This is a genomic window from Sphaerisporangium sp. NPDC051011 (assembly GCF_040653595.1).
Taxonomy (GTDB): domain Bacteria; phylum Actinomycetota; class Actinomycetes; order Streptosporangiales; family Streptosporangiaceae; genus Sphaerisporangium.
In genome coordinates, this window is record NZ_JBFAGG010000008.1 from 254,892 (window position 1) to 362,088 (window position 107,197).

A 107,197-nucleotide genomic window follows, 5' to 3' on the forward strand; every position below is an offset into this window, starting at 1 on the left:
GGCGTTGAGGATGGACGGCGCATCCGAGGTGCCGCTCTGGCGGCCGTCACCGAGCGTGGGCAACGTGGTGACGCCCCGCCGGAGCAGCGCGGCGGGGACCTCCATGTTCACGACCTCGGCCGATCCCGGATAGCCGATCGGCCCGGTGTAGCGGATGACGAGGATGCAGTCCTCGTCCAGGCCCAGTTCGGGATCTTCGATGCGGGCGTGGTAGTCCTCGGGCCCGTCGAAGACGATGGCGCGATAGTCGGACACCGCGCGGAGGTCGTCGGTGAGGACCGAGGTCTTCATGACCGCGGAGTCGAACAAGTTGCCCGTCATGATGAGAAGTCCGCCGCGCGTGGCGAGAGGCTCGTCGAAGGGACGGATGACCGTCGGGTCGGCGGGCGGGGTATCGGCCAGGTTCTCGGCCACGGTACGGCCGGAGACGGTCACGGCGTCGCCGTGCAGGCGCCCTGCCGTCAGCAACGACCGCATGATGGCGGGGACACCGCCGGCGCGGTAGAAATCCTCGCCGAGGAACTCACCGGCGGGGGCGACGTTCGCCAGCACCGGGATGTCGGCGCCGACTCGTTGCCAGTCCTGGATCGACAGCGGCACCCCGACGTGTCGCGCGATGGCGTTGATGTGGATGGGCACGTTGGTGGAGGCGGCGATGGCCGAGGCGACCACGATCGCGTTCTCGAAGGCCTGCCAGGTCATGATCTTGCGCGGGGTGAGGTCCTCGCGCACGAGGTCCACCGCTCGGCGGCCTGTGTCGTAGGCCATCTGCGCTCGCCGGCGATAGGGGGCCGGGATCGCCGCGCAGCCTGGTAGGGACATCCCCAGGGCCTCGGCCAGACTGTTCATCGACAGCGCGGTGCCCATCGTGTTGCAGTGACCGATGCTGGGCGCGGAAGCGGCCACGCGCGCCATGAATTCGTCGTAGTCGATCTGCCCGGTGGCCAGCAACCGCTTCGACTGCCAGATCACCAGCCCTGAGCCCGATGAGGCCATCCGCTCGCCCTGGTGATAGCCGTTGAGCATCGGCCCTCCGGACAGGACGATGGCCGGGATGTTCACCGTCGCCGCCGCAGCCAGGCACGCGGGCGTGGTCTTGTCACAGCCTGTCGTCAGAACGACTCCGTCGAGCGGATATCCGTACAGCACCTCGACCAGCCCGAGGTAGGCGAGGTTGCGATCCAGCGCGGCAGTCGGGCGTTTACCGGTCTCCTGCAGCGGATGGACGGGGAACTCGAGCGGGATGCCACCGCTGTCGCGGACCCCGTCCTTGATCCGGTCGGCGAGGGCGAGGTGGTGGCGGTTGCAGGGAACGAGGTCGCTACCCGTCTGGGCGATGCCGATGATCGGCCGGCCGGACTGGAGTTCGGCCGGGGTCAGCCCGAAGTTGAGAAAGCGTTCGAGATACAGAGCCGTCATCTCCGGGTTGCCCGCGTTGTCCCACCAGGCCTGGCTGCGCAGGCCGCCTGTGGCGTGCTCCGTCGACGGCATCAGCTGCCCCTCACTGCAGCAGGCCCGTCCGATCCGGCCGGGTATTCAACAAGCGGCACCAGGTCCCTGGACCAGGCCGACATGACCGGTGCGAGGACCCGCCAGGCCTCTTCGGCCTCGTCGCCGCGGATGGACAGGGCCGCGTTCCCGTGCAGCACGTCCAGCAGCAGCCGGCCGTAGGCAGGCAGGTCGGGGGGCGCCATGTGCGCGGTGAGGGTGAGCGGGGCGAGGGCGTGGGCGCCGGTGCCGATGCCGGTCAGCGCCAGGGCCATGCTCTCCGGCTCCAGCCCGAAGCGCAGCACGTTGGGCGCGGCTTCCTCGTTGAGGCCGAGGGGCAGGTGCGGTACGGGCCGGAAGCGTACTGCGACTTCTTTGCGGTCATGGCCGAGCGCCTTGCCGGTACGGAGCCGGAAGGTCGTGCCGGACCAGCGCCAGCTTTCGAGTTTCAGCTCTACCTCGGCGAAGGTCTCGGTACGGCGCCGCGGGTCCACGCCCTCCTCCTCGGCGTAGGCGGGAACGTCGCGATCTCCGATTCGACCGGCCAGATATCGGGCACGGCGGGTGCGGCGTACGACATCGTCGTCCGTCAGACGGCGTACCGAGCGCAGCACGTCGATCTTCCGATCGCGCAGGTCACGCTCGCCGAGGCTGAGCGGTGGTTCCATGGCCACCAGGCACAGCACCTGGAGCAGATGGTTCTGCACCATGTCCTTGAGCGCCCCGGCGCCGTCGTAGTAGCCCGCCCTGCCTTCCAGCGCGAGGGACTCGTCCCAGACGATCTCCACCTCGGCGATGTGCGCGCTGTTCCAGATGGACTCCAGCACGCGGTTGGCCAGGCGGCTGCCGAGCACGTTCTGGACGGTCGTCATGGCCAGAAAGTGGTCGACACGGAACACCGCCTGCTCCGGCACGACCTCCGACAGCAGCCGATTCAGCGCCACAGCGCTGTCCAGATCTTCACCGAACGGCTTTTCCAGCACGATCCGGCTGCCCGGTACCAGGCCTGCACCGCGGAGGGCGGCCACCGTGGCGGGGAAGATCGCTGGAGGGAGGGCGAGGTAGACGGCGACGGGACCGTCGCCGGTGATGGCCGGCGCGACGTCGGTGGCGTCGGTGGCGTTCGCCTGCCTGTAACGTGCGGAGTCGGCGATCGCCTTCCTGACGTCGGCGGGCGAGGAGGGGCAATGCCGGTCGAGCTGCTCGGCCGCCCAGCGACGGAACCCCTCGTCGGTCCAGTCTGCCCGGTCGACGCAGGTCAGCTGGAAGCGGTTGTCGAGATGTCCGGCCGTCCACAGCGCGGCCAGTGCCGGCAGCAGGTAGCGCGCGTTGAGGTCGCCGGTGGCGCCGAAGATGACGAGCCGGTTGATCATGCTGTCACGCCTGCTTTCGCTCGTGCGAGACTGACGCCGGCGGCGATGATTCCGATGTGGCTGAAGGCCTGGGGAAAGTTGCCCATGAACGTGCCCGTCGACGGGTCGATCTGCTCCGGCAGCAGCCCGAGCGGGCTGGCCCGGGCGCACAGTGAGGCGTACAGTTCCTCGGCCTGTTCGATGCGGCCTTGCAGGGCAAGGTTCTCGACCAGCCAGAAGCTGCACAACATAAAGGCGCCCTCGTCGCCGGGCAGGCCGTCGGGTGAGTGATCGTGCAGGTAGCGGTAGAGCAGTCCGTCGCCGGCGGACAGGCGTTCGGCGATGGCCGCGGTGGTGGCCGCCATCCGCGGGTGGTCGGCCGGGATGACGTTACGCAGCGGGAGCGCGAGCAGGCTCGCGTCGAGCCCGCCGCTGCCGTCGAGGTGTTCGCTCAGGGACTGCGCGTCCTCGTTCCAGGACTGGTCCACGATGAGCTGACGCAGCTTGTCGGCAGTGGCGCGCCACGTCGTGACCTGTCCGGGCAGGCCGAGCCGCTCGCCGATCGCCGCGGCCCGGTCCAGGGCCACCTGGCACATTCCGGCCGAGTAGGTGAAGACGCGGCCCGTGCTGCGTACCTCCCAGATGCCCTGGTCCGGCTGCCGCCACGCGCTCGCGGCGGCATCGGCCAGCTTCGCCAGGCCGGACCACAGCGCGGGCTGGATCTCACCCCCGGAGCGTAGCCACTGGTCGGCGCAGTCCAGCACCTCACCGTAAACGTCGTGCTGACGCTGGTCGGCCGCGCCGTTACCCCATCGCACCGGAGCGGAACGCCGGTAGCCTTCCAGGTCGGCGTCATGGATCTCCTCAGGTACGGGGTCGCCGCGGAGGCTGTACATGATCCGCGGCCGGCCGCTCTGTTCGAAGGAGTCGAGGACCCAGCCGAGGAAGGCGTCAGCCTCGCCGTCGAATCCGATGCGGCGCAATGCGAACACGGCGAAGGCGGCATCCCGGATCCAGGTGTAGCGGTAGTCCCAGTTGCGTACGCCGCCGATCGGCGCGGGCAATGAGGACGTGGGGGCGGCGACCAGCGAGCCGTTGACCCAGTCGTCGCACAGCTTCAGCGTGATCGCGGCGCGGCGGACCAGCGGTTCTTCGGGGCCGCTGTAGCGGCAGCTCCTCATCCAGCGGCGCCACGCTTCGACGGTCTCGCGCAGCATGGCCTCAGGGTCGAACCGGTGGTGGCGGTGAATACGGCCCCAGGACAGCACGAGATCGAGGCGATCGCCCTGTTCCAGGTCGTGGATGGTGTGCAGGCCGGTCAAGGGTCGGTTGGAGCGTAGATGCAGGCGCAGGTCCGGCCGCCGGGACGCCTGCACCTCCAGGCCGCTGCCCAGGAGCCGGGTTTGTCCGCCACCGCGGGGTCGCAGCTCCGCCCGCATGCGGACGCTCCCGTCCAGGACCTGGGCGGAACGGACGAGCTCGGCCCGGCTCGCGCCCGCGTCATCGCTGAGATCCGCGCCGGCGCGCACGGCCAGCGCATCGGTGATCCTGACCAGGCCTGTCGGGCTGCGCAACTCGGTTACCAGCACCGCGGTGTCGGGCTCGTAGCGCTGCCGGGCCTCCTGCAGATCCTCCACCGTCAGCGTGAAGTGCCCGCCTCGTGCGTGATCCAGCAGGCCGCACAGCAATGGTTCGCTGTCGAAGCGGGGCAAGCACAGCCACGGGATCGAGCCGTCCAGGGCGACCAGTGCCGCTGTCGTGCCGTCCCCGATGAGGCCGAGATCCTCCAGCGGCAGGTAGCCCTCCCGCCGGCGGACCCGGTGGAATGACGAATCTGGATCGAGCATGCGGATTTCCTTCTTTGTCGTACGGCGCACCGCCGGAGGGCACCACTCCTTACGGCGATGAGTACGCCTCCGAAGACCGCCGACGTCGCCGAAACAGGCAGCGCTGCGCCGCGCTGACGGAACCCAACCCCGCTGAGCAGCTACGTTGCATCGGTCATGGGCGCGCCCTGACGGCCGATGACTGGCCTACCCTCGCGGCCTCACCACGTAAACGCCGCCCTCCACCCAGCCACACCGTGCGGCCATTTCCTCGATGGCGGTCGCCGCGGCGACGATCAGGTGCCCGGTGGTTTACGCCTTCACCCGCGCCGACCTCGCTGCGGGCCTTCCGCGCCAGTGAACTGATCCCCGGCCGGGGCGTTCGGCGTCACCTTCGAGCTCGGCGAGGACTTCTTCGATTCCCTCGCCGAGTTCTGCAAGGACAACGACGTCCGGCAGGGCTACATCCCCATGTTCATCGGCGCGATCTCCGAAGCCGAGATCGTCGGCACCTGCGACGGCCTGACCCACCCCGAACAACCACTCTGGGACCGCACCCGCGTTGAGTTCGTCGAGGCCCTCGGCGGAGGCACCCTCGCCCGCGACCCGGCCACCGGCCTGGTCCTCCCGCACATCCATCTCGCCGCCAGCCTCAAGGGCGACAACTCCGACGGCACAAGCCACCTGCTCAGCGCCCGCGTGCAGTTCCTCAGTGAACTCCTGATCGTGGAGGTCACCGAGCCCGCCATGACCAGGCCGCGCGACCCCCAGCTATACGACGTGCCGCTCCTTACTTTCGGTCCTACGCCTTGAGCCTGTCCAACCAGGCGTGGCCGGGCAGTACCAGCCCCAGGGCACTGGCGAGCCAAGCTCGCTGGCCGACATCAAGGAGGGGAACCACCCGCTCGAAGTCGATCTCGTCCTTCGCACGCACGTTCTCCGCCTTGTAGAAGAGCTGCACCTCGGGACTCAGGTACGGAATGCCGGTCGAGGTCACCCGGCCGAGCTGTGCGAGGCGGCGCCGGACACGGGCGTCCCGACGCGAGACCCACTCGTCAGTGTCGGCCTCGTCCAGCATGAGCTGGACCGACCACGGCTCGTCCGGTGCGCGGCAGCACCACACGTCGTGCACCTGGCCCGGAAGATCCTCGCCCTCCGGCCAGGCACGCAGCGTCCCGGCCCCGGGCGGATCGGCCAGGAAGAGATCCCACCTGTCGAAGTGACGGCGAATCCGGGCCTGGTCGCGGCGAAGGACCAGCACGTCGAGATCGCTGTGCTCGCGGTACGTCTCACCAACCGCCAGCTCGATCGCGTAGCCGCCCGCGATCCACCAAGGAAAGTCCGCCCCGGCCAGCAGCTCGGCGGCCTCCTGCGGCGAGAGCGGAGCCCATGGCCCCCGCGCGAGAACAGTCGCGTTCGTGTTGATCACAGCCCCCATCCTGGCACCCCCTGCGGGCAGCCGAGCGACCTGGCGACGCATGAACACGCGTGGGGGATTCCGGCATGCGCTGCGATGTCAGCACGACTGACGCTACCGAAGCCTGCGGAACCTCTCGCGGAGGAGGAAGCAAGTGCAGGTGCCCACATCGATCCCCAGATTCAGCGCTGGGCCCCCACCGGCCGGGCAGCGGTCAAGGCGCTGGCCGCCGCGATCAGGACGCTCGGCCCGGTGGATCTCGTCCTCGCCGGCCGCAGTTCGGTGGACGGCGGTGCCAGCGCGGTCTGCGTCATGGTCGCGGCCCTGCTGGGCCTGCCGTTGGCCAGGCTCCTATAAGGTCACACCGCTCCAGTGAGTGCACACGAGCACCTCCCGACAAGGCCGACAGATCCCGTCAAAGACCCGAAGTCAGTCAGAGGTTGGGGCAGACCGGCCGGGAGGTGCTCATCTACATCATCTCTGTCAGGTGTCGTAGTGCCAGGGCGTGCAGAAGCTGCTCCCGTTGAAGCGGACGCATGCCCGCATCCAGTTGTGGTAATTATTCAGATCGTTTGAGAACTTGGAATTGAAGGGACCGCACTGCGACCAGGTCGTTCCGCCGTCGTATGAACGGTCGACCCACGTCTGGTCTCCAGACTGGTAACCACTCCGGAAGGCGCTGAAGGAGTGGTCGCTGAACCGCTGATTGACAAGCGCGAACGTCACCGTTCGGCCGCCCGCGCTGACTGTCCTCGTCTCGATGTCGTGATCAGCAATTCCGTTTCCGGGCCAGCTCCCGCAGTTCGTGTCGGCCGCGGCGGGCGACGCGGTGAAAGCGAGCGCGGGAAGAGCGAGCGACGCGGCGGCGATGACCGCAGCGGTCCGTCGGGTAATCGACATTCGTACCCTCCATTTCCTGTCGTGTTCTGTCGTCGGTTCGTGTGTGAACAAAACTCGACGTGGGCCGTGCCGAAAGAAGTCCCCTTGGGTGGTGCTGCCGTAGGCGGGGTCGATAACCATTCCGATGGCCGACGAGCAAATGTCGGACCCAGGTCTCGCTGATCGGCGGTGCCCAGCTTGGCAAGCTTGTCGGCTCCCAGCAACGCCTCACGCCTGATTCTGGACTACTGGGATGAAACATGGCTCGTGACCAGCGAGGATGAGTTGTCCCGGGACGTATTCCACCGCTCGCTGCGACACACGCAAGCAGGTCTTGGCCTGCTCACGGCCGATGCACACCCCCAGGAGTTCGTCGCGCCTCCGGTCTCACCTGGTGATGGCTGAACGATCGCGGGCCACGGGCCAACGTTGTTCGCCGGACTATCGAAGCATGTCGACTTGAAGCTCGTGAGCCGACTGGAGTTCGGCTCGGGGGCGGTGGCGATGCGGTACGAGCCGAGAAGCTAGCCATCGGGCTTGCAAGCCCGAGCCGGACGCATCATGGAGCCCTGGTTCGCGGCTCTTGCGAGGCGGTGATCCGGCGGTAGAACCGCTGCCGTACGCACGCCTCCATGACCTCCGGCGCATTCACGCAACCACCCTGCTCTTGGTCGGCGTCTCCGTCCACGTGGTGGCGGCCAGACTGGGCCACGCGGACCCGGCGATCACGCTTCGTGTCTACGCTCACGTGATCCGCTCGGCGGAAACGGCTGTGGCAGACGTCTTCACGAAAGCCTTGGGCGAGGGCGAAGGATCATGATAGATGTTTGGCCATCAGCGATCCGCATAGCGATGAGATGGGATACGCGTTGGGCCAGCAGTTATGGGCGGAGAGCATCAAGGCGATTCCCAGCCTGGTAGTTGCCCTATTGACTCTGGCTGTCGGCTGGGTCGTAGGCAACCGGCTGACCGCCAAATGGGATGAACGTAAGAAGCGCCGAGAGCTGGATCTACAAGCTCTCGGCGCTTTTTATGCCGCCTACGGCAAGTTCACCGCTATCTGGAGGCTGTGGGATGGTGGTCGGTCTGAGCCGCCCAGCGGAGAAGACTTTAGGCGGGAAGTCCTCGAACAGGCTGCGAGAGTTGAGGGCGAACTGGAGTCGCTACTCGTGCGGATCACCGCCGAACGCACTCTGTCCGATCGCGACTGCACCCTCTTGGGATGCTTCCGGCAAGGATTCCAGTCCCTGCGTAGGTCGATCACAGCCGAGAGGCGCCTGCGCTCACGCATCCGTCATCCGAGGACGCATCAGTTGGTCGAGATCTGGTGGGATAGCTCGGATTCTCCGCCCTATCTCGCATTCAAGGCGCTCTCAGGGCACGTCGCTGATCTCCTATCGAAAGACCTGGCTCCGGCGGCCAAGCCGCTAGCCTCCTTCGAGGCTCTCGCCAAGATCACGGCCAATGGCTGGGAACGCACATGGGTAGACGAGACTTTCAGAGCCCTGCAGTTGCAGAGCCCAAGCTGGCCGCCTCCCGCTTAGGCAGTTAGCAAAGCCCCTTGCGATCATCGCAAGGGGCCTCTGAGCTGGAGCCGCCTAAGGGAATCGAACCCTTGACCTACGCATTACGAGATTTCGGGATGCGTTGTTCGAGGTTCGCATGTGCTTGCACACCTTACCTGTGACCTGCGGTTATGCGATTTGATCTTGCATAGCGTTGCACCCGATTGCACCGTCTCCCCTGTCAGCGATTCCTGTCACGAGCCCGCGCCCCAGAGCGCCTCACCGAGCTTCTGCATGGCGTCCACCTGGAGCGTGCTCGCCACGTGCTGATAGGTGTCCCGCGTGAAGCTCGAGCTGCTGTGCCCGAGGATCTCTTGCACGACCCTGACGTCCACTCCGAGCGCCATGAGCAATGTCGCCGCGAAGTGGCGCGCGTCGTGCGGCCGGTAGTGCGGCAGCCCGAGCTCGTCCAGCATGTCCGTCCACTCCTGCCAGTCCTGGCGCGGGTCGACGGGCATTCCGTCCGGCTGAGCGAAGACCAGGGCGCCCAGGTCGAACGGCTTCCTGCAGTCCGGGCACACCACCTCGCGCGGCCGCTGCCGGCGCGTGCATTGCTCCTTGTCGTGGCCCCACCCGGCCCAGGTGTCCCGGCGCCGCATCCGCTCCTCCAGCTGCCACTTGCGGTGCGCCACCAGCATCTCGGCGAGCGGCCGGGGAATGTGCACCTCGCGCAGCGAGGTCTCGGTCTTCGGTCGCTTGAGCACCAGACCGCCGCCGCGGCGCTGCGGGCAGGAGACCGCGTGCCGAGTGCACCGCGGCTCGCAGAACGTGGGGCACTTGCCGTCGTCGTGCTGGGTGCAGTTCTTCGGGCATCGCCGGACGCAGACGTGCCGGCGGCCGGACGGCCGGGCCGCTTTCGGGCACCCGGCCGCGGGGCACGGGTACCTATGTAACCGTGCCCCGCAGGCGTGCGGGTCTGCGCAGCCGTGCTCCCAGGTGTGACGCTGGATTTCCCACGCGACCTTGACCGAGGCCCGGTCCAGGTCGGTGACGTTGATGAGCGGCCACAGCATCCCGAGCCCCTCGCCCTGGCGCAGCCCGAGGGAAAGCGCAACCGGCCAGCGTGCACGGTTTCGCCGTGTGCGGGCCGCGGTCAGGATCTGCGCTGCCTCGGGTACCTCAGGAGGAAGAATGTCGGGGCGCGTTGGCCGGTGCATTTCGATGTTGTCGCAGGGATTGCGCTTGAGCTTCGTCGTGTGACGCCGCTGCACGGCGATTTTCAGCGCGCGGGACAGGATGCGGTGCGTCATGAGGATGGACGATTCTGCGTAGCCCCCGCGCCGCATATCTGCGTACATGGCCTCGATGGGCTCCTCTGTGAGCTCGTCAAGGCGAATGTGCCCGAGAACGGGCCTGATGTGGTTCTTGATCTTGCTCTTGTACCCGGCTTTCGTCTTCGGTTCGACCTTGGCGATGTCGTTGAGCCACTTATCTATCCACGCCTCGACGGTGGGCGCGCGGCCCGGCTCGGGGATGTAACCCTCCGCCCGGTCGGCCTCGAATTGTTGCCGCTTCTCCAGTACCTCGTCGGGATCCTTGCCGTACAGGTACTTGCGCAGCGGCTTGCCGTTTCTCCAGCCGAGATGGATCTCAGTGGTCCAGCGGCCATCGGCGCGCTGGTAAATGCTTCCCTCGCCGTGCTGGCGCCGGTTTGTCTTCGCCATGACGTGGCACCTCCGTGCCGCTATCTCCTAATCGGTTCGGTAATTTCGGGGCCTGTCTCGCCTTGCGCAGGGTCGCCTGCAGGTCGGCACGGCGGATGCCGAGGTCCAGAAGTCCGTTTTGACGCAGTCCGAGTCCGTAGCTCTCAGCCACGGCCAATACGCTTCGGCGGTCCGCCCCGACGGCGAGCGCGACGCAGATGCCGGCGCTGAGAGCCACCGTGGCGATGAGGATGTACGCCAGGATGAGCTCGCCGTCCAATATCCAGTCGGCGCCGATCGCGGTGATGGTGAGTACCGCGTGTACGCCGTTGGCTGCGATGACCGTTCGCCCCGTGGGTAAGCGGGTGTCCCGCATGTCGCCCCTCGTGTCTCGTGCGTAACGTTTTGTAGAAAAGTCACAATACGCACCCTTGACACGCAAGTTGCAACGCCCGTTTTTAAAATGTGACCTAATTTTGGTCCGTTCCAACCTCCCTGATGGTGGCGCGCAGGATCAGGGCGAACTGCTGGCGCCGGACGGCGACGTCGCTGTGAATGGTCTGGAGGAACGTCGTACGGAGTTCCGCCTTCTCGCGGGCGGTGAGGATGGGGTTTTCGTCGATCTCCTGGAGCGCCTGCTCGATCGCCTGCTGCACCTCCGCCGGCGTCGCATCCGCGTCGCCGGCGGATGAGGCCGCCTCCCGTTCCTCTTCTCGCTCTTGTTGCAGAGCCGCCTCTTCTTGCTGCAGGGTCGCCCGATGGATGCGGGCGGCGTCAGCTCGATCGACGCGGTCGAGATCTTCCGGGGTTATGTTCAGCAGCTTTGCGATCTTCGCCAGGAGAGCGGGCCTGGCCCGCGTGGGCCGCCCGGCCGCGTCGAACCCCTTTTCGATTTCCCTCCAGCGTTTGCCGCTGATGGGGATGGCCCGGGCTGCCACCTCGGGGGACATCGGCGGGATGGCTTCACGGCGGCGATCTTCGATCAGCTTGGCTTCGAGGGGTCGCTCCAGCTTGGTCTCCATCGCGTCCTCAGCCTCCCTCGCAAGGTCTATGGACGTGCGGACTTTGGCCGAAGGTAGCACATGCTTGCACACCTTACAGAGGGATCTGCCTCACCTTTACAGAAGTTCCCGCACCTTCATCAAAGGTGTGGCAACTTCCTAGAACTTCTTGCACCTTCTTGCACGTTCTACTAAGTTTTCAGCCATGGGTACCACCGTTGAGGAAACCGTCGAAGAGGGCGTCGAGGTCGTCGTCAAAGAGGTCGACCCGATCTTCGTGAAGGTCGGCGGCGCGGCCACGCTGCTGGCCATCAGCCAGCGCCAGGCCTACAACCTGTGCTACTCGGGCGACCTGAAGTCCACGATGCTCAAAGGCTCACGCGTCGTCTACTACGACTCCGTCTTGAAGTACGCCGCCACCCTCAGCCCCGAGGACAGGGGCACTGAGCCGAACGGCGGCACCACTGGAAACGCCGCTCCAAGGGCGACGCGCAAGAAGCGCACTTCCAGGCCCCTGGCTCGCTGAACCCTCCCCTGACACATTTCGCCGCCCGTGACGGCTGTCCGGGCGTGCCCAACTCCCCCTGAAACGCGAGGTCTCCATGCTCAGCACCGACCAGCGGATCGACATCTACCTGCAGCAGAACGGCGGCGGCTCCCGCCTGACCCCGCGGCAGTACCGCCGCATCTTCCACAAGGAGAACGGCCAGAAGCTGGAGGCCCTCGGCGCCCGGCAGGCCAAGGCCGACCACACCACCAAGCACAGGGCCCGCAAGTAGCGCGGCCGCTGACCCGCACAAAAAGAGCGGGCCGACCGGATGCCCCCGGCCGAACCCGCATCCCCCGCTCACCCCTCCGAGAAGACAGCAGAGAGCAGAGGCATGACCAACCGTACCGAGTTCACCGTCAACGTGCAGCGAGACGTTCTCATCACCAGCACCGCGGCCATCCGCAACCTGCCCGCAGCCGAGCCCGGAAGCGAGTCCCTGTGACCGCCGTCGCAGAAGCGGCGCCCGCCGTCATCCAGCCAGGGGTCTACGACATCCCCGCCGAGGTGTACCACGCCGATCCCGTGCCGGGCCGTTCCTTGTCCTCGTCCGGCGCGCGGAAGTTGCTGGCGCCGTCGTGCCCGGCTCTGTTCCGCTACGAGCAGCTCAACCCGCCGCCCGCGAAGAAGGTCTTCGAGGTGGGTACGGCCGCTCACAAGCTGGTGCTCGGCGTCGGTCCCGACCTGGTCAGGATCGACGCCGAGGAGTGGCGGTCCAACGCCGTCAAGGCCGAGGTCGCGGCGGTGCGCGCAGCGGGCAAGGTGCCGCTCAAGCCGTCCGAGTACGAGCAGGTTCACGGCATGGCGGCCGCGATCCGCCGGCACCCCTGGGCTGGTCCGCTGCTCTCGCCGGAGCGTGGCGCAGCCGAGCAGACACTGCTCTGGCAGGACGCGGCGTCGGGCGTGTGGAGGCGGGCGCTCGTCGACCACCTGCCGTACCCGGTGCCGTGGCGGCGCATGGTGGTCGCGGACTACAAGACCACCACCTCGGCAGCGACGGAGGCCGTGCGGAAGGCCGTGTTCAACTACGGCTACCACTGCCAGGCGGCCTGGTATCTCGACGGAGTCGAAGAGGTCGGCCTGGCCGAGAGCCCGGTGATGGTCTTCGTCTTCCAGGAGAAGACCGCGCCGTACCTGATCAACGTCGTGCAGCTCGACGCCGACGCCATCCGGATCGGACGCGAGCGCAACAGGCGAGCGATCAACCTCTACCGCGAATGCGTCGAGGCCGACTCATGGCCGGACTACGGCCACCAGATTTCGCAGATCAGCACGCCGCGGTGGGCGGCCGGGGATTCCGAGGTGGGCATATGAGCGAGCTGCAGCGTGCCGGCGGGTTCACGCTGCCGGTGCCGTCCCGTGTGGGTCAGGCTGCGGTGGTCGAGCAGTCCCGGGCCGTCGGTGAGGTCTACACGGCGATGGTCGCGGCCCGCGAGAACCCGCGCAACATCGACCGCGCCGTCGCTGAGATGGAGTACTCCTGCAAGCAACTGGGGTTGGCGGAGCGCGCCTTCTACTCCTACTCGCGTAGTGGCGAGGCGGTCACCGGCCCGTCGATTCATCTGGCTCGCGAGCTGGCCCGCTGCTGGGGCAACGTCCATCACGGGCTGCACGAGCTGCGCCGCGATGACGAGGCCCATCTGAGCGAGATGCAGGCGTTCGCGTGGGACGTGGAAAAAAACTTGCGGGTCGCCCACACGTTCATCGTCCCGCACAAGAGCGACGAGATCGACGGGATCGATGGACCGAAGGTCCTGACCGACCTGCGGGACATCTACGAGAACAACACGGGCAACGGCGCGCGCCGCGTACGTCAGGCGATCTTTGCCGTCCTCCCGCCGTGGTACGTCGAGCGGGCCAAGGAGCTGTGCGAGCAGACCCTCGCGGCCGGGCGGCCGGACGTCACGCCCGAGCAGCGCGCGGCCGACGTGATCAACGATTTCGCTGGTGGCGGTGTCACGCAGGAGCAGCTGGAGCAGAAGCTCGGTAAGCCCGTGGCCGAGTGGAGCCTGTTCGACGTCGCCCAGTTGGAGGTGCTGTACCGGAGTCTGCGCCGCCGCGAGATCACGCGGGACAAGGTTTTCCCACCAGCAGAGAAGCCGGTCACCTTTGAGGAAATCGGTGTCAGTCCTTCGGCTCCCGATGCGCAGGCCAAGGAGCCGCCCTCGGTTCCCCCGCCTGCGCCGACCGCCGGAGCGGCCGCTTCCGGAGAGGAGCCGCGGTCGGGGGCCGAGGAGCCACCGACCACTGGCGAGGCCGAACCGCCGACCGCTGGGGAGCCTGAGCCACCGGCCACCGGCGAGCCCGAGCCACCGGCCGTAGAGGAGCCGGGGTCGGGGACCGAGGAGCCACCGGCCGCAGGCGAGGCCAAACCAGCCACCGCAGGCGAGGCCGAGCCACCGCCCACTGGGGAGGCCGAACCGCCGACCGCTGGGGAGCCGGAGCCACCGGCCACCGGCGAGCCCGAGCCACCGGCCGTAGAGGAGTTGTTGGCCGACCGCAGGCAGTTGCGCAAGTTGAACGCCCGTTTCACCAGGGCGGGGATCGCCGTGCACACCGGCAGGGGATCCGTCGCGCGGAACGAGCAGGCCCGGTTGGCGTGGCTCGCCGAGGAGATGCACATCCAGGTCACGTCGACCAAGCAGCTGACCGCGGCCCAGGCCACGCGCGCCATCGACGCGCTGCGTGAGGCCAAGGCCGACGCCGCTCGCAGCCGCGCCGCCACGGAACGGCGCATCGCACAGCTGTTCGACGGTCTCGACACGTCCTTGTCGGCCGAGGACCAGCTGCGGGACCTGTCGGGGCTGCTCGGCAAGACCGTCATGGGTCCCAAGGACATCACCGACGAAGAGCAGAAGAAGATCGTCGAGCTGCTCGTCACCTGCGAGGGCCAGGTGACGGCATGGGACGCGGAGGTGGACGCCGCTGAGGCCCGCCGCCAGCAGCCGCCCGGCAGCGGCCACCCGGAGTAGCAGACGGTCGAGGGCTGACGTGAAGCCCTACACACCAAGCCCCATGCCCGGCCATCCCCGGGCGCGGGGACCTCACCCCCAGCAAGAGGAGAGCCAAGTGCAGGACCGGCCTATCGAAGCCCACACCGACGACGTGAACCTCTTCGACGACGTGGAGTTCTCCAACGCGACCATCGATCACCTCGTCAAGTGCATGGAATTCGCCGATGAGCAGGCGAACGAACTCGCCGGGCGCAGCGGCAAGGAGCGCGAGGAGGCGGCCAAGCACCAGCAGGAGGCCGCCAGGCTCAACGAGGAGGCGTTCAAGGCCAGGCGCGACGCCGACCAGTGGCGGATGCTGATCGCCTTCGCGCGGGCGCGACAGCAGGACAGTGCGCAGGCCCGGGCCCGGGCCCTGGCGGCGAGGTCGTCGGCCCCGGATTCGGAGCAGGCAGCGGCGCAGGACGAGCCCGTGGTGGTGGCTGCCCCGGAGCCGACGCCGCCGAACGGCCGTCCGATGGTCGGCCCGCCGCCGTACCGGCTGGGCGACACCACGGTGATGCCGCCGGTGCCCGGCGCCGCCGATCTCGCGACGCAGCTGTACCGGGACCTCGCCACCGGGCCGCACCTCAACGGGGCCACCAACGGGACGCGCGGATGAGGGGCACCGGCCTGGGTTTCACGGGCGCCAGCATCCTGATCGCCGCCGTTGTCGCCGTCCTCTATCTCGCCTCTCGGCTTGCGCTGGCGGACCGCACCGTCCCCTCGCCGGCCCCGGTCCCGCCGGTGGTGGTTGTGACGGACGGCGGACGCTGATGGCCACGGTCAGCGAAGCAAAGGCGATCAACAGGCTGCTGCGGTACGTCCTGCTGAGCCCCGGCCCCGTCACCAGCAGCGAGGCGCTGCGGGGCGCCGAGCTCCTCACCATGCGGGCCCGCCGCGCGCTCGGCGGCGCCGGTCCCACCGTGCAGGAGGTCCGGGAGCGCTGGCCCCTGGTGGAGCTCGCCCGCGAGGACGTCCAGGTGGCCACCTGCCGCCTGTGCGGGTGCACCGAGGGAGCGGCCTGCGAGGGCGGCTGTGTCTGGGTGCCGAACCTGTTCGGCGTGGACCTGTGCAGCGCCTGCGTCGAGCAGGTCCGGGTGCTGATCGGCGAACTCGACGCCGCTGCCGAGGCCTCCAGCGACGGCGCGCCGCCCTTCTCGTGCGTGTGCTCGGAGTTCGGTGTCTGCCCGATGCACGCGGAGGCACCCGTATGAGCGTCATCAGCCAGGAGAAGGGCATCGAGCACGGCACACCGGCGGGCTACAAGAGGCACATCCGCCGGAACGAAGAGCCGTGCGAACCCTGCGCGAAAGCCAAGCGCGACTACAACGCGGAGAAACAGAGGCAGCGCCGCGCCGAGCTCGCCGCTCGCGAGGCGCAGCTGCGGCGCGACCACATCGAGCGTCAGCGGCACCAGCTCGGCGCGCCCGGAGACCCTGTCTACCGGGACGGCACGCTCCCCGGCGAGGACCTGGTGCTCGGGGACGTGATCGTCCACCTCGGCCGCCACTACCGCATCGACAAGTTCACGCCCTACACCGGCAGCCTGAAAAGCCAGCTCGGCGCGGAGGCGCGGATCGCGTGGAGCGGCACGTGGAGCATGGCGATCGGCCCGCGGGCCGCGATCCCCGTCCTGCCGCGCACGCAGACCGGTGAACCACGGTGACGCGCCTGCGGCACCTCGCCGACGCCCAGGACGTCATCACCCCGGTCCTGCACCTGGAGCAGGACCGGGAGACGACCACGCTCATCCTCGGCGTGGCCTGCATCGCCGTAGGCGTCATCGTCGCGGTGGTCGCCGGCGCGTGGGATTCCGCGCGCCGGCGGCGCCGCCCCCGGCGCAAGCACAGGACGCCCACGGTCAGGGCGTCGCCTCCCGGCGTGCCCGTACCCGAGTGCCAGGAGCACCCCGAGGTCGGCCCTCCCCTATCTCCCGAGGAGCAGGCCGTTTTCGACGCCACCGTCGCCCATCTGCGGGAGGAGCAATGGAGGATCCTGTGAGCCGCCCGTCGCCGATCCGCGCCCTGCTGTCCAGGGCCCTCGCCGTGCGGGCGCTCATCCTGATGACCGGTGAGCGCGACCTGGCGCGGCAGCAGCGCGACGCGGCGCAGGCCACCAATCGCGATCTCCGCGCAGCTCTGGCCAGGCGCGACGGTGACCTCGCCGATCTGCGCGACCGGAACAGCGAGCAGGCGGCACGCCATGATCGCCTGCTCGACGACCTGGCCACGCTGCGGGCCCAGGAGAAGGACGGTCGGCTCAACGCGGCCGAGGTCGTCGACGGGCTCGGGGAGCTGATGATGTCGGCCCGCGCTCGCCAGGAGCTCCACCTCGCCGACGGCTACCTGCCGGTCGAGGCATTGGACGACATCCACACCCGTATCGAGGAAGGAGGACTATGAGGGCCGTACTGGTGCTGGCGATCTTCATCGGTCTGGCGGTCGCCGCCGCGCGGTGGGGACGGAGCCGATGGCGGGCCGGTGATGTAGACGGCGCGCTGGTGGCGGCGGCGCTGTCGGCCGGGGCGATGTTCATCGCGATCGCCGCTGGCGCCCTGGCGGTGGCGCTGTCATGAACACGCAACCCCCGGGTCGTCGGCGCCTACCGGATGCGGCTTCTCCTCGAGGTGGAGGCGGCTGCCTCATGAGGACTTTGCCTCCGCCTGGCCGGGTGCTCGGCCTTCTGCGTGGCCGCCGGACCGTGATGGAGGCGGCCCGGCTCACCGGCTGGCCGGAGCGCTCTGTACGCACGCTGGCCACCCGGCAGCCGGGTTGGCTGATCGGTGCTGACGGGCGAGTGAGCATCCACAGCGAGAAGACCGCTTCGACTCCGAAGGTCAGCCCGGACGGCGACGCACGGCCTGGCCCGATCCTGCACGCCGCGGTCGACGCTCGGCGCCGCCGCCTCGACCTGACGTGGAAGGACGTCGCCGATCAGGTCGGCGTCAGCGCAGAGAGCCTGCGCCTGCTGGCCACGGACCGCGCGACGCTACGGACCAGGGTCCTCGTGGAGGACTGGCTGGCCTCATCGCAGAGCGCCGCCCCGCCCAAGCCGGCCGAGGAGCTCTACCGAGACGTCCAGGACAGGAAGGATGCGCTGCGCCTCACCTGGCCGCAGGTCGCGCCGCGCCTTCACACCAACGTGATGAGCCTGCGCAACATGCGCACCGGCCGGCTGCACCGCGTGCTGCGCGAGCAGGTCGAGACCTGGCTCGACGAGACCGCCCCGGACCGGACGGGGGCGATCGCCTGATGCACCTCATCGCGCCGGCGCGGCGGGCCTTCGCCTACGGCCACATCCCCGACGGCGACAGCCGTACCCGGTGCGGCGAGGACACCACCGACCCGGCCGAGCTGTGGCAACCCGGCCCGCCCGGCCTGGCGGGCCGTGTCTGCCCGGCCTGCTCCACGCCCAACACCATCGAGGAGTCGCAGCTTCTATGACCGACAAGACCGGCTTCGAGATCCCGGCGGCCGACGGCAACCCGTCGGCGACGCAGTTCTACAGCCCCGGAAGTGTCTACGCGATCACCCCCACCACGCCGGAGACGGCGCTGGCCGTCGCGCGGCTGTCCCGCCCGGCGCCGGTCAGCCGGTGGGAGGTCGCCGCCCTCACCGCCCCGCCCCCGCCCGGCGACGACGACCAGGACGACGAGGACGACGAGGACGACCATGTTTGACGACCACGAGGCCATATCCAGCTTCGAGGCGGCCGACGTCCCCGCGCTGCGCCGGGATCTGCTGGGCTGGCTCGGCGACGGCCGCGGCTACCGTTTCCACGCCACCATGAGTCACGACGCCGGAACCCTCATGGGCCGACCTGAGCTCAACGGCGATCCGCGCATGATGGCCGCCTACGCCGAGATGCTTGTCGAGCAGGAGACCCGCACGCTGCGGTCCGCGGAGCTGTACTACGTCACCCCCGAGATGGCGGCGATCGTCAGGGCGGCCGCCGAGTCGATGCCCGCCTTCCCGCCCACCGCCGGCGATTTCCCGTCCCCTGCGGGGTTCGTCGTCTTCGGTGCGCCGATGGTCGAGTACGACCGCCCCGACCACGGCGGTCCGGTCTGGGTGGACGGCCGCCTGGCCCTCGACGAGACCCACGACCACATCGGGATCAGCGCCGCCACGTGGGGACCTTACGACTCGAACGGCGGCTGGAAGTCGGGCGGTGTGTGGATGAGCTTCTACCGCGCCCGCGCCGAATGGCTCGCCAAGGCCCGGGACGAGCGGTTCCGGAAGCACGTCCTCACCGACCATGTGCGCTTGATCCCCGACAACGAGTACGGCATCAAGTACGAGACCGACCCTGCGCGACGGGCCGCTCTGGAGGCCGATCTCAAGGCCAAGGACCAGCCCGCCTACACCTCGTACTGGGCCAAGCACCTGCTCGCGGCGTTGCTGCTCATGCGTCAGCCGCTGGTCTATCAGCGGACCGAACCGATCCGGCGAGGCCTTCGCCGACAGCTGGAGCGGTCCGGGCTTCCGACGGGGGACATCCGGATCCTGGACGCGCGGCCGCGCCGGTATAACACCGTGCCACGCGACCAGGAAGCGGACGTCCGGCCCGAGGACGGCGACCAGGCGGGCGAGGAGACCGGCCGGAGGCTCACGGTCAGGTTCCCCGTGCGCGGGTTCTGGCGCCAGCAGTGGTACCCGAGCAGAGGCGTGCACCGCCCGAAGTGGATCGACCCGCACTGGCGCGGACCGGAGGACGGCGAAATTGTCCACCCCGAACGTGTCCGCGTCCTGCGGCAACACCCGGCGGAGGTCAGCCGTGGTTGATGTCTTGGGGCTCGTGCACCTCGGCTACCGCCTGCCCGTCCCCCGGCGCCCCGCCAGCACCCGGACGCCACGGCGCTCGCGGTGACCGATGACCTGACGTCCGCGGCCCCCGATCCGGGGGCGGGGCCGCGGACGTCATCGCCATGCACGCAGCCATGGACACCCGCCGGCGCCAGCTCGGCTGGCCCTGGTGGCGCGTCTGCGTCGCCACCGACCTGTCCATGAACACGATCAAGCAGATGCGCCGGGGCATGGCCAGCGAGCGCACCCGGGCCAGCGCCGCGGCATGGCTGGACGGCCGACATACCGCCCCGCCCCGCCACTCGCAGGCCTTCGAGTAGACAGGACATCAACAGTCATGCAACCGCCGCATGGCGTGGCCATCGACGACGCCGAGGCCCCGGGGTGGGTCCGCGCGTACCTGAGCGCCCAACAGCTCAAGCTCACCAGGGCCCTCCAGTGGATCCTGGTGCTCTACAGGATGGGCAGGGCCAAGGCCCTGGAGTCCTCCCGTATCGACGTCGCCCAGCGCCTCCACATCCACATGGAGGGCCGCGAGCGCAAGGAGTGGGATCCCTCCGAGGCCTCGCTGGCCGCCGACCTCAACCTGAGCGTCACCACGGTCGGGGACTCCCTCGACGACCTGGAGGCGAGCGGCTGGATTCTGGTCCGCCGCCGCCACAAGCGCCCGAGCGTCTACCGGCTGGCCTGGCCCCAGACCGACCCGCTCGCCGAGCCGAAGGAGGAGTCCCCGAAGTGCGGGCAGCCGACCAGGAAGGGCGGGATCTGCACGCGCAAGCCGGGCCGCGGCACCGCGCACCCCGGGGTCGGGCCGTGCATCCTGCACGGCGGCACCCCCCGGCTTGAACCCCAACCGCTGGAGCAGGCTCCGGCCGCTTCTGCTCCAGCCGCTGGAGCGGTGAACCCCAACCGCTGGAGCGGTGAACCCCAACCGCTGGAGCAAGGACCCCCAGCGGTTGGGGACACGTACGTTCGGTCCGTTCGTGGTTCGTTAGATGAGTCGTTCCCCCCGGTTCTCGCCGTAGGCGAGCTGCAGGACCGTAACGCGCGAGCGTCCGCGACGGCGCCTACGGCGCAACCGGTGGACTTCCTCGCTCGCAAGATCCTCGCAAGCACCCGGCGGTACGCGGCCGCGCCCCGCTGGGTCCGGCGACATCTCGCCGACCTCATCGGCGCCGCCCTGTCCGCCGGCTTCGGCGCCGAGGCGGTCACCCGGTACGTCCGGATGGTCATCGACGAGCACCGCTACCCCGAGCACCAGCACATCCCCGAGGCCCGGGCCGCGCTTGGACGTCTCGGGCGCGACGTCGCCCAGGGCGACGCCTGCCTCCAGCACGGGATCCCCGAGTGCTGGTGCACCGACCGGCCGTGGACCGCGAAAGACCAGGCCGACTTCGAGGCCGGGCTCGCCTACCTCGGCGCCACGCTGGACGACCTCGCCAAGGAGGCGTGATGGACCTCGCCAAGGAGCTGCGGGAACTGCAGGCCGAATACGACCAGGCCACCCGCGAGCACGCCGACAAGCGCGCGACCTTCGAGAGCACCTCCAAGGCCTACGACGCGCGCCGCCGGTACGCGCCGAGCGGCGCCGAGACCGCCTCGGCGCGCGCCGCGTGGGCCCTGGCCGGTCAGGAGTGGCTCGCGGCGCTGATCGCCCGCGAGACGCTGCGCGACCGCGTGCGCTCCGAGCGCCGCACCGTCGACGAGGACGCGAACAACCGCCTGCTCACGCCCACCAGGCCCAGCAGGCCGGGCCCATGACCGGGCGCGCGGTCCTGCTCGTCGACCGGACCACGCTGCCGGTCTGGGACGCGGTCGAGCAGCGCCGCCTGGCCCGCCGGGCCCGGCGGCACCGGCACCGCTGCCGGGAGTGCCGCCGGCGGATCACCGACGCGCTGTCGCTGCGGCTCGGCCTCGGCTCCGGCTGCCGCCGCAAGCTCGGCATCACCGGCCGGCGACTGCAGATCTCCCGCACGATCCGAGTCCGCGACCCGGGCCACGTCACCGGCCAGCTCGTCCTCCCCGACGACCTCACCCCCTGGATTACCGGATGATCCCATGTCTGATGTCCGTGATCATGAGAGGAGCGCACAAACACATGTTCGAGGAAAGCGGGCGGATCAGGGACTTCGTCACGCCCGCGTACGGAGGCCACCGTGATCCCTAACCACTACGAGCTGACGCCATGCGAGCACGGGTGCGGGGTACGTGTGCTCATCACCATCACCGACCACGGCCGCCGCCTGGCGGTCAACCCGCACCCGGACCCGGCGGGCAACACCGCGATCTGGCGGGCCGCCCCGGGCGGCTGGCGCTCCCGCGCCCTGCACGGGGAGGACGCGATGCCCGTGCAGCAGTACGAGGAGCGCGTCGTCCCGCACGTGGCCACCTCCCCGGACTGCTCCCCGCGGCAGCGGCAGGCGCCGCTGCCCGGCCTGACCCTCTACATCCCTCGCCCGCGCCGCCGGACCAGGCTCCCGCGACGCGACCGCCGCTGAAGAAGGAACCATGCCCACCTCTCCCGTCCGGATCGGCCCGGCCCGCATGCTGGGCGCGCTGCTCGCCGACCTCCTCCACCGGTGCCGACGCGCCGCCCCTGCCCCCCGACGCCGAGCTCAGGCAGATCGTCGCCGCCGCCGTGGCCACCGTGTGCGGGCCGCGAGCCGAGGTCGCGCCGTCACCCGACGACGTCGTGATCTACCCGTGGGTCTGCCCCGTGTGCGACGGCGACGGCCAGGCGGCCGGTCTGCCGACCTGTCCCGAGTGCGGCGGCCGCGGCGCCCTGACCGCCGAGATCGGCCGTATCTGGGCCGATGCCGGCGCCGAACTGCGCCCCACGCCGACGCCCCCCGCCGTCATGGGTAAGGCCTGCGGGAGCTGCGCGTTCCGCCCGGGTGCACCCGAGGAAGACGCGCAACCGCCGCTGGACAAGGCGTTCTTCTGTCACACCGGCATGCCCGTCGTGGACGGCTCGTACGCGCCCGTCGCGTGGGCCAAGGGCATGCCCCTGGGGGCCATGGTCTGCGCCGGGTGGTGGGCCGCCGTCAACGACCGCCGCCTCCCGGACGCGCCGTACCGCCCGGCCCGCGACGGATGGGGCGAACATGCCTGAGATCACCAAATACGGCACCGACACCTACCGGTGGTGGCACGCCGGCGCCCAGGCCGAGACCGCCGCCCGCGATGCCGCAGCCGCGCGCACCACCCTCACCCGAAAGGACCGACCATGATCGCCCCCCGCTTCGACGACACCACCGAGGCCATCGCCACCCCCGAAATCGAACGCCGGCGCATCGCCGCAGACCTCGAGGCCCGCGCCCGCGCCATCGAGGACACCAACGGCAGTCACGGCGACTGGCTCGCCCAGCGCCTCTACACCGAGCTGCCCACCCTGCCGATCGGCGGCGCCGTCCAGGCCGACCCCCGCACCATCGCCGTCCTCGCCTACCGGGAGATCGCCTCCCTCATCACCGCCGAAATCAACGCCGGACGATCAAGCTCCGATGCCCCCACGCGGACCCCAGAGACCCCCCAGGCGCCCGAAGACCCGCACCCCGGTACGACGCTGCCCCCCGAGGCCACAGAGACGATCACAGCGGCACACCGCGACCAACTGATCGCCGCCGACCTGAACGCCCGCGCCTGGTGCCAGCACCTCGCCGAAGACCTCGCCCGCCACCTCAACACCAGCCCCCACCCCGACGCCGCCACCTGGTCCGAAGTCCTCGCCTGGTACGCCAAGCGCATCAAGGGCGGCCACCTGTCCATCCTCATGCACGCCGACTTCGAGCGCCGCTTCGGCGGACCGGTGGCCTGGACGTCGCTGAATAGCGCGACGACCGGCACCGACCCCAGCGAGTTCGCCGCCGCGGTCTGGTGCGCCCTCGCCGACGCCGGACACACCGCCGCCATCGACTCCCCCACCGGCGACGGCTACGAGATCGAACCCCTGCCCGGACCGCCGCTCGCCATCCTCGTCACCGTGGTCCACAGCCTCCCCCTCACCTTCACCGAGCAACGCAAGATCCTCGAACGCTGGGGCAACGCGCTCCAAGCCGCCGGCTACCACGTCCTCCCCATCACCACCGACGTGACCCCGAACGGGCTGTACGTGACCCGGCCCACCAGCGAGGGCGACGGCACCGACGTCCTCGCCAACGCCAGATACTTGGCCACCGCCTGGCGCGGCGCCGCCATGCAGCACGGGAACACGGCCGACAGGCACCAGCACGCCATCTGGCGCACAGTCGGCCACGTCTGCGCGAGCTTCCTCGCCACCCTCAACGGCGCCGACCCCAAGGCCCTCCTCCCATGACCCCGACGCCACGCCACGTCGAGCTCCTCATCTCGCCGCTCCCGCTCGCTGTGCCCTGCCGTGCCTGCTCCGTCTGCGCCGGCCGCGTCCCAGGCGCCGAGTGCGTCAACGCCGACCCGGCCCGCCACCACGAAGCCGCCCAGGTCGCCCTCGCCAACATCCAGCACCTCGCCCACGCGTGGCGCGACGACGCCACCCAGCGCGCCGCCGCAGCCACCAACCCGGCCGAGCGCCTCGCCTGGCTCACGGTCACCAAGACCTGCCAGGACATCCTCGCGGCGTACACCGCCGCTCCCCATCCGCACGAGGACCGACCCGCCAACGGTAGGCAGACCGGAGGCGACGGTGAGTGACAGCGTCGTGCACATCACCGGCCTGAACGTCCAGGTCGGCGCTCAGCTCCGCCAGCGCTGCGCGTGGTGCGGCGCGGTCTTGATTGACTACGCCCTCGACCGGATCGCCGTCCCCGAGGGGCAGGACCCGCAGCCCGCGGTGTGGCCTGTGGGTGCGCTGGTGGAGGTCGACGGTCCTGGGTCATGGATCCGGCCCCACGTCGATGGCGCGCAGCTGCCGCTGAACGCGTGCGCCCAGATCGACCACGAGGTGACAGGCGCAACCATGAGCCCGGAGACGGCGATGGCTGACATCGCATACGACCCCGGCAAGCACGACCCCTCGCCCACCCTGGACGTCCACGGGGTGGCGCTACAGGAGATCGACCGGGTCGTGGGCAACTTGGAGACGCTCAACAACTCCGAGACCGCGCGCATCCGGGGGGTCCTGTCCGCCGCCCTCGACCAGCCCCAGGAGCCGCAGCCGTGACGACCCCCATGGGACGTGACGACCTGATGCGTCAGGCCGGCGCCGTGTGGTGCGACACCCACGCGCGGTGGGAGTGCTCGAAGAACTCCAAGCGCCGCGCGTCCCGCTGTCACGCGTTCGCGATCCGCGGGACGAAAGCGTGCGTGAACCACTCCGGCGTGCCGGTCGAGGTCGCGAAGGCGAAGGGCGAGGCTGCCATGTCGGCGTGGCGCGCGGCGCCGGGGCAGATGACGGTCGCGCCGGCGGAAGCGGTGATGGCGATGCTGCAGATGTCGGTGCTGCGCGCCGAGCTGTACGCCTCGCTGCTGGAGCGGCAGTTCACGAAGGCCCAGGAGGACGAGGACTCGGGTGGCTTCGGCGACCCGGAGCTCGGGGACGGCCGGGGCCTGGTCGGGCACACGCGCGGCGCGGCCAAGGACGTCGGCGTCTACGTGTCGGGCGAGGCCGCGCGGGCGCTCACGTTACTCGAGGGCCAGGAGCGCGACCGGGTCGTCAGGTACGCCAAGGCCGCGCACGACATGGGGATCGCGGACCGGCAGGTCAAGCTCGCCGAGCAGCAGGGCGCGATGCTGGCCGAGGTGATCCGGCGCACCGCGGACGCTCTGCTAGCGGCGGTCCTCGCGCTGCTGCCGGAGCTGACGCACCGGGAGTCCGTCGACGCCGTGGTGGTGGAGCGGTTCGCGCGCGTGGTGGACGCCGCGGTGCGCGCGGCGTGGCCGGGCTGGCTGCAGACGATCGTGCCGCGCGAGATCGCGGCGGTCGCCGGGACGGAACCGTGATGGCCCTGCGAAACCCTGCGGAAAGCCTTACATCAGCAACAGATGAGGGAGCATGACCGACCAGCCCACACACGAGCACGGCACCGGCGACGACGACCCGATCGAGTGCACGGCCGAGGCCGCCCAGGGCCAGGCCGACGAGGTCGCACGGCAGCAGTTACGCCAGCGGTACGCCGAAGCGCTCGCCGCGGTTTTCACCTGGGAGGGGTTCAACTACGCGCACAAGCCGTACGGCGACAGGCCCGCGCCAAACCTGAGCGATCTGGCCGGCGCGAGCATGGGGCGCTTCTCCGTGACCGGGGACGGGCACGTCGAAATGGAGCGAGTGACTTGCGGTAAGGCGGCCGAGGTGTGCGCGGCCGTACGCGACGACGAGCTCGCCGCCCTCCGCTCCGAACTCCGCGCCATGAAGATCGGCAGGCGCGACCTGCACCATGCGGCCGACAGTGCTGCCGCTTACGGGGAAGTCCAGCACCGCCGCGCCGAGCGGGCTGAGATTGCCCTCGCCAGGGGCCGGGCCCTAGCCGAGGAGTTGGCCTCCTTCGCCCCTGCCGGCCAGAGAGGGCTCATCACGCCAGACGTTGCGACTGGCGACGCAGGTCGCGCCTTTCTCGCCGCTCTGGACGTCCCCGCCGACGGCGAGCAGCCCCCGATCCCGCAACTGAGGAAGGCGACACCCATGCCCACGATGTTCCGTAAGAAGCCCGTAACCGTCGAAGCCGTCCAGTGGACCGGGGCCAACACCGAGGCGGTCAAGGCCTTCGTAGGGCAGCGCGACACCGGCGAGTGCCGGTTCCTGCTCCCCGAGGAGATCACGGGGGTATGGGAGGACGCCCACGTCTACGACGAACTGCACAACACGTGGGTCACGGTGTACGTCGGCCAGTGGGTCGTCAAGGGCGTGAAAGGCGAGTTCTACCCCATCGCTTGGGACGTGCTCGCCGAGACGTACGAGCCGACTCCCGCCCCGCAGGCCGACGGCGAGCAGACCGGAGGCGGCTCATGACCTGGTGGCGCTGCCCCAGCACCCCGCCCTGTCCGCACCCTGGGGTGCTGCACGACATCGAAGACCTCGAAGACCTGGCCCCTCGCCGCTGCGTCGAGGGTTGCCTGTGTGGGGCTTCGTCGCAGAGAGAGCAGACCGGAGGCGGCAATGAGTGAGTTCCCGCTGTGCGACAAAGACGACCCACGCGTCCCGGTCGTGCTCGGCATCCTGCGTAAAAGCCAGTTCATGGGCGGCAACTTCACCCTCGACTCCCGCCGGATCCTCGCCGCGCTCGACAGGGCGTTCCCGCCGGGCAAAGTCCTGGCCGCCATCGACGGCCAGGAGCAGGCCGGGATCCTCCCGGCCGAACGCCCAGACAGGCCTGCGCACGTGATCGAGGCAGTCCAACGGGCGTTCATGCCCGATGCTCCGGCCGTCTCCGAGGGGCAGACCGGGGGCGGCATCCTGGTGATCGCCTCCACCACCCCTGAGGCAGCCGCGTACGCTGATCGTCACACTCCCGGGGCGAAGGCCGTGGGCGTGGGGACCCCGCTCGGCGGCCGCCCGTTCCGGGCGGTTGTCATCGCGCCACACGTCGACCAGACCGATGACCGCCTCTGGGAGTGGCTGCGCGACTGCGTCCTGTGTCGGCTGGCCCCCGGTGGAACGCTCACCTGGCACATAGGCGGCAGCCGTGGCTAGCAGCGTCGCGCAGCGTGCCTCTCGGCTCGGCCCGTTGCGGTTGACCCGGCCCACCGCCGCCGTACTGGCCGCGCTGCTCGCCGACCCGACGCGCGAGCTGTACGGCCTGCAGCTGATGGCGAGCACAGGCCTGGACAGCGGGACTCTGTACCCGATGCTCCGTCGGCTGGAGAGCCGCGGCTGGCTCACCTCCCGCCTGGAAGACCTCGATCCCCGCGAGGAGGGCCGGCCGAGGCGCTGCTACTTCCGGCTGACACCTGACGGCGCCGAGCAGGCCCGCGCGCGGCTCAGCTCTGCCGCCACGTCCCGCCGGGCGGGCCCCGATGCCTGAGAGGATCCAGCTTGCAGAGGGACAGTGCCTGCCCGAGGGTGCCGTGTTCGTCGATGTACCGTCCAAGTGGGCCAGCCCCATCCGCATCACACCTGAGCCTGGTGGGCGCCATGTCCCCGTCATGTACCGCGTGCATGGCAGCCCCATGAACCGCAACGGCGGCCCGGCCTACGCGCTCATCGAGACGGCACGGTACTTCGCGGTGAAGTTCTTCGAGTGGGACCTGCGCAACAAGCGCTACGGCGAGGCGTACCCGTCCCTGGACGACATCCGGCGCGAGCTCGCCGGCCGGGACCTGGCGTGCGGGTGCGCGCTGCCGGAGCCGCGCCAGCCCGACCTGTGCCACGGCCAGGTCCTGATGGAGATCGCCGCCGAGGTGTCGTGTTGAGCGCCCTCGCCGTGGTGCGCCAGTTGGCCAGCGTCGTCGTCGCTCCGTCCAGCAGCAGCGATGTGATGCTGCTCAAGCTCGTCTTCTGGGCCGGGCTGCTGGGATCCGCCGCACGCGTTGTTGCTGCTGCGTTGGATTGGGACCGGGCGGCGAACGCGCTCCCTAGCCTGTTCGACGTGCTGTGGGTGTACTGGCTGCTCGACACCACGCGGCAGCGGGACCAGGCCCGCGCAGAACTCGCACAGCACCGCCTCGAGGGGCCCCGAGATGCCTGAACGGACGTTTCAATCCAGTGAGCAGGTCGTGGCCACCGGTGGCGAAGCGACGAAAGGATGACCTTATGCACGACTCCGAAAAGCCGACCGACACGGCGCAGCGGGACGGGTGGTTGGACGAGCTGCGCCCGGAGCTGGTCCGCGCCGCAGTCGACCTCGGCATGGATGAGCGGACCGTTGGGGAGCAGCTCGACGACCTCAACGCTCACGGCGCGGAGAGCCCGCACACCGAGATGTTCCTGCGGCTGGCCGCGTCGCTGCCCGCCCTCAGCCCGGCGCTTCAGCCCGCCCTCGACCGGCTCGATGATGTTCCCCACTCCGACGCGCGCCGTATCGCGATCGCCCAGATCTTCCACACCACCGCACCAGCCGTTGCCCAGCTGGTGCGCGCGGGGCGGCAGACATGACGCGCGACCCTGACGAGACCTTGGCCGCGATCGACGACGTCATCGCCTGGTACGGCAGTGACGACGCCATGGAGTGGACCGCCGAGGAGCCCAAGCGACGCTACTCGCGTCTCGCCCCGATCCAGGATTATGCCGAGGCGGTCGAGCGCTTCAGCGAATCGCTCGGCTTGCGGCGCTTCGTCGAGCAGGTGAACGGAATGACGGCTGCCGGGTTGGTCGCGCTGCCCCCTCCGCCGCAGGTGCGTGTCGACCCCGAGGCGGCGCGCAGGGCGTTTGAGGGCGTCGCCGCTGCCATGCGGGAGACCAGCGAGGCGATGCGCCCGGTCGCCGAGTCGATAGCGCATGGTTTCTCCGCGTGGGCGCGATCCCCCGCTGTGCAGCAGCTGATCGCCTTCGCGAACAGCCCAGAGGGCCGAGCGCTGATCGAGGCGCACCAGCGCGGTGAGACTGAGCTGCTCCGGTCATGCAACTGCCTGTGCGTCGGCCGCCACGGCGACCGGATGGGCATCTGCGAGGGAGAGGCCGCCGGCACCCGCCGGTACGAGTCGCCGAGCGTCGGCGTGATCGACGTGGCCATGTGCGCCCCCTGCCTCGATGCTGGTGTGCGCCCATCACCGCAGAGGACGATGGAGGTATGAGCACCGAGGCGCAGCTCCGCGACGCGCACATGGTCATCGCCGCGATTCTCCACATGGCCGGCGGCCGCGTCGTCATCCCCGCAGAGGTGCTGGAACGGGTTGGGCAGCGACGGCCGTTGATGCAGGCCGACACCGCGCCTGGCGGCTCGGTGACCTACACCCTGGAACCCGAGGCATGACGGCCCTGAACGTGGAGCCGGTCGCCAACGCGCTGCGGCGGCTCGGCCGCCAGATCCCCGCCACAGCCGACGCCCTCCGGCTGCTGGCCCGCGTCCGGCCGCTCGGTCCGCACCGCGAGCTCAGGTTCGGGAAGCTCACCCCGAAGCGCGCCGCCGAGTTGCTCCCGGTCGGCACCCCGGTCCGGCACTACTTCCTGGACCTGGCCGGCACGGTGGCGCCGCGCGCCGACGGCGTCGTGTACCGGCCGGACGTCTCGGGTTGGTGCACGGTGCACGTGCAGTGGGAGGACGGCCGGAGCTTCGGCGTCGCCCCGCGCGAGCTGGTCGTGGCCAACCGTCAACGACGGAACGTGATGTTGCCGAGAATCCCGGGAGATGACGTGAGTTACCTCGAAGCGGACAGGACTTACCAGGGCTTCGGCGTGGATGGGCTTGTCCTGTGCAGCGCCTGTGGGGTGGCCGTCGTAGACGGCTGGCAGCCGGAGCACACCCGGTTCCACGAGGCGCTCATCGCGCTAATCCCATCCAATCCAGCCCCCTGAACTGGCTACCTCACGCTGTCCGCCCTGTTCGGGTGGTGGCCGCGAACGAGAGGGGAAGCATCGTGACCATCAGCACCAACGTGGCCAGCACCGCCACCGACCCCAAGACCGGCATGACCCTCGACGAACTCGCCGCATTCGTCCAGGAGGCCATGCGCGCCGGAGTCCCCGGCGACCGGCCGGTGAAGGTGGTCGCCAATATGCGCGGCGGCATCAAGAAGGTCGAGACCCGAGCATGAGCGGTCTACCGCCCGCCTCGGCCACGGTGGACGACATCCCTCTCTGGGACCTGAACCAAGACGGCCGGCCGTGCCCATTCACCGAAGACGACCAATGGTTCGAATCGTGGGACGAGCTACGTGACAACGCCGACGAGTACGACAACGACCTGAACGTGATCATCTGGTGGGACTGGTACCCGCCTGACGACGACCGTCCGTGTGACAGCCTCACGCTCATGGTGGCCATGCCGAATCGGGAACGCGTCTACCCGTGGTCCGCGCCCGTGCGCCGCGAACAGGAGCCCGAGATCCGTGAGTGGCTGCGGCAGCGTCTTGGTCGACTCATCGGCTACTGGCAGCTCGACCCGAGGCGAGCGGAAGGGGTGGGTGCACGTGGCTGATCAGGAACCCGACTGGGTCAAGGCGTTCGCCGAGGCCGGCGCCAAGCTCGGGGAGGGCCTGAAGCAGACAGGGCGGATTCTGTCGGCGCAGGGCGCGATGGGGTGGGCGTTCCGCGGCGACCTCGACCAGCTGTCCGCCGTACTGGCCGTGCTGCCGGCCGAGCAGGTGCGGGAGATCTCGGCTGCGGCTGCGCTCCTGACGTCTGCGGCCGACGACGTGCTCAGGGAGAGGCCGGTCCAATGAGCATCAGCATCGTGCTGGCCGTCCTGGCGATCGCGGTCAACGCGGCGACGCTCGTCATGATGGCTGCCTGGCGGCGACGCATGGAGCCGAAGCAGCGCCAGGCCGAAGCGTCCGCCGCCTCAGCACGGCGCGATGCGGACCGCGCCCAGGACATCCTTCGTCGGATGCGTGAACGCGTAACCTCAGGTGTATTTTGACCTCGTACGTTCGTGTTTGGCGAGCGGGCGCCAGGGTTGATCGCCTGGCGTTGCCCGAACGGCAGGACCCTTAACGGTGGCGAAGCTGCAGACGAGCTGCCCGCGAGACCTGGCCCGCGAACTGCCGGGGGGATGGGCTCCCCTGGGTGCCCCTCGTGGCCAGCGCACTGCGGCGACGACTGGAAGTGAGCTTCAGGAGATCCGCGACGGCGTCCGCTGATTCCGGAAGATCACGCCCCCGCCCGGCCCTAAGGTTGTGCCACCATGACTTCCCCGGCGCCCTACGACGTCCTCCCATGCCCACGCGGAGACGTCATCCTCATCCCCCGCAGCCTCCTCGGCATCCGGCTCACCTGGGCCCAGCAACTCACGCTCAGCGAGGTCCTTCAGCGGCGCGCCTTTGATGTCTTGTCCATAGTGTGCGATGCTCAGGCCATGAGCGCCGATAAGCAGGTCAAGACCCTGCACCAGGTGCGCGCGGCTCATGCGCGGATCGCGGAGAAGGTACAGGCCGAGCGGGACGCCGTCGCGGAGGCACGCGCGGCCGGCGTCAGGTGGCGGCTGATCGCCGACGCGGTGGAGATGGCGCAGTCCAACGCCAGCCGCAAGTTCGGGAAGCTCCCGTTCCGTACCGAGGCAAGCCCGAAGGACGAGAGCGTCGCTCTGCGTAAGCTGGAGCGGGCCCACCAGGCGATCTTTGACGCTGAGCTCGACGAGATCAAAGCGATCGCCGCGGCCCGAGACGCCGGTGTCACGTGGCAGTTGATCGCCGATGAGATCGGGATGGATCAGCCCAACGCGATCGTGAAGTATCTGCCGTACCTGGAGGAGACCAGGAGCGTGGCGGTGCAGCCGAGCGCCGCCGAGCGGCTGCAGCTACAGCGGTCGCGGAAACTCGGCGCCCGCAAGACGGCCGCTGACGAGCCGGAGCAGCCAGCGGAGTCCTGATCGGCCGAAGTCGAGGGCGCGCACCGTACGGTGCGCGCCCTTTCGCGTATTTTCGCAGGTCAACAGGGCTGTCACCCTGTACGGACACAATCACAGTGGACTATGATGAAGATATAGAAATTCGCGCTTCTCTCCCCGAAAGGACACTGCGATGAACATCGAGATCAAGGCCGAAGGTCACTGGCGAGGCGAGTCGGTCTACGTGAACGACGAGCTGCGCGGCTACGTCCGCCAGGGCGACCACCAGGGCCAGCAACGCTGGTTCGCCTACTCGAGCGCCCTGCGCTCCCCCCTGAGCTACCCGGCACGCACCAAGAAGGCCGCGGCCGCCGAGCTGGCCCGCTGACCACCGACCGATCCCAGGGGCGCGCACCTGAGATGCGCGCCCCTGCCAACCCTCGAACGGAGAGCGCCATGCCCTACAAGACCAAGACTGCCCGGTACGAGCGCGCACTGCCCCTGCTGACCACGGCCCGCGACGACGTCAGGAAGGCGCTCGCCGAGGCCCACCCGGCCGGCGGCTGCCTCCCGATCCCGCCGATCGAGGTGCCCGCCGCCGACGCCGTCAGGGAGGCGGTCGACGCGATGTGCGAGTCGCTGTGGGTCCAGAACGGTGCGCACCGCCACCCCGACTGGGTGACCGCACGCACCGCCTGCACGCACATGCTGGAGCAGCAGGTCCTCAACGTGTACGAACTCCTGGTGGAGTGGTACCGAAAGCTGATCGACCTCCACTACTACGTCGACAACATCCGGAGCTGGTCGGACTGGGGGCGCCTGAAGCGCCGGCACTCCCTGGACTGCCGGGTGCGCGTCGTGGCCGAGTTCCCCGGGGCGGTGGCGAGCGCGGGCGGGCCCTTGACCGGCCGGGAGCTGGACAGGCTGAACCGGCAGCTGCGGGAGAAGGTGTGGGTCGAAGTCCGACCGAGCTGAACCGGTGGTGAGCCCGGGTGGCCGGCCGTATTTCTGCTGGTCACCCGGGCCTTTCCCCTGCACGGCAAAGATCCAGTTTACTATGATGAAGATATAACCGATTGTGTCACCTACCCCGGAAGGAAGCCCAAATGCTCGGGATCGAAACCGTCAGCCTCCGCGCCCGCAAGCTCAAGAACGGCGACTACCTGGACATCCACGACGCGGAGATCGCCGACATCAACCCGACCACCGACCCGTGGCTGCCCGAGGAGGCCCTCGACATCCTCTTGGGCAACGGCGAGACCGTGCAGCACATGCCGCACGACTTCGTCCGCGTCACCGGCGACGTCCGCGAGCTCGCCTCGCGCGCCTAGTCGGCGGGCGGGCGCTGGAGCCCGGAGTCCAGCGCCCGCCGGTCACCAGGGACGCACCCGACCAGCCCAGAAAGGTAGTGCTGATGAGCGCCCCCATCACCCTCGACATGCGTATCCCCAACGGCGCCGACGGATGGACGCTCGCCGAGGCCGTCGAGGACCTGAAGAAGCGTGGGATGACCGGCCTGCTCGAGGACGATCTGGACAAGATCAGCGAGGCGGTGTTCCAGTTCGCCCGGGCCGTCCGGCGGGGCGAGAGCCCGACCATCGGCCAGGTCCTCGCGGCGTACTACGAGGCGAGGACTGCGGAGCTGGAGAAGGCGTACTGGGAGGACGACGCGATCACGAAGGGCCAGTACCGGTATCGGACGGGCGTCATCAAGCGGCTCGTGTTCCGCAGCGGGAACGTACGGTGAGCGCGCGCATCGTCCTGTCCTGCGCGGACCACCCGGGCATGACGGCATGTGACGACGACCGCTCCTTCGAGGGCGTGGAGATGGTCACGGCGGCCCGGGCCCTGCTGGCCGCGATCGACCCGCAGGCGGCCGCGGCTAAGGTCGCCTACGTCGTGGTGCACTGCGAGGTCGACGGCTGCCACACCTACACCTGGGTCAAGGCGGCCGGCTCCATCACGGAAGCCCGGATCATGCTGTCCAGCCACAACCGCGGCTGGTACCTCGCGCGCCGCGCCGGCGGCCGTGTCGTGGACGGGTGCCAGTGGCACCTCGGCTCATGCTGCGTGCACCACGCGGAACGGCTGTGGCGGGGCCGCCCCTGCCCGACCCTCGACCCGGCGGCGATCCTGCCCGGAGAGGCTGGGTTCCCTGGCCAGGCCACCGACGCTCAGCTCGACCTGTTCGCCCTGGGGACATCATGACCGTCCTGCCGCCTGGCCTCACCAACGAGCAGGTGGCCGGCAGGTTCATCCGCTACGGCCGGAACTCGCTCTTCGCCGGGATCATGGAGGTCGTCTACATGGCCGCCCGATTCGAGGCGGCGCTGGGATCACCCCTGGCCGTGTGCGAGGACACCGACGACTTCGCCGTCTCCTACGTCCTGGTCACGCACGCCGCCCGCGACGCGACGGAAGTGGCGGGCATGCGCAAGCTGATCGCCGCCGTGGTGAAGCGGTTCGCGTACGCCGATCCGTTCGTCGACGGCGAGGACGAGGACCCTGACGGATCCCGATCCCGCGCGGTGACTGGGCTGCTGATCCGGCATGCCGTGGAGGTCAACCGCGCGCAGGACGAGCCGGTGGATGAAGAGCACTGACCCGCCGCCACCGGCCCTACCCCACCACATCGAGAAGGAGCTGATTGTGATCACATCCGAGCGCATCGTCGGCGAGCACACCGAGACCGAGATCGCGGGGTTCCTGGACAGGCACGTAAGGAACGGGGAAGCCGAGATGACGGACTTCGTGGTCCGCACCCGGGACACCGCCTGGATCGCCCGCCGCAACGGCGTCGTCGGTGATGACGGCAGGGTGACCGTGCAGGTCCCCGCGGCCGAGGTCGAGCGGTTCCCGTTCGCCGGCCGCCAGTGGCTGCGGCACTACTTCGGTGACTGCCCGAAGGACGCGCCCAGCTCCTGGCTCGTGTGCGCTGCTGCGCTGGAGGACGGCCAGGACGTCGCCGACGTGGTCGAGGTGGTCGCGGACCCCGAGGTCGGCGTGCTCATCCCGGGCACCAAGAGGCGGGAGCTCGGCGAGTTGCTGGCGGCCTGGGACGCGGCCGCCGGCGATCCGAGCGGTGACGGGGAGCACGACGCGGGGCACGCGCTGGCGGAGGCCGTGCGTGAGCTGCTCGGACGCGCCGATTTCCCTGATCACTCGCGGCGCTGACCTGTTCATTCTCATACACAGTTTGCTATGATGAAGATATAGACACTCCGATTCCAGTCACCTGAGAGGCGAGATGAACGCCGAGATCAACATCACCACCCGCGAGGCGGCCGCCGCGCTCGGCGTCTCCCTCCGCACCGCGCAGCGCTGGGCCCAGCGCGGCAAGCTGACCGCCGTCAAGGCCGGCGGCCGCTGGTCGATCACCTTGGCCACCGACCTGCGCGACTGGAAGGCGGCCCAGGTCGACAAAGCGCGCGAGCTGATCGAGCAGGGCGGGATCCTCCCCAGCCGGAGGCGGCCGGGGATCTACACGGCGGTCAGCTCAGACGGCTCGGCCACGTACCTCGTCCACGAGGCCGCGTGCACGTGCCCGGCCGGGATGAAGCAGCGCGCGTGCTACCACCGCGCGGCGGTCGCCATCCTGTCCGCGGCCGCCACCCGGCGCGCCGCCTGAACGCACGGGAAGGCCGGGCGGCCATATTTCCCCAGGTCAAACGACTAAAGCCTCTGTACGGCAAGATCAAAGTATACTATGATGAAGATATAAGAACTGATCCACTACCCATCCAAGGAGCCCGCCATGCGCGCCCACATCAACACCGACCGCTACGTGGCCAGCCACGCCAAGCAGCCGCTAGGCCAGGGCGCCTGGATCTTCGAGAACAAGGCCACCAAGGACCAGGTCGAGCGGACCGGCATGTACGGCCAGGTGACCCGCCAGCTCCCCGAGAGCTACTGGTACCTCCTCCCCTAGCCCGCCCGGCGGCCGCCCATCGGGGCGGCCGCCATCCCTTATCCCCGAAGGAGAGAGTCCCTTGAAGGAAGTCGCCACCGTGGTCGCCACCGTGGACCTGAACGGCGTTTCACCCGACGCGCTGAAGGCGCTGATGCGCGGGTCCCTCGTGGCCCTCGGCGTCGAGTTCGTCCCCTCCGGGTGGGCGCCGGACCCGGACACCATCGCCGACCTCGTGGAGGCCGACCGGCTCCACGTGATCGACCTCAACGCGTAACCGGTCGCTGGTCCGCGGCTCGGTTGGTCGCCTTCTTCATCAGCGTTTTCCCAGGTCAAACGGCAAAAACCACTGTACGGCATGGGCATAATCTACTATGATGAAGATATAAGAAATTCACCCACCAACCACCAAGGAGACAGCGTGGACATCACCGAGGACCGCAACAGCGACCAGGTCTTCACCCTCGCCCCATCCCAGCCGATGAAGAGAATCCTGGTCGGCCAAAAGCCCGAGGGACGCGTCGAGGTGAGCGTCGGCGACTACACCTACACGGTGGCGATCGACGACACGACCCTCGCCTGCATCGTCTACCGGGAGGGATTCGGCCGCGTCGAGTTCGCGGTCATCAGCGCCACCTCTGAGCAGGACAAGCCGCTGCGCGAGCAGTGGAAGCTCATCCGCTGATTTTCACTGAGGCGGCGGCGGGGGCCGCCGCCTCTCCCCCCTCGGGGCCCGCGCAAGGGCGGGCCCCGCACCCCTTTTCTGATCCCCTGGAGGAGATCAACATGTCGCGCACCAACAGCAGGCCGGCGGCCAAGGCCAGGCGCACGGCCACACCGAAGGCGGAGAGCACCAAGCCGTCGGCCGAGCCCGAGGTGTCACCGGAGACCGAGGCGGCCAGCGCACCGGAGGTGGCAGCGGAGACCGCCCCCGCGGCCAAGCCGCAGACGGAGGCCGCCCCTGCGGTCGAGACCGAGGCGGCACCCGACACCGAGGCGGTGCCCGAGGACGGGCCCGAGGCCGAAACCGAGCCCCAGCAGGAAGAGGCACCCGCACCCGAGACGCCAACCGAGGCCGCGGAATCCCCCGAGCCGGAAACCGAACACCAGGCGGATATCGAGCCGGAGACCGACCCGGCCGCCGAGCCGCTGCCGGGCACGCAGGTCGAGCCGCCCGCCCCGGTGAAGGCCCGGTTCATCGCCGAGCGCAGCCCGTTCGCCGCGGCGGTGGCGTTCGCCGCCAGGTCGCTGCCGACGCGGCCCTCCGTCCCGGTCCTCGCCGGGATCCGCCTCGACCTGGCCGACGGCCAGGTGAGGCTGTCCTCGTTCGACTACGAGGTGTCGGCCGAGGCGACCATCGACGTCGACTCCCGCGACACCGCGACGGTGCTCGTCCCCGGGCGGCGGCTCGCCGAGCTCGCCAACGCGCTGCCCCCGCACCCGGTCGACGTGAGGATCAACGGCGTCAAGGTGGTCGTGAAATGCGGCGAGGCACGGTTCACGCTGACGACCATGCCGGTGGAGGACTACCCGGCCCTGCCGGAGATGCCGCCGGTGTGCGGGCACGTCGACGGGGAGGTGTTCGCCGCCGCGGTGGCCCAAGCCGCCATCGCGGCGGGCAAGGACGACACGCTGCCGATGCTAACGGGCGTTCACACCGAGGTCGGCGACCGCGCGATCACGATGGCGGCGACCGACCGGTACCGGCTCACCGTGCGCGACCTGCCGTGGCAGGCGGCGTCGCCCGGGTTCGCCACGACGGCGATGATCCCGGCGAAGGTGCTGACCGCCGCCGCCAAGACGTTCGAGTCCGTGGAGCGCGTGGAGGTCGGCTTCGCCGAGGGGGAGCACGGCCGGCTGCTGGGCCTGTCCGGCGGCGGCCGCCGCACCACGGCCCGCCTCCTGGACCCGGAGTTCCCGAACTACCGGGCGCTGCTGCCCACCGACTTCACCGCGCACGCCGACATCTCGGTCCGGCCGTTCGTGGAAGCGGTCAAGAGGGTCGTCCTGATGGCCGACCGCAACGCCCCGGTGCGGCTGTCCTTCACCGAGGGCCAGGTGTCGATCGCAGCCTCCGGCGATGACTCCGAGGGCGTCGAGGTGGTGCCGGTCGAGTGGACCGGGCAGCCGACCGTGATCGCGTTCAACCCCGTTTACCTGCTGGAAGGGCTGGCCGCGGCCGAGTTGCCGAAGGTGCGGCTGAAGGTGACCGACCCGCACCACCCGGCGATCCTCGCCGGGCTCATCGGCAAGGGCGAATCGCCGGGCTGGCTGTACCTGATCATGCCGATCCGGCTGTCCAACTGACCCCCGTAGCAGAACGTCGATCCGCTGGCCCCGCCTCGTGCGGGGCCAGCTCCATTTCAGCCGAGAGGAAGAACAAGATGGCGAAACCGCCACGCACTCAGGGGCAACTCGATCTGTTCGCCCAACACGTGCTTCCCGCTCAGGGGACGCTCCCGGCGCCGACGCCCGCCACGACGACGCGGGTGTCCCCGCTCGCGACCGCGGCCAAGGCCACACCCCCACAGCCGACGGTCTCGGCGCTGGCCGACGGCGACCGCAGGACCAGAACGTTGCGGAAGTCGGCGAGCGACATCGCCGAGATAGCCGCCGAGACGTGGCACCGCCAGCACGCCGTCGCCGGCGACGGCATCGCGATCGCCATGGGCATCGTCGCCGGGCTGACGCTGCTGCGGAAGACGAGCCGTGACGGAGTGGACACCGCGACGTTCCTCCTGGACCTCGACCCGCCGACCCTCCTGGAGTTCCATCGGCGCATCTGGGCGTACACGTGGATCCGCCACCCCTACCTCATCGACTGCGCCAGGGCGATCCACGACTGGCTCAACGAGGACACCGACCCACCGGCAAAGATCGTCAGCGCGGTCCACGCGGTCACGCACGCCGTGATCCGCGCTGGGCTGCTGGACATCACCGGCGACCCCGACCCGGCACTCCGCTGCGACGCCGATGTCCTGGGGCTGTTCCTCACACGGTTGCGGTCGCAGGGGGCCGGCGCGGCGCTGGCCGAGATCCACACTCCCCCCGACGTCGCCAATCTGCTGACCTCGATCCTCAATGCGGCGGCCAAGCTCACGATCGAACCGGGACAGCCCAAGCCGGGCGGGTGGCTCGACGAACCGGCTGCGGGGACGGGCGGGATGTTCCGCGCGGCGGCGATGGTGATGCGCGAGCAGGGGACGAACCCGCACGATTTCGGTTGGTCGATGACGGACCTGGACCCGATCGCCGCGGCGGCCTGCGCGGTGAACGCCTTGGTCTGGGATCTCGGGCCATCGGTGCTGGTGTGGTGTGGCGACACACTGGCCGAGGGCGACGGGCCGGCCCGGGCCTGGGAACGACGCAAGGCGGTGCTGGAGCACCACGACCACATGATGAGCATCGCCTCCATGACGGCCGCAGTGAGGCAGACCCAGATCCTGCTCAGCCGGTTCGAGCGCGAGGTGGCGTAGGGCGGCGGGGGCGCGAGCCCGCCGGTAACGGGCTCGCGCCTCCCGGATTCTACGGCTCGGCGTATTTCTGCAGGTCAATCCGCGAAAACCTCTGTACGCCAAGATCCCAGTTTACTATGATGAAGATATAAGAACTTGCCCCACCAACCCCCACACGGAGGACAGCATGACCACCAACGCCACCCCGGCCGCCACCAAGAAGATCGTCGCCAAGAACCTCCCCACCGGCCAGATCGACCGGGACCCCAACCAGCCGCGCGAGCACTTCGACCAGACCAAGCTGGAGGAACTGGCCAGCTCGATGAAGGCGCTCGGCCAGCTGCAGCCGATCGCCGTCCGCCCCACCGGCGCCGACGAGAAGGGCCGCCAGCGGTACACGATCATCATGGGTGAGCGCCGCTGGCGCGCCGCCCAGATCGCGGGCCTGACCGAGATGAAGACCCTCATCCACTACGGCATCGAGGACGGCGACCCGCAGACCCTCGCCAAGGCCGTCGCCGAGAACGTGTCGCGCGCCGACATGACCCCCATCGAGGAGGCCAAGGGCTTCCAGCGGCTGACCGACCTCGGCTACACCATCGCCGACATCGCCTCCATGTGCGGCAAATCCGAGGCGTACATCGGCTGGCGGATCGACCTGCTGAAGCTGGAGCTGCCGCTGCAGGAAGCGCTGATGAAGGAGCACATCCCGGTCGGGCTGGCCTGGTTCGTCGCGAACCTGTCCGGCGACAACCAGAAGAGGTTCCTGACCCGGTACGTGCGCGGCGACTTCGCCAGCGCCCGCGACGCCGAGGCGTTCGCCCGGGCGTGCGCGGCCGAGGAGGAGCGGCTCGCCAAGCAGGGAAGCCTGTTCGTCCTCGCCGAGGACGCCCCCCGAGCGGCCGGCGGGGGCGGGCAGGAGGTCCTCCTGGACATGCCGGTCGAGGAGCGCGACCGCATCGCGGCCGACCGGAAGAAGCTGGTCGGCAAGATCGAGGGCCTGGACAAGGCAGGGGAGATCCTGTCGGAGATCGCCGCGATGGACGCGGGCGAGCTGGCCCTGCTCCTGGCCGGCGCGCAGGGCGGGCTCGGCGCCCAGAAGCTGCGCATCGACCACCTGAAGGACGTCGCGGGCAAGGCGGCGAAGAAGCTGCGCGAGGCCCAGGCCGCCGCGACCGTGCGCGCCAGCGCCTTGCAGGTCTCCCCCGACGCGGTTCCCACCACCGGCGAGCCCGCCGCCTGACACCCGCCTGAGGGCCTGCGGCCATCCCCTGGCCGCAGGCCCCTACCCGCACAGAGGAGAAAACGCATGATCGGCAGACTCACCACCGACGCCTTGGGCCCCACCTACCTGGAGGTCGAGGGCCACTACTCCGTAAACGCGGAGGGACGCGTGACAGCGGCCCGGTTCAACGAGGCCAACGCGCAGCGCATCGTCGACATGGCGAACCACGAGGCCGCGCAGTCCTGCTTCTGGCACCAGGGGATGCGGTTCACGCCGGACGGCGCCGCAGTCGAGAGCTACGAGGGCGGCGCCGTCACCGAGTCCTACGAGCGCGACGAGGACGGCATGTATCCGATCGGGGACACGTGGGGTTGGGAAGTGGCCGGCGAGAGCGAGGCCGACCGATGCAGATGATCCAGCGGACCGTCCGCTGCTACCGCGTCGAGTACGTCGGCTGCGCCTGGACCCTGCCCGCGGACCTGATCGGCAAGGCCCGCGTGGCGAGCATACTGGCCGCCGCCCGCGAGTGGGGCCTCCCGATCACGCTCACCGTGAAGACCCGGGCGGAAACCGTGCGCGCCTGCTTGTGGTGCCGGGCCCGGCCCCGCGCGTGGGCCTGGGACGGCGAGGGACGGTTCGAGCGCATCGAGTGCGACCACCCGCAGTGCGTGGCCGCGCGCCGCGCCGCCGGCGACGGCGAGATCGCCCCTCCCTCCTACGTGGCCGCGAGGTCGGTCCTGCGCCGGTCCCGCCGCGCGGCCTCACCGGCGGCCAGGCCGCTCACAGCGATTCTCAGCCCCGATCGGCCCCCGCCCCTTCCCATCACCCCAGACCGTCGCAACGAGGAGGTCACAGCCGTGATCAGCGAGTCCCCCAACCGGCTCGTCCCGGCGTCGCACGTCAAGCCCGGAGTGTGGGTGCGGCCACCGGCGCCGTCCCCGCTGGCCTACCAGCTCGGCGACCAGCGGGTGCTGTGCGCCGGCGGGTGCCTGCCCCATGACCGGGCGCAGGAGATGGCCGACGCCTGCGAGCACGTCGGGGACGTGCAGCCGTGGACGGTGCACCTGGCCGTGGACGACGAGGACCTGCGGTGCGACGGGTGCGGCGCGGTGCTGGCCCAGGCGCCGCGGCTGCCCGACGACGAGGAGCCGGCCGCGGGCTGAGCGGCCGATTTCAGGCGTTCTACCTGCGGAAACATCTGTACGGGCATAGACACATCCTGCTATGATGAAGATATAGAAATTCGAGTTTCCAATCTGACCAGGGAGCGTCAAATGCACCACTGCCAGGCCTGCGGCGAGAAAGAGAACCCCACTTCCGCCAACGAGGGTTACAGCCCCTGCTGCAACCAGCGGCTGGTCGACGACTGCGACTACTGCTGGCACAACTAGGCCCCCGGCCAACCCCCGTACACCCGGCCCCGGCGACCCGCCGGGGCCGGCCCACGACCCGACCACCAACGAAAGGAACCAACCATGCCCGCCATCCGCACCCGCGCCATCGTGATCACCTTGCCCGTCCGCCGCTGGGAGGCGCTGCAGGACGGTCTGGCCCATGGAGAGCTGAGCCTGAGCTCGGACGGCTGGTGCGACGCCTGCGACCGCTACGAGTACGACCTGTGCACCTGCAGCGACAAGCTCGGTCGCGCCATGTACTTCCACCAGCTCGGCGAGGAGATCGGCCGGGAGCTCACCCGCACCAGTGGCCGCCTCACGCTGATCCTCACCGCCGAGGAGTGCTGCACAGTGGTCGAAGCGCTGCACGAGGGCGCCCGCTACCTGGTCGCCCTGCCCGGCTTCGACTGCCTGAACCTCGGCGCCCCGCGGCTGTGCGACGACTGCGCCGCGATCCCCCGCCAGGCGGCGGCGCTGCGCACGCTGGCCGCCCGCGTCGACCGCCGGGTCCGCCAGCCGCACGCCCGCCCCAACCGGCCCGGCGTGGCGGCGTTCCTCGCCGCCAAGCAGGAAGAGCTGGACGAGCACGTCCAGGCGGCGGGCGCCGACCTGGGCGACATGACCCGCACCACCCCCGCGAGCGCGGAGGACTGGGAGTGGTTCTACGACATGCTCGCCGACCGCAAGCAGCTCGCCGCGCAGCTGACCCGGCGGCCGCGCCGCCCGGCCGGCAGCCGCGCCCGCACCGGCCACCGCTGACCAGCCCCGCCGGGTGGGCGGCCGCCGCAGGCCGCCCACCCGGCACCCGACCACGACACGAAGGAGACGAACACCGTGACCGCCACCGAATGGAACACCTGGGACGCGCGCCCCGACCCGGCGCCCGAGATGTCCCGCACATGCCGGGTCTATGTCCAGTACCGGAGCGTCAAGAACGGCGAACCCGCCGAGCCCACCGTCGCCAACCCCGACCGCCGCCTGCGGTACCAGTCGCAGTGCGGCGGCTGCGGCCACCAGGGGCCGGAGCGGTCGAGCGAGAACACGGCGGCCGAGGACGGCTGCGACCACGCCTACCCGGGCTGGCGGGACATGCCCGTCATGGAGCACCGGCCGCACGAGGACAAGAAGGCGATTGCCCGGTGGGAGAAGGAGGCCCGCGCGGCGTACCCGGCCGGCTGGTTCGACCGGCAGGGCCCGGTGCGCGAGTACCGGACGCCGGGCGGCACCCGGCACGTGCCGGGCATGGGGCCCGGCGGCGGCTACTGCATGGCCGTCCTGCGCACCCCGCCGCCCAAGCCCCGGACCCCCACCCGCGCCGTCCAGCAGCCCCTGTTCGGCTGATCAGGAAGGAATCAGGCATGACAACCAGCGGCGGCGTCACCGCCCTGTTCGACCCCGACCGTACCCCACCGATCAACGCTCTGACCCAGATCACCGCCGACTGCGCGGCCGCGGGCGGCACGCCCACCGACGTCCTGCACGCAATCGCCTGGGCGGTGACCGCGCGGGCCGGCTGGAACGACGCACGGCACACGATGACCCTCAGCGGCGTCCTCGACAAGGCGACCTTCATCTTCGACTGCGTCGCCTACGAGCACCAGCGGAACACCGGGATCGAGCCCTACCCGGACGACACAGGGCTGGACGACCTGACCGCCGAGCACCGACCCGACTTCTTCCTGCTGGTCGTCGCCCTGAGCAGCGACGGCCCAGCGGACGCCGAGCGGGACGTCCGCGAGTCAGCGCGCGCCAGGCTGGACGACGCCTACTCCTGGGCGACGGAGCACGGCACGTCCGTCGTCTCGGCGATGTGCATCGCGGCCGAGGAACTCGCGCTCGAGGAGACCAGCCCCGCCCAGAGCTCGCCGACGCCGAGCGGCGAACCCTGCTCATCCGACCCGCCACAGTCGCTGCCCACCGCGGCAGCACCCGCCATCCACCACACACCAACGGAGTGACACCCATGACCACCCCGATCCCCCCAGGACGCTCACAGGTGATCGTCGACAGGCCGGACCTGACGCACGACTACCGCGACTACGAGGACGCGCTCAGCTTCTACGCCTGGCGCGGCGGCTATGCCGTGTGGGAAGGCGATGCCTGGCTGCACGACCTGGACAAGAAGAACCCGCTCCAGTACCGGGTGCATCTGCCTGAGCACCAGCGGCTGATGGCCGCAGCCGTCGAGTACTTCCCCGGGTCGGACTACGCGCTGCACCTGATCCCCGCTGGGCAGGGTCTGCCCCGCCCCCAGGACGACCAGTGGGTCATCTACGCCCCCGGCCGAGCCTCCGAATCGACCGTATACGCCACCGAGCGGGCGGCCCGACGGGCGTTGTACGCGATAGTCGCCCACGAGGTGCTGGCCACCATCCCCTGGTGGGCCAACGACGATGACGCGTCCCTCGATGACGAGGCGGTCAGCGTCCTGGTCCACGTGGTGGCGCGCAACTCCGAGCGGGTCGTCGGGTTCGGCGGGATCACCTCCTACTACACGGGCAATCGCGTCGTGTTCGGCCTGATCGGCAGCGAGCCGTTCGCCGTCAACCTCGAAGGTCAGGACGACGACGGTCAGGCCCGCGAGATCCTCGCCGAGCGGCTGGGAGCGCACCGGTGAAGATCCTGCCTGATGTGCTGGGGGTCCTGACCGACCCCCGCACGGTCATCGAGCGTGACCGGATCTACATCCCCTTCGAGCTCGACAACCGGCTGTACGAGCGCGTGAACAGGACCCTGAGGGAGGCCGGCGGCCGGTGGGACGGCCGCCGGGCGGTGCGCGCGCACGTCTTCCCACGCGACATCGAGTCGTTCATGGCGGACGCGATCGCGGCCGGAGAGTTCCCGAGCCGGTACGACACCGGGTGGTACCCGACCCCGCCCGCCGTGGTGGAACAGGTCCTCACCCTCGCGGGCATCAGCGAAAAGTACCCGGGCAAGACCACGCTGGAGCCATCGGCCGGGATCGGGTCGATCGCCGGCCCGGCCGTCGCGCGCGGCGCCGTCGTCGACGTCGTCGAGCTCGACGAGCATCGCGCCTCGGTGCTGGACGGCCATGGCGTCTACCGGCGTGTCGTGCAGGGCGACTTCCTGAGCATCGCCCCGTTGTCCTACGGCGAAGGATTCGCGCGGGTCGTGATGAACCCACCGTTTTCCGACGCCCTGAGTCACGTCTCGCACGCGCTCGCATTCCTTGGGGACGACGGCGTTCTGGTGTCGGTGCTGCCCGAATGGGTCAACTGGATGTCCAGCCGCGCGTGCGTGGAGTTCCGCGCGCTGCTGAAGAAGCACGACGGCGAGATCATCCCCCTGCCTCAGTCGTCGTTCCGCGACGCGGGGACCAACGTCAACACGGTCCTGGCCGTCGTGTCGACCGGACCCGGCCACACGATCCGTAACCACAGCTGGCACGCCCGCCAGCCGAAGCAACTCGACCTGTTCGGAAGTGCCGCATGACCGCCCCGATGAGCGAGGAAACCGCGGTGTGGATCCGGGGGAACGCCTGGCCCGAGTGGCGGCGTTGGCCCGGCCGTGAACCCGACCTGCGCTGCCCATGCGAGTGGACTCCGCATTGCGAGCGGGGCGGCGATCACGAGACATGCCGCCGCCTGGTGCTGATCCCGCACTGCGAGACGTACATCATGCCGCTGGGGGGCGGCTGGCCGCCCGTCAACCTCCCCGAGCACGAGCGGATGGAGCACCCCACGATGACCGTGTTCGGACCGCGGCGGACGACGGCCTCTCAGGTGTGGCTGGCCGACCGCGCGTGCCGCTATCTGTGCGGGTGCTCCTGTCACGTGCGCCAGCTCGACCTGTTCAGCGTAGACGAGCCCGCTGGCGGAAAGAGCACCCCGCAAAAGCCCTGACCTGCAAAAACGCGCTTCAACCTCTGCACGCACAAATGGACAGCTTGCTATGATGAAGATATAAGAAGTCGACCGTTCCCCACTGGAGGAAGCCATGAGCGCATACGCCACCGAGCTCGCCACCTGGCGCGAGATCACCGCCCGACTTGAGGCAGAGAACGGCCCCCTCCCGGGCAGCTACCGAGCCGAGATCGCCGCCGCGGAAGCCGCCAAGGCAGCCGAAGCGGACGCGCTCGACGACAAGGCCCACGCGCAGGGCTGGGGCATCAAGGACCCCGCCCGCGCGGAGGCCGCCCGCCAGCGCGCGGAGGCCCGCCGCCGCGACCTGATCTGACCCCCACCCTCCGCCCCCGGGGCACCTGCCCCGGGGGCACATGAATACATGGACATATGAACCTTGCGACGTGCACCTATCAGGAATTCGGCCCCGACATGGGCACCCCGGTCCGCACAACCGTCGGCGCGCCGTCGCGCCTCAAGCTGGACTACAAGCTCGCCGGCCACGCCCAGCTGATCACCCCCACCAGGCCGATGCTCGGGCTCTCCAAGGCCGCATACGAGCTGGCCTACCTGCGCCTGCTGAGCTCCAGCGGCGCCGAGCGCATCCTGGCCGAGCTCACCGCGATCCACACCGCGGCTGGAGGAACCGCAGCGCCGCTGGTCCTGCTGTGCTTCGACCAGCTCAACAAGTCAGGCAGCTGGTGCCACCGCACGATGTTCGCGACCTGGTGGCTGCAGACAACCGGCCAGGAGGTGCCCGAGCTCGGCGCCAAGCCGGATGCCGGGCTCGACCTGACCTTGTTCTGAACCCTGCCCGGAACGGCGCCGTGAGCGCCGTCCCGGCCCCATTTCTGCCCGCCGAGCGTGGGCTCTGCGAGAGAGGACCACGATGACCACCCCTGACACCATGGCCGCGGTGTACGCGTTCCCGGACACCAGCGCCTGTGAGGCCGCCAACCGGGCTGCCGGGTTCTCGCCGCAGGTCGACGACAAGACCCGGCCGTGCATGACCGTCGCCGGCGTGCAGGTGTATGCCTACCTGGACCCCAAGGTCGGCGCCGTGCGCGTCTCGATAGACCTGGACACCCCCGAGGACAGGCTCATCCGCAGCGACGAGACGGTCCCGGTCCGCATCGACGTCGGCGACAGCGTCGTGTTCGACGACAGCGAGCAGGGCCGCGCCACCCCGAGCACGCGGAAGGAGTTGCTGCACCAGCTCGTCGGCGACCAGTACGGCGGCGACGTGACGGCCGCGCTGCTCGACCTGGTCGTCCTGACGCGCGCGCAGCTGGAGAACTGGGCAAGCTTGTCGCTCGACGCCGGCGAGGTCGCCTGGCTGGACGAGCAGATCCCGCACTCCAGCGTTCCGCAGGCCATCGGCGAGATCTGCACGCAGCTCGACGACCGCGATGACCTCGTCTGATCCGACCCGCCACGTGGCCGCCCCCGCTCGTCTTGGCGGGGGCGGCCCCATTTCAGCCGAAGGAGTGACAGTGCACGGCGATCATGGCGATCACACCGGCGACGTCGGCATCGCGGCGGGCGCGGTGGCCCGCCAGACGGCTTTCCTGGCCGTCCCCTGGGGCGAGCAGCGTGGCATGTGGTGCATCTTCTACGGGCACCCGGGCTCGGAGTCGCTCCGCGGGGAGCCGCTCGTTTCGACTGCCCCGCTGCACCGGCCGACCGTGCTGCACCGGTCGGGCTGGGAGTACCGGAAGCAGCGGCGGGGGGCGTGCCTTGGATGCCAGTGGGAGGGCCCGGACTGGCGCTCGGAGCGGGAAGCGGTCGAGGACGCGCACGATCACTGCTGGCCCGGGTGGCGGGACCTGCCTGCGGTGCGCCGACCGGGCTCGAACGTCGAGCGGTGGCGGGCGGAGGTGAAGCGCGCGTACCCGGAGGGCTGGCTGGAGGCCGGCGGTCCGCTCGTGACGATGCGGCCGGATTCGCGGCTGTCCCGGCACAGGCCGTCGACGCCGCTGGCCGAAGGCTACGAGCTGGCTGCCTCGTACGTCGTCACGTCGGTCCGGCCGAAGAGTCCCGCGACGCACGTGGATCTGGTGCTGGACCTGGGGATGTAGGTAGGTCGGCCCTGACAGAGGCCGTTCCCGGCGGCCCCTTCAAAGGCGGACATTGAGCCGCATTCAAGGCCAAACCACTGTACAACAAGATCACTGTTTACTATGATGAAGATATAAGAACTGATCGACACCACCCACCAAGGAGAGACGAATGACCACCCCCACCACCACCGCGCCTGCCCCGGGCGCCACGGACCCCGGCGACGGCTCGGTCACCGCGGCCCGGCTGCGCGCGATCTGCACCGAGGTGTCCAACCGCTACCTCGAGCGCGGCGGCGTCGTGAAGGCCCTCGTCGCGTGTATGCTGGCCGGCCAGCACAGCCTGCTGCTCGGCCCGCCCGGCACCGCCAAGTCGGAGCTCGCGCGCGACCTGACCAGCCGGATCGACGGCGCCGAGCTGTGGGAGATCCTGCTCAGCAAGTACAGCGACCCGAAGAAGATGTTCGGACCGGTCGACGTGGCCGCGCTGATGAAGGGCGTCTACCAGCAGGTGTGGGACGGCCGCGCCACCCGCGCCCACATCGCGTTCATCGACGAGATCTTCAAGTGCGGCAGCGGTGCCCTCAACGAGCTGCTCGCGTTCTTAAACGAGCGTTTGTACCACCCCGAGTCGGGCGGCGCCCCGATCGCCTGCCCCCTGATCTCCGCGATCACCGCGTCGAATGAGCTGCCCACCGCCGAGGAGTCCGCCGCGGTGTACGACCGGCTGCTCGTACGGATCGAGGTCGACTACCTGAGCGACGAGGCGAACTTCACGCAGCTGCTCCGCTCCGCCGTCGACGCGGGGACGCCGGCGATCCCGACGACGGTGCCGCTTGCCGACCTGCAGACCGCCGTGCGCGTCCACGTGCCCCGCGTCGCCGTCCCCGACGGGGTGATCGACGCGATCGGCGCGCTGCGCGCCTCGCTGCGCCTCGCCGGGCTGGTCGCCTCCGACCGCAGGTGGCGGCAGTCGGTGCGGCTGCTGCAGGCGTCCGCCTGGCTCGACGGCCGCCAGGCGGTCACCACGAACGACCTGGAGATGCTCGCGCACGTGCTGTGGAACGTCCCGGCGGAGCGGCCCACGGTCGAACGCGAAGTCGCGCAGGTCGTCAACCCAGACGGCCGGCTGGCGTTCGACCTGCTCGACGGCATCGAGGAGATCGCCGCCCAGCTCGCGCAGATGGCCGGGAAGAGCCGCGAGGAACTCGCCGACTGGGCCATCAAGGAGGCGCAGGGCAAGCTCGCCAAGGCCGAGAGGGATCTCACCGAGCTACGGAAGAAGTCCGAGGCCGCCGGCCGGTCCACGGCCACGATCGACGAGGTCATCGCCCGCAAGCGCGCCGTGCACGCCCAGGTCCTGACCGACGCCCTCGGCTTCAACACCAGCACCGTCAACCTGTGAGAGACGCAACCGTGAAGAAGCCTAAGTTCTCGAAGCTGAAGGACTTGGCGGCCCGGGCCGGGCGGTGGCTCGGCCTGGCCGCCCAGGCCACGCCCACCCCGCACACCCTGGCCGTCGAGGCCGACCGGTTCGACACGATGACGTGGGCCGACACCCTCGGGCAGGCGGCAGCGCTGCAGCACCTGGCGCACGACCTGGCCGAGAAGCACGACCACACGACCGACCTGCTGCAGGACGTGTGGACGGCCGCGTACAAGACGTCGCCCCACCTGCGCGGCCGGGACGAGATGGACCCGTCGCGGGTGGTCAACCACCAGGTGATGACCTCGCTGCTCGGCTCCGCCGAATTCGAGGAGCTGCGCAGGAACACCACCGGCGACCCGTACGCGGCGGCGATGGCCGTCCTGTCGCAGGCGGACGCGCTGCGCGGGATGCTCGAACAGGGCAAGGAAGCGCAGCAGGCCGCGCAGCAGGCGGCGGCTGCGAAGACTGCGGCCGACCAGGCGGCGGCCGCCGTGCAGGCCGCCCTGGAGGCCGCGTGCGCCGCCGCCAGCGAAGACGGGCAGGTCCCCGAGGCTGCCGGGCAGCAGGTCGCGGCGGCGATCGCCGCGGCCGAAGCCGCCGGGCAGGCGGACGACCAGGCGGCAGCGGCCGCGCAGGCGGCGATCGCCGCGGCGGCGCCGGGCATCCGGTCCGCTGCCCGCGCGTCCGCGCACAAGGCCGCGCAGGAGGCCCAGCAGGAAGCGGAGATGATGGCCGCCTGGGGCGTCGGCCCGGGCCAGCTGCAGCGCCTGCCGTTCGCCGAGCGGGCCGCGCTGGCGCAGCGCCTGGCCGGGAGCCGCCTCGCCCAGTTCGCGAAGCTGATCGGCCGGTTCCGGACGATGGCCGCCGGCGAGCGGGCCCGCCGCGTCCAGCACGCCGGCGGGGAGTACGTCGGCGTGACCCTCGGGGACGACCTGTCCCGGCTCGTGCCGTCCGAGCTGGCCGCCCTGGCGGTGCCGGCGCTGCGCGCCGAGTTCGCGTCCCGCTTGGCCGAAGGCCGGCTGATGGTCTACGACACGCAGGGCGAGGAGAACGCCGGGAGCGGCACGATCGTCGCGCTCATCGACTGCTCGTCGTCGATGGAGGACACCGACGTCGGCGGCATCACCCGGGAGGCGTGGGCGAAGGCATGCGCCCTGGCGTTGCTGGACCAGGCACGCGCCACGTCCCGCGACTTCGTGGCCATCCTGTTCGCCTCCGAGGAGCGGCAGCAGCAGTTCTGCTTCCCGCGCGGGCAGGCCGGCATCACCGAGGTGATCGACTTCGCGGAGCACTTCTTCGGCGGTGGCACGAGCTTCTCCGAGCCGCTCGACCAGGCGGCCGACCTGCTCGCCGATAGCTGGGATGCCGACCACGTGCGGCACGGCGACGTCGTGCTGATCACCGACGGGGAGTGCCGCGTCACCGGGGAGTGGCTGGAGGGCTGGCGGCGGCGCAAGGACGCCATCGGGTTCCGGGTGTTCGGCGTGTCCATCGCGCAGCGGCCGGGCCGGGTCCTGGAGGAGCTGTGCGACAACCTGCGCCACGTCACCGACCTGGCCGACGTCGACTCCAGCCGAGACCTGTTCCGCGCCATCTGACCCGAAACGTAAACGCCCGTTTGACGAAGGGAAGTTCGATGACCACGCCGACCCCCGCAGGCAGCGCCGAGCAGGGCAGCGCCATGGAGACCCTCAGCGCGTTCACCACGGCGATGGAGACGAGCGACGCGCCCGCCCTGGGGCACCTCGTCCTCTACTCGGTTTACGAGTCGCGGGTGACCCGCCCCGACCTGGAGCGCTGGTTCCTGCAGCTCGGCCTGGACGGCAAGTTCCTGCCGGCGCCCATCCGCGAGGACGACGCCTTCCAGCGGGTCACCGGCCCGAGCGGGGTCCGATCCAAGTACAAGCTGACCAGCGACCCCTCCGGGAAGCCGACCCCCGGTGAGAAGGTCACCGAGGTGACCCTGATGATCCGGCACGTCAGCCAGGACAACCTCAGGTTCGTGCGGCACCTGGTGCGTGAGGTCCGCGACGAGGGCGCGTCCCGCCTGTCGTACGACACGCGGATGGCAGAGGTCGTGTTCTGGCGTGACCCGACGGAGAGCGGCCGGCCCGGCTGCGGCGTCCTGCAGGTGCACCCCGACCACTCCGCGATCAACGCGCTGTCCGAGGGCGAGCAGGTCAAGGTCCGGGACACCTTGAACGCCATCGAGGAGACGTTCCGGCAGCAGTGCCAGTTCTACTCGAGCGACCGGCTCCGCTCGGTGGTCCGCGCCTACGTGGAGTCGTTGAACGCCCTCCGGGTCCGCGCGTCGGGCGGGGTGTACTTCGTGCACCGCGCGCACGCAGCCCCGCTGAAGGCGCTGCGGGGCCTGGTGAAGATGTTCGGCGCCGGTAGCAACCTGACCCGCATCCCCCTGCTCGACCAGGAGGAGGAGAGGGAGATGGTCATCGAGGCGTTCACCACCAAGACGACGGAGGAGCTGCAGCAGCTGTCGGCCGACATCGCCAAGGCTCGCGCCGAAGGCTACTCCGAGAGGAAGGTGCGGACGCTGTACGACAGGTTCCAGGCCCTGCAGGCGTCGACAGCCGAGCACTCCAAGCTGCTCTCCACCAGCCTCGGCGACACGGAGGCGGCCTTCGAGCTCGCCAGCAAGCAGGTCATCAGCCTGCTCGCCCACGCCGTCTGACACCCCGAACCCCGCCCCGGCCGGATCTCCCGGCCGGGACGGGCCCAACCCCACTACACCAGCACCGGCATCTGAGAAAGGAAGACGAAATGACTGCGAGCATCAAGGGGCTCTTCCCCGAGCTCCCCATCGACCGATGGAACGCCAAGCACCTCGGCGTGGAGGGCGACATCGACGAACGGACGTTGAAGTCGCTCTACGCGATCGACGCGGCCACCGGGCCGGAAGCGGAGCTGCGGGTCCTGGCCTGGATCTTTGGGACCTACGAGAACGACCTGCGGTGGGCGCAGGCGACGGCCGACGAGGCTCCCCTGGGGGCCGGCCGGTGGAGGGTCACCATCGAGTGGGACACCCGGGGCGAGTAGCCAGCACCCCAGCTGAGACGAGGTCGGCCCCCGGCGCATCGCGCGCCGGGGGCCTCTTCGCGTACCCGCGGCTACCCCGACGTGCGCCACGGCCGTCAAACGGCCCCTAAGCGGGGTTCCGGGTGGCCTCTACCCTCCCCTCGCCGTGGTTGATCGCGGCAGTCACAGGCGGACTCGGAGGGGCTCTGACCTGCGAAAATACAGGCGATTCACGGGCGAATCCCCTGGCACTACGAATCGCCAGTTTGCTATGATGAAGATATAAGAAATTGATTCACTCCACCAAGAAGGACGGCCCATGAACTTCCTCGATGCCCTCCCCACCGACATCCGCACCAGGCTCATCCCGGAGACGTTCGCCCCGCTCCTGGCCGAGGCCACCGCGCTCTACGAGAAGGTGCCGCTCGGCATGATCATCCAGTACATCGAGTTCGGCTTCACCGGCTTCGGAGACTTCGTCCCTGGCAGCCCCGCCTGGGAGGCCGAGATCCGCGAGATGGCCGGCCGGGTCGCAGAGTCCGACCCGGCCGACTTCGACGAGTTCATCTAGCAGCGCGCGGGCGGGGGCACCTCTGCCCTACCGAACAGACCGGCCCTGCCCTACAGGGCCGGGCCACCCCATCTCCCTCAGAAAGGAACGCTTGGCCATGAGCAACAGCGAGAAGTTCATTAGCGCCGTCCGCTACCTCGGGGGCCAGGAGGCCGTTGATCTTGAGTACCCGGAGCGCGAGTTCCTCGGTGCGACCCTGGACTCCGGCAACGGTGAACGGCTGCTGGGCCTTCTCCGCTGGGCGTTCGAGGCCGGCGAGGCCGCAGCAGCGAGCAAGTCGGCCAAGGTCGACGGTGCGCTGGTCGCCGAGACAGCGACCGTGACCGTCGGCCAGCCCTCGCCCATCAACGTCCCGGTCCAGGTCGGCCAGCTGATCGAGCACCTCGCACAGCAAGGCGTCATGCTCGGTGACGAGTCGTGGTCCGGCTGCGACGTGGTCAACGCCGTCAGTGGATACCTGGGGAGCTACGGCCTGAGCGTCTGAATCCGCGGCCCCTGGCCCCTAGCCCGCGCGGCTGGGGGCTTTCCCGTTCCTGCGGGCGTATTTCCCCTGGTCAAACGACGCCAATCCCTGTACGGGCAAGATCACAGTGTACTATGATGAAGATATGAACTCCCCCACCACCACCGCCACGGAGGCCGCCATGCCCGCCCAGCTCCCCACCACTGGCACCGCCCCCTTCCCGATCCTCCCGTACGACATGTACGCCGGGCTGCGGGTCGCCGTCACCACCACCAACGGCAAGACCTGGACGGGCACCGTCCTGCACTTCGTGCAGCCCGACGAGTACGTCGACCAGGAGGCCGTGATCCTGGAACTGTCCTACAAGGCCCACCACGGCCAGGTCAGCTCGCTCATCAAGCTCATCCCCATCGACGCCATCGCCGACGTCATGCAGCTCACCCCGCGCGTCGACGTCGCTGCCGCCCGCAAGCAGCTCGGCCTCTCGCACTGACCCGCCCCCTGGCCCCCGGCTCCACAGCCGGGGGCCTTGCCGTGCCAGGGGTATATGTTGACCTTCGCATGCGATGATCGGTTAGCATCCATAGTGAACGATTGTTCGCATTGCGGCCGGTCGCTCGCGTCGGAGGTGCAACGGCTGCACAACCCTCGTCCGGAGGGAAGGCACCAGGTTCGACTCCTGGCCGACGCTCGACAGCATCGCCAGAGACCGGGGGCTGGCCATGTTTCACGGATCGATCCCAGCTCCGCTCCGCTCGATCATCTACGAGCACGCCGGCACCTGGCCCGGTGAGCACATCTACGTCGGCTGCTCCGGCAACTTCACCATCGAGCGAGTGCTGCACGCGCGGTTCGGCGACACCCGCGCCGTCCACGGCAACGACGTCCAGGCGTACTCCAGCGCGCTCGGCTGGTGGCTCGCCGGTCAGCCTGTCCCCTTCACCCTCCGCGAGGACCACCAGGAGGTCCTCGGCTGGCTCAGGCCCTACCTGGACGACCCCACAGACCTCCTCGCCACCCTCATGCTCGGCACGCGGTTCCTGCAGTGGGTCGGCAAGACCGGCCCGTACTACCAGCGGATGCTCGCGGCGACCGAGGAGCAGTGGCCGCGCCTGCACGAGAAGACCGCGACCAAGCTGCGCAACCTCACCGTGCGGCTCGGCTCGTACTTCGCGGGCGACGTACGCGACTACCTCGCCACCGAGGTCCCCGCCAACGCGCCGGTCGTCATGTTCCCACCCTTCTATGGCGGCGACTACGAGGCCCAGTTCGCCCCCATCGACGCCGCGTTCGACTGGCCGGCCCCGTCGTTCAACGAGCTCGACGAGGACGGGAAGGAGCAGATCATCGCGCAGGTGCGGGACCGGCCGAACTGGATGCTCGGCCTGCACATCGAACGGCCCGAGCTGCGGCCGCAGCTCGCCGGCGTCGTGCAGACCGCGAACCGTGGCCTGCCGATCTGGGTGTACGCGGCGGCCGGGCCGCGCCGGATCGTCCGCCCCCGGCAAGCCGTGGCGCCGATCCCCATGCCGAAGATCGGGCCGCAGGACGAGCTCGGCGAGAAGATGACGCTGCACATCCTGACCGGCCCGCAGTTCGCCGGCATCCGCTCGCAGTTCATGTCGAAGACCATCAAGCCGGGCACGCCGCTGATCGCGTGCGGCGTCGCCGTCGACGGCCAGCTGATCGGCGCGTTCGCGTACCTGCCGCCGAAATTCGACCCGGCCTGCGCCTACCTGATGAGCGACTTCCCGGTCGCGTGGACCCGGTACCGGCGACTGGCCAAGCTCATCGTGATGGCCGCCTCCACCACGGAGGCGCAACTCCTCGTGCAGCGGTCCCTGTCGCGCAGGATCACGGCCTGGTCGACGACCGCGTTCACCGACAACCCCAACAGCGCGAAGTACGGGCGCGGCATCCCCGGTGTCACGCTGCAGAAACGCAGCCAACCGGCCGCCGACGGTATCCACCGCTACCAGCTGCAGTACGGCGGCCCGCTCGGCGCGTACACCCTCGACGAGGCATTGACCCTGTGGAAGCGCAAGCACGGTAAGGACAGCCGATGACCGACACGACCTCCGCCGCGCCTCGCCTGCGACCCCGCATCGTGCGCCGCGACCCGCGCGACCTGACCCGGCTCCCAGTCAACGCCCGTTTCATGACGAAGGAGAAGTTCGACCGGCTGGTGGCCAACATCAAGGAGGACGGCTGCCTGACCAGCGTCCCCCTGGTGTACGGCGCCGGCGAGTACCCCGAGGGCCAGGAGCTGATCCTGTCCGGCAACCACCGCTGCGACGCGGCGGCCGAGGCCGGCGTGTTCGAGATCGACGTCATGCTGATCGACGACGTCGAGGAGAAACAGCGGCTCCTCGCCCGCCAGCTGTCGCACAACGCCATCGAGGGCCAGGACGACCCGGCGACGCTGAAGCACCTGTACGACCAGATCGAGGACGTGGACTGGCGCGCGTACTCCGGCCTGGACGACGAGCAGCTGCAACTCCTGGCCGAGGTCCAGCCGGAGGGAATCTCGGAGGCGAACCTGGACTTCGCCACCGTCAGCCTGATCTTCCTGCCGAACGAACTCGAGGCCGCGCGCACGGCATTCGAGGCGGCCCGGGTCGGCCAGGACGAAAGCTGGCTGGCGGCCCGCGCGGACTACGACCAGATCCTCGACACGCTCGCCTCCACGCACGCCGCGCACAAGGTCGGCAACGTGGCCACCGCGCTGCACATCATCCTGTCCATCGCCGAGCGGCACCTGGCCGACCTCCAGGCCGGGTACACCGGCCCCGAGGGCGGGGCGACCCACACGGGGCACGTGGGCCTGGAGACCGTTCTCGGCGCGCGGACCCTTCCTGCTCCCGCGGCGGTCACCATCAACAAGGCCATCGCCCGGGCGGAAGGGCTGAAGGAGATCCCGCGCGGGCAGGGCTATCTGCTGCTGGAACGTCTCGCCGGCGAGTACCTGTCAGGCTCGAACGCGGAGCCCACCGAGCCGCGATGAGCAAACTGAAACGCATCAAGTTCGCCCCGCATCTAGACCCGTGGGAGAGGCAACCAGACGAGTCGACCAGGCAGCACGCCCAGTTCGTCACCTTCCGCGACCTCGGCCGGACCCGTACGGTGCGCAGGACCGCGGACAAGCTGCAACGCGCCGACGCATGGGTCAGGCAGGTCGCGGCGGCGTTCCGGTGGCGCGAACGCGCCGAGGCCTACGACAAGCATCTGGACCAGATGTATGAGGCGACCTGGATCGAGGAGCGCCGCAAGGCGGCCGAGGTGGACGCGAAGATCCTGGGCGCCGCCGTCGGGAAGGTCGCCCAGAGGTTGACCGCGCTGGACGCGTCCACGATGTCCACCGGCGACCTGATCCGGCTGATCGACGTCTCCATGCGGCACCGGCGTGTCCTGTTCGGTGACCCTGCGTCGGCGATCGTGGTGTCTGGCCTGGGAGGTGAAGAGCAGGATGTCCAGGTGCGCATCGCCGAGCAGCAAGGACTGATCCTTGCTGAGGTGATTCGCCGTGTCGCTGACCAGCTGCTCCTCGCGGTAGTCGACAAGGTGGACGACCCGAGGACGACCGCCCGCCTGGGCCGTGAATGGCCCCTGCTGCTGTCGGAGATCGTCCCGCGGGAGATCGCCGCTGTCGTGGAGAACGACGGTGACTAGCTCTCCCGGGCCCATGCCGCGGCGGGAGGAGCAGGCCGGGCTGGATGCGTGGCGGCTGCGCGCAGAGGCGGCCGAGGCCGAGGTCGCGCGGCTGCGCGCCGGCGAGTCCGACGCGCCCAAGCTGCCGGGCGTATCACGCACACCCGGGCAGTGGCTCAAGCTCTGGAACGGCCTGCCGGCGACGCAACGTCTGCATTGGGTGAAGCGGATCCTCCAAGCGGTCACCGCGGCGCAGCGGTGTATCGAGGCCGACCACGACAGTTCCGTACTGCGGGCCAGAGCAGTTGCCGCGCAGCACCGTGCCGTCGCGGTTCGCCTCACTCGCCAGCTGTTCGGCCACGACGAGCATGCGCCTGCGGACCACCTGGAGTGGGTGCCGCTCGACATCCTCCGGGAGGCCGAGGACGCAGATGACGAGACGTCCGACCAAGACCAGCACGACGACGACAACAAGCTGATCTCTACCGTCGGCCCATTTCGCCGGCTCCGCTGCCCCGCATGCGGCCGTGAGACGCTCCTCGCGGCCACCCTGTACGCACTCACCATCGAGGGCATGGACAAGATCGGCGGCTTGGCCGCGTGCACCGAATGCCATACCTCGCCCTACACCGAGATGAACCTGCCCTGACCTGGAGAGAGAGGGGAGCTCGATGCCGTACGACGAGGGGGCCTGCCCCGGCCCGTGCAACCGCCGCTACCGCGAAGCGATCGACCAGTACGACGCGGAGGTCGAGACGTACCGGCTCCTGCTGGGGCTCTGGGCAGGCGAACCGCCTGCCAAGCGCGGCAACCCGCCGGCGCGCCCGGAGCGGCCGTCAGTGAACCCGGTGCTGGGCGATCCCACGTGGTCGGGGCGCTGCTGCTCGCTGATCCGTGCCGCCCTGACCGAGCTGGACGACCTCGCCAGCCTGCTGGCCGCCTCGTCCGACGGGCACCGCGGGGGCCCGTCGCGCGGCGCGCAGAAAACCGGGCACGTCGGGAAGGGCAGCTCGGCGCCGACGCTGTCACCGATCACCGACACCCTGGACGAACTGTACGGGGCGCTGGTGACGGTGGAGGACGACTGGCGGGCGTTCCGCGCCTATCCGGTACGGCCTCAACGAGCCCGCACCGGACACGCCCGGCGGGTCAGCATCACCTTCCTCCTGGACGAGCTGGACGCGATCCTGCTCCACCCGGGAAGCGTCCAGTTCGGCCGCGCGACGCTCGCATGGCAGCGACGACTGCGCGGTCTGACGAAGTCCGACCCCGTCGGCGCCCAGTCGCCGATCAGATGTCCACGCTGCGGCGAACGAGGCCGGGTACGCCGCGAGGACGACGGGTACTTCCGGTGCCACGCATGCGAGAGGCTGATGTCGCAGGATGAGCATGACGAGGAGTTCGATAGGCAGGCCCTGGCGCAGGAAGCGGCCGATCTCGCCGTGGAGGGCGCGGCGCCGTGACTTGCGCAACGCTCTGACCAGGGCGCAAACTATGCACCGTACGGTGATGTGATCTTTGCCCTCGGACGCTTTCCGCGCCGAGGGCTTTCGCGTTCCCGGGGGTGATCATGCGCCCCGACCCGGTGAGCGTGACCGAGGCCGCCACCCGTCTCCATCGGGAGCCCCACACGATCTACTCGTGGGCCACCCGCTACGGGGTGCGCAGGTGGGGCGACCGGCGAGCGACCCTGTACGACTTCGCGGACCTGGCCACGATCGAGGCCTGCATCAACAAGGGCATCGAGGTGCCGACGACCCCCGAAGCGAGGGACGCGCTACGTGCGTCCTACGCCTCCGCTGCCTGCCCCGCCTAGCTTGGAGCCCCCATGACCATCGGTGATACCGCGCGGGCCACGACGCGCTGGCTGGTCGAGCGGTGGGACGGCGACCAGACGGCGTGGCTGCGGCGCCGTTCAGGGCTCGCCGCGCCGGTCGGCGACGACTTCGCACGGCACAAGGTCCGCCCGTTCGAGGTCACCGAGGTCCACGGCAACCTGGTCACCACCGCCGGACTCGGCCGGCAGGCCAGCCTCATCATCGGCGCCGGTGGACAGGCGATGACGAACACCGCCACGCGGATCGGCGTCGGCAACGGCGCAGGTACCGCGGCCGTGGGCGACACCGACCTGTCCGCGGCCGCCGGGGCGGCGAACCGCTGGTTCCAGGTGATGGACGCCACCTACCCGCAGCAGGCCGCCGGGGTCATCACCCTGAAGGCCACGTTCGGCGGCAGCGACGGCAACTTCAACTGGACCGAGTTCGGTATCGACATCGGCGCCCCGACTGTGGCCAGCGGGGCGACGGTAGGGGCGCTGCTGTACAACCACCGGACCGCCATCGCCCAGGGCACCAAGGCGAACCTGCAGATATGGGCGGCCACGGCCACCATCACCTACAGCTGATCGCACCCCTTTTAGCGGGCCCGGGGGTAGACGATGCCGACCTTCCGCAGCGCCTCGCAGGCGGCCGCAACGGGAACGTCGTTCACCGCGTCCAAGCCTGCGGGCACGGTGCAGGGTGACCTGCTGATCGCCTTCCACTCCGCCGATTCCGGGTCGGCGTCCGAGCTGGGCACTCCGACCGGCGGAGCCAGCTGGTTGCTTCTCGTTTCCCGCGACGAGGGCAGCAGCAGCATCCTCACCCGGATCTGGTACAAGTACGCGGGCGCGGCTGAGCCGGCCACCTACGGTTTTACCCAGCCGTCCATTGCTGATGGTGCAGTCGGCATCGTCGCGGTCTCCGATGCTGCTGTGCCCGTGGTGACGCAGCCCTCTGGGAGCGTCTCATCGGTCACGGTCCCCACACCATCTGGCACACCCCAGAGCGCCGGCGATCTGGAGGTCCGCTGGATCGGTGCGCGGGGCGCCAACGCGACGCTCTCATCGACGCCGCCGGCCACATACACCGAGCGTGTCGACATCCAGAGCCGCACATACACAATCGGCAGCATGGCGACCAAGCAGGTCGCGAACAGCTCGCCAACGGGCGTCCAGAACTTCACGCTGTCGACGTCGGGCGGTACGCCCACGTTCGCGCATGGCTTCACGATCAACATCGCCGCCGGGTCGACGTCGATCACGCTGACCGAGACCGCGGCGGCGGCCGACGCCCTGGCTGTCTCCGCGGGAGTGCAGCTCCGCGACACCGTCACGGCGATCGACGCCCTCACTGCCCAGGCATCGGTGGGGCTGGCGGAGACGGTCACTGCGGTCGACGCGCTCACCGTCCAGGTGAGCACGACGTTGACCGATACCGCGACCGCGACCGACAGCATCCGCACGGGCATGCCGATCGGTCTCGCGGAGACGGCGGCCGCCGTCGACGCGCTCACCGCGCGCGCCGCAGTGGGGCTCACCGAGACGGTCACCGCGGTGGACGCGCTGACCGTCACCGTCCAGGTCGCGCTCACCGAGACCGTTGTCAGCGCTGACGCTCTGGCCGGGGCGCGGGTCCAGGACATCACCGCCGTGCTCGGCGCCCCGAAGCGCGGATGGTCCGCCGGAACCTCCAGTGCCGCGCGGGCGACCGGCGCGCCGACGCGCCGCTGGTCTGCCGGCCCGCCTCACACCTGACGGGAGGGACGATGCTGGGCATCCCCAGCCTGTCGGTCGAGTACCTGAAGGTCCCCTGCTCCGGCCCGGCAGACCTCACCGGGTACACCGTGGAGATGGCCGTCCTCCCCGACGGCCAGGACCCCACCTCGGGGGACTGGAAGCCAGCCAGCTGGATCGGCTCGGACGCGGCCGTCCTGATCGGCCCGGGCACGGGCCTGCCGCTGACCAAAGGTGTCACCTACCGGCCGTGGGTGCGCATCACGGCCAGCCCCGAAAAGCCGGTACTCAAGGGCGACCTCGTCCACGCCGAGTGAATCCCCGAACCCCGTACCCGTCCCACCCCCGGGGTGGACCACCACGCCCAGGGAGGGCTGACCCATGGCCGTCACCGCGTTCAACTACGGGCTGTTCCAGAAATCCATGCTCGAGGCGCGCATCAACTGGGTCTCGGACACCATCAAGGCCATGCCCCTGGCCAGCTACACAATCGGGTCCACGAGAGATACCGCCCAGTACCTGTCCGACGTCGTCACCGGCGGCGTCGCCGTGGAAGCGACCGGCGGCGGATCCACCGGGTACACCCCAGGCGGACTGACCCTCACCGGCAAGACCCTCACCTACACCGCGGCGAACTCGTGGACGACGCAGCGCGCCAACGCCACCGCCTACGCAGCCGGCGCCGTCGTCCGTCCCGCGACAGGCAACGGCTTCCTCTACCAGGCGACCGTGGCGGGCACCACGGGCGGCGCCGTCCCGACGTACCCGACGGTGGTCGGGCAGACCGTGACGGACGGAGGCGTTGTCTGGGCGTGCGTCGGCACCGGCGCGCTGGTGGCCACCGGCACCATCCCGCCGATCACGACCGGCAACCCGGGCAGCTTCACGGCGTCCTTCCTGCTGTTCTACAAGGACACCGGCACGCCGAGCACCAGCCCGCTGGCCACGTGCTGGGACCTCGGCGGTGCCCAGCCCGCATCGAACGGCGGCCCCTGGACGCCTACGCCGGACGCCGGTCAGGGCATCCTCATCTCATTCACGAACTGAGGTGCGTCTTTCCGCCACCCGGATCGCCCGGCCCGGCGTAGCCGACGCTGCGGCGGCCCAGTTCACCGGCCCAGCGGCCGCCCTGCGGCTGCGCCCCAGCGCGGGGGTGATGGGCGGGTTCCCCAGCGCCGCAACGACCGGGTACACGGCCTGGCCCGGCTACACCGGCAGCCTCGCGACCTACACCGGGCCGATGCCGATCCCCGCCTCGGACACCGGGACCACCTTCCAGGGGCTGCGATTCACGGGCGCCACCATCGGCGTGCCGGGAGCGGCCCCCAGCGACGTCACGTTCCGCGGCTGCCTATTCCAGACGACGGCGCCGAACGACTGGAACGTCCAGGACTACGGGCTGCGGACGACCTTCGAGTACTGCACGTTCCGGCCCGCTGCGACGAGCACGCCTCCCGTCAGCTTGGCGCAGAGCTACCAGTACGGGATCAACCACGTCGGCCTGTCGTTGACGGTCCGCCGGTGCGAGTTCTGGGGCTTCGGCAACGGAATCCAATTGGGGACCAGCACCCAGACCAACCCGGTGCTCGTCGAAGACTCCTACTTCCACGACGCCGCCGATCAGGCCGGATCGACGTACCACCACGACGGGATCTTGAGCAACAACGGCGGATCCCAGATGCAGTACGTCACGATCAGGCGAAACACCATCATCTCCGGCGGCAACACCAACGGCATCGCGTTGCAGTACGACGGCGCCTACTACTCCAACGTCACTGTCGTCGGGAACTTGCTCGGCGGGTGGGGCTACGCCGTCAACATCGGTGGAAACGCGGCGGGCAACAGCAACGTCGTGTTCACCGACAACGTGCTCACCACCCAGATTCAGCCTGTGCACGGCGAGCTGTACGGCTGGAAGGACGGCAGCGGCAACACCTGGCGCCGCAACAAGTGGCTCGTCCCGGCGGGCGCCGCATATGGCAACCCCGCCGACAGCGGCAAGTACTGGTGGCCCGACGGCACCAGGAACGCCACCGATTACACGGGCTGACCAGCCCGCCGACGAAAGGGCCCACATGGCCGTCTTACGTGTCCGCGACCTCGTCTACCTGGCTCGCAACGGAGTGACCGTCGATGTCGCCGGGTGGGGTTACCCGCTGTCGACCTTCTACGCCGAGACGACACCGGTCGAGTGGATCCCCCAGTCGGTGGAGGTCCCCCCGCTCGACTCTCTCGATTTGTGGCGGCCCAACGCTTACGAGATCGACCGGGTCGCCGCCCAGCGCATCGCGGACAAGTACAACGCGTCCAAGCCGTGGGAGTCCGGCGGCGGTTCCTGACGCTGCGCGTCGTGATCGCCTGAGGGGGTGCCGTGCCCGCCGGGATCGTTCAGTCCGCCAGCGGGGCCAACAACGCTCCCTCCTCGGCAACCCAGATCGCGGCCCTCATATCGTCGGCGACCGCGGGCAACCAGCTCCTGCTCGCGGTCGGCGGCGACGACTACGCAGCCACCCCGCCGTCCGGGTGGACCGAGCACACCGGGTGCCGGCAGGAAACGTTCTTGGGCGCCTACCTGTGGCGTCGGACTGCCACGGGCGGCGAGAAGAACATCTCCTACACCCTCGGGTCGGCGGCGCCGAGTTGCTGGGCCATCGCAGAGTTCTCGGGCCTGGACTCGGCATCTCCTTACGACATCTCGGCTGGCCTCCTGGACCAGTCATCGGGCACGACGTACGCGACGCCGACGTTGACGCCGACAGCCGGGGGCAGGCTGCTCGTCGCGTTGATCGGCGGCGCCCTGGACGCGGCGTTCAGCGGCGTGTCAGGGTGGGCGAACTCGTTCGCGGAGCTGCAGGACATTTGGACCACGCTGGCAAGCGGCACACGTGACAGCATCGCCGTGGCGACGCTTCCCGTCACGGCGAATGGTGCGACCGGCTACAGCACGAGCGCCACCTGGGACGGCGCGATCACCCCGCAGGCCCGCGTCGCCCTCATCATGTCCCTCCGGGTCGCCGCTGCTGGGCCAGTCTCCGCGACGTTCACCGGCCCGGCGGGCAGGCTGGTGCGGCGCCCGGTCGCCGGGACGGTTACGGCTACCGGGCCGGTCAACGCCACGTTCACCGCCCCGGCGGGCAGGCTGGTGCGGCGCCCGGTCGCCGGTTCGTTGGCGGCGACCGACATCATCGTGGGCACCGACGCGGCGATCCGCCTGCGGCCAGGGTCCGGTGCCGTGCTCGCCGTCCAGGTCGCCCCGCTGGCAGGGGCGGCCGGTACGTTCCGCGTCCGTCCGGCGGCGGGTACGGTGCTCGCCCAGCAGGCGGCTCCCCTTCCCGGGAGTCCGGCAGGCGTCCGGGTACGGCCGGGCGGCGGGCAGGTGCTCGCGGTGCAGCACGCGACGTTCACCGCGGCGGCCGCGCGCACCGTCATCCGCCCCGGTACCGGCGCGGTGTCGGGCGGCGCATCGGTCGCGATCCCGGGGCCGGGCTCCGCGGTCCGGGTTCGCCCGGCTGCTGGTGCGGTCACCGCAGTGCAGCACGCGGTGTTCGGTGCCGCTGCCGCGACGGTGCGGGTCCGGCCGGGCTCCGGCGCGGTCACCGCGGTGACCGGCGGCTCGTCGGCCACCATCCCCGGACCTGCTGCTGCGCTGCGCGTGCGGCCCGCGTCCGGCGCGGTCACCGGCGTACAGCAAGCGCCGCTCCCCGCGGCCGCGGCGACGGTCCGGCTCCGGCCTGCGGCCGGCGCGATCTCGGCTGTGGCGGGCGGGTCGTCGGTGACGATCCCCGGACCGGGCTCCGCAGTCCGGGTACGCGCCGGGCAGGGGACTGTCCTGGCCGTGCAGAACGCGCCGGTGCGGGGCGCCGCTGCGCCGCTGCGGGCCTGGCCCGTCGCGGGTGGCGTGCTCACCGTGCAGCACGCCACCCCGGCCGTCCCCGCCGCGGTCCTCCGGCTGCGTCCCGGCGCCGGGACGCTGCTGCTCGGCGGTGTGGCCGCGACGTTCACCGGCCCTGCAGCGGGGATCCGGGTGCGCCCCGCCAGCGGCGACCTGCTCGCCGTCCGGCATGTGACACTCGTCGGTGTCTCCGCGGCCATCACGGTCCGGCCCGGCCGCGGCCAGGTCGCCGTGATCGCCCCGGACACCGACATCGACATCTACCTGCGCCCGCCCCGGCTGCGTCTGCGCTGGCGGGTCGGCCCCGTCCGAGTCAGGGGGGCATGATGTGGCTCGCCGCGACCTCGACCGAAGACCTCGCCATCCCCTGCACGGGCGACGCCACCGGACTCCCGGTGCAGGTCGCGTTCGTCCCCGTCGCCGAGCGCCGCGAACCCGCCAGCGACGAGTACCACACCGCGGCGTGGGCGGTCGACGACGGCCAGGACGTCATCGTCATCACGGTCGGCCCCGGCTCGGCGGTCGTCCTGGAGGCCGGGCAGTACGTCGTGTGGGCCCGGGTCACGTCCGCGGCACCGCGGAAACCCGTTCGCCGGTCAGGGTCTCTCACCGTCGGAGTGTGATGGGTGGCTCTCACCGCGTGGGAGTTCGCCGCCGCACAGTTCGCCCCCCGGCAACGAAAGTGGGCGTCGCCCGGGGCGATGGCCACCGCGCTGGACCGCATGCACCGGCAGACGGCGCTGCTCGATCTGATGGACCGCGAGCTGGTCGAGCTATTCGACGGCGACGACGACCGGAACCTGATGATCTTCTGCCCTCCCCAGGAAGGGAAGTCGCAGAAGGTCTCTCGCAGGACGCCGGCGTGGCTGTTGTCGCACGACCCGACGCTGCGGATCGCGATCGTCAGCTACGCGGGCAACAAGGCAGTCCGGTGGGGACGGCAGATCCTGCGGGACATCCGCTCCCACCCCGAACTTCACATCAAGCTGCGGAAGGACTCCCAGGCGGCGGGCCGGTGGGAGACCGAGCAGGGCGGCCAGCTGGTCTGCGTCGGTATCTCCGGCGGCATCACCGGCGAGCCGGTCGACGTGCTCATCATCGACGACCCGGTGGAGGGGCGGGCCGAGGCCGAGTCCCAGACCTACCGGGACGCGGCGTGGGACTGGTGGGAGTCCAACGGCAGCACGCGCCTGAGCTCGCGGGGCCGAGTCCTGCTGATGATGACCCGCTGGCACGAGGACGACCTGGCGGGCCGACTCATGGCACGCGAACCGCACGAATGGCGGCAGGTCGTCGTCCCCGCGATCGCCGGACCGCGTGACCCGCTCGGCCGGCGCCCCGGGGAAGAGCTGATCAGCGTGCAGCGGCGCAAGCCGGGGTACTTCCACCGGCTCAAGGAGCGCCGGTCGGCGTACGTGTTCAACTCCATCTTCCAGCAGGCGCCGAGCCCCGCCGAGGGCAACCTCTTCAAGCGGCAGGACTTCCGGTACTGGCACACCATGCCCGCCGATGCCGGCAGGCACGGGCTGATGGGCGGGCGCCGGGTCGACCTCGGCGGCCGCGCCGTCGCGCTGGACGACTGCTGGCGGTTCATGACCGTCGACCTGGCCGCGTCGACGAAGACGTCGGCAGACTGGACCGTCGCGTCGGTGTGGGCCATCTCCAAGGACGGGGACCTGATCCTGCTCGATCGGAGCCGGGCCCGACTGGAGGAGACCGAGCACTGGGACCTGGTGCGACCGCTGCGCGAGAAGTGGGTCGCCGACGTGGTGTTCGTCGAGCAGACATTCATCGGCACCACACTCGTGATCGACGCCACGGCGTCGGGTGTGCCTGTGCAGCCGCTGACCGCCGACACCGACAAGCTCACCAGGGCGCTCCCGGCCGCGACGCGGGTGAAGCAGCACCGGGTGTGGTTCCCCTCCGGGGTCGACTGGCTGGACGAGTGGTGCGACGAGCTCGCCTCGTTCCCGACGGCGGCGCATGACGACCAGGTGGACACCCTGTCGTACGCGGCCCGGGTCCGGTCGGCCTACTGGGTGCCGCCGCAGAGCGCGGACACCGCGGCTGCTGACCCCTCGGCCGAGAGCAGCGCCATCGAGCAGGCGTACACCGCGGCGACCGGCAACGACTCCGGGGTGGACTTCATGTCGGTCGACTACTGATCTTGATCGTTCGCGCGGAAGGGGCCGGCATGAAGATCTTCCCCGGGGTGTCCGTTTCGAGGGTGGTCGTAGAGGGTGATGCGCCCTGGCCTCTGCGGGCCAGTCGCGGCCGCCGGTGGGACTTCCCGTACGTCGCTCTCGACATCCGCTTCTTGCGCTGGTCGAGGTGGCTGATCCTGCCTTTCGGCATTGATCGGTACATGACCCGTACGCGCCGGCGTGCCCGCTGAACCGGGCCGGTCTCGAACTGCGTCACCAGGCGGCGAACCCGGTGCCTTCCATGACGACCGACTACTGAACGGGGTGGTGATGGCGAGTCTGCGTCCGCACCTGCCCGTGGTCCTGCGCGTCGGGACGCACGAAGTGGAGATCGGGACGGTCAGGGTTCCTTTTCGTGTGACGCCCGGCGAGGTCAGTCGGCTGCCGGGCGGGAACGAGGCCAGGTGCACGGTGCAGTTGGACGGCGCTGAGTTCCGGCGTCGGATGGCCGACCTGCTGCTGGACGCCGCGATCGAGATCGAGCGGGCGTCCGATGGTGGCTAGCGCGCCCACCCGGGACATCGGGAACCTGGACGTCAACTACGGGATGTGGCTCGGCGACTGGCTGGAGACCATCCCGGACCTGATCTGGCCCTCCAGCGTGCAGACGTACGCGCGGATGCGGCACGATCCGCAGCTGACCGGCGTCCTGGCCGCCTACACGCTGCCGATCAGGCGGGCGACGTGGGCGGTGGATCCGGCGGGGTGCCGTGACGAGGTCGTGAAGGTCGTCGCGGACGACCTCGGCCTGCCGATTCTCGGCGCCGACGAGGAGCCCGGCCCGGCGCGTCGGCGCGGTGTGCGCTGGGACGAACACCTGCGTCTGGCGCTGCTGTCGCTGGTGTTCGGGCACATGCCGTTCGAGCGGCGGTACGAGATCCGCGGCGGTCAGGCGCGCCTGGTCGCGTTGGGTGAGCGGATGCCGCACACGATCAACGAGATCGCGCTGAACCGCGACGGCTCGCTGAAGTCGGTCACCCAGGACTTCGCGGGCGGCAAGCCGATCCCGGCCGACCGGCTGGTCTGGTACGTCCGTGACCGGGAGGGCTCCAACTGGGCAGGCCGGTCCATCCTGCGCGCGTCCTACGGGCCGTGGCTGCTCAAGCATGAGATCTGGCGCGTCCACGCCACCTCGCAGCGACGCTTCGGCATGGGCATCCCCTCCGTGGGGGCGCCGCCCGGCGCGACCCCCGCGCAGATCACCGAGGCGCAGCGGCTGGCCTCTGCGATGCGCGTAGGCGACCAGGCGGGCATCGGCCTGCCCGCCGGGTTCACGTTGGCGATCACCGGGATGACCGGCAGCGTGCCCGACGCGCTGGGTTTCATCCACTACTTGGACCAGCAGATGTCCAGGTCAGCGCTGGCCGGCCTGATGGACCTGGGCGACACCAGCAACGGATCCCGCGCGCTGGGCCAGTCGTTCCTCGACCTGTTCCTGCTGTCGCTGCAGGCGCTCGCTGGGGAGATCGGTGACGTGGCCACCAGCGGCCACCCCACCATGCCGGGCATCGTCACCAACCTGGTCGATCTGAACTGGGGCGAGGACGAGCCCGCTCCCAAGGTGGTCGCCTCGGATGTTGGGACCCGGCACGAGGTCACGGCCGAGGCCCTGCAGATGCTGATCGCGTCGGGGGCGCTCACCCCGGATCCCGACCTTGAGGCGTATGTCCGCCGCGCCTGGCGGCTGCCCGACCAGTCGCCGGACGCGCCTCCCCCGCCGCCTGCCGACCCGCAGCCTCAGCCGCCCCCGGAGCCGGGGCCCGAGCCGGACGATCAGCAGGCGCGGCGCCGCCCCGCCCGCGGGCCGGCCCGGCGGCGGGCGGCGCGGCGGCGGGCGGCGCGGGCCGCCGCGTCCAAGCCGCGGCGCCAGTTGACCGTCGACGAGGGCCGGTCCGGCGTCGACCCCGACGCCGTCCAGTCGCTGTGGCAGCAGGCGCTGGACGCGCTGCTCGCGGCGTGGGAGGCCATCTCGCAGGCGTGGCGAGACGCCCTGGCCGAGCTCGTCGCCGCGGCGATCGACGCCGTCGACCTGGCCGCGCTCGCGCGGATGGACCTCGACACGACCGACGCCGAGACGCAGCTCACCGACGCGATGGTGGACCTGGCCGAGGCCTCCGCGCGGCAGATGGCCGACGAAGCCGCCAGCCAGGGCGTGGACGTGGACCCGCCACCGGCGGACCGGACCCGCCTCGGGTCGATCGCCGAGGCGCTGGCCGGGCTGCTCGCCGGGTGGCTCGCCGGGGCGGCCGCGCGGGAGGCGCTGCGCCTGGCCGTGCCGGACGCCGACGGCGAGCAGGTCGCCGACGCGGTGACCGAGCACCTGGAGAGCCTGTCGGACGCGTTCCTGCGCGACCAGCTCGGCGGTGCGCTGTCGGCGGCGCAGGCATCCGGACGGCTGGCCGTGCTGGATGTCGCCCCGGAGGCCCAGTACTCCGCGCTGGAGGTCCTCGACGCCAACACCTGCGGCCCGTGCAAGGACATCGACGGCACGGTCTTCGAGGACCTGGTGGCGGCGAAGGCCGCGTACGCGCCGGGCGGCTACATCGACTGCGAGGGCGGGCTGCGCTGCCGAGGCATCGTCATCGCCCTATGGGACCAGGAGGACCAGTGAGACTACGGACCGCGCGGCCGCGCGCCCAACTCGGAGGGCGGACCGACTGGTACCGCATCCGTAACGCCGCCGGCGACGACGGCCCCGCAGATGTCTACATCTACGACGAGATCAGCTGGTGGGGCACCCGCGCGCAGGACTTCGCCCAGCAGCTGCGGGAGATCACCGCCAGCGAGATCCGGCTGCGGCTCAACTCCCCGGGCGGGGACGTGGTCGACGGGATCGCGATCCACAACCTGCTGCGCTCCCACTCCGCCCGCGTGACCACCGTCGTGGACTCGCTCGCCGCGTCGATCGCGTCGGTGATCGCGCTGGCCGGTGACCAGATCATCATGCAGCCGCACTCGCAGATGATGATCCACGACCCGTGGGGGATGGCGATCGGCAACGCCACCGAGATGCGCGAGGCGGCGGTGCTGCTGGACCGGCACTCCGACAACATCGCCTCCGTCTACGCCGAGCGCGCCGGCGGAACGGTGGAGGACTGGCGCGCCCTGATGCGCGCCGAGACATGGTTCACAGCCGAGGAAGCGGTGGCGGCGGGACTGGCCGACGAGGTCGCCACGCACCCCACCCCGGACGACGGCGGCGACGGCGCGGCCGCGCAGAACTCGTCCTGGGACCTCAGCATCTTCCGCTACGCGGGACGCGAGCACGCCCCCACACCCGTCCTGGCCAGCTTGGGCCGGACGCCGACGACTCCCCCGGCCGGGCCGGCCGCGGGGCCAACCGATGAGGAGGAGGACGACATGTCCACTCTGAGCGAGGGCCTGCGTCAGCGGCTCGGCATCGAGGACGCCGAGCTCGACGAAGAGGCCCTTCTCGCCGCGCTCGACGAGGCCCTTGCCGAGCGCGCCGACAACGGCGGCACCGACACCGGCGAGCCTGTCGCGGCTGCTCTGCCGCCAGGCGCCGTCGCCGTCGACGAGGCCATGCTCAACGAACTGCGCGAGCAGGCCGCCCAGGGCGTCGCCGCCCGCACCCAGCAGATCCGCGAGGCCCGCGACCACGCCCTCAACGACGCCATCCGGGCCGGAAAGTTCCCGCCGGCGCGGCGCGACCACTGGGCCGCCCTGTGGGACGCCGATCCCGAGGGCACTCGGCAGACTCTCGCGAGCCTCGCCGAAGGCCTGGTCCCGCTGGAGGACATCGGCGAGCCCGGCGGTGAACCCACCACCGGCGGCGCGGAGGCCGACGCGTACTTCGACGCTGCCTTCTCGACCCCCGGAAGGTAACCATGGCTGACTACCTGCCCGTGTTCCGCAACGGCGCCGACCCGTTCACGATGACCGCCAGCGCCAACGTCACCGGCGGCCAGGTCCTCTACGTGTCCGGTGTCGGCAGCGTGGCCCCCACCGCCGGGGCCAACGGCGCCGCCATCGGTATCGCCCAGCACGACGCCCCCTCCGGCGGCCTGGTCACCGTATGGCCGCTGTCGGGTGTGATCCACGAGACCACCAGCCCCGCCGGTGTCACCGCCGGCGCGGCCCTCACCTCCTCGACCTCCGGCGGGGTCGACTCCGGGACGCTCGCCACGATCGCCGCGGCGGGCACCTACATCGGCACCGCCATCACCACCGCCGCGTCGGGCCAGAAGGCCCAGTGGATCGGCCGCTAAGAAAGGACATGGCCAGATGGCTGTGAACCCCCCGGGAGCACCCACCCTTAACGGTGACCTGCTCACCATCCACCGGCTGCTGCAGTCCCCCACGCAGCTGGAGCGGCGCCTGCGGACCCTGAAGGACATGAAGTTCGTCGCCGACCGGATCCTCAAGCAGAAGTACCGCACTCGCGGCGGCTCACTGCTGTACGAGGTGTCCGAGGGCATCACGACGACCCGGCCGATCCAGGCCGTGTCGCCGGGGTCGACCTACCCCTACGCGACGACCCAGGACGGGCAGGCCGCGCTGGCGGCCGTGCAGGACTGGGGCCAGGCGTCCCGCCTCACCGACGCCGCCATCAAGCGGCGGGTCCGTGGCGGCGACGAACTGGACCGGGTGCTGCGCAAGCTCCTGAACACGATCCTGATCAAGGTCGACTCTTTGGCCATCTCCGCGGTGGCGTCCGCGGTGAACCGCACCTTGGACGCCACCACGAACGGGGGTGCGTGGAACGGGACCAACCCGAACATCTTGCGAGGCCTGGAGATGGCCAAGGCGTCTGTCACCGATCTGGACCAGGGCTTCAACCCCGACACGGTGCTGCTGTCCACCGAGATGTACGCGTTCATGGTGTCCGACGACCGGGTCACCAACGCGCGCCGCCGGGAGACCACCGACAACCCGATCTACGACGGCGAGATCGAGATCATCGACGACCTCATCGTGGTCAAGGCGCCCGCCGCGCGACTGCCCACCGCCGACGTGTGGGTGTTCGACAGCACGCAGCTGGGCGGGATGGCTGATGAGGACGAGGTCGACCCGGGCTACGTCGTCACCGAGATGGGCGTCCAGGTCCAGAACGAGCGCATCGCGCGCGCGAACTCCTGGGACATCTGGGCCCGCCGCCCCACGGTGCCCGTGGTCGTCGAACCGCAGGCCGGTGTGCGCATCATCAACGCGAGGAGCTGATCATGGCGAAGACCTACCGGGTGACCGGGGCGTGCGTCACCCACATCCCCGCTGGCCAGCAGCTCATCACCCTCTACAGCGGCAACCTTCTGCCCCCGGGGGTGCCCCAGGACCGGATCGACCACCTGCTCTCCGTGCGAATGATCGAGGAAGTCGAGTCCGCGCCGGCCGAGACGGCGTCGCCGGACACCGCAGCTCAGGAGCCCAAGGCCCCGGAGCCCGCGGCGAAGGTCAACGCCCGTTCATCCAAGCCGGACCTGGTGGACTACGGCGTCGCCCGTGGTGACGACCGGGCCGAGCTCGAGGCGCTCACCCGTGAGCAGCTCCTCGGCAAGTACGTCCGGTCCTGACAGACGTGGCCCGGCGTCCGCAGCCCCCGCCGGCGCCGGGCCACCAACCCACCGGAGGCAGCGCCCATGGCAGTGACCGAGCCGTGGACGCCGACGCTGGAGCAGGTGGCCGACCACATCCCCACCCGCACCCGGGACAGCACCCAGCCGGGGGACGAGACGCTGCTCGGCACGTTCACCGCGGAGACCACTCCGACCGATGAGCAGGCCAACCGCATCATCAGGCGGGCGGTCACCGAGGTCCTGTCCTCTGTCGGCGGTGTCGTCCCCGCCTCGCCGGCGTACCTGTACGAGATGGCGTCGGCCGCCGCCGCGTTGCGCGCGGCCGCGGACATCGAGCTGACCTACCCGGCCCGGCAGTCCGACCCGAACCTGTACGAGCGGCTCGACCAGCGGGCCAAGGACGCCCTGGACGCGCTCAAGGACGCGATCAACGCCCCCGGGGCGGGCCCGGAGGCGCGGTTCCCGCAGTACTCGTTCCCCACCCCGACCTGGCCGGGTGACTACCCCGTGTGAGGAGGCATCGTGGCGGTCGGCTCCGGCGGGCGAGGGTTCCGCATCGACTTCAACGAGCGCGAGATGGATCAGCTTCTCCGCGGCAAGGACGGGCCGGTCGCCCGCGACCTGGCCCGTAAGGGCGAGATCGTCACGCAGGGCGCCAAGCGGCGCGCCCCGGTGTCCAAGAGCGGGTCCGGCGGCCGCCGCCCTGGGTATCTCCGCTCGAAGATCGCGTGGGAGCTGGGCCGCGACGCGCTCGGCCTGTACGTCGACATCGCCTCCCCGGCGCGCACGGTGGACGGCCAGCCGTACGGCTTGTTCGTCGAGGTCGGCACCCGCCCCCACACCATCCGCCCCAGGAACCCGAACGGGGTACTGCGCTGGACCGGGCCCGACGGCAAGGTCCGCTATGCCAAGGTCGTGCACCACCCCGGCACCCGGGCGCAGCCCCACCTGCGCCCGGCGCTCGACGACCTCCGCGGAGCCTGACCATGGCCGTGATCGTCGCCGTCACCGCGGTCCGCGCGTGGATCAACAGCCTCGACAGCCTCGTCGGCAAGGGCCTGCCGCTCGCGCTCGGAGCGTTCCGCGCCGCCGACCCACCCCGATCGCCTGGACAGGGCGCGTATGCGCTGCTGTCCCAGGTCGGCGGGTCGCTGGAGCTGGTCGCCGAGGAGGGCATCGGCCGGGCCCGGATCTCCGCGACCATCTACGCCGGCACCGACGAGGCCGCCGAGGCGGCCGCGGTCGCCTACCTCAACACCCTGGAAGCCCTGACCGGCGACCCGGCGCCGATGGGCGACATCGCGCGGTGCCTGGTCGCCGACGACATCACCGGCCCGGTCGCGCTCCCCGATCTCGGCTACCTGATCGACGCCGACTTCTACCTCACTTCGATCTGACCTGGAGGATCTATGGCGGCACTGCCAACGCAGGTGCTGGTGCCGAGCGGCTCAGCATCGACCCTCGTCGCCGCGTCGGGCTCAGGGGACACCTGCACGCCGGGCGACGGGGTGTTCCTGGAGGTGAACAACGCCAACGCGGCCGCCCGGACGGTGACGCTCGTCACGCCGGGCACCGTGGAGGGGCTGGCGATCAATGATCGGCCAGTGACGATCCCGGCTGGGGAGCGGTGGAAGATCCCGGTCCCGGCGCGCCTGTACGCCGCCGCGGACGGCCAGTGCTCCATCACCTACACCCCGGACGCGGCCAGCGTCACCGTCGGCTGTTTCAAGAGCTCATGATGGCTCGCCGCGACGCCACCACGGCCGAGGACCCGCAGACCCTCAACGACGAGCCCACCACGGCCGACGCTCCTCCGCCCGCCGACGAGGCCCCGGCGCGCCCGCCGACCACTCCGGCGCGGGTCGAGCAGGGCTCCCTCGTGGACGGCGAGGAACCGCCCCCGTACTACATCGCGACCGAGCCGCTGTTCATCGACGACAACCCCTTCGCCCGCGCGCACAACGCCGGCGACCGGGTGCCCGCGGACCACGTCGAGAGGTACGGCTGGGCCGGCAAGGTCCGCCACCCCGACCCCGACCCCGCAACCACGCCGCCTGAGACCCGCCAGGGCCAGGCCACCACCGAAGGAAAGGGTGATGCCTGATGGGCCGCGGAAAGCCCGAGGCGATCGCACTCGGACCCGGCGTCCTGTACATCGCGGTCCTCGGCACTGCGGAGATCGCCGACCTCACCACGCCCTGGGCCTCGGTGTCGCCGAACTGGATTCCGCTCGGCTACACCACCGAGGGTTCCAAGCTGACCTACACGGTCGGCAGCGAGAACGTGGAGGTCGCCGAGGAACTCGACCCCATCGCCGTTGCACTGACCTCCCGCGAGCTCGGCCTCGAGTTCGCGCTCGCGCAGATCACCGCGTCGAACCTGAAGACGGCCCTCAACGGCGGCACCATCACGGCCGGCTCCGGGTTCGTCACGTTCGAGCCGCCCGACCTCGGCGAGGAGGTGCGCACCATGCTCGGCTGGGAGTCCGAAGACCACACCGAGAGGTGGCTGTACCGCAAATGCCTGCAGGTCGGAAACATGGAGATGGAGCGCCGTAAAGGCGCGGCCAAGGCCGCGATCTCCTGCAACTTCAAGCTGGAGCGCCCCCCCGGCGCCAAGCCGTTCAAAGCCCTTCTCGCGTCCCCCACGAGGCTCTAATGACCAAACGCTCCTACACCTCCGCCGCCTCCATCCCGGACGACGAGACCGCGCCGAAGCTCCCCCAGTTCGACTTCGAGCTGGACGGTGTGACGTTCGTCTGCACGGAGGCGCCGTCGGCGCTGGATCTGTCCGAGTTCGCCCGTCTGGCCGCCGAAGGGGTGGACTCCGAAAGCCCCGAGGGCCTGGCCATCCTCGCGCAGGTGTTCATCACCGTCCTGGGAGAGAAGGAGTATCGGCGGTTCCGCGCCCATTGCCGCAAGTACCGTCCCGAGCCCGAGCTGCTGATCCAGATCATCGGCGACATCTTCGAGGATTACGCCGAACGCCCTACGACCAGGCCCTCCGACTCGCCGGATGGGCCGCCGACAACCGGGGCTACATCGAAGGTCGTCTCGCTCTCGCAGGCCACGGTACGCGTGGTCGACGGGCCGGAGCCGGAGACGCGCACGGTTCCGGCCGGGCGGGTCGTCTCCTACGGCTGAGCGACCTGCCGTTGGCTGACGCGCTCAACGTCGCAGAGGCCCTGTACGTCGAGCGTTACGACACGCTGCTGCGCAACGCCGCGCTGCTCGGCCTGGCCGGCGCGGACGAGGACACCGTTCTCGACGTCCTGGAGGAGTCCCAGGACGCCGAGACTGCCCCACGGCACGACCCCGAGGAGCGGCGCGCGCTGATCGCCGCGCTGTCCGCCGGATAACAGAGCACGGGCGGGGGTGTCATGGCACCCCTGGCCGATGCGTTCGTCCGTGTCCGCGCCGACACCTCGCGCGTTCGCGACGACGTGCGCCGCGACTTCACCAGCGCGGGTGGGGCTGCGGGGGACGCCTTCGGCGACCGTTTCACCCGCGACGCGAGCGGCAGGTTACGGGACGGACGTGGCCGGTTCGTCTCCGCGGGCGCGGCAGCGGGGGATGCGTTCGGCTCGGGGTTCAGCCGCAACGCCAACGGCCGGCTACGGGACGTTCGCGGCCGGTTCGTCGCCGAGGGCGCGCGGATCGGAGCAGACGCGGGACGCGCCGCCGGTCGCCAGTTCGGTGAGCGGTTCGCCGGCACCGCCGGGGACGGCAGCATCCTGGGCCGGCTCCGTGCGCTGGGCGCCCGGCTCGGGGCGGCGGTGGCGTCGGCGCTCAGCGAACGGCTGCGCGGCCTGTGGTCGTCGGTCACCACGGGTCTGTTCGCCCGGCTGCGCGGTGCCGGTGGCGCATTGGCCGGCGCGCTGGGCGGCGCCGGGCGTGCGAGTGCCGCGCTGGGCGGGCACCTGGCCCGCGCGGCTGGAGCGGTCCGCCTGCTGGGCGGCGCGGCCCGCCCGGTCGTCGGCGTGCTGACAGCGCTCAGCCAGGTGGCGGTCCGCGCCGCAACCTCGCTCGGCCGCCTGGCCGGCTTGCTCGGCGCTGGGCTGACCCGCGCCGTCGGTGCGCTCGGCCGGGCGGTCCGCGCTCTGGGTGGCTTGCTCGGCGGCCTGACGCGCGGCGTGCTCGGCGCGGCATCCGGGCTGGCCCGCCTGGGAGTCGCGGCGGCTGCCGCCGCCCTGAAGGTCGGGCTGCTCGCTGGGGCGGTCGCCCTGGCCAGCACCCACGTGGCCGGGTTCGTGGTGGCGCTCGCCCCGGCCATCGCCGCCATCGGTGGCGGCGCGCTGGCTGCCCTTCCCGGCGCTCTCATTTTGGGCGCGGCCGCCGCCGGCACGCTGAAGGTCGCCCTGATGGGGGTAGGCGACGCCTTCTCCGCGGCCCTGGGCGACGACCCCCAAGCCTTCGTCGCCGCGCTGGCGAAAGCCGCGCCCGCGGTGCAGGTGCTCGCGCGTGAGCTGCTGGTCCTGAAGCCCGCCCTGCTGGACGTGCGCACGGCGGTGCAGAACGCCTTCTTCGGCCCTCTGGCCGGCACGTTCACCCGCCTGGGCGAGGTCCTGCTACCCGTCGTGCGAGACGGCATGGTCGCCCTGGCCGCCGAGTTCGGGCGGCTGGCCCGGGCCGTCGCCGACTTCGCGACCAGCGCGTCCGCTGTCCGCCTGGTGACCTCGGCGTTCGCCACTATGCGGACGATCGTCGCCGATCTGCAGTCGGACACGCTGCGGCGCCTGCTGACCGCGATCGCCGACTTCACCGCCAGCACGCTGCCCGCTTTCGCCGGGCTCGGCCGGGTCATCAACACCGTCGCGGCCCGGTTCGCCGCCTGGCTGTCGGCGGCCGCGCAGGCTGGCCGTGGGCTGGTCTGGATCCAGAACGCGGTGGACGCGGTCCGCCAGCTGGGTGCGTTCCTCGCCGACGTCGGCGGGATCGCCCGCGCCGTCTTCTCGGCGATGCAGACCGCCGGTGGCGGAGCCCTCGGCATCGTCGGCGGCCTGGCGGACAGGCTGAACACCTTCCTCAACAGCGCCGCAGGCCAGCAGGCGCTGGTCACGTTCTTCCGCGCCCTCAACACCGCCGCCGCGGCGGTCGCCCCGGTCCTGGCGGCCCTGGGGGAGGCCGTCGTCGCGCTGCTGCCGATCGTCGCTGACCTGGCCACCGTCGCTGGGACCGTGCTGGCCGACGCGCTGCGGCTGGTCGTCCCGCTGCTGGCCGCGATCGGGCAGGGCGCGGCCGGGCTGCTGGGCGCGGTCGGCGGCGCGCTGGGCGGGCTGTCGTCCGCGATCGACCCGCTGCGCTCCGCGATCAGCGGGCTGTTCCAGGCCCTGGCCGCGCTGCTGCCCGGCGTGGTCGCCGGTGTCAACGGGCTGGCGGCCGGGTTCGGCGCGTTCGCCCCCGCCCTGGTGCCGCTGGCGTCGGCGCTCAGCGGCGTCCTGTCCGCCGTCTCGCCGCTTTTGCCCGCCGTGGGCCAGCTCGCCGGCGTCCTGGCGGGCGCGCTGGCCTCCGGGATCCAGCAGCTCACTCCGCTGCTGACCCAGCTGGTCGGCGCCGGAGGGCAGGTGCTGGGCTGGCTCGGCCAGGTCATCCCGCAGGTCGTCGCCTTCGCAGCGCAGGTCGCCTCCACGCTGTTGCCCGCCGTGGTGGCGCTGGCGCCCGCCGTGGCGCAGGTGGCCGGGATCCTCGGCGGCGCGCTCGCGGCCGCGTTCCAGGCCGTCATGCAGGCCCTGCTGCCGGTCCTGCCCGTGGTCGCCGACCTCGCCGTCATGCTGGCCACCTCGCTGGCCGGCGCGGTGTCCGGGCTGGCTCCGCTGCTCCCCCCGTTGGTGTCCGCGGTAGCCGGGCTGCTGTCCGGGCTCGCGCCGCTGCTGCCCGTTCTGACGCAGGTCGCGGTCGTGCTCGCGGGTGGGCTGCTGACGGCGATCACGCCGCTGGTCCCAGCCCTCACCCAGCTCGCCGGCGTGCTCGGCTCGGTGCTCGGCCAGGCGGCCGACGTCGCTGGCGGCGCGCTCAGCACGCTCGGCGGGCACCTGTCCGCGGTGCTCGGCGCGATCGGGCCGGCCGTCGCAGGGCTGCCGAGCCTGCTGGGCCCGCTCGTCCAGGCGCTGGGCGGCCTGGCGGGCGCGTTCGCTGGGCTGCTCGCGGCCGCGCTGCCCGCCGTGGTGTCGCTGCTGCCCGTCGTCGTCACGGTTCTGTCCGCCTTCGGGCAGGCGGTCCAGGCCATCACCCCTGCTCTGGGCCCGCTCGCGCAGACCCTCGCCGGGATCGTCACCGCCGCGGCGCCGCTGCTGCCCCTGCTCGGCCAGCTCGCCACCGCGCTGGTCTCGGCGCTCGGCCCGGTCGCGGTCCAGGTGGTCTCCGGTCTGGCCGCCGCCCTGTCGGCGATCGGGCCCGGGATCCTCGCCCTGATCAACGCGGTCGCCGCGGCCGCGCAGGCGCTCGCTCCTGCCCTGGCGCCGCTGGGCGCGACCATCGGCCAGCTGCTCACCACCGTGGCGCCGTTGATCGCCGCGATCGGCCCGGCCATCGCCGCGCTGCTGCCCGGCGTCCAGGCGCTGATCGGCGCGCTCGCCACCGGGCTGGGATCCCTGGCCCCGGCGCTGGCCCCGCTCGGCGCGGCCCTCGGCGGGATCGCGGCGGCTCTGGCCCCGCTGCTGCCGCTGGTCGGTCAGATCGCCGCGCTGATCGCCACGAGCCTGGCCGCCGGCGTGCAGGCCGTGCTGCCCTCGGTGCAGCTGCTGGTGGCCAGCTTCAGCCAGGCGATGCAGGCCCTCGCGCCGGTGGTGCCGCTGGTCGTCGGCCTGGCGGCCACGCTGATCAACTCGCTGGTGCCGGCCTTCGCGCCACTGCTGCCCCAGATCGCCATGCTGATCGCCCAGCTCGTGCAGGGCCTGGTTCCCGCGATCACGCCGCTGATCCCCCTGGTCGCGCAGATCGGCGGGGTGATCGCCCAGAACCTGGTGTCCATGTTCGGTCTGCTCGTGCAGGCCGTCCTGCCGGTGCTGCCTGCGTTGTCGCAGCTCGGTCAGACCATCGGCGCCGCGCTGCTGGCCTACATGCGGCAGATCAGCCCGGTCCTGCTCAGGGTGGTCGAGGCGTTCCTGCAGCTGATCCCTGCGCTCACCCCGATCCTGCCGCTGATTGGGAACCTGGTCACAGCGCTGCTCCCAGTCCTGGCGACGCTGATCAAGACGCTGGCACCGGTGGTCATCCAGCTCGCCGGGGTCCTGGGCGGTGCGCTGGTGTCGGTTCTGAAGTCGCTCGCCGTCGCCTTCATACCGCTGTTGCAGCCCATCGGCCAGCTCGCCCAGGTACTGGGCGGCGTGCTGGCGCAGGCGATCATCGCGGTGACGCCGTTCCTGGTCCAGATCGTGCAGATGTTCGCTGCTCTGCTTCCGGTGTTCGCGCCGTTGATCTCGCTGGTCGCGCAGGTGGCGGGGCAGGTCGGGCAGATTCTGGTGACCGCCCTCAGCACGCTGTTCACCGCGCTCAGCCCGCTGATTCCGATCATCGTGCAAGTGGCCGAGCAGCTGGGCGCCGCGCTGCTGGACGCGCTCACCGCGCTGGCACCGTCGTTGATCACGCTGGTCGAGGCCTTCGTCGGGCTGCTACCCGCGATCACGCCCATCGTCGGGATCGTCGGTGAACTGCTGGCCGCGTTCGGTCCGCTGATCGCCGCCGTGCTGCCGGTGCTGGTCGACATCATCAAGGCGCTGGTGCCGGTCCTGGTGCTGGTGGTCGACGCGCTTGGACAGCTGCTGACCGCCGTCATGCCGATCATCCAGGTGCTGGCCGACCTGATCGTGGCGCTGATGCCGGTCATCACGTGGCTGGTCAAGCTGGTCGCCCAGATCGTGCAGTTCGTCATCCCGATCATCAGCCAGCTCATCACCTGGATCGTCGACCTGGCCAAGATCATCATCGGCTGGATCGGCGATGCCCTGAAGTGGCTGGTCGACAATGTGCCCCGGGTCTGGACCAACGTCAAGGACTGGATCAAGTCGGCCGTCGACAAGATCGGCGACGTCCTGGCGTGGTTCGGCTCCCTTCCCGGCAAGTTCGCCGGGTGGTTCGGCGCCGCCAAGGACTGGGCGATCGCCAAGTTCAACGAGCTGCTCACCTGGGCCAAAGGCATCCCCGGCATGATCCTCGGGGCGATCGGCAGCTTGGCGAATCTGCTGACCACCGCAGGATCCGACCTGATCAGCGGCATGTGGAACGGCATCTCCGGCGCGTTCACCTGGTTCAAGGACAAGATCCACGGGTTCTTCTCCCGGATCATGCCCGACTGGGTGAAAGACGCTTTGGGGATCGCCAGCCCGAGCAAGGTGTTCGCCGACCTCGGCCAGCAAGTCCCCGCCGGTATGGCCCAAGGCATCCAGGCGCAGTCGCAGACCGTGGCCGAGGCCGCCGCTCGAATGGCGGCCGCCGCCATGCAAGGAGCCCAGCAGGCCGGCGCCGGCCTGGTCAAGATCTTGCGGGACCTCGCTGCCTCCCTGCCCGCCATCTCCGCCGGGATCACCGCGACGTTCTCCAACCTGCTGAGCTGGCTGCGCGCCTCGGTGACGGTGGTCGACAGCCTGGCACGGACCATGGGAAACAGCCTGGCCGCAGGGTTCTGGGCAGGCCTTTCGAGCATGTTCGGCCAGCTGCGCGACCAGATCTACAACTTCTTCGCCCGGATCATGCCGGACTGGGTGAAGCAAGCCCTGGGTATCCGCTCGCCAAGCCGCGTGTTCGCCGCCCTGGGCGCCCAGCTTCCCGCGGGCCTTGCGGTGGGCATGGACGAGGCGCAGGGCCTGGTCAAGGCAGCCGTCGGCCGCATGGCTGATACAGCGTCCCGGTTCACGGTGCCAGCCCTACCGGCCCTGCCCCTCCCGACGCCCCTGCCGCTCGGCAGCGGCGGCGGCCGGGCCGGGGACTCTTCGGGCTCCTCCACACCGGGATCGGGTGTCACCATCCAGGGCGACCTGGTGCTCAACCTCAACGGGATCGACCTGGACCTTCGCGACCCAGCCGGTGCCGCCCGTGCGGTGCTGGTCAACATCCGCGAAGGACTGCGACAGTTGGAGGCCGAGTACGAGTGAGCGATCTGATCGTCGGCCGGCTGGTGCTGCGCGAGACCTTCCCGGTGTCGGAGGCCAGCAGCGACTCCCGCACCCTGAGCCTGCAGGGCCGCGAGGTCGCGCCGTTGATCAGCCGCGCGCAGGTCATGGACCGCCACGAGCATGTGCTGGGCCTGCCGGGGTCGCTGGTCCAGGTCGTGTGGACGGAGAAGCCGGAGCGCAACGGCTACTACACGGTGACCTCCGCGAACTCGGATCTGGTCGACCGGCGCGCCGGTATCGCCTGGGCCAACTGGAAGATGGAGCTCGTCAAGCACGGGCCCGACAGCGCCGTCGACCTGGAGTCCCGGCTCATCGGCGCCGTCCGCCAGAACGACTTCTCGTTGACCGGCGAGCGCTGGCATGCGCCGCCGCCCGCGCACTACAGCTACTACACCGGCCCGACCAGCCCCTCGACCATGACCCGGGCGAGCACCGACGGCGCGTTGACGGTGTACCGAGGTGTCCCGGCCGGGGTGTCGCCGCGGTGGGGGTGTGCCGTGGGCGACTACATGCGCGGCCGGGCCCGGGTGCTGTCGGCCGGGGTCGAGCGGGTCGGCACCGGCTACCGGGTTGACCCGCTCGACTGGGAGCTGTCCAACGGCTTGGTCCGTGTCCGACCGCTGCTCGCGGCCGGCACCTTGGAAGTGGCGAGCTTCGCCGCCGGGGCGTGGCAGCCGAAGGCGTGGTGGGTGGACATCGGTGGCGCACAGATCGCGCGAATCGAGGCCGCGACGATCCTGCGCAACGACCCCGAGCAGTGCATCGTGCGGTTGACCGAGAGCCGGTCGCCGGTGGGCCGGGCGGTCGTGGATCTGACGTTGAGGCGCGGCGCACGGTGCGTCGAGGGCTACGTGCAGCGCGGCGACTCCGGGACGATCTCGGTGTACCTGGCCACCGCCGAGACGCTGACCAACAACACCAGCTACCTGGTGAGGTCGACGGACGACTCCGCTAGCAACCGGGTCACCATCGGCTCGGCCCGCTCCTACTCCGCGCACGCGAACGGTGGAGTGACCAAGACGTCGGTGACCGCGCTGGACTTCTATGCCGGTGTCGTCGTGGGCGGTGGCACCGCGGTGTCCGGCGACACCGCGATCGACCTGCGGAACCAGTACATCGGGGCGATGCCAGAGACTACGGGGGCGGTGCGGCGGTGAGCGTCACGGAGATCGTGCAGGCGCTCGGCTCCTGGGGCGTCCAACTCGCCGCCGAGACCCCGCAGCAAGTGCTCGACCAGCTCGACTTCCTCGGCCACGTCGCGATCGTGCCCGGGCGCGTCGTACCAGCCCAGTATGGTGACGCGCTGCTGAAGATGGCCCGGTATGTCGGCGTCCTGACCAGCAGAGAGTTCGACACCGCCAAGAAGGTCGGCGGTCAGGGCATGGCGCTGTGGCTCGGCGACGCCGACCGCAAGGGCGAGGTTCTTGAAACGCCCGTTCAGCCGATCGGCGAGACCTTCGCCAACACCTTCCGCATGTTGCTCGCCGGGTGCACGGCGATCGTCGAGGGCACGCTGTACTCGGTGCCCGGGTCCTATACCGGGTGGCACCAGTGGCAGACCCGGCGCGACGCGATCGACTACGTCTGCTCCACCATGGGCGCCGAGTGGCGCGTCAACGGCGACGCGACCGTCGACGGAGGTCCCGTCGCCAGTCTCTACTCGCCGACCCCGGCGTGCGCGATCGTCCGCAAGGGCGGCGACGGCCGCGACCTCACCCTCACCGCCCTACCCGGCGAGATGTCGCTCCAGCGCGATGTCGCCGACTACAGCACCCGCGTCGTCCTGATCGCCGAGGGCCAGGGCGCGGCCGTCGCGACCGGGAGTGCGACCGCCGGGTCGACGCCCTACCTCGACATCCGAGGCAACCCGGTGCGGCGGACGCGGGTGATCTCGGAGTCGGGCACCTCTGCGGGCAACGCGGACAGCAGGGCTGCGATGCAGCTCGGCCGGTTCACCGGCACTCGCAACGCGCTCCGGTTGTCCTCCCAGGACTACGACATCCGTGGCTCGTTCCGGCCGGGCGAGTACATCTGGGTCCACGACCCCGACAGCGGCCTGGTCGACGAGGACAACGAGGTCATCTTCCTCGGGGAGCGGCTCAACCCGGTCAAGCTGCGTGCGATGGAGTGCAGCTGGCCCATCGTGGCCGGCATGACGGTCGCCTACCGCACGCAGGCCGGGACGTGGATCGACCTGTCCGACTATGTGGCCTACGAGACCGGCCAGACCTCCATCACGGTCGGCGACCTGAACCGCTCGCTGACCAACAGCGGCAGCGAGCCGGTCGGCTCTCGTCCGCGCCCGGACATCACGGTCCCTGGGGTGGTGTCCTGGGATCCGCCCTTCGGTACGTCGGTGTTCCTCGACGGCCTCGGCTTCACCCACGCACGCATCCAGGTCGCCTGGGATCTTCCGCTCAACACCGATGGTTCAACGATTTTGGATGGCCGCCACTTCGAGATCGCCTACGGGGTGTCCCCGGCCTCCAGCTGGGAGAAGGCATACGCAGCGTGGGGAGATCTGCAGGCGGTCATCGGCGACCTCAGCCCGGGGGTCACCTACGACTTCCGGATCCGCGCGGTCGACCAGGCCGACAACGCGGGCGCCTGGTCGGCGACGGTCTCGGCCATGGCGAACCCCGACACCATCCCGCCGTCGACCCCGGCCGCGCCGACCGTGGCCGCGTCGCTCATCGCCCTCCAGGTCACACACACGCTCGGCAAGGCATCGGGCGGGACATGGAACCTTGAGCTCGACCTGGACCACCTGGAGGTCCACGTCGGCGCCACCGCCGGATTCACCCCGGACGCGACCACGCTCCGCGGGAAGGCGGCGGCCACCGCCGGGATGATGCAAGCCGAGATCGCGGCGGTCGCCACGGTACCCGCCACCGAGACCACCGTGCGCTACGTCCGCGTCATCGCCGTCGACCAATCCGGCAACCGGTCCGCGCCCTCCGCTGCCGTGACCGCGACAGCGCTGCTCATCGACGACGCACACATCTCCGACCTCACCGTGAGCAAGGTCACGGCAGGCACGATCAGCGCGAATTGGTTGCTCGGCGCCAGCATCCGTACCGCCTCCAGCGGGGCGAGGGTCGAGCTCAACAGCACCGGGCTCCACGGCTTCAACGCCGGAGGCATCGAGACGGTCAGCCTGCTCAACACGGGCAGCTTCACGCTGAGGACCGGGACTAGCGGGGCCCGGGTGGTCATCGACGCCAGCGGAGTCGAGACCTTCGACTCCGCTGGCAACAAGACCGTGGACATCAACGCTGGCGACGGCAGCGTCCTGATCGTCGGCCAGGTGACCAGCTCGCAGACCGCCTCGAAACGGCTCGTCATCAATCCCGGCCCCACTGCTGGGTCGTACGAGCCGGAGATCCGGCTGTACGAGGAGTACCCGACGGATTTCCACTACTGGACGCAGGACACCCCGGGCGCGCATGAAATGGAGCTGGGCTCCGCCGTCCTGTCCAGCCGCAAGTCCCGGATCAAGATGTCACCCGGAGGGTTCGAGCTCGGCTACACCGATAGCGGGGGCAACCGGTTCGGTGGATACGTTCAGGGAGACTCGGGCGGGGCCGAACTGGGAATGGCCTCGGGAGGCCGGTTCAGGGCAACGCCTGGTAGTACGACCGTTGAGGCCGGGTCCGACTTTCGCGCGACCGCTCAGGGCGCCAATTACATCATCTCGCAAAACGGTGGGGTTATCCTTCAGGGCAACAACGGCGATATTCAGATCATCTTGCAGAACGCCGGGAGTTTCCGCGTTAAGGGCCGGGTGAATACCACAGAGAGCGACTCGGCGTTTGCGGGAGGAAAAGTCGCCGCGTCCGGAACGGCCGGGGCCATCGGATATGGCGTGACGTACGTCACCACGCCGTACCCGCCGGCCATGGTACGAGCTGGTAACACGGCTGCTTTTGTCGTGACCAGCAATTCCCCCTCGGGGTTCAATTTCTCCTGGGCGGGGCCGGCGCTGTCTTCTAGCACTGACACGATCGGCTGGTTTGGAAGGAGAGAGCCGTGACCTGGACGCTGATCGATCTGTATGACGATGTGCATGAGGCCGAGGAGGATGACCGCTGGCTGCTGACTTACCAGGTGCCGGTTGAGGTCACACATTCGGGGATATTCTCGTACTCGTATCCGAAGAACATGGCCATCAACTATGCGGCCGTGTACGGCTACGACATCAGCGATCCTGCCGACGTGGATGAATTATTCGATCACGTCAGCTATCAGGGGTACATGTGGGAGACGCTCCGCCAGGACGGACGACTCCTGGAATTGCAGCACAACCCGTTCGAGATGGAGACTTCGGTTGCGAGGTCGCTCGTGAGGGGAGTCGTGTCCGAGCTCAAGGCGTCCCGGCCGATCAGGCATGCGGCCCGGCCGCAGCTGAAGTCCCTGAAAGGGACGTCGGCGCTGCTGCGGTCCGGCGATCAGACCTTGCACGACGTACTGAAGCGGGACCTTGTCGCCCGTCTCGATCCAGAGGCCGTGGCGACGCACCGCGAGCTGGCGGCGCAATCTCGCGTTGTCGTTCAGGACCGGATGTGGTCCATGGCGCTGCGCATCCATCGGACCAGGGAGGGCTGATGCCGATCAGAGTCGACATGGCGCGCTACGCCGGGCAGCTGGAGCAGCAGCGTAATGCCGCGCTCACCGAGCTGGCGCAGTGGCGCGCCGCCGCCGAGCAGGCATTTGAGGAGCGTGACCAGCTGCAGGCGGAGGTCGCGGCGCTCAAGGCGCGTCTCTCCGGGGCAAGCGGACCCGAGGGAGCCCCTGTCAGCGGTGCCGCGTGATAGTCGTCCGCTTCCGGCGCCGAGCCCAGATCCACGGGTAGGCCATACCGAGCGAGCAGACCATGAGCATCATCTCACCGCAGGTCCACGCTGGTTTTGTCACTGACTGACCGACCTGCTGCATCTGCAGCGGTTGCTGCGGTATCGGCTGGTGTCCGTACCCCGAGGGCGGCCCGTACTGCGGCGGGTGGCCATACGGCGGCCGGCTCGGGTCATGCGGCGGGTGGGACATACCAGCTCCACTGAAGATCGGGGATGCCATTGGGACGCCCGTCTGTGCCATCAGGTTGACCTGTGTCCGCATCCGGACACCCGATCGGGCGTCCGTCCCATCACCCCGCGCGGGCGGCACCCACACCTCTCGAGGAGCATGTGTGACCGATTCCGTGGTGATCAACGTCTTCGTCGTGATCGGGATCGTCGGTGGGGCAGTGGCATTGGTCTATAAGGGAGGACGGTTTGCGATGGGTATCTACCGGCGGATATCGAATTTCCTCGACGACTGGAACGGGGAACCCGCCCGGCCCGGCGTCGAGGAGCGGCCCGGTTTCCCGGCGCGGATCGCGGCCGTCGAGAAGGAGATGGCCGGCGTCAAGGCGATCGTCTCCAACGGCTTGTCCCACAACGTGAAGGACATCCAGGAGCGGGTGAAGGGCCTTGAGGAGTCCCTGAACCGGGGGGAGGGGTCGTGAAGACCATCCAGGCCAAGCATTACCACAAGGGCCGGATTAGCCCGATCCGCTTGGTCGTGGCCCACACCATGGAGTGGCCAGAGAAGCCCACCGCGGCTGGAGATGGCCGGCTTCGCGCGGCAGACCCGCAAGGACTGGGCGGACGCCTACTCCAAGGGCGTGCTGGCCAACGCGGCGGACGTCGCCGCGGCGTGGGCCCGGCGGTACAAGCTGCCCGTGCGGATGCTGACCCGCGCCGAGTTGAAGGCCGGGAAGAAGGGCTTCACCAGCCACGCCGACGTCAGTGTCGTCTACCGGCGGTCCGACCACAGCGACCCGGGCACCGGGTTCCCGTGGGACCTGTGGCTCGGCCTCATCAAGGACCGCCTGGACGGTGACGACGGTGAGGACGAGCCCGTCGTGCCGGTCTTCACCGTGACCTTGAAGGTCGGGGCGAAGGGTGAGCCGGTGCTGATCTGGCAGCGGCGCATGCGGGCCCGCGGCTGGAACGTCAAGGTCGACGGCGTCTACAGCGACGCCGACGCCAAGATCGCGAGGCAGTTCCAGCTGGAGAAGGGGCTGACGTCGACGGGCGTCGTCGACGAGGTGTCCTGGCGCAAGACCTGGACCGCGCCCATCACCTGACCAGACCCTGCATCCCCCCGGACCTGCGGTGTCGCCGTGGGTCTTCTTGTTTTCCACCCCAATTTGAGGAGAACCATGTCCCAGATCACCCGTGCGAAGTTCCGCTGCACCAGCGTCGAGCGGTTCACCCCCGCGGACACCCAGGGGCCGATTACGTACCGGTTCGCCCCCCAGTACGACGCGACCATCCCGGAGGACCTGCGGTTCGCCCGGTACACGCCGTCGGGTGAGGTGCGGATCGTGGTCGACAACCCGGACGTCGCCTTCGAGCCCGGCCGCGAGTACTACGTGGACTTCACCGAGGTGCCCAAGAGCTGAGTGGATCCGCTCATCTCCGGCGCCCAGCTGCCGCAGCTGCGTCGGCATCTCCTGGCACCGGTCCGAAGTCACCGAGATCGTCCCGCCATCGGCGGGCTTGTCCCTGAGGAGGGGCACATGCAGAAATGGATCACAGGCGCGTTCTGGAGCGACGCCGTTGAGCGGGCCGTGCGCACTGCGGCGCAGACCGCGGTCGGCCTGATCGGCGTCGACGCGATTGGACTGGCCGATGTCGCGTGGCCGCTGGTCGGGTCGGCGGCCGGTCTGGCGTCTCTGCTGTCGCTGCTGAACTGCATCGCGGCCGGCGGCATCGGCGACCCGGGCACGGCCGGGTTCTTCACGAAGCGCCTTCTGGTGCGCCGGTAGCCCGATCCGACGGCGCCCCCGTTCCTTCCCGTTCGGGAGGGGACGGGGGCGTTTTGTCGTGTTCGGAGGGCATCTGCCGGTCGAGCCAGCCCGCCCGGATGGTCAGCATCCCGCCGGGGAGTCGTACGACGTCGTGGTCCAGGTCAAGGTCTCGCATGATGCCATCGTCGCCCTCGTGAGCGGTGCGAGGCTGCGCGTCGCGACGCTGTGACTCCAGGCCTGATGACGGAGGGTGGCCCGGTCGTGGAAAGAAAGAAGCCCCGCGCCGTAGCCTGAAGTTGTCGAGGCTTCAGGAAAGGTCAGGGCTCATGAACGACGGTAGCACCATCGGCCGACAGCTCAAGAAGATCCGCGGGGACCGTGATCTCACACAAGAGGAGCTCGCCCAGCACTCCGGGTTGTCGCGGGACATCATTGCCAAGCTGGAACAGGGCCGCCGTCAGTCCGCCCGGCTCACCACCCTGATCGCGTTAGCCAACGCGCTGGATGTCGAACTCAGCGAACTCACCGGGAAACGCGACCGCATGGGGGCCGACCGCGACGGCGCGAGCGTCCTGGCCCTGCGGGACGCGCTGCTGTCCCCGGCGTACCTCCCGGACATCGACGACGGCCACGACGGCGAACCGACGCCTCTGCCCGCCCTGAGCGAAACCGTCGAGGACGCCTGCCGTCGATATTGGCGCGGTGACTTCCCGGCGCTCATCGCGCGGCTCCCCGGCCTGCTCGCCGAAGCGCGCCTCACCCACACCGCCGTTGGCGAGGCCGCCGTGTACCCGCTGGCGATGGCCTACGACCTGGCCGCCAGCGTCATGGTCCACCTCGGCCGCGACGACCTGGCCGCCATAGCCGCCGAGCGCGCCATCACCACCGCGCACGGCGGGTCCGACGAGCTGCTGTGGGCGACTCTGCATGGGACGTACGCGTGGATACTGCTGCACCAGGCCCGCCCCCGGGACGCTGAGACCCTCGCGGTCAGCGTAGCCGGACGGATCGAACCGTCGTTCTCAGCACCGGCCGAGCACGTGGCCGCGTGGGGCAACCTGCTTATGTGGGCGCTCGCGCCCGCTGCCGCTGCCGGGCGGGACGTGGCCGACTACATTGGGATGGCGTCCGCAGCTGCCGAGCGGCTTGCCAGCCGGACGCCTATCTATAACTCGTTCTTCGGGCCGGCCGAGGTAGCGGTCCAGGCGACCCATGCTTACGCGGTTCGGCGTGAGCCGGACATGGCGCTGCGTTCGGCCGGGCGCGTTCGGCCGGGCGCGGTTACCGGCATCGCCTATGGTCGGCACCTGCTCGACGTCGCTCAGGCGCATGTGGACGCCCGGCGATATCAGGTGGCCATCGAGCGGTTGGAGGAGGCTCGGGCGCAGTCCTTGATGTGGTTCCGCCATCAGGGGGTTGCGCAGGCTTTGGCGTCGGAAATTCGTGAGGCGGAGACCCGGCCGTCGCCTCGGGTGCGATCGCTGATGAAGTCGTTGTCTCTCGACGGGTAGGACACTGCGTCCTCATCGGCCCGGAAAACTCTTGGCTGATGGGACGCCCTGTCCCTGGTGCATGAGATCGCATGATCTGACTATGAGTACATGGCACGTTACCGAGCAGCCGAGGCCGCCGGGCTCCACGGATTCCCCGAGGAGGACGAGCCCCTCACCACACCCGAGGACGTGGCGGGCTCGCATTGCGCACCTGCCGGGGGACTCGACCCGGCGCGAGCGGCCGAGCAGGAGTCCCGTGCGGCCCTGGCCGGCGAGCAGTGAGCAGTGAGCCTACTCGTCCGGGTCCGATAGAGCCCCCGCTGGCGGCGCTGACCTCGCAAGGTGCCGTGCGGCGGGTTCGGCGCGGCGGCGCGCACTTCTCCCTCGCCGGGTGTCGGGGCGCGCCGCCGCGCTGCCATAGAGCTGCCCCGGCCAGGCACATTTCCCCTATTGCGCCTGGGCCGGGGCTCTGTCATGTCCGCCTTGCGCTGCCCCGTTTCTCTCCCGTCATGCCGGGGAGGAGCGGGGCGTTTCGTCATGCCCGGGGCCGGCTACTCCTCCCGCACGGGAAGCGCGTACACGACCTGGTACAGCTCGCCGGGGATCACGATGTCCGCCGTTTCGACCGGTCGGTCATCCGCCCAGTAGGTGCGCTCGATCGCCTGCACGATGTCGCCCGCCTGGATGCCCAGCCTCTCCGCTTCTTTGTTCTCCGCAGGTCGTGGGCGCAGCACCTCGACTGCGTGAGTGATCAGCACGTCGATCAATCTCATGCGCTCCACGACACCGGCGCCTTCGTGTGGGCCGTCTTCGGGGAAGACCACGGGCGTGCCGCGAGTAAGGATGTACGGCTCCCACGACGTCGACAGCATCACCGGTTCGCCGTCCGCTCGGAATACGTACTCGGTGCGCACGGCGTCCGGCTCGTCACGCTGCGGGGCGTCGAGCGACAGACGTTCGCGGATCTCGGCCGGGGCCTGGACCGTGGACGTCACGTAGTCCCACGTTCCGGTCTTCCCCTGCGAGGCCAGGTCGGCGGCGAATGGGGAACCTCCGCGCATCTCTCTGTACCAGGACCGGACCAGGCGCCGGATGGGCGGCCGTTCGCGGACGAAGGTGCCCCGACCCGGCTGCGCCGTGACGAGGCCCTCCGAGACCAAGACCCGCATCGCTCGGCGAGCGGTTACATCGGAGACGCCCTCGGCCTTGATGAGTTCCGGGATGGATGGCAGCCGGGCGCCCGGCGCAAAGACACCGGAGACGATCTCCGCGCGCAGCCGATCGGCGATACGCAAATAGGTCGGCCTGTCGTGATCCACGGCAACTAGCTTGACGGATTAGGTACCGGACTGCAAGCTAGGTATCACAAGTGCGAAACCGGTACCTAGCTTTCGGGCGGTGCGATGTACGTGCTCAAAATCCCTGGCCTGCCCTCCACGACTGCCTTACGGGCACGTCAGAATGTCCGCGACATTGCCGAAGACCGATTCCCGGGCCTCGGCGACACGGCCGCCCGGGTCACGGCCGAACTCGTCTCCCACGCGCTGCACTACACGCCGCGGGCCGGCGAGATCTCGGTGTCCGTCGACGTCTCCGACTGCGGTGTCCGCATAGAGGTTCACGACCCCGGCGTACCGCAGAGCACGTGCGCGGCCCGAGATTTCGCCCTCGTCAGCCAGCTCGCCGCAACCGCCGGCGCTCAGCGGCTCGCGGAGGGCGGGCACATGTCCTGGGCCGAGATACGCCCCGCCCCTTTGGAGGGCGCATGAAGACGCTCACCGTCGAGTGGGAGCGCACCGTCCACTGGGAGCTGCCGTGCCATCCCGTGTCCATAGGCAAGGCCCGCGCCCTGGCCCGCGACACGCTGACCGAGTCGGGGCTGGAGAGCCTAGTCGAGCAGGTGGAGCTCATCGTCAGTGAGCTGGCCACCAACGCCATCCGGTACGACCTGTCGATCACTCTGACGCTTCGCGTCGCCGGGCGGCGGATCCGAGGCGAGGTCCTGGACCAGGGTCCCGCCTTCGTGCCCCCGCAGAGAAAGCCGGTCGACGACGACGAGCACGGCCGCGGGCTGCTGCTCGTCAAGGCGATGGCCGACGACTGGGGTGTGGAGGCTGCGGAGGACAGCGCAGGGAAGATCGTCTGGTTCACCTGCACGGCTGCTGAGGACCCCGTGGCCACGGCTCAGCAGGGCGGGAGCTGCCGCTGCGGCATGCTCGACGCCCCGAAAGTCGACTGGCGACCGTCCACGAAGATCAGGGGCGCCTTCGCCGGCTACGTCCAGCGTGCGAAGGTCGCGGGCTTGATCCCCCGTCGCCGGGACGTACACGGTGCGGTGCTCCACTACTGGGAGGGCCAGATTTTCCTGGCGTTCGAGGACGGCTACCGCACGACGACGGGCGTGCACCGAGACAAGGTCGAGCGCTGGTGCGTCGAGCAGGTGCGGCAATGGTTCGCTCTGCTGGAGCAGGACTGATCCACAGGCTGGCGGGCGATCCCCGCCGACCGGCCTGGTTTCATCCCCCGGGCCGGTCATCAGATGTCCGGCCGGGCGTGGCTCGCTCTGCGGTGAGGGCTGGAGCCCCCGGCCGGACCCCGATTCCGCTAATGCAAAGAACCCCCGCCGGCGAGCCAACGGCGGCGGGGGTCCTCCTACAACCGGACCTGTGTGAGAGGCCCGATCAGATGCAAACCGTAATAGATAAGTTCACCAGCGTCACCACGTGGCAGAGCACGTTCGTCGCTGTCGCCCTCGTGCTCGCGTACTTCGCCCTTCGCACCGCCTACCGCGCGGTGTCCCGCGCATACCGCAAGTTCGCCGAGAACCGCCCGGCTGAGGACACCCTGACCATCGTCGCGGCCAGCATCGCGACCGGGGTGTCCGCGCAGGGCATGTGGCGCTTCTCCGGTGACGTGCTCGGCTTCGACGGGCCGCTGCGCCTGCTTCTCTTCGCGTTCATCGAGGTCGCGGTGATCACCAGCGCGGTGCGCGCGCGCCGCAACATGCGCGAGAACTACTCGGCCGGCATCGACGGCATGGCGGTGTGGGTGCTCACCGGCCTGTCGGCGGTGCTGTCCGGCCTGGACGCCCGTAGCCTCGCCGAGGCCATCTTCCGGCTCGCCGCCCCGGTGGTCGCCGCGTGGCTGTGGGAGCGTGGCATGGCCATCGAGCGGCAGCGCCTCGCTGGCCGTTCCCGCGTCAAGTGGCGGTTCACCCTAGACCGGGCGATGGTCCGTCTCGGCCTGGCCGAGGTCGCCGACCGCACCGTCAGCGAGGTCGACGCCTACCGCCGCCTGACTCGCGTGGCACTGGCCGCCAAGCGCGTGCTCCAGCTGCGCCAGGCCAGCGCCTCCGATCGCAAGGTGCGCGCTGCGGTCGCCGCGCGGGACCGTCGCCTGGACCAGGCGGTGGAGCACACCGACCTGGCAACCAACCCCGCCACCCGTGCCCGGCTGCTGGACATCACCAGCGCCATGGGCAGCGCCGAGGACCTCACCCAGGTCTTGGCGAACGCGCCCGCGCCCTGGGCCGACGACGACCACCCCGCCCTCCTACGACAGCCCCGCGCCAGCGAGGCCGTCATGCTCGCCGCCGCGCTGGACCGCAACACCGCCGCCCGGCTCGGCGGCTTGCCCGAGGCGGGGGTGACCGGCGACCGGTCGGCGACCACGTTGGCGTCCGGTCGCCCCACAGACGGCGAGCAGCCGAGCGCCGGTGCCGAGTTGCCGCCGCCGGCGCGGGAGGTGCGTTCGTGGCGGGCTCGGCTGGCAGGGCGGACGCGTCCGGACGTCGTTGTCGCGGCTGCGCACCGCTCCGCGGGTGCCGGCACACGCGCTGGCGCGGAGGCGGACGCGTCCGTTAAGCGTCCCGCCCCTACCCCGGACAGGCCCACTGAGCAGGACAGACTTCGAGTCGCCGGATGGTGGGCCAAACGGGTTAGGGCGGGAGAGGTACTCGGAAAGTATCAGCTGGCCGAGCGCACGGGCTTCAAGTCCACGTGGTGCAGTCACCGCATCGCCGAGGGCCGGCGCCTGCTGACCGCCGAAGGGTGGACCTTCGGCGACGACGGCGTCCCCATCCCGCCCTCACGTCCGGACGCCGGACTGGACGCGTCCGCGACTCATCTGGCGGCGACCGGCGGTGGTGCATGATGCACCGCCTTCCCGATGGCCCGTCCCTTGGGTGCCACATCAGCGTGGGGTCCCTCCTTGGTGCACTGGCTGGCTGTGTCGTGGCCGTGGTACTCGCCGTGTCGGATGCGACTCCCTGGCTGATTGTCGGGGCCTGGGCTGTTGCCACGGTGCTCGGCTCCGTCATCGGCGTCGGCATCTGGGCCGGCGTCCGTACTCGCGGGACCGGCCGATGAGTCCCTGGCAGTACGCGCGGGAGCTGAGGGCGCGAGGCTCCCCAGAGCGGTCCCAGCGCTGCTTGCCTCGCCCCGCTTACCACTAGATCCTCGGGCCCCCAGTCGTCGGCCCCAGCGACAGCTCCAGGGCCCGCGAGATGCGGACAAAACCAGACCAACTGCCCAAATTACTCACCCGTCTCAAAGGAGAGAAGTAATGGCAGAAAACAAGGATCCGTTCAGCGATGAAGCCCAGAAGCACGTCGACAAGGTGGGCAAGGCCCTGAAAAAGGGAGACCACAGAACGGCCCTCGACGAGGCGCTGGCCGCCTACGACGCAGGTAGCCCAGAGGACAAGGCGCGCATCACGGACAACATGCGCGAAGCGGCCAAAAGGCTGAACCGCATAACGAACAAGGAACAAACCCCGAAGCCGGAGAAGAAGTAGATGGCCGCCATTTCGACCGTCGGCCACGCGCAGGTCAGCGGTGTCGCGCGCCCCCATGTGAAGCGTGGACGGGCCCCCAGACCTGCCCTGGTCTTCAAGATCTCGGCCTCTCGCGATCCCCTACTCGAAGGAGAACTGTGAAACGGCTCCTCATTCGCCTGCGCCGCCGACGCAAGGTGGCACCCGTCCAGGACAACCTCGGGGACCTCCGCGCGGTCCGCGCCGTCTTCGCTCCCCACGAGGACCGGCTGTGGAGCTCGACGATCCTGGACCGGCTCGCCGCCGCCAACCCCAAGCTCGATGGCGCCTGGTCCGTTGACCACGTGCAGGACCGGATGTACCGCGTGGGGCTGAGCGAACAGCCGATCGTGATCGGCAACCGGTCCCGGCCCGGGTACCTGCGCCGGGACATCGACCGGGTATTGAGTGGCGTGGGCCGATGAGCGACAACCACGTGTGGGCGGCCGCCATGTCCGCCGTCCCGCGGCACCTGTTCGTCCCGCGGCGTGCCTGGGCCGACCGCCTGATCGACCAGCCCGAGCACCTCATCGACCGTGACACCGACCCGGCCGCCTGGTGGAAGGCGGTCTACTCCAACACCGCGATCATCACCCAGCGCGGCGACGGCGACGTCGCCGACACCACCAGCCCGCCGACCAGTTCCCTGCCTTGCCCTCGCGCCGCGCTGGAGCTGCTCGAGCTGCTGGAGGTTGTAGACGGGGTCCGGGTGCTGGAGATCGGGACCGGCACCGGGTGGATCACGGCCCTGCTGAGCAGACGGCTCGGCGATGACCACGTCGTCACGGTGGAGAACGACCCGCAGGTGGCCACCGCGGCGGCCGCCGCGCTCGCGGCCGCCGGGCAGTGCCCTACGGTGGTCACCGGCGAGGGAGCCCTGGGCCACGATCCGCGGGCGCCCTATGACCGGCTGCTTGCCACCTGCGGCGTCACCGACGTGCCATACGCGTGGGTGCAGCAGACCCGGCCCGGCGGCCTCATCGTGGCCCCGTGGATGTCGGCAGACGGCCAGTGGAGGGATCTCCTGCAGCTGCACGTACGCCATGGCGGGACGGCGATCGGCCGGTTCTGCGGCGCGACGAAGACCGGGATGCCCCGCGCGCAGCAGCCGCAGGACTGGCCGCCGGAAGGCCCGACGGTCACCAGCAGCACGAGCGTCGATCCGCGGCGGGTTTCCTCGAAGGGCGGGTTCCGGTTGTTCCTGGCGATGGCCGTGCCCGATCTCGTCATCGTCAGTGCGGGCTGGGAACCGCTGGACGGCGGGGCTGTCTGGGCGCTGCGGCTGGGTACGGCCGACCAGGACTGCTGGGCGCTCGCCTGCGTCTGGCCGGGTGATCTGGTGGAGGTCTACCAGGGCGGAGGACGGAGGTTGTGGGAGGAACTGGAGCGGGTCTACGCCGAATGGGTGGAAGCTGGTGAGCCAGGCCGTGTGAGGTTCCGGATGATCGTTGGCCCTGGGGGGCAGCAGATCAGGCTGGAGCCGGACGTGAGGGAGTGGACCGTCCAATGAACGATCAGCACGCTCCGAGGTTCGAGGTCGCGCACGCACATCGGCGTGGCACGCGGGAGTACTACTGCGACGCGGTGGCCGTGCATACGACGTCCGACCTGACGACGGCGGCCGCGGTGGTCGACGGGATCGGGAACTCCGAGAAGGTGGCGGCCTGCTCGCGCCTGCTGGCGCAGGTCGCCGCTCGGGTCGCCGCGCGCCGTAACGGCCTGGCGGGGATCCTGTCCGCCGGCGAGCTCGTCGCTGATGCGGGCCCCGACGAGGATGACCCCGAGCCGGACGCGGTGGCGGTGGTCGCGGTGGCCCGCGAAGGTGAGGAGACGCGGGTCGCCTGGGTCGGTGACAGCCGGGCTTACGGCTGGACCGGCTCGGACCTACGGCAGTACACCACCGACCACACCGTCGGCGAGCAGCTGCGGTGCAACGGCGCGCCGCTGGAGCTCGCCGAGGACCACGACAACTGGCTCAGGACCAGCTTGTCCCTGGCGGTGGTGGCCACGGTCTACACCGTGGAGATCCCTGACCCGCTCGTGATCCTCACCAGCGACGGCGTCCACGACAGCGTGCCCCACGAGGAGCTGATCGCGCTGGTCCGCAAGTACCAGCACGAGCCGCAGGCCCTGGCGGACGCCCTCGTGGCCGCTGCCCAGCCCGATGAGGACGGGTACCGCGACGATGCCACTGCCGTGGTTCTGCGCGGCTGCTGATGGAGCAGCGCATCTCCTACAACCCGACGATGGAGATAGAACATGATCGATACGCCAGCCGATGAGACGGAATACCTGTCCGTCAAGCCCAAACACGACTCCGCGGCCGAGCGACTCGCCATCACCACCGAGCCGGCAGAGCGTGCCCGCCTGCTCCTGGTGATGGCCGACGCCTACTACTGGTGGGCCGAGAGGCACACCGAGGTTTACGGCGCCGACCTGATCGAGGAGGACGGCGTCGACAAGGCCGTATCGCTGGGTATGACGTTCGGGCTTCTGCGGGCCCTGGCGAGCATGGAGACCGCGCGGGCGGCGGGTGTGCCGCGTGAGCGCGCGGCGAACTCGACCGTTGAGGCCCGCGGGGGACGTCACCTCGACGCGCTGGTCACCGCTCACGGCCTGGAGCTCCGGGCCGACCTGTACGAGGAGCTGCACACCGTGCTGGTGCCGGTGATTGGAAGCCAAGCCGCTAGCCCCCTGTGGCAGATGTCCGCCGCGTACTACAGGCTCTCCGAGGGATAGCACCGCTCGGCGAGATTCGCCCATCGGCGCCCCGTCACCTCCGATGGCGGGGCGCCGGCGTTCCTGTACTTCAGTTCGCGATGCGATCAAATTCTTTACCGGTCAACTTCTTGACCGTTGAACCCTCCTCGCAATATGCTCCGGTCAAGAAGTTGACCGATAGGAGCCGATGGTGATCCGGCAAGAGCTCAGCGCTGAGCAGCAGAAACTGGCGGAAGCAGTAACCGCCGCCCTCCAGGACGCCGACAGGAACATCCGGGCGGCGATCCGTGCCGCTGCCACCGGCGGAGTGTCCGCCAACGAGATCGCCCGACGAGCGGACCACAAGGTCAGCGGCGTGCGTGGCTACAGCCGCCCGGTGGTCCTGGAGGTCATCGGAGCTGAGGACATCCGCGCGACCGCCATCGCCGCCTTGGAGGACCTCCACATCCGCGTCGGCAGCCGCTACGACGACGACGTGGATGTGGAGGTCTGGGAGGGCACCTCCCGGTCGGTGTGGATCTGCCTCAGCGAAGCGCTGAAGGCACGATCGTTCATCACGCGGGGCAACCTCGCCATCAACGCCGAGCGTGCCCTCCAGGCGGCCGGCCTCGACCTGTGCCAGGGCGACCTGGTGCACGACATGGCCGCTTCTCTCCGCGACGGGCAGACCGTGGAGATCTACAAGCCCTGAGCGGCTCGTCCGCTCGTCCATCTGTGACAAGTAGACAGACCTCATCACCCTCCGAGGGACCGCGGGCCTGATGGCCAGGCCCGCGGCATCAGACCCAGGTAGAGGAGTACGGCATGGACGCCATCGACCCGACCACCCTGCTCAGTGCGCGGGAGCAGGCCGCCCTGGCGGCGGCCGAGGCGGTCGTCGCCCACGGCGGGGCACTCGACCCGCACATGACCTCGTTGGCGGATTGGGAGCGGCAGGTGCTGTCGCCGGAGGCCATCGCGGCCGCCGAGGCTGAGGCTGCCCAGGCGGCCGATCCCGTCGGCGCCGTGAACGCGGCCCGAGAGCGGATCCGCGTCATCAGGGAACGTCAGGCCACCCGGACTGACGTCGTCCAGAGGCTCCGCATCGAGGCGGGGGGTCCGTTGGACCTGGACTTCGTCCAGGACCACCTCATGCGGATCAGCCCGGCCCAGGCCGGTCCGACCGTGTGGGTAGTGCAGCTGCTCGACGTGGCCGGGCAGACCGAGCGGGGGCCGCTGCGCAGGCTGGCCGCCGCGGTGTCGTCCATGAGCCAGCGCCGCGACGGCCATGTCACGTGGCGGTCGCGCGCTGATCAGCCCTACGGCGACGTGCGCTACGTGACGGTGTCTGCCAGCTCGGAGGGCGGGGCGTTCACTACCCGCCGTTGGAGGCTGGACTCGACACTGGCCGTGACCCAGGACACCTACGGGGAGCTGCGGGTGCGCCCGTACGGGCGCGGGGACGAGCACACGCTGACCGTGTCGAGCCGATCGGGTGAAGGGCGTACGGACTACTTCGGTCACGTGGTCGGGGAGATGGCCGTCCGCTGGTGGATGGCGTATCTGGCCCGGGAGGCGGTCCGCGCGATGGTGAGCCCGTCGCCGGCGCCACCCTCGTGCGTCACCTGTGACTGAACATCACAGCGAAGCGCCCGCCTCTGTGATCGCGGGGCGGGCGTTTTTCGTGTGCATTTAGTGATCTATCGGTGGCTCTGGCCACCCGTGTACTGGTTGAATTCCCCCTGTTGCAACCCTGCCAGAAAGATGAGCACGCACTATGTTAAGTCCGAGCACGCCGAACCCGAGTGTCCGGCTGCGACGTCTCTCTCGAGAGCTGCGAGCCATCCGGGAGGCCGCGCCCCTGAGTCTCGAAGAGGCGGCGACTCGCCTGGGGTGGAGTAGCTCTACGCTCAGCCGTCTGGAGACTGGTCGTGTGCGCGCCACGCCGGCGAAGGTCGGGGCGATCTTGGCGCTCTACGATGTGGACGAGTCTCGGAAGGCGTCGCTTCTTCAGCTGGCGCGCGATGCTCATAAGCGTGGTTGGTGGACCAACTACGACGGAGTTCTTACCGGGTCATATGTGGGATTGGAGGACGAGGCAGAAATAATTCGGTCCTGGCAGGGGCACCTGATTCCGGGCCTGCTACAGACGGCGGATTATGCGCGGGAGGTCATGCGGGCGGGTCGGCCGGATGAGGACCCAAAGGCAACGGAACTTCGTGTAGTTGCCCGTATGGCTCGGCAGAGTCTGCTGAACCGGCGAGATGGGCCTTGTTTGCATGCGGTGGTCTGCGAGTCTGCGCTTAGGCGGCCCATTGGGGGGGCGGATGTGATGCGGGCCCAGCTGGAGACCTTGGAATCCATGAGCTGGAAGCTCACGGTGAAGCTCCAAGTGGTGCCATTGGCCATAGGGACGCATGCGGGCCTGGAAGGCTCTTTCATTGTCTTGTCTTTCCCTGAGCCAGACTCGGATGTGGCTTTCGTGGAGACTGTCGCTGGCGACCTTTACGAGGAGAATCTGGAGATAGTGGCCCGCATCCGGGAAAGGTTCGATCGGATTGCGCTTGCGGCGCTCAGCGTGTCCGATTCCCGGGATTTGGTTTCGGAAATTGCTAGGGGGATATCACGATGACAGACGTGGCGGAAACGGCTCGGTGGCGCAAGAGCAGCTACAGCGGTAGCAATAACGACTGCGTCGAGGTGGCCAATGTCGCGGGTCTCGTACTCGTTAGGGACAGCAAGAACCCGGGCGGCCCGGTCCACAGGGTCAGCCCCAGCGCCTGGCGGGCGTTCATCGCCGGTGCCAAGGAGGGCGCCTTCGGTCTCTGAGACGGCCCCGACCGTTGCACAGGGCGGCACGCTCTGCCCTGTCAACGATCCCTGTCAGCGAGAGACCCCCCGGAACCACGTTCCGGGGGGTCTTCCCAGTTCGGAGCACTAGTGCTCTTGGAGCCGCCTAAGGGAATCGAACCCTTGACCTACGCATTACGAGTGCGTCGCTCTGGCCGACTGAGCTAAGGCGGCGGGCTGCGATGGTGACCGCAGCGTGTGGAAGTCTACAGGTTTTCGGTGGTTCTTGCGCCAGGGCTGGGTGGAGGCGTTCAGGTCAGGGTGGGGTGAGGCGACCAGGACGGGTGGCGTGGGTCGCGTGGCGTTGCGGTGGCCAGGATGGGTGGCCCGGGTCAAGTGCCCATCCAAGGGGGCCGGGTCAGGGGCCCCTCCAAGGCGGCACAGGTCAGGAGCCCCTCCAGGCCCGGCTTGGGTCGGGTGGCGCTGCGGGGCGGGTTGGTTACGTGACCTTGGGGCAGAGGGTGCCGGATGGCGGTGGGGTTAGGGAGATCAAGTACTTGTCGACCGCCTGGTCTATGCAGGTGGAGCCGGTGCGGTACGCCGTGTGGCCGTCGCCGTCGTAGCTGAGGAGGACGCCCGAGGAGAGTTCCGAGGCCAGGGACTTGGCCCATTGGTACGGGGTGGCGGGGTCGCGCTGGGTGCCGACGACGAGGATGGGCGGGGCGCCGAGGGCACGCAGGGGTTTGTTGGTGCCGGTGGGCTTGACCGGCCAGTAGTCGCACGGCAGGGAGCCCCACATGACGTACGCGCCGAAGTGCGGGGACTGCTGCTGGGCGGTCTTCGCGGCCTCCTCGTAGGTGGCGATCTTGTGCGGGTAGGAGTGGTCGAGGCAGTTGACGGCCATGTTGGCCTCGGTCTGGTTGGAGTACGTGCCGTCGGGCTTCCGGTCGACGAGGATGTCGCCGAGCTTGAGCAGCATGGTGCCGTCGCCGCGGAAGCCCCGGGCGAGGGCGGTCCTGAGCACGGGCCAGCTGCGCTTGTCGTAGAGGGCGGCCAGGACGCCGAGCGTCACCCATGACTCGTCGACGGCCCGCCCGTCGCCGGTGGTGTTGCGCAACGGGCGCTGGTCGGTGGCCTTGAGGAAGTCGGTGAGCCGTGACAGGGCCGCGTTGGTGTCGCGCCCCGGGAAGGGGCAGTTCTTGTGGACGAAGCAGTCGGCGAGGAAGGACCGGAACGCGACCTCGAAGCCCTGCGCCTGGGCGGCGTTGACCGTGGGCACCGGCGGGAGGGCGGGGTCGATGGCCCCGTCGAGGACCATGGCGCGGATCTTCTTCGGGAACAGGTCGGCGTAGACCGCGCCGAGGTAGGTTCCGTAGGATTTGCCAAGGTAGGTGATGCCCTGGTCGCCGAGCGCGGCGCGCAGGACGTCCATGTCGCGGGCGGCGTCGGCCGTGCCGACGTGCGGGAGCAGCTTGGCGGACCGCGCCTGGCAGCCCTCGGCGAACTGCTTGGCGCCTTTGGCGAGGGCGCTGACTTCGGCGGGGTCGTCCGGGGTGCCGTCCAGGCCGATGAACGCGTCGAGCTGCGGGCCGGTCAGGCAGCGGACGGGCGCGGACTTGCCGACGCCGCGCGGGTCGAAGCCGACGGTGTCGAACCGCCCGAGGATGGCCGGGGTGAGGACGACGTTCGCGGCGCGCGCGTACTCGATGCCGGATCCGCCCGGTCCGCCCGGGTTGAGGATGATGGAGCCGATGCGCTTGCCCCCGCTGGCGGGGAGCCGGATGAGGCTGATCTGGATGCGTTCGCCGCCGGGGTTGGCGTAGTTCAGCGGAACGTCGAGCTTGCCGCACTGGAAGTCGTCCTGGCACGGCGTCCATGTGATCTTCTGCGTGTAGAACGGGGCGAGGGCGGCGGCGGGCGCCTGGGTGGCCGGCGCGGAGGGGCTCGCGGCCGCGGGCGGGTCGGCCGGGGACGCGACGTCCACCGACTCGCGCGACTCCCCCTCGGCCGAGCAGGCCGCCGCGAGCAACGCCGACATCACAAGGGCGGTAGCCGTACGGCTAACGCCGGAAAAGCGCATCATGCGCCGACCACCTGTCCCCCGTCGCCAGAACCCGAGGAGTTGATCATCCCCGCGGCGGTTAGGTTGTACCCCCTCTACCTGGGGTTTCACTCCTCAACTGGCGATAGCCGGTCACCGTACCTCTCGTCGTGCTGCTTGCGCGGCGAGCACACGTCGGCACGGGAGCAGGCGCAGCGCCGTCCTCCGTCGTTCAGCCGGACGATCACCGAGTCGGAGGGGACGTTGTGGCCGACGACGGTGCCGGGGCCCTCGGGGGTGTCCACGGCGGCTCCGGTGCGCGGAGCGGACGCCCGGAACTCCTGGTACAGGGGGTGCTCGTACTTCAGGCAGCACATCAGCCGGCCGCACGCGCCCGCGATGCGCAGGGGATTGACCGGAAGGTCCTGGTCCTTGGCCATGCGGACGGACACCGGCTCGAAGTCCTTGAGGAAGGTCGCGCAGCACAGGTCGCGGCCGCAGGGGCCGATACCGCCCTGCAGGCGGGCCTCGTCGCGCGGGCCGATCTGGCGGAGCTCGACCCTGGCCCGCAGGTTGCGCGCGAGGTCGCGGACGAGGGCGCGGAAGTCGACGCGGTGGGGGGCGGAGAAGTACACGGTGTAGACGTTGTCGGCGTCGAGGTAGTCGACTCCGACGACCTTCATGGGCAGTTCGTGCCGCTTGATCAGCCTCTTGGAGACGCTGCGGGCCTCGGCGCGGCGACGGCGGTTGGTCTCGTCGCGGCCGAGGTGCTCCTCGCCCGCGATGCCGGCGCACACCGGCAGGCCGTCGATGTCCTCGCTGACCCATTGCGGCGCCCAGACGCACTCGGCCACCTCGGGCCCGGCGTCGGTGGGGACGAGCACCTTGTCACCGACCTTGGGGCTGTGGCCGCCCGGGTCGAGGTAGTAGAGCCGCCCGTAGCGGGTAAAGCTCACGGCCATGATCATGCCCATGGAACCCTCCGCCTCCTCGCCGGTACGGCCGCGGGCGCCTGCCCGAGCCGACGTGAACCACGCCCGGCGCGAGCCTCGCGGATCACGCCGACGCGGTTCTGGCCCACATTACGCGCCCTGTGGTTTACCTAGGCAATACCAATCCTCCACCGGAAGTTGACCTGGCCACAATCGCGGGCCGGGCGATGAAAGCGGCCACGGCCGAGGACATTCCGGCTGTGGCCGCTTCAGATCGCGTCAACCACCTCAGGTCAGACGGTCACCAGGTCACGGAGGGGAAGGTGTGGTCGTTGTGGGTCAGTACCTGGTAGCCGGAGGCGGTGACGGACGCGATCTCGTCGCCGCGCCGGACGATGAAACGCTCGGAGGCGCCATCCGCGGCGAGAAGTCGCATTCCGCCCTTCTCGTCCTTGTAGACCGTCTCCAGAAGCCGCCCGTCCGAGGCGTCGAACCGGACGATCGCCGCGGTCGAGGGCTCCACCTTCTCCTTGGTCCCGTTGACCGTGAGGACGACCCGGCCGAGCGAGGCGATGATCCGCGAGCCGTCCGCGTTGAGACGGTACCCCTGCAGGCCGCCGTTTCCTCCGACCGCCTCTGAACTCAGGGTGATCTTCCGGCTCGTGCCGAGGTCCTCGCCCTCGACGGTCGTGTCGATCAGGTAGACGTCCGGCGAATCGGGCGCCATCTCGACCCGTCCCGAGGGGATGGGCGTGGTGCCCGACTTGTCCGGCCCGAGGACCTCGCCGGTGCGCGGGTCGACCGCGACGGTGGCCGACGCCATGGGGACCGCGGGCTCCGCCGGAACGGCCTCGGGCCCCGACGGGGGCTCGCTCGCGGCCCCGGGGGCGCCCGGGGAGGGCGGCACCACGCGGGTCGTCCGCCCCGGGGGCGGCGGGGACGCCGGGGTGGCCATGTCCCGGCTCGGCCCCTCACCTGTCCCGTATCCCTGGGCATCGGGCTTGGCCGTGCCGCTCGGCGGGACGGCCGACTCGAGGGTGACACCGCCGGACGAAGGGGCGGGCACGGCGGTGCCGTCGCCCGACGGCGGCGCGGAACCGGTGGTGGCGCCGATCGGCGGGACGCCCGGCCCGGCGGGCACGGAGGTGGCGTCGCCCGGCGCGGGGACGATCACGGTGCCGCCGGCCGACGTGTCTGGGCCTGGCGTCTTTCGCGGATCCGTCAGGAGGAACCGCCCGCCCCCCTCGGCGGTGTTCGTCCCGTAGCCGCGCACTACGTTCGGGTACTGGTAGGCGACGTACCGCCCGTCGCCGCTCATCGCGACGTTCGTGAAGATCTTGCCTTCCTCCGCCTTCCATGTGCGCGTCTCGCCGGACGCGGTGTCCGCCACCCCCAGTCCGCCGGTCCGATCGGTGGCCCGGCACGGCTGGATCGCGTACGCGAGCTTCGAGCCGTCCCCGCTGACCGCCAGGGGGTCGGCCGTCCCCTCGGACAGCTCGATCGGCAGCCGGTCGAACGCCTGGGCGGCGCCGGAATCGTCGACGGTGAGCCGGTAGAAGTGCCCCTGGCACCCGGGCCCGACCGTGGAGACGTAGAAGCGCCGGTTGTCCTCGGCGGCCTGCGCGGACCAGAAGACCTCGTCCTTCGAGGGCGCCGGGACGCTCGCGACCTGCTCGCCGTCCGTGCCGCGCACGCTGAGCGAGCCGGTGGAGGCGATGAGGAAGAACTTCGGCACCGCGGCGGGCCCGGCCGCGGCGACCTGGGAGCCTGTGCCCGCGCGTACGGCCACCGCCCCCGCGGTGATGGCCGCGATCACGGACGCCGCCGCGACGACGGGTACGAACCAGGACTTCTTCCGGCGCGGCTCGGGACGTTCCATTCCCGCGGCCGAGAACCTCAGCCCTGGGACGTCGTGGACGGTGTCCCCCACGGCCGTCGTGGCGTCGCGGAGTCTTGCGATGATGTCGTCGTTCACGGATGCTCCCCCAGGAGGCGGCCGAGCGCGTCCAGGGCTCGGGCGGTGGTGGATTTGACGGTGCCCCGGCTGACGCCCATGACCTGGGCGGTCTCCTCTTCGGACAACTCGGCGTAGTAGCGGAGGACGAGCACCTCGCGCCGGCGGCGTGGCAGTTGGTGGAGGGCTTTCAGGACGGCGCGGCGCTCGGCGCCGAGCAGCGCCGCGGCCTCCGCGGACCAGACGGGCGGTTCGTAGGCGCCGGCGAACCAGGACGGCAGCCGGCGGCGCCTGAGTACGGTGCGGGCGTTGTTGAGGACGGCGCTACGGAGGTAGACCAGCGCGTTCGCGGGGTCGCGTAACGCGCCGTAGCGGCGGTGGAGGCCGAGGAACGCCTCCTGGACCACGTCCTCCGCGCTCTCACGGTCGCCGACCAGCACGAGCGCGAGCCGGGTCAGCCCGAGCGCGTGGCCAGCGTACAGCGCCGTGATCGCGTCCTCGGCGTCACGTGGATCGGAGGTGCGCTCCGAGATTTCGGAAGCCTGCATGTCCAAGAGACGCGGCAGCCTTCCTCCGGTTGCTCGGCATCCGATATCCGGCTAAAAGGCGGGCAAGGCGCTCACAACCGGGGCCGCCACAACGACAGCGTCAGCGCCTCGACGGCGATCTGCGGGTTGACGTTGGCCGCCAGCCGCTCGCGGCAGAGCATGATCGCGTCGATGCGCCGCAGCGTGTCCTCGGGGGAGCTCGACGAGGCCAGCGCCTCCAGATCGGCGGAGCGGTCCTCGGCGGACAGCTCGACCCCCGCCCCGAACTGCACGGCCAGGACGTCGCGGTAGTAGGCGACCAGGTCGAGCAGGGCCATGTCGAGGGAGTCGCGCTTGATGCGCGTGGCCCGGGACTTCTGCCGGTCCTCGAGTTCCTTCATCGCCCCGGCGCCGCCGCGCACGAGCCCCTTGTTGAGGCCCTTGCCCGTGGACCCCTCGCCGTAGATCTTGCGCAGCTCGGTGGTCTCGGCCTCGTTCAGGTGGGCGGTCGCCTCCTCGGCGTCCTCCGAGGACGTCTTGACCAGCCGCTCGGCCGCCTCCACGCACTCGCCGAGGCCGGTCAGCGTGCGGGGCAGCGCCAGGACGGCGTCACGGCGCCGCCGCGTCTCCTCGTCCAGGGCCAGGCGGCGGGCACGGCCGATGTGGCCGCGCGTGGCGCGGGCGGCGAACTCGGCCGTCTCGAACGACACGTTGTCGCGGGTGGCCAGCACGTGCGCGATGGCCGCCGTCGAGGGCGTGCGGAGCGTCACGACCCGGCACCGGGACCGGATGGTGATCACCATGTCGTCCGGCGAGGGCGCGCACAGCAGCCAGACCGTGCGCGGCGGCGGCTCCTCGATGGCCTTGAGCAGGGCGTTGGCGGCGGCCTCGGTCGCGCGGTCGGCGTCCTCGAACAGGATGACGCGCCAGCGGCCGAGCGTCGGCGCCCCCGAGGCCCTGAGGACGAGCTCGCGGGTCTGCTTGACGCTGTACGAGAGGCCCTGCGGGCGTACGGTCTCGACGTCGGGGTGGGAGCCGACGCCGACCTGGTGGCACATGTCGCAGTGCCCGCATCCGAGGTCGGGGCACAGCAGCGCCGCCGCGAACGCCTGCGCGGCCTCCGAGCGGCCGGACCCGGGCGGGCCGGTGAACAGCCACGCGTGGGTCATGCCCGCCCCGCGCCCGCCGGCGAGGGCCTCGGCGGCGGCCGCCGCGGCGCGCTGGAGCACCGCCGCCGCCTGCTCCTGGCCGACCAGGTCGTCGAAGACTGTCACGCGGCCAGGTTAGTCGCGGATGGCGGGCATCGTGCCGGTGATGGCCTCGGTCTCCTGCGGGACGGGGTCGGGGAGGATCTCGCGGACGCGGTCCTGGACGACCCGGGAGATCTCCTCCTGCGTCTGCGTGCCGTCCACGACCAGGTAGCGGTCGGGGTCGGCGGCGGCGAGCGCCCGGAACTCGCGGCGCACCCGCTCGTGGAACTCCATCGGTTCGGCCTCGATGCGGTCGGCGGGCGAGGCCAGCCGGGCCAGGCCGGTGGACGGCGGCACGTCGATGAGGACGGTCAGGTCGGGCGTGAGGCCGCCGGTGGCCCAGGAGTTGACCTTGGCGACGTCCTGCGGCTCCAGCTCGCGCCCGGCGCCCTGGTAGGCGAGGGAGGAGTCGACGTACCGGTCGGAGATGACCATCGCGCCCCGCTGGAGGGCCGGGCGGATGACCTTCTCGACGTGCTCGGCGCGGTCGGCCGCGTACAGCAGCGCCTCCGAGCGCGCCGACAGCCCGTGGTGGGCGGAGTCCAGCAGGATCGCCCGCAGGCGCATGCCGACCTTGGTGGACCCGGGCTCGCGCGTCTGGACGACGTCGAAGCCCTGGTCGCGCAGCCAGATGGCGACCAGCCGGGACTGCGTGGTCTTGCCCGATCCCTCGCCGCCCTCGAAGGCGATGAACATGCCGCGCGCCGGCTCGCCGCTGTC

At 70.1% G+C, this 107,197-nt stretch carries 143 protein-coding genes, 2 tRNA genes and 1 pseudogene (2 of these 146 only partly in view); 130 read left to right on the plus strand and 16 right to left on the minus strand.

Annotated elements, in window-relative coordinates; all coding sequences use genetic code 11:
• The 3 genes in view from AB0H21_RS20460 to AB0H21_RS20470 are tightly spaced (each overlapping or abutting the next) and all read right to left on the minus strand, a layout consistent with a single transcriptional unit that may run on beyond the window.
• Positions 1-1,491, minus strand: the 5' portion of a protein-coding gene (locus tag AB0H21_RS20460) for an IlvD/Edd family dehydratase (protein WP_358518592.1). 279 nt of this gene lie to the left of the window's left edge; 1,491 of the gene's 1,770 nt are visible here — the first part of the coding sequence; the start codon lies at positions 1,489-1,491; the stop codon falls past the left edge of the window.
• Positions 1,491-2,861, minus strand: coding sequence for a glucose-6-phosphate dehydrogenase (locus tag AB0H21_RS20465; protein WP_358518594.1), 1,371 nt, complete (start codon positions 2,859-2,861; stop codon positions 1,491-1,493). The genes AB0H21_RS20460 and AB0H21_RS20465 overlap by 1 nt, the downstream gene beginning before the upstream one ends.
• Positions 2,858-4,687 carry a glycoside hydrolase family 15 protein gene (locus AB0H21_RS20470; protein ID WP_358518597.1) on the minus strand — a complete coding sequence of 610 codons (1,830 nt, stop codon included), beginning with the start codon at positions 4,685-4,687 and terminating at the stop codon, positions 2,858-2,860. Before AB0H21_RS20470 ends, AB0H21_RS20465 begins: the two co-directional genes overlap by 4 nt.
• 426 nt (positions 4,688-5,113) lie before the next feature.
• Between AB0H21_RS20470 and AB0H21_RS20475 the strand changes: the two are divergent.
• Positions 5,114-5,479 (plus strand): annotated as a pseudogene (locus AB0H21_RS20475) (DUF296 domain-containing protein); the annotation flags it as partial.
• Here the strand turns inward: AB0H21_RS20475 and AB0H21_RS20480 are convergent.
• Entirely contained in the window at positions 5,469-6,095 is a 627-nt protein-coding gene (locus AB0H21_RS20480) for an amino acid transporter (RefSeq protein WP_358518600.1), read from the minus strand. The pseudogene AB0H21_RS20475 and the gene AB0H21_RS20480 overlap by 11 nt on opposite strands.
• A gap of 84 nt (positions 6,096-6,179) precedes the next feature.
• Here AB0H21_RS20480 and AB0H21_RS20485 point away from each other — a divergent pair, with 84 nt between their 5' ends.
• Positions 6,180-6,440, plus strand: a complete 261-nt coding sequence (locus AB0H21_RS20485) for a hypothetical protein (RefSeq protein ID WP_358518603.1) — start codon at positions 6,180-6,182, stop codon at positions 6,438-6,440.
• Between the two features lie 126 nt (positions 6,441-6,566).
• Here the strand turns inward: AB0H21_RS20485 and AB0H21_RS20490 are convergent, their stop codons facing one another.
• Complete coding sequence (locus tag AB0H21_RS20490; RefSeq protein WP_358518606.1) at positions 6,567-6,983, minus strand: hypothetical protein; 417 nt, start codon at positions 6,981-6,983, stop codon at positions 6,567-6,569.
• Positions 6,984-7,545: 562 nt separating this feature from the next.
• On the opposite strand from AB0H21_RS20490, the gene AB0H21_RS20495 reads away from it, so the two are divergent.
• Entirely contained in the window at positions 7,546-7,782 is a 237-nt protein-coding gene (locus AB0H21_RS20495; RefSeq protein WP_358518609.1) for a tyrosine-type recombinase/integrase, read from the plus strand.
• Between the two features lie 7 nt (positions 7,783-7,789).
• A complete protein-coding gene (locus AB0H21_RS20500; protein ID WP_358518612.1) occupies positions 7,790-8,506 on the plus strand; it encodes a hypothetical protein in 717 nt (238 codons plus the stop codon).
• A 215-nt stretch (positions 8,507-8,721) separates the two neighbouring features.
• Here the strand turns inward: AB0H21_RS20500 and AB0H21_RS20505 are convergent, their stop codons facing one another.
• The 3 genes from AB0H21_RS20505 to AB0H21_RS20515 form a co-directional block, all read right to left on the minus strand.
• On the minus strand, positions 8,722-10,191 hold the full coding sequence (locus tag AB0H21_RS20505; protein ID WP_358518615.1) for a site-specific integrase: 1,470 nt from the start codon (positions 10,189-10,191) through the stop codon (positions 8,722-8,724).
• Positions 10,118-10,546: a hypothetical protein gene (locus tag AB0H21_RS20510; RefSeq protein ID WP_358518617.1), complete on the minus strand. Its 429-nt coding sequence runs from the start codon at positions 10,544-10,546 to the stop codon at positions 10,118-10,120. The genes AB0H21_RS20505 and AB0H21_RS20510 overlap by 74 nt, the downstream gene beginning before the upstream one ends.
• 94 nt (positions 10,547-10,640) lie before the next feature.
• Positions 10,641-11,192, minus strand: a complete 552-nt coding sequence (locus tag AB0H21_RS20515) for a hypothetical protein (protein WP_358518619.1) — start codon at positions 11,190-11,192, stop codon at positions 10,641-10,643.
• Positions 11,193-11,376: 184 nt separating this feature from the next.
• On the opposite strand from AB0H21_RS20515, the gene AB0H21_RS20520 reads away from it, so the two are divergent.
• The 114 genes from AB0H21_RS20520 to AB0H21_RS21085 all read left to right on the plus strand — a co-directional run bounded on the left by AB0H21_RS20520 (position 11,377) and on the right by AB0H21_RS21085 (position 89,753).
• Positions 11,377-11,697 (plus strand): hypothetical protein, encoded by a 321-nt coding sequence (locus AB0H21_RS20520; RefSeq protein ID WP_358518622.1) that lies wholly within the window; start codon positions 11,377-11,379, stop codon positions 11,695-11,697.
• A 76-nt stretch (positions 11,698-11,773) separates the two neighbouring features.
• A complete protein-coding gene (locus AB0H21_RS20525) occupies positions 11,774-11,950 on the plus strand; it encodes a hypothetical protein (RefSeq protein WP_358518625.1) in 177 nt (58 codons plus the stop codon).
• Positions 11,951-12,159: 209 nt separating this feature from the next.
• Positions 12,160-13,032 carry a PD-(D/E)XK nuclease-like domain-containing protein gene (locus tag AB0H21_RS20530; RefSeq protein ID WP_358518628.1) on the plus strand — a complete coding sequence of 291 codons (873 nt, stop codon included), beginning with the start codon at positions 12,160-12,162 and terminating at the stop codon, positions 13,030-13,032.
• Positions 13,029-14,690 carry a hypothetical protein gene (locus AB0H21_RS20535; protein WP_358518630.1) on the plus strand — a complete coding sequence of 554 codons (1,662 nt, stop codon included), beginning with the start codon at positions 13,029-13,031 and terminating at the stop codon, positions 14,688-14,690. The genes AB0H21_RS20530 and AB0H21_RS20535 overlap by 4 nt, the downstream gene beginning before the upstream one ends.
• A 97-nt stretch (positions 14,691-14,787) precedes the next feature.
• Positions 14,788-15,330, plus strand: a complete 543-nt coding sequence (locus AB0H21_RS20540; RefSeq protein ID WP_358518633.1) for a hypothetical protein — start codon at positions 14,788-14,790, stop codon at positions 15,328-15,330.
• A 154-nt stretch (positions 15,331-15,484) separates the two neighbouring features.
• A complete protein-coding gene (locus AB0H21_RS20545) occupies positions 15,485-15,925 on the plus strand; it encodes a hypothetical protein (protein ID WP_358518634.1) in 441 nt (146 codons plus the stop codon).
• Positions 15,922-16,377, plus strand: a complete 456-nt coding sequence (locus tag AB0H21_RS20550) for a hypothetical protein (RefSeq protein WP_358518636.1) — start codon at positions 15,922-15,924, stop codon at positions 16,375-16,377. Before AB0H21_RS20545 ends, AB0H21_RS20550 begins: the two co-directional genes overlap by 4 nt.
• Complete coding sequence (locus AB0H21_RS20555) at positions 16,374-16,712, plus strand: hypothetical protein (protein WP_358518638.1); 339 nt, start codon at positions 16,374-16,376, stop codon at positions 16,710-16,712. Before AB0H21_RS20550 ends, AB0H21_RS20555 begins: the two co-directional genes overlap by 4 nt.
• Positions 16,709-17,113, plus strand: coding sequence for a hypothetical protein (locus AB0H21_RS20560; protein WP_358518641.1), 405 nt, complete (start codon positions 16,709-16,711; stop codon positions 17,111-17,113). Before AB0H21_RS20555 ends, AB0H21_RS20560 begins: the two co-directional genes overlap by 4 nt.
• Positions 17,110-17,286 (plus strand): hypothetical protein, encoded by a 177-nt coding sequence (locus tag AB0H21_RS20565; RefSeq protein ID WP_358518643.1) that lies wholly within the window; start codon positions 17,110-17,112, stop codon positions 17,284-17,286. Before AB0H21_RS20560 ends, AB0H21_RS20565 begins: the two co-directional genes overlap by 4 nt.
• A gap of 68 nt (positions 17,287-17,354) precedes the next feature.
• The gene (locus AB0H21_RS20570) at positions 17,355-17,963 is read left to right on the plus strand and encodes a hypothetical protein (RefSeq protein WP_358518645.1); all 609 of its coding nucleotides are present in this window, start codon (positions 17,355-17,357) and stop codon (positions 17,961-17,963) included.
• Positions 17,963-18,154, plus strand: a complete 192-nt coding sequence (locus AB0H21_RS20575) for a hypothetical protein (protein ID WP_358518648.1) — start codon at positions 17,963-17,965, stop codon at positions 18,152-18,154. The genes AB0H21_RS20570 and AB0H21_RS20575 overlap by 1 nt, the downstream gene beginning before the upstream one ends.
• Complete coding sequence (locus AB0H21_RS20580) at positions 18,151-18,390, plus strand: hypothetical protein (protein WP_358518651.1); 240 nt, start codon at positions 18,151-18,153, stop codon at positions 18,388-18,390. Before AB0H21_RS20575 ends, AB0H21_RS20580 begins: the two co-directional genes overlap by 4 nt.
• Positions 18,383-19,495, plus strand: a complete 1,113-nt coding sequence (locus AB0H21_RS20585) for a hypothetical protein (protein WP_358518653.1) — start codon at positions 18,383-18,385, stop codon at positions 19,493-19,495. The genes AB0H21_RS20580 and AB0H21_RS20585 overlap by 8 nt, the downstream gene beginning before the upstream one ends.
• A gap of 155 nt (positions 19,496-19,650) precedes the next feature.
• The gene (locus AB0H21_RS20590) at positions 19,651-19,836 is read left to right on the plus strand and encodes a hypothetical protein (protein ID WP_358518655.1); all 186 of its coding nucleotides are present in this window, start codon (positions 19,651-19,653) and stop codon (positions 19,834-19,836) included.
• A 17-nt stretch (positions 19,837-19,853) separates the two neighbouring features.
• Entirely contained in the window at positions 19,854-20,969 is a 1,116-nt protein-coding gene (locus tag AB0H21_RS20595; protein ID WP_358518657.1) for a hypothetical protein, read from the plus strand.
• Entirely contained in the window at positions 20,969-21,277 is a 309-nt protein-coding gene (locus AB0H21_RS20600) for a hypothetical protein (protein WP_358518659.1), read from the plus strand. Before AB0H21_RS20595 ends, AB0H21_RS20600 begins: the two co-directional genes overlap by 1 nt.
• Positions 21,274-21,570 carry a hypothetical protein gene (locus AB0H21_RS20605; protein WP_358518662.1) on the plus strand — a complete coding sequence of 99 codons (297 nt, stop codon included), beginning with the start codon at positions 21,274-21,276 and terminating at the stop codon, positions 21,568-21,570. The genes AB0H21_RS20600 and AB0H21_RS20605 overlap by 4 nt, the downstream gene beginning before the upstream one ends.
• Positions 21,571-21,672: 102 nt before the next feature.
• Complete coding sequence (locus tag AB0H21_RS20610; RefSeq protein ID WP_358518664.1) at positions 21,673-22,014, plus strand: hypothetical protein; 342 nt, start codon at positions 21,673-21,675, stop codon at positions 22,012-22,014.
• A 140-nt stretch (positions 22,015-22,154) separates the two neighbouring features.
• Positions 22,155-22,628, plus strand: coding sequence for a hypothetical protein (locus AB0H21_RS20615; RefSeq protein WP_358518667.1), 474 nt, complete (start codon positions 22,155-22,157; stop codon positions 22,626-22,628).
• Positions 22,621-22,746: a hypothetical protein gene (locus AB0H21_RS20620; RefSeq protein WP_358518669.1), complete on the plus strand. Its 126-nt coding sequence runs from the start codon at positions 22,621-22,623 to the stop codon at positions 22,744-22,746. The genes AB0H21_RS20615 and AB0H21_RS20620 overlap by 8 nt, the downstream gene beginning before the upstream one ends.
• Entirely contained in the window at positions 22,743-23,831 is a 1,089-nt protein-coding gene (locus AB0H21_RS20625; protein ID WP_358518671.1) for a hypothetical protein, read from the plus strand. The genes AB0H21_RS20620 and AB0H21_RS20625 overlap by 4 nt, the downstream gene beginning before the upstream one ends.
• Positions 23,828-24,184, plus strand: a complete 357-nt coding sequence (locus AB0H21_RS20630; RefSeq protein WP_358518673.1) for a hypothetical protein — start codon at positions 23,828-23,830, stop codon at positions 24,182-24,184. The genes AB0H21_RS20625 and AB0H21_RS20630 overlap by 4 nt, the downstream gene beginning before the upstream one ends.
• Complete coding sequence (locus tag AB0H21_RS20635) at positions 24,177-24,653, plus strand: hypothetical protein (protein WP_358518676.1); 477 nt, start codon at positions 24,177-24,179, stop codon at positions 24,651-24,653. The genes AB0H21_RS20630 and AB0H21_RS20635 overlap by 8 nt, the downstream gene beginning before the upstream one ends.
• Positions 24,650-25,432: a hypothetical protein gene (locus AB0H21_RS20640; protein ID WP_358518678.1), complete on the plus strand. Its 783-nt coding sequence runs from the start codon at positions 24,650-24,652 to the stop codon at positions 25,430-25,432. Before AB0H21_RS20635 ends, AB0H21_RS20640 begins: the two co-directional genes overlap by 4 nt.
• Positions 25,433-25,484: 52 nt before the next feature.
• The gene (locus AB0H21_RS20645) at positions 25,485-26,438 is read left to right on the plus strand and encodes a hypothetical protein (protein ID WP_358518681.1); all 954 of its coding nucleotides are present in this window, start codon (positions 25,485-25,487) and stop codon (positions 26,436-26,438) included.
• Positions 26,439-26,585: 147 nt separating this feature from the next.
• Positions 26,586-27,119 carry a hypothetical protein gene (locus AB0H21_RS20650; protein ID WP_358518683.1) on the plus strand — a complete coding sequence of 178 codons (534 nt, stop codon included), beginning with the start codon at positions 26,586-26,588 and terminating at the stop codon, positions 27,117-27,119.
• Positions 27,112-27,450 (plus strand): PadR family transcriptional regulator, encoded by a 339-nt coding sequence (locus tag AB0H21_RS20655; RefSeq protein WP_358518685.1) that lies wholly within the window; start codon positions 27,112-27,114, stop codon positions 27,448-27,450. The genes AB0H21_RS20650 and AB0H21_RS20655 overlap by 8 nt, the downstream gene beginning before the upstream one ends.
• Positions 27,443-27,838 (plus strand): DUF4326 domain-containing protein, encoded by a 396-nt coding sequence (locus tag AB0H21_RS20660; protein ID WP_358518688.1) that lies wholly within the window; start codon positions 27,443-27,445, stop codon positions 27,836-27,838. The genes AB0H21_RS20655 and AB0H21_RS20660 overlap by 8 nt, the downstream gene beginning before the upstream one ends.
• Positions 27,835-28,113, plus strand: a complete 279-nt coding sequence (locus tag AB0H21_RS20665; RefSeq protein WP_358518691.1) for a hypothetical protein — start codon at positions 27,835-27,837, stop codon at positions 28,111-28,113. Before AB0H21_RS20660 ends, AB0H21_RS20665 begins: the two co-directional genes overlap by 4 nt.
• A 65-nt stretch (positions 28,114-28,178) precedes the next feature.
• Positions 28,179-28,520 (plus strand): hypothetical protein, encoded by a 342-nt coding sequence (locus AB0H21_RS20670; protein ID WP_358518693.1) that lies wholly within the window; start codon positions 28,179-28,181, stop codon positions 28,518-28,520.
• The gene (locus AB0H21_RS20675; RefSeq protein ID WP_358518695.1) at positions 28,517-29,158 is read left to right on the plus strand and encodes a hypothetical protein; all 642 of its coding nucleotides are present in this window, start codon (positions 28,517-28,519) and stop codon (positions 29,156-29,158) included. The genes AB0H21_RS20670 and AB0H21_RS20675 overlap by 4 nt, the downstream gene beginning before the upstream one ends.
• Positions 29,155-29,337 (plus strand): hypothetical protein, encoded by a 183-nt coding sequence (locus tag AB0H21_RS20680; protein ID WP_358518697.1) that lies wholly within the window; start codon positions 29,155-29,157, stop codon positions 29,335-29,337. The genes AB0H21_RS20675 and AB0H21_RS20680 overlap by 4 nt, the downstream gene beginning before the upstream one ends.
• The gene (locus tag AB0H21_RS20685) at positions 29,334-29,879 is read left to right on the plus strand and encodes a hypothetical protein (protein WP_358518700.1); all 546 of its coding nucleotides are present in this window, start codon (positions 29,334-29,336) and stop codon (positions 29,877-29,879) included. The genes AB0H21_RS20680 and AB0H21_RS20685 overlap by 4 nt, the downstream gene beginning before the upstream one ends.
• A gap of 62 nt (positions 29,880-29,941) precedes the next feature.
• Positions 29,942-30,118 carry a hypothetical protein gene (locus AB0H21_RS20690; protein ID WP_358518702.1) on the plus strand — a complete coding sequence of 59 codons (177 nt, stop codon included), beginning with the start codon at positions 29,942-29,944 and terminating at the stop codon, positions 30,116-30,118.
• Positions 30,115-30,501 carry a hypothetical protein gene (locus tag AB0H21_RS20695; RefSeq protein WP_358518704.1) on the plus strand — a complete coding sequence of 129 codons (387 nt, stop codon included), beginning with the start codon at positions 30,115-30,117 and terminating at the stop codon, positions 30,499-30,501. Before AB0H21_RS20690 ends, AB0H21_RS20695 begins: the two co-directional genes overlap by 4 nt.
• Positions 30,494-30,745 (plus strand): hypothetical protein, encoded by a 252-nt coding sequence (locus AB0H21_RS20700; protein WP_358518706.1) that lies wholly within the window; start codon positions 30,494-30,496, stop codon positions 30,743-30,745. The genes AB0H21_RS20695 and AB0H21_RS20700 overlap by 8 nt, the downstream gene beginning before the upstream one ends.
• Positions 30,742-30,942 carry a hypothetical protein gene (locus AB0H21_RS20705; RefSeq protein WP_358518708.1) on the plus strand — a complete coding sequence of 67 codons (201 nt, stop codon included), beginning with the start codon at positions 30,742-30,744 and terminating at the stop codon, positions 30,940-30,942. Before AB0H21_RS20700 ends, AB0H21_RS20705 begins: the two co-directional genes overlap by 4 nt.
• 435 nt (positions 30,943-31,377) lie before the next feature.
• Positions 31,378-31,890 carry a hypothetical protein gene (locus tag AB0H21_RS20710; protein WP_358518711.1) on the plus strand — a complete coding sequence of 171 codons (513 nt, stop codon included), beginning with the start codon at positions 31,378-31,380 and terminating at the stop codon, positions 31,888-31,890.
• Between the two features lie 151 nt (positions 31,891-32,041).
• The gene (locus AB0H21_RS20715; RefSeq protein WP_358518714.1) at positions 32,042-32,236 is read left to right on the plus strand and encodes a hypothetical protein; all 195 of its coding nucleotides are present in this window, start codon (positions 32,042-32,044) and stop codon (positions 32,234-32,236) included.
• Positions 32,237-32,304: 68 nt separating this feature from the next.
• Positions 32,305-32,823, plus strand: a complete 519-nt coding sequence (locus AB0H21_RS20720; RefSeq protein WP_358518716.1) for a hypothetical protein — start codon at positions 32,305-32,307, stop codon at positions 32,821-32,823.
• Positions 32,824-32,954: 131 nt separating this feature from the next.
• Positions 32,955-33,179, plus strand: coding sequence for a hypothetical protein (locus AB0H21_RS20725; RefSeq protein ID WP_358518718.1), 225 nt, complete (start codon positions 32,955-32,957; stop codon positions 33,177-33,179).
• An 83-nt stretch (positions 33,180-33,262) separates the two neighbouring features.
• A complete protein-coding gene (locus AB0H21_RS20730) occupies positions 33,263-33,595 on the plus strand; it encodes a hypothetical protein (RefSeq protein ID WP_358518721.1) in 333 nt (110 codons plus the stop codon).
• Positions 33,592-34,056, plus strand: a complete 465-nt coding sequence (locus AB0H21_RS20735) for a hypothetical protein (RefSeq protein WP_358518723.1) — start codon at positions 33,592-33,594, stop codon at positions 34,054-34,056. The genes AB0H21_RS20730 and AB0H21_RS20735 overlap by 4 nt, the downstream gene beginning before the upstream one ends.
• Entirely contained in the window at positions 34,053-34,451 is a 399-nt protein-coding gene (locus AB0H21_RS20740) for a hypothetical protein (RefSeq protein WP_358518725.1), read from the plus strand. Before AB0H21_RS20735 ends, AB0H21_RS20740 begins: the two co-directional genes overlap by 4 nt.
• A gap of 46 nt (positions 34,452-34,497) precedes the next feature.
• Entirely contained in the window at positions 34,498-35,022 is a 525-nt protein-coding gene (locus tag AB0H21_RS20745; protein ID WP_358518727.1) for a hypothetical protein, read from the plus strand.
• 73 nt (positions 35,023-35,095) lie between these two features.
• Positions 35,096-35,476 (plus strand): helix-turn-helix domain-containing protein, encoded by a 381-nt coding sequence (locus AB0H21_RS20750; RefSeq protein ID WP_358518729.1) that lies wholly within the window; start codon positions 35,096-35,098, stop codon positions 35,474-35,476.
• A gap of 126 nt (positions 35,477-35,602) precedes the next feature.
• Complete coding sequence (locus AB0H21_RS20755; protein WP_358518732.1) at positions 35,603-35,776, plus strand: hypothetical protein; 174 nt, start codon at positions 35,603-35,605, stop codon at positions 35,774-35,776.
• A gap of 61 nt (positions 35,777-35,837) precedes the next feature.
• On the plus strand, positions 35,838-36,032 hold the full coding sequence (locus tag AB0H21_RS20760) for a hypothetical protein (RefSeq protein ID WP_358518735.1): 195 nt from the start codon (positions 35,838-35,840) through the stop codon (positions 36,030-36,032).
• 144 nt (positions 36,033-36,176) lie between these two features.
• Entirely contained in the window at positions 36,177-36,440 is a 264-nt protein-coding gene (locus tag AB0H21_RS20765) for a hypothetical protein (RefSeq protein WP_358518737.1), read from the plus strand.
• 101 nt (positions 36,441-36,541) lie between these two features.
• A complete protein-coding gene (gene dnaN, locus AB0H21_RS20770) occupies positions 36,542-38,062 on the plus strand; it encodes a DNA polymerase III subunit beta (RefSeq protein ID WP_358518740.1) in 1,521 nt (506 codons plus the stop codon).
• A gap of 77 nt (positions 38,063-38,139) precedes the next feature.
• On the plus strand, positions 38,140-39,231 hold the full coding sequence (locus tag AB0H21_RS20775) for an N-6 DNA methylase (protein ID WP_358518742.1): 1,092 nt from the start codon (positions 38,140-38,142) through the stop codon (positions 39,229-39,231).
• Between the two features lie 166 nt (positions 39,232-39,397).
• Positions 39,398-40,453 (plus strand): ParB/RepB/Spo0J family partition protein, encoded by a 1,056-nt coding sequence (locus tag AB0H21_RS20780; protein WP_358518745.1) that lies wholly within the window; start codon positions 39,398-39,400, stop codon positions 40,451-40,453.
• A 66-nt stretch (positions 40,454-40,519) separates the two neighbouring features.
• Complete coding sequence (locus tag AB0H21_RS20785) at positions 40,520-40,849, plus strand: hypothetical protein (RefSeq protein WP_358518748.1); 330 nt, start codon at positions 40,520-40,522, stop codon at positions 40,847-40,849.
• Complete coding sequence (locus tag AB0H21_RS20790; RefSeq protein WP_358518750.1) at positions 40,840-41,598, plus strand: hypothetical protein; 759 nt, start codon at positions 40,840-40,842, stop codon at positions 41,596-41,598. Before AB0H21_RS20785 ends, AB0H21_RS20790 begins: the two co-directional genes overlap by 10 nt.
• Positions 41,599-41,910: 312 nt before the next feature.
• Positions 41,911-42,588, plus strand: coding sequence for a hypothetical protein (locus AB0H21_RS20795; RefSeq protein WP_358518757.1), 678 nt, complete (start codon positions 41,911-41,913; stop codon positions 42,586-42,588).
• 75 nt (positions 42,589-42,663) lie between these two features.
• Positions 42,664-43,170 (plus strand): DUF6349 family protein, encoded by a 507-nt coding sequence (locus AB0H21_RS20800; RefSeq protein WP_358518760.1) that lies wholly within the window; start codon positions 42,664-42,666, stop codon positions 43,168-43,170.
• Positions 43,171-43,187: 17 nt separating this feature from the next.
• Positions 43,188-43,787, plus strand: a complete 600-nt coding sequence (locus AB0H21_RS20805; RefSeq protein WP_358518763.1) for a hypothetical protein — start codon at positions 43,188-43,190, stop codon at positions 43,785-43,787.
• A 5-nt stretch (positions 43,788-43,792) separates the two neighbouring features.
• Positions 43,793-44,446, plus strand: a complete 654-nt coding sequence (locus AB0H21_RS20810) for a hypothetical protein (protein WP_358518765.1) — start codon at positions 43,793-43,795, stop codon at positions 44,444-44,446.
• Complete coding sequence (locus AB0H21_RS20815; RefSeq protein WP_358518768.1) at positions 44,443-45,282, plus strand: hypothetical protein; 840 nt, start codon at positions 44,443-44,445, stop codon at positions 45,280-45,282. Before AB0H21_RS20810 ends, AB0H21_RS20815 begins: the two co-directional genes overlap by 4 nt.
• A gap of 8 nt (positions 45,283-45,290) precedes the next feature.
• Positions 45,291-45,692, plus strand: a complete 402-nt coding sequence (locus tag AB0H21_RS20820) for a hypothetical protein (protein WP_358518770.1) — start codon at positions 45,291-45,293, stop codon at positions 45,690-45,692.
• Positions 45,693-45,786: 94 nt separating this feature from the next.
• On the plus strand, positions 45,787-46,026 hold the full coding sequence (locus AB0H21_RS20825) for a hypothetical protein (protein WP_358518772.1): 240 nt from the start codon (positions 45,787-45,789) through the stop codon (positions 46,024-46,026).
• A gap of 56 nt (positions 46,027-46,082) precedes the next feature.
• Entirely contained in the window at positions 46,083-46,499 is a 417-nt protein-coding gene (locus tag AB0H21_RS20830) for a hypothetical protein (RefSeq protein ID WP_358518774.1), read from the plus strand.
• 82 nt (positions 46,500-46,581) lie between these two features.
• The gene (locus AB0H21_RS20835; RefSeq protein ID WP_358518775.1) at positions 46,582-47,115 is read left to right on the plus strand and encodes a hypothetical protein; all 534 of its coding nucleotides are present in this window, start codon (positions 46,582-46,584) and stop codon (positions 47,113-47,115) included.
• 70 nt (positions 47,116-47,185) lie between these two features.
• Positions 47,186-47,770: a DUF6349 family protein gene (locus AB0H21_RS20840; RefSeq protein ID WP_358518777.1), complete on the plus strand. Its 585-nt coding sequence runs from the start codon at positions 47,186-47,188 to the stop codon at positions 47,768-47,770.
• Positions 47,771-47,921: 151 nt separating this feature from the next.
• A complete protein-coding gene (locus AB0H21_RS20845) occupies positions 47,922-49,154 on the plus strand; it encodes an AAA family ATPase (protein WP_358518779.1) in 1,233 nt (410 codons plus the stop codon).
• 11 nt (positions 49,155-49,165) lie between these two features.
• Positions 49,166-50,776: a VWA domain-containing protein gene (locus tag AB0H21_RS20850; RefSeq protein ID WP_358518781.1), complete on the plus strand. Its 1,611-nt coding sequence runs from the start codon at positions 49,166-49,168 to the stop codon at positions 50,774-50,776.
• A 38-nt stretch (positions 50,777-50,814) separates the two neighbouring features.
• Positions 50,815-51,867, plus strand: coding sequence for a DUF6744 family protein (locus AB0H21_RS20855; RefSeq protein WP_358518782.1), 1,053 nt, complete (start codon positions 50,815-50,817; stop codon positions 51,865-51,867).
• 89 nt (positions 51,868-51,956) lie between these two features.
• On the plus strand, positions 51,957-52,232 hold the full coding sequence (locus AB0H21_RS20860; RefSeq protein ID WP_358518784.1) for a hypothetical protein: 276 nt from the start codon (positions 51,957-51,959) through the stop codon (positions 52,230-52,232).
• A 298-nt stretch (positions 52,233-52,530) separates the two neighbouring features.
• On the plus strand, positions 52,531-52,782 hold the full coding sequence (locus tag AB0H21_RS20865; RefSeq protein WP_358518786.1) for a hypothetical protein: 252 nt from the start codon (positions 52,531-52,533) through the stop codon (positions 52,780-52,782).
• Positions 52,783-52,879: 97 nt separating this feature from the next.
• On the plus strand, positions 52,880-53,266 hold the full coding sequence (locus tag AB0H21_RS20870; protein ID WP_358518787.1) for a hypothetical protein: 387 nt from the start codon (positions 52,880-52,882) through the stop codon (positions 53,264-53,266).
• 124 nt (positions 53,267-53,390) lie between these two features.
• Positions 53,391-53,738 (plus strand): hypothetical protein, encoded by a 348-nt coding sequence (locus AB0H21_RS20875; RefSeq protein ID WP_358518789.1) that lies wholly within the window; start codon positions 53,391-53,393, stop codon positions 53,736-53,738.
• Positions 53,739-53,864: 126 nt separating this feature from the next.
• Positions 53,865-53,936 (plus strand) — tRNA-Gly (locus AB0H21_RS20880).
• 31 nt (positions 53,937-53,967) lie between these two features.
• Positions 53,968-55,311, plus strand: a complete 1,344-nt coding sequence (locus tag AB0H21_RS20885; protein ID WP_358518792.1) for a hypothetical protein — start codon at positions 53,968-53,970, stop codon at positions 55,309-55,311.
• On the plus strand, positions 55,308-56,249 hold the full coding sequence (locus AB0H21_RS20890; protein ID WP_358518795.1) for a ParB N-terminal domain-containing protein: 942 nt from the start codon (positions 55,308-55,310) through the stop codon (positions 56,247-56,249). Before AB0H21_RS20885 ends, AB0H21_RS20890 begins: the two co-directional genes overlap by 4 nt.
• The gene (locus AB0H21_RS20895; protein WP_358518798.1) at positions 56,246-56,914 is read left to right on the plus strand and encodes a hypothetical protein; all 669 of its coding nucleotides are present in this window, start codon (positions 56,246-56,248) and stop codon (positions 56,912-56,914) included. Before AB0H21_RS20890 ends, AB0H21_RS20895 begins: the two co-directional genes overlap by 4 nt.
• A gap of 13 nt (positions 56,915-56,927) precedes the next feature.
• Positions 56,928-57,542: a hypothetical protein gene (locus tag AB0H21_RS20900; protein WP_358518800.1), complete on the plus strand. Its 615-nt coding sequence runs from the start codon at positions 56,928-56,930 to the stop codon at positions 57,540-57,542.
• 22 nt (positions 57,543-57,564) lie between these two features.
• Positions 57,565-58,356, plus strand: a complete 792-nt coding sequence (locus AB0H21_RS20905; protein WP_358518803.1) for a TFIIB-type zinc ribbon-containing protein — start codon at positions 57,565-57,567, stop codon at positions 58,354-58,356.
• Between the two features lie 107 nt (positions 58,357-58,463).
• Positions 58,464-58,709 carry a hypothetical protein gene (locus AB0H21_RS20910; protein WP_358518806.1) on the plus strand — a complete coding sequence of 82 codons (246 nt, stop codon included), beginning with the start codon at positions 58,464-58,466 and terminating at the stop codon, positions 58,707-58,709.
• Between the two features lie 12 nt (positions 58,710-58,721).
• A complete protein-coding gene (locus AB0H21_RS20915; RefSeq protein ID WP_358518809.1) occupies positions 58,722-59,297 on the plus strand; it encodes a hypothetical protein in 576 nt (191 codons plus the stop codon).
• Positions 59,298-59,330: 33 nt separating this feature from the next.
• On the plus strand, positions 59,331-60,467 hold the full coding sequence (locus tag AB0H21_RS20920; protein ID WP_358518811.1) for a hypothetical protein: 1,137 nt from the start codon (positions 59,331-59,333) through the stop codon (positions 60,465-60,467).
• An 11-nt stretch (positions 60,468-60,478) separates the two neighbouring features.
• Entirely contained in the window at positions 60,479-60,763 is a 285-nt protein-coding gene (locus AB0H21_RS20925) for a hypothetical protein (RefSeq protein ID WP_358518813.1), read from the plus strand.
• Positions 60,764-60,827: 64 nt separating this feature from the next.
• Entirely contained in the window at positions 60,828-61,493 is a 666-nt protein-coding gene (locus AB0H21_RS20930; RefSeq protein WP_358518815.1) for a hypothetical protein, read from the plus strand.
• 1 nt (position 61,494) lies between these two features.
• Complete coding sequence (locus AB0H21_RS20935) at positions 61,495-62,496, plus strand: right-handed parallel beta-helix repeat-containing protein (protein WP_358518818.1); 1,002 nt, start codon at positions 61,495-61,497, stop codon at positions 62,494-62,496.
• A gap of 25 nt (positions 62,497-62,521) precedes the next feature.
• Positions 62,522-62,785: a hypothetical protein gene (locus AB0H21_RS20940; protein WP_358518821.1), complete on the plus strand. Its 264-nt coding sequence runs from the start codon at positions 62,522-62,524 to the stop codon at positions 62,783-62,785.
• 32 nt (positions 62,786-62,817) lie between these two features.
• Positions 62,818-64,665 carry a hypothetical protein gene (locus tag AB0H21_RS20945; RefSeq protein WP_358518822.1) on the plus strand — a complete coding sequence of 616 codons (1,848 nt, stop codon included), beginning with the start codon at positions 62,818-62,820 and terminating at the stop codon, positions 64,663-64,665.
• Positions 64,662-64,961, plus strand: coding sequence for a hypothetical protein (locus AB0H21_RS20950; protein WP_358518825.1), 300 nt, complete (start codon positions 64,662-64,664; stop codon positions 64,959-64,961). Before AB0H21_RS20945 ends, AB0H21_RS20950 begins: the two co-directional genes overlap by 4 nt.
• 3 nt (positions 64,962-64,964) lie before the next feature.
• Positions 64,965-66,503 (plus strand): phage terminase large subunit, encoded by a 1,539-nt coding sequence (gene terL / locus AB0H21_RS20955; protein WP_358518828.1) that lies wholly within the window; start codon positions 64,965-64,967, stop codon positions 66,501-66,503.
• A 309-nt stretch (positions 66,504-66,812) separates the two neighbouring features.
• On the plus strand, positions 66,813-67,046 hold the full coding sequence (locus AB0H21_RS20960; protein WP_358518830.1) for a hypothetical protein: 234 nt from the start codon (positions 66,813-66,815) through the stop codon (positions 67,044-67,046).
• Positions 67,036-69,153, plus strand: coding sequence for a hypothetical protein (locus tag AB0H21_RS20965; RefSeq protein WP_358518831.1), 2,118 nt, complete (start codon positions 67,036-67,038; stop codon positions 69,151-69,153). Before AB0H21_RS20960 ends, AB0H21_RS20965 begins: the two co-directional genes overlap by 11 nt.
• On the plus strand, positions 69,150-70,388 hold the full coding sequence (locus AB0H21_RS20970) for a head maturation protease, ClpP-related (RefSeq protein ID WP_358518833.1): 1,239 nt from the start codon (positions 69,150-69,152) through the stop codon (positions 70,386-70,388). The genes AB0H21_RS20965 and AB0H21_RS20970 overlap by 4 nt, the downstream gene beginning before the upstream one ends.
• A gap of 2 nt (positions 70,389-70,390) precedes the next feature.
• The gene (locus AB0H21_RS20975) at positions 70,391-70,771 is read left to right on the plus strand and encodes a capsid cement protein (protein ID WP_358518836.1); all 381 of its coding nucleotides are present in this window, start codon (positions 70,391-70,393) and stop codon (positions 70,769-70,771) included.
• Between the two features lie 16 nt (positions 70,772-70,787).
• Positions 70,788-71,723, plus strand: coding sequence for a hypothetical protein (locus AB0H21_RS20980; protein ID WP_358518838.1), 936 nt, complete (start codon positions 70,788-70,790; stop codon positions 71,721-71,723).
• A gap of 2 nt (positions 71,724-71,725) precedes the next feature.
• The gene (locus AB0H21_RS20985) at positions 71,726-72,073 is read left to right on the plus strand and encodes a hypothetical protein (RefSeq protein WP_358518840.1); all 348 of its coding nucleotides are present in this window, start codon (positions 71,726-71,728) and stop codon (positions 72,071-72,073) included.
• Between the two features lie 66 nt (positions 72,074-72,139).
• A complete protein-coding gene (locus AB0H21_RS20990) occupies positions 72,140-72,589 on the plus strand; it encodes a hypothetical protein (RefSeq protein ID WP_358518842.1) in 450 nt (149 codons plus the stop codon).
• 9 nt (positions 72,590-72,598) lie between these two features.
• Positions 72,599-73,060, plus strand: a complete 462-nt coding sequence (locus AB0H21_RS20995) for a hypothetical protein (RefSeq protein ID WP_358518843.1) — start codon at positions 72,599-72,601, stop codon at positions 73,058-73,060.
• 2 nt (positions 73,061-73,062) lie between these two features.
• Positions 73,063-73,473: a hypothetical protein gene (locus tag AB0H21_RS21000; protein ID WP_358518845.1), complete on the plus strand. Its 411-nt coding sequence runs from the start codon at positions 73,063-73,065 to the stop codon at positions 73,471-73,473.
• A 12-nt stretch (positions 73,474-73,485) separates the two neighbouring features.
• Positions 73,486-73,815 (plus strand): hypothetical protein, encoded by a 330-nt coding sequence (locus AB0H21_RS21005; protein WP_358518847.1) that lies wholly within the window; start codon positions 73,486-73,488, stop codon positions 73,813-73,815.
• Positions 73,812-74,180: a hypothetical protein gene (locus AB0H21_RS21010; RefSeq protein ID WP_358518850.1), complete on the plus strand. Its 369-nt coding sequence runs from the start codon at positions 73,812-73,814 to the stop codon at positions 74,178-74,180. The genes AB0H21_RS21005 and AB0H21_RS21010 overlap by 4 nt, the downstream gene beginning before the upstream one ends.
• A complete protein-coding gene (locus AB0H21_RS21015) occupies positions 74,180-74,734 on the plus strand; it encodes a hypothetical protein (RefSeq protein ID WP_358518853.1) in 555 nt (184 codons plus the stop codon). The genes AB0H21_RS21010 and AB0H21_RS21015 overlap by 1 nt, the downstream gene beginning before the upstream one ends.
• Positions 74,734-75,219, plus strand: a complete 486-nt coding sequence (locus tag AB0H21_RS21020) for a hypothetical protein (RefSeq protein ID WP_358518856.1) — start codon at positions 74,734-74,736, stop codon at positions 75,217-75,219. The genes AB0H21_RS21015 and AB0H21_RS21020 overlap by 1 nt, the downstream gene beginning before the upstream one ends.
• A gap of 11 nt (positions 75,220-75,230) precedes the next feature.
• Positions 75,231-75,434, plus strand: a complete 204-nt coding sequence (locus AB0H21_RS21025; RefSeq protein WP_358518859.1) for a hypothetical protein — start codon at positions 75,231-75,233, stop codon at positions 75,432-75,434.
• 21 nt (positions 75,435-75,455) lie between these two features.
• On the plus strand, positions 75,456-81,164 hold the full coding sequence (locus AB0H21_RS21030) for a hypothetical protein (RefSeq protein WP_358518861.1): 5,709 nt from the start codon (positions 75,456-75,458) through the stop codon (positions 81,162-81,164).
• Positions 81,161-82,342: a hypothetical protein gene (locus AB0H21_RS21035; protein ID WP_358518864.1), complete on the plus strand. Its 1,182-nt coding sequence runs from the start codon at positions 81,161-81,163 to the stop codon at positions 82,340-82,342. Before AB0H21_RS21030 ends, AB0H21_RS21035 begins: the two co-directional genes overlap by 4 nt.
• Positions 82,339-85,218 (plus strand): fibronectin type III domain-containing protein, encoded by a 2,880-nt coding sequence (locus tag AB0H21_RS21040; protein ID WP_358518867.1) that lies wholly within the window; start codon positions 82,339-82,341, stop codon positions 85,216-85,218. Before AB0H21_RS21035 ends, AB0H21_RS21040 begins: the two co-directional genes overlap by 4 nt.
• Entirely contained in the window at positions 85,215-85,790 is a 576-nt protein-coding gene (locus AB0H21_RS21045; RefSeq protein ID WP_358518870.1) for a hypothetical protein, read from the plus strand. The genes AB0H21_RS21040 and AB0H21_RS21045 overlap by 4 nt, the downstream gene beginning before the upstream one ends.
• Positions 85,790-85,996 carry a hypothetical protein gene (locus AB0H21_RS21050; RefSeq protein WP_358518872.1) on the plus strand — a complete coding sequence of 69 codons (207 nt, stop codon included), beginning with the start codon at positions 85,790-85,792 and terminating at the stop codon, positions 85,994-85,996. Before AB0H21_RS21045 ends, AB0H21_RS21050 begins: the two co-directional genes overlap by 1 nt.
• A 374-nt stretch (positions 85,997-86,370) precedes the next feature.
• Positions 86,371-86,688: a hypothetical protein gene (locus tag AB0H21_RS21055; RefSeq protein ID WP_358518874.1), complete on the plus strand. Its 318-nt coding sequence runs from the start codon at positions 86,371-86,373 to the stop codon at positions 86,686-86,688.
• Positions 86,689-86,790: 102 nt separating this feature from the next.
• The gene (locus AB0H21_RS21060) at positions 86,791-87,312 is read left to right on the plus strand and encodes a hypothetical protein (protein WP_358518876.1); all 522 of its coding nucleotides are present in this window, start codon (positions 86,791-86,793) and stop codon (positions 87,310-87,312) included.
• 75 nt (positions 87,313-87,387) lie between these two features.
• On the plus strand, positions 87,388-87,630 hold the full coding sequence (locus AB0H21_RS21065; protein ID WP_358518878.1) for a hypothetical protein: 243 nt from the start codon (positions 87,388-87,390) through the stop codon (positions 87,628-87,630).
• Between the two features lie 117 nt (positions 87,631-87,747).
• Positions 87,748-87,996, plus strand: a complete 249-nt coding sequence (locus AB0H21_RS21070; protein ID WP_358518881.1) for a holin — start codon at positions 87,748-87,750, stop codon at positions 87,994-87,996.
• 58 nt (positions 87,997-88,054) lie between these two features.
• Complete coding sequence (locus tag AB0H21_RS21075) at positions 88,055-88,207, plus strand: hypothetical protein (protein WP_358518884.1); 153 nt, start codon at positions 88,055-88,057, stop codon at positions 88,205-88,207.
• A gap of 97 nt (positions 88,208-88,304) precedes the next feature.
• Complete coding sequence (locus tag AB0H21_RS21080) at positions 88,305-89,489, plus strand: helix-turn-helix transcriptional regulator (protein ID WP_358518887.1); 1,185 nt, start codon at positions 88,305-88,307, stop codon at positions 89,487-89,489.
• A gap of 90 nt (positions 89,490-89,579) precedes the next feature.
• On the plus strand, positions 89,580-89,753 hold the full coding sequence (locus tag AB0H21_RS21085) for a hypothetical protein (RefSeq protein WP_358518890.1): 174 nt from the start codon (positions 89,580-89,582) through the stop codon (positions 89,751-89,753).
• 269 nt (positions 89,754-90,022) lie between these two features.
• Here the strand turns inward: AB0H21_RS21085 and AB0H21_RS21090 are convergent, their stop codons facing one another.
• Positions 90,023-90,790: a GntR family transcriptional regulator gene (locus AB0H21_RS21090; protein ID WP_358518892.1), complete on the minus strand. Its 768-nt coding sequence runs from the start codon at positions 90,788-90,790 to the stop codon at positions 90,023-90,025.
• Positions 90,791-90,874: 84 nt separating this feature from the next.
• Here AB0H21_RS21090 and AB0H21_RS21095 point away from each other — a divergent pair, with 84 nt between their 5' ends.
• The 12 genes from AB0H21_RS21095 to AB0H21_RS21150 all read left to right on the plus strand — a co-directional run bounded on the left by AB0H21_RS21095 (position 90,875) and on the right by AB0H21_RS21150 (position 99,812).
• Positions 90,875-91,240, plus strand: a complete 366-nt coding sequence (locus AB0H21_RS21095) for an ATP-binding protein (protein WP_358518894.1) — start codon at positions 90,875-90,877, stop codon at positions 91,238-91,240.
• Positions 91,237-91,947, plus strand: a complete 711-nt coding sequence (locus AB0H21_RS21100) for an ATP-binding protein (RefSeq protein WP_358518897.1) — start codon at positions 91,237-91,239, stop codon at positions 91,945-91,947. The genes AB0H21_RS21095 and AB0H21_RS21100 overlap by 4 nt, the downstream gene beginning before the upstream one ends.
• Positions 91,948-92,156: 209 nt before the next feature.
• Positions 92,157-93,623 (plus strand): hypothetical protein, encoded by a 1,467-nt coding sequence (locus AB0H21_RS21105; RefSeq protein ID WP_358518898.1) that lies wholly within the window; start codon positions 92,157-92,159, stop codon positions 93,621-93,623.
• A 411-nt stretch (positions 93,624-94,034) separates the two neighbouring features.
• A complete protein-coding gene (locus tag AB0H21_RS21110; protein WP_358518901.1) occupies positions 94,035-94,265 on the plus strand; it encodes a hypothetical protein in 231 nt (76 codons plus the stop codon).
• A 137-nt stretch (positions 94,266-94,402) separates the two neighbouring features.
• The gene (locus AB0H21_RS21115) at positions 94,403-94,708 is read left to right on the plus strand and encodes a hypothetical protein (protein WP_358518904.1); all 306 of its coding nucleotides are present in this window, start codon (positions 94,403-94,405) and stop codon (positions 94,706-94,708) included.
• Entirely contained in the window at positions 94,705-95,793 is a 1,089-nt protein-coding gene (locus AB0H21_RS21120; RefSeq protein WP_358518907.1) for a protein-L-isoaspartate(D-aspartate) O-methyltransferase, read from the plus strand. The genes AB0H21_RS21115 and AB0H21_RS21120 overlap by 4 nt, the downstream gene beginning before the upstream one ends.
• On the plus strand, positions 95,790-96,500 hold the full coding sequence (locus tag AB0H21_RS21125) for a hypothetical protein (protein WP_358518909.1): 711 nt from the start codon (positions 95,790-95,792) through the stop codon (positions 96,498-96,500). The genes AB0H21_RS21120 and AB0H21_RS21125 overlap by 4 nt, the downstream gene beginning before the upstream one ends.
• A gap of 42 nt (positions 96,501-96,542) precedes the next feature.
• On the plus strand, positions 96,543-97,022 hold the full coding sequence (locus AB0H21_RS21130; RefSeq protein WP_358518912.1) for a hypothetical protein: 480 nt from the start codon (positions 96,543-96,545) through the stop codon (positions 97,020-97,022).
• A gap of 169 nt (positions 97,023-97,191) precedes the next feature.
• The gene (locus AB0H21_RS21135) at positions 97,192-97,695 is read left to right on the plus strand and encodes a hypothetical protein (protein WP_358518914.1); all 504 of its coding nucleotides are present in this window, start codon (positions 97,192-97,194) and stop codon (positions 97,693-97,695) included.
• A gap of 113 nt (positions 97,696-97,808) precedes the next feature.
• Positions 97,809-98,618: a hypothetical protein gene (locus AB0H21_RS21140; RefSeq protein WP_358518917.1), complete on the plus strand. Its 810-nt coding sequence runs from the start codon at positions 97,809-97,811 to the stop codon at positions 98,616-98,618.
• Between the two features lie 142 nt (positions 98,619-98,760).
• Positions 98,761-99,615, plus strand: coding sequence for a helix-turn-helix transcriptional regulator (locus AB0H21_RS21145; protein ID WP_358518920.1), 855 nt, complete (start codon positions 98,761-98,763; stop codon positions 99,613-99,615).
• A complete protein-coding gene (locus AB0H21_RS21150) occupies positions 99,612-99,812 on the plus strand; it encodes a DUF397 domain-containing protein (RefSeq protein WP_358518923.1) in 201 nt (66 codons plus the stop codon). The genes AB0H21_RS21145 and AB0H21_RS21150 overlap by 4 nt, the downstream gene beginning before the upstream one ends.
• A 118-nt stretch (positions 99,813-99,930) precedes the next feature.
• Here AB0H21_RS21150 and AB0H21_RS21155 read toward each other — a convergent pair.
• The 7 genes from AB0H21_RS21155 to tmk form a co-directional block, all read right to left on the minus strand.
• A tRNA-Thr gene (locus AB0H21_RS21155) sits at positions 99,931-100,007 on the minus strand.
• A 265-nt stretch (positions 100,008-100,272) separates the two neighbouring features.
• Positions 100,273-101,811: an alpha/beta hydrolase gene (locus AB0H21_RS21160; protein ID WP_358518925.1), complete on the minus strand. Its 1,539-nt coding sequence runs from the start codon at positions 101,809-101,811 to the stop codon at positions 100,273-100,275.
• A gap of 131 nt (positions 101,812-101,942) precedes the next feature.
• The gene (gene ricT / locus AB0H21_RS21165) at positions 101,943-102,782 is read right to left on the minus strand and encodes a regulatory iron-sulfur-containing complex subunit RicT (protein WP_358519026.1); all 840 of its coding nucleotides are present in this window, start codon (positions 102,780-102,782) and stop codon (positions 101,943-101,945) included.
• A gap of 265 nt (positions 102,783-103,047) precedes the next feature.
• The gene (locus tag AB0H21_RS21170) at positions 103,048-104,721 is read right to left on the minus strand and encodes a hypothetical protein (protein ID WP_358518928.1); all 1,674 of its coding nucleotides are present in this window, start codon (positions 104,719-104,721) and stop codon (positions 103,048-103,050) included.
• A complete protein-coding gene (locus AB0H21_RS21175) occupies positions 104,718-105,248 on the minus strand; it encodes a SigE family RNA polymerase sigma factor (RefSeq protein WP_358518930.1) in 531 nt (176 codons plus the stop codon). The genes AB0H21_RS21170 and AB0H21_RS21175 overlap by 4 nt, the downstream gene beginning before the upstream one ends.
• A gap of 71 nt (positions 105,249-105,319) precedes the next feature.
• Entirely contained in the window at positions 105,320-106,501 is a 1,182-nt protein-coding gene (locus AB0H21_RS21180; RefSeq protein ID WP_358518933.1) for a DNA polymerase III subunit delta', read from the minus strand.
• A gap of 9 nt (positions 106,502-106,510) precedes the next feature.
• On the minus strand, positions 106,511-107,197 hold the final stretch of the coding sequence (gene tmk / locus AB0H21_RS21185) for a dTMP kinase (RefSeq protein ID WP_358518936.1). It continues 1,371 nt past the right edge of the window; 687 of the gene's 2,058 nt are visible here — the last part of the coding sequence; the start codon falls outside the window, past its right edge; it ends in the stop codon at positions 106,511-106,513.

Coding starts and splice junctions, on each gene's coding strand:
- AB0H21_RS20465 (WP_358518594.1), bottom strand. CDS start 2,861: ATGATCAACCGGCTCGTCATCTTCGGCGCCACCGGCGACCTCAACGCG.
- AB0H21_RS20470 (WP_358518597.1), bottom strand. CDS start 4,687: ATGCTCGATCCAGATTCGTCATTCCACCGGGTCCGCCGGCGGGAGGGC.
- AB0H21_RS20485 (WP_358518603.1), top strand. CDS start 6,180: ATGTCAGCACGACTGACGCTACCGAAGCCTGCGGAACCTCTCGCGGAG.
- AB0H21_RS20490 (WP_358518606.1), bottom strand. CDS start 6,983: ATGTCGATTACCCGACGGACCGCTGCGGTCATCGCCGCCGCGTCGCTC.
- AB0H21_RS20505 (WP_358518615.1), bottom strand. CDS start 10,191: ATGGCGAAGACAAACCGGCGCCAGCACGGCGAGGGAAGCATTTACCAG.
- AB0H21_RS20510 (WP_358518617.1), bottom strand. CDS start 10,546: ATGCGGGACACCCGCTTACCCACGGGGCGAACGGTCATCGCAGCCAAC.
- AB0H21_RS20515 (WP_358518619.1), bottom strand. CDS start 11,192: ATGGAGACCAAGCTGGAGCGACCCCTCGAAGCCAAGCTGATCGAAGAT.
- AB0H21_RS20520 (WP_358518622.1), top strand. CDS start 11,377: ATGGGTACCACCGTTGAGGAAACCGTCGAAGAGGGCGTCGAGGTCGTC.
- AB0H21_RS20525 (WP_358518625.1), top strand. CDS start 11,774: ATGCTCAGCACCGACCAGCGGATCGACATCTACCTGCAGCAGAACGGC.
- AB0H21_RS20535 (WP_358518630.1), top strand. CDS start 13,029: ATGAGCGAGCTGCAGCGTGCCGGCGGGTTCACGCTGCCGGTGCCGTCC.
- AB0H21_RS20545 (WP_358518634.1), top strand. CDS start 15,485: ATGGCCACGGTCAGCGAAGCAAAGGCGATCAACAGGCTGCTGCGGTAC.
- AB0H21_RS20550 (WP_358518636.1), top strand. CDS start 15,922: ATGAGCGTCATCAGCCAGGAGAAGGGCATCGAGCACGGCACACCGGCG.
- AB0H21_RS20565 (WP_358518643.1), top strand. CDS start 17,110: ATGAGGGCCGTACTGGTGCTGGCGATCTTCATCGGTCTGGCGGTCGCC.
- AB0H21_RS20570 (WP_358518645.1), top strand. CDS start 17,355: ATGAGGACTTTGCCTCCGCCTGGCCGGGTGCTCGGCCTTCTGCGTGGC.
- AB0H21_RS20575 (WP_358518648.1), top strand. CDS start 17,963: ATGCACCTCATCGCGCCGGCGCGGCGGGCCTTCGCCTACGGCCACATC.
- AB0H21_RS20580 (WP_358518651.1), top strand. CDS start 18,151: ATGACCGACAAGACCGGCTTCGAGATCCCGGCGGCCGACGGCAACCCG.
- AB0H21_RS20585 (WP_358518653.1), top strand. CDS start 18,383: ATGTTTGACGACCACGAGGCCATATCCAGCTTCGAGGCGGCCGACGTC.
- AB0H21_RS20590 (WP_358518655.1), top strand. CDS start 19,651: ATGGACACCCGCCGGCGCCAGCTCGGCTGGCCCTGGTGGCGCGTCTGC.
- AB0H21_RS20595 (WP_358518657.1), top strand. CDS start 19,854: ATGCAACCGCCGCATGGCGTGGCCATCGACGACGCCGAGGCCCCGGGG.
- AB0H21_RS20600 (WP_358518659.1), top strand. CDS start 20,969: ATGGACCTCGCCAAGGAGCTGCGGGAACTGCAGGCCGAATACGACCAG.
- AB0H21_RS20605 (WP_358518662.1), top strand. CDS start 21,274: ATGACCGGGCGCGCGGTCCTGCTCGTCGACCGGACCACGCTGCCGGTC.
- AB0H21_RS20620 (WP_358518669.1), top strand. CDS start 22,621: ATGCCTGAGATCACCAAATACGGCACCGACACCTACCGGTGGTGGCAC.
- AB0H21_RS20625 (WP_358518671.1), top strand. CDS start 22,743: ATGATCGCCCCCCGCTTCGACGACACCACCGAGGCCATCGCCACCCCC.
- AB0H21_RS20630 (WP_358518673.1), top strand. CDS start 23,828: ATGACCCCGACGCCACGCCACGTCGAGCTCCTCATCTCGCCGCTCCCG.
- AB0H21_RS20645 (WP_358518681.1), top strand. CDS start 25,485: ATGACCGACCAGCCCACACACGAGCACGGCACCGGCGACGACGACCCG.
- AB0H21_RS20650 (WP_358518683.1), top strand. CDS start 26,586: ATGAGTGAGTTCCCGCTGTGCGACAAAGACGACCCACGCGTCCCGGTC.
- AB0H21_RS20660 (WP_358518688.1), top strand. CDS start 27,443: ATGCCTGAGAGGATCCAGCTTGCAGAGGGACAGTGCCTGCCCGAGGGT.
- AB0H21_RS20670 (WP_358518693.1), top strand. CDS start 28,179: ATGCACGACTCCGAAAAGCCGACCGACACGGCGCAGCGGGACGGGTGG.
- AB0H21_RS20675 (WP_358518695.1), top strand. CDS start 28,517: ATGACGCGCGACCCTGACGAGACCTTGGCCGCGATCGACGACGTCATC.
- AB0H21_RS20680 (WP_358518697.1), top strand. CDS start 29,155: ATGAGCACCGAGGCGCAGCTCCGCGACGCGCACATGGTCATCGCCGCG.
- AB0H21_RS20685 (WP_358518700.1), top strand. CDS start 29,334: ATGACGGCCCTGAACGTGGAGCCGGTCGCCAACGCGCTGCGGCGGCTC.
- AB0H21_RS20695 (WP_358518704.1), top strand. CDS start 30,115: ATGAGCGGTCTACCGCCCGCCTCGGCCACGGTGGACGACATCCCTCTC.
- AB0H21_RS20705 (WP_358518708.1), top strand. CDS start 30,742: ATGAGCATCAGCATCGTGCTGGCCGTCCTGGCGATCGCGGTCAACGCG.
- AB0H21_RS20710 (WP_358518711.1), top strand. CDS start 31,378: ATGAGCGCCGATAAGCAGGTCAAGACCCTGCACCAGGTGCGCGCGGCT.
- AB0H21_RS20715 (WP_358518714.1), top strand. CDS start 32,042: ATGAACATCGAGATCAAGGCCGAAGGTCACTGGCGAGGCGAGTCGGTC.
- AB0H21_RS20720 (WP_358518716.1), top strand. CDS start 32,305: ATGCCCTACAAGACCAAGACTGCCCGGTACGAGCGCGCACTGCCCCTG.
- AB0H21_RS20725 (WP_358518718.1), top strand. CDS start 32,955: ATGCTCGGGATCGAAACCGTCAGCCTCCGCGCCCGCAAGCTCAAGAAC.
- AB0H21_RS20730 (WP_358518721.1), top strand. CDS start 33,263: ATGAGCGCCCCCATCACCCTCGACATGCGTATCCCCAACGGCGCCGAC.
- AB0H21_RS20740 (WP_358518725.1), top strand. CDS start 34,053: ATGACCGTCCTGCCGCCTGGCCTCACCAACGAGCAGGTGGCCGGCAGG.
- AB0H21_RS20750 (WP_358518729.1), top strand. CDS start 35,096: ATGAACGCCGAGATCAACATCACCACCCGCGAGGCGGCCGCCGCGCTC.
- AB0H21_RS20755 (WP_358518732.1), top strand. CDS start 35,603: ATGCGCGCCCACATCAACACCGACCGCTACGTGGCCAGCCACGCCAAG.
- dnaN (WP_358518740.1), top strand. CDS start 36,542: ATGTCGCGCACCAACAGCAGGCCGGCGGCCAAGGCCAGGCGCACGGCC.
- AB0H21_RS20775 (WP_358518742.1), top strand. CDS start 38,140: ATGGCGAAACCGCCACGCACTCAGGGGCAACTCGATCTGTTCGCCCAA.
- AB0H21_RS20780 (WP_358518745.1), top strand. CDS start 39,398: ATGACCACCAACGCCACCCCGGCCGCCACCAAGAAGATCGTCGCCAAG.
- AB0H21_RS20785 (WP_358518748.1), top strand. CDS start 40,520: ATGATCGGCAGACTCACCACCGACGCCTTGGGCCCCACCTACCTGGAG.
- AB0H21_RS20790 (WP_358518750.1), top strand. CDS start 40,840: ATGCAGATGATCCAGCGGACCGTCCGCTGCTACCGCGTCGAGTACGTC.
- AB0H21_RS20795 (WP_358518757.1), top strand. CDS start 41,911: ATGCCCGCCATCCGCACCCGCGCCATCGTGATCACCTTGCCCGTCCGC.
- AB0H21_RS20805 (WP_358518763.1), top strand. CDS start 43,188: ATGACAACCAGCGGCGGCGTCACCGCCCTGTTCGACCCCGACCGTACC.
- AB0H21_RS20810 (WP_358518765.1), top strand. CDS start 43,793: ATGACCACCCCGATCCCCCCAGGACGCTCACAGGTGATCGTCGACAGG.
- AB0H21_RS20820 (WP_358518770.1), top strand. CDS start 45,291: ATGAGCGAGGAAACCGCGGTGTGGATCCGGGGGAACGCCTGGCCCGAG.
- AB0H21_RS20825 (WP_358518772.1), top strand. CDS start 45,787: ATGAGCGCATACGCCACCGAGCTCGCCACCTGGCGCGAGATCACCGCC.
- AB0H21_RS20830 (WP_358518774.1), top strand. CDS start 46,083: ATGAACCTTGCGACGTGCACCTATCAGGAATTCGGCCCCGACATGGGC.
- AB0H21_RS20835 (WP_358518775.1), top strand. CDS start 46,582: ATGACCACCCCTGACACCATGGCCGCGGTGTACGCGTTCCCGGACACC.
- AB0H21_RS20845 (WP_358518779.1), top strand. CDS start 47,922: ATGACCACCCCCACCACCACCGCGCCTGCCCCGGGCGCCACGGACCCC.
- AB0H21_RS20855 (WP_358518782.1), top strand. CDS start 50,815: ATGACCACGCCGACCCCCGCAGGCAGCGCCGAGCAGGGCAGCGCCATG.
- AB0H21_RS20860 (WP_358518784.1), top strand. CDS start 51,957: ATGACTGCGAGCATCAAGGGGCTCTTCCCCGAGCTCCCCATCGACCGA.
- AB0H21_RS20865 (WP_358518786.1), top strand. CDS start 52,531: ATGAACTTCCTCGATGCCCTCCCCACCGACATCCGCACCAGGCTCATC.
- AB0H21_RS20870 (WP_358518787.1), top strand. CDS start 52,880: ATGAGCAACAGCGAGAAGTTCATTAGCGCCGTCCGCTACCTCGGGGGC.
- AB0H21_RS20875 (WP_358518789.1), top strand. CDS start 53,391: ATGAACTCCCCCACCACCACCGCCACGGAGGCCGCCATGCCCGCCCAG.
- AB0H21_RS20885 (WP_358518792.1), top strand. CDS start 53,968: ATGTTTCACGGATCGATCCCAGCTCCGCTCCGCTCGATCATCTACGAG.
- AB0H21_RS20890 (WP_358518795.1), top strand. CDS start 55,308: ATGACCGACACGACCTCCGCCGCGCCTCGCCTGCGACCCCGCATCGTG.
- AB0H21_RS20895 (WP_358518798.1), top strand. CDS start 56,246: ATGAGCAAACTGAAACGCATCAAGTTCGCCCCGCATCTAGACCCGTGG.
- AB0H21_RS20900 (WP_358518800.1), top strand. CDS start 56,928: ATGCCGCGGCGGGAGGAGCAGGCCGGGCTGGATGCGTGGCGGCTGCGC.
- AB0H21_RS20905 (WP_358518803.1), top strand. CDS start 57,565: ATGCCGTACGACGAGGGGGCCTGCCCCGGCCCGTGCAACCGCCGCTAC.
- AB0H21_RS20910 (WP_358518806.1), top strand. CDS start 58,464: ATGCGCCCCGACCCGGTGAGCGTGACCGAGGCCGCCACCCGTCTCCAT.
- AB0H21_RS20915 (WP_358518809.1), top strand. CDS start 58,722: ATGACCATCGGTGATACCGCGCGGGCCACGACGCGCTGGCTGGTCGAG.
- AB0H21_RS20920 (WP_358518811.1), top strand. CDS start 59,331: ATGCCGACCTTCCGCAGCGCCTCGCAGGCGGCCGCAACGGGAACGTCG.
- AB0H21_RS20925 (WP_358518813.1), top strand. CDS start 60,479: ATGCTGGGCATCCCCAGCCTGTCGGTCGAGTACCTGAAGGTCCCCTGC.
- AB0H21_RS20930 (WP_358518815.1), top strand. CDS start 60,828: ATGGCCGTCACCGCGTTCAACTACGGGCTGTTCCAGAAATCCATGCTC.
- AB0H21_RS20940 (WP_358518821.1), top strand. CDS start 62,522: ATGGCCGTCTTACGTGTCCGCGACCTCGTCTACCTGGCTCGCAACGGA.
- AB0H21_RS20950 (WP_358518825.1), top strand. CDS start 64,662: ATGATGTGGCTCGCCGCGACCTCGACCGAAGACCTCGCCATCCCCTGC.
- AB0H21_RS20960 (WP_358518830.1), top strand. CDS start 66,813: ATGGCGAGTCTGCGTCCGCACCTGCCCGTGGTCCTGCGCGTCGGGACG.
- AB0H21_RS20965 (WP_358518831.1), top strand. CDS start 67,036: ATGGTGGCTAGCGCGCCCACCCGGGACATCGGGAACCTGGACGTCAAC.
- AB0H21_RS20975 (WP_358518836.1), top strand. CDS start 70,391: ATGGCTGACTACCTGCCCGTGTTCCGCAACGGCGCCGACCCGTTCACG.
- AB0H21_RS20980 (WP_358518838.1), top strand. CDS start 70,788: ATGGCTGTGAACCCCCCGGGAGCACCCACCCTTAACGGTGACCTGCTC.
- AB0H21_RS20985 (WP_358518840.1), top strand. CDS start 71,726: ATGGCGAAGACCTACCGGGTGACCGGGGCGTGCGTCACCCACATCCCC.
- AB0H21_RS20990 (WP_358518842.1), top strand. CDS start 72,140: ATGGCAGTGACCGAGCCGTGGACGCCGACGCTGGAGCAGGTGGCCGAC.
- AB0H21_RS21000 (WP_358518845.1), top strand. CDS start 73,063: ATGGCCGTGATCGTCGCCGTCACCGCGGTCCGCGCGTGGATCAACAGC.
- AB0H21_RS21005 (WP_358518847.1), top strand. CDS start 73,486: ATGGCGGCACTGCCAACGCAGGTGCTGGTGCCGAGCGGCTCAGCATCG.
- AB0H21_RS21010 (WP_358518850.1), top strand. CDS start 73,812: ATGATGGCTCGCCGCGACGCCACCACGGCCGAGGACCCGCAGACCCTC.
- AB0H21_RS21015 (WP_358518853.1), top strand. CDS start 74,180: ATGGGCCGCGGAAAGCCCGAGGCGATCGCACTCGGACCCGGCGTCCTG.
- AB0H21_RS21020 (WP_358518856.1), top strand. CDS start 74,734: ATGACCAAACGCTCCTACACCTCCGCCGCCTCCATCCCGGACGACGAG.
- AB0H21_RS21030 (WP_358518861.1), top strand. CDS start 75,456: ATGGCACCCCTGGCCGATGCGTTCGTCCGTGTCCGCGCCGACACCTCG.
- AB0H21_RS21050 (WP_358518872.1), top strand. CDS start 85,790: ATGCCGATCAGAGTCGACATGGCGCGCTACGCCGGGCAGCTGGAGCAG.
- AB0H21_RS21060 (WP_358518876.1), top strand. CDS start 86,791: ATGGCCGGCTTCGCGCGGCAGACCCGCAAGGACTGGGCGGACGCCTAC.
- AB0H21_RS21065 (WP_358518878.1), top strand. CDS start 87,388: ATGTCCCAGATCACCCGTGCGAAGTTCCGCTGCACCAGCGTCGAGCGG.
- AB0H21_RS21070 (WP_358518881.1), top strand. CDS start 87,748: ATGCAGAAATGGATCACAGGCGCGTTCTGGAGCGACGCCGTTGAGCGG.
- AB0H21_RS21080 (WP_358518887.1), top strand. CDS start 88,305: ATGAACGACGGTAGCACCATCGGCCGACAGCTCAAGAAGATCCGCGGG.
- AB0H21_RS21085 (WP_358518890.1), top strand. CDS start 89,580: ATGGCACGTTACCGAGCAGCCGAGGCCGCCGGGCTCCACGGATTCCCC.
- AB0H21_RS21095 (WP_358518894.1), top strand. CDS start 90,875: ATGTACGTGCTCAAAATCCCTGGCCTGCCCTCCACGACTGCCTTACGG.
- AB0H21_RS21100 (WP_358518897.1), top strand. CDS start 91,237: ATGAAGACGCTCACCGTCGAGTGGGAGCGCACCGTCCACTGGGAGCTG.
- AB0H21_RS21105 (WP_358518898.1), top strand. CDS start 92,157: ATGCAAACCGTAATAGATAAGTTCACCAGCGTCACCACGTGGCAGAGC.
- AB0H21_RS21110 (WP_358518901.1), top strand. CDS start 94,035: ATGGCAGAAAACAAGGATCCGTTCAGCGATGAAGCCCAGAAGCACGTC.
- AB0H21_RS21120 (WP_358518907.1), top strand. CDS start 94,705: ATGAGCGACAACCACGTGTGGGCGGCCGCCATGTCCGCCGTCCCGCGG.
- AB0H21_RS21125 (WP_358518909.1), top strand. CDS start 95,790: ATGAACGATCAGCACGCTCCGAGGTTCGAGGTCGCGCACGCACATCGG.
- AB0H21_RS21130 (WP_358518912.1), top strand. CDS start 96,543: ATGATCGATACGCCAGCCGATGAGACGGAATACCTGTCCGTCAAGCCC.
- AB0H21_RS21135 (WP_358518914.1), top strand. CDS start 97,192: ATGGTGATCCGGCAAGAGCTCAGCGCTGAGCAGCAGAAACTGGCGGAA.
- AB0H21_RS21140 (WP_358518917.1), top strand. CDS start 97,809: ATGGACGCCATCGACCCGACCACCCTGCTCAGTGCGCGGGAGCAGGCC.
- AB0H21_RS21145 (WP_358518920.1), top strand. CDS start 98,761: ATGTTAAGTCCGAGCACGCCGAACCCGAGTGTCCGGCTGCGACGTCTC.
- AB0H21_RS21150 (WP_358518923.1), top strand. CDS start 99,612: ATGACAGACGTGGCGGAAACGGCTCGGTGGCGCAAGAGCAGCTACAGC.
- AB0H21_RS21160 (WP_358518925.1), bottom strand. CDS start 101,811: ATGTCGGCGTTGCTCGCGGCGGCCTGCTCGGCCGAGGGGGAGTCGCGC.
- ricT (WP_358519026.1), bottom strand. CDS start 102,782: ATGATCATGGCCGTGAGCTTTACCCGCTACGGGCGGCTCTACTACCTC.
- AB0H21_RS21175 (WP_358518930.1), bottom strand. CDS start 105,248: ATGCAGGCTTCCGAAATCTCGGAGCGCACCTCCGATCCACGTGACGCC.